Raw genomic sequence first — 115,343 nt, 5'->3', positions numbered from 1 at the left:
TCACGCTCGTGGCGAACGTTCCGCGCTCTGCGACCTGCTCGACCGGCTCGGCCCCGACGCCCCGACGCTCTGCGACGGGTGGACCACCTACGACCTGGCCGCCCACCTGGTGCTCAGGGAGCGCAGGCCCGACGCCGCCGGCGGCATCGCCATCAGGCCGCTGTCCGGCTACACCGCCTCGGTGCAGAACCGGCTCAAGGCCAGGCACCCGTACCCGGAGCTCGTGGGCATCCTGCGCAGGCCGGGCGGCGTGTACGGCCTCCTGCCCGCGCTCGACGAGGCCGTGAACGCGCTGGAGTTCTTCGTGCACCACGAGGACGTGCGCCGTGCCCAGCCGTCGTGGGAGCCCAGGACGATGCCGGCGGACTTCGAGCGCATGATCTGGAAGCGGCTGTCGGCGATGAGCCGGCTCATGCTGCGCAGGTCGCCCGTGGGCGTGGTGCTGCGCCGCGACGGCGGCGGCGTGGCGATCGGCGGCGCCAAGCAGGGCCGCCGGGTGGAGGTTTCGGGCCCGGCGAGCGAGCTGCTGCTGTTCTGCTTCGGCCGGCAGGACCACGCCCGCGTGGAGCTGTCCGGCGAGCCGGACGCGATCGCCCGGCTCAGGGTCGCCAAGCTGGGTGTGTGATCGCCGCGCCCGCCGGGAACCCCGCTCGGCACGGGGTTCCACCCCGTAGCATGGCTACGAACGAAGCCCCCCGGTTAGGATCAAGAACATCTTCATAGAAGATGCCAGTGATCGCCCAGATCCGGGTATATACGGCTGGGAACGGACTGCAGGAGGCCCCCCATGCAGGTCAAGAAGGTGATCACCTACGTGGCTGTCGCGTTCGTGGTCTTCTACCTGTTCACCCGGCCGGCCCAAGCCGCCGCCGCGGTCAACGGTGTGTTCGACGGAATCATTCATGGAGCTAATCAGTTGGCCGTGTTCTTCTCAAGTGTGCTGACCTGACCTTGACGCTGCCGGTGACACCCCCCGACTCCGGTGCTTCCCCGCGGCACTGGAACGTGTTACTCAGGCAGAATGACAGATCGTCCCAGCGGCTCCACGATCCGTCAGCCCGACGCCCAGGTGCGGCGCGTCCTCGAACGCGCCGAGCTTGACGGCGTCGAGCTGATCCGCTTCCTGTACGCCGATCACGGAGGTGTCATCCGCGGCAAGGCGGCTTCCCGGTCACGGCTGGCCGAACGGGTCGGCACGGGCATCGGGCACACGGTGGCCATGATGGCGATGAACATGCTCGACCAGCTCCAGGAGGTCGAGCAGCTGGGCCCGGTGGGCGAGGTGCGGATCGTTCCGGATCCCGCCACGTACGTGCCGCTGCCCTACGCGCCAGGGGCCGCGGCGATGCTGTCCGACCTGCGCCTGCCCGACGGTTCGCCCTGGGCGGCCTGCCCGCGGACGTTCCTCAAGGAGGCGGTGGACGCGCTCGCGGCCGAAGGCTACGCGCTGCAGGCCGCGTTCGAGCCCGAGTTCACGCTCGGCCGCCGCCTCCCCGACCCGTCCGGCGGGCCGGACCGGCTGGCGCCGCTGGACGACACCCTGTGCTACGCCGGCACGGGCTTCGACACGGCCCACGACTACGTCATGGCGCTCGTGCAGGCCATGGAGACGCAGGGCCTGCGCGTGGAGCACTACCATCCCGAGCTGGGCCACGGCCAGCAGGAGCTGACGATCAGGCACGCCCCTGCCCTGCGCGCCGCCGACAACCACGTCCTGTACCGCGAGACCGTGCGCGGCGTGGCCATCCGGATGTCGCTGTGGGCGTCGCTGGCGCCCAAGCCGATCGCCGACCAGGCCGGCAACGGCACCCACCTGCACCTGTCGCTGTGGCGCGGCGGCGAGAACGTCTTCGCCGCCCCCGGCGGGGCACGCGACGCCTTCATCGCCGGGCTGCTCGCCCACCTGCCCGCGCTCACCGCGCTGACCTGCGGCAGCGTCAACAGCTTCCGCCGCCTCGCGCCGCGCATGTGGTCGAGCGCCTACGCCGTGTACGGGCCAGACAACCGCGAGGCCGCCGTACGGGTCTGCTCGCCGCTCGGTGAGAGCGGCGAGCCCAACCTGGAGCTGAAGCCGTCCGACTCCTCCGCCAACCCGTACCTGTCGCTCGGGGCCGTGATCCACGCCGGGCTCGACGGCATCCGCCGCGGGCTCGACCCGGGCGAGGCCGTGGACGTCGACCCCGACACCCGGCCGGGACGCTACCCGCGGCTGCCGTCCTCGCTGGAGGAGGCGCTCGACGCGCTGGAGGCCGACGACGTGCTCATGGAGGCCCTCGGGCCGCTGCGCGGCTCCGCCTACCTCGCGGTCAAGCGCTCGGAGGCGCGCGCCTTCGCCCTGCAGGACACCGCCTACGAGCTGTTCCACCACTTCCGCGTCTTCTGACCCCCGGGTGGGGCGGTCAGCGGACCGGGTGGCCGGCTGCGCGGAGGGTGTCCTTGACCTCGGAGATCTTCAGCGTGCCGAAGTGGAAGACGCTCGCCGCGAGCACCGCGTCGGCGCCCGCCTCCACGGCCGGCGGGAAGTGCTCCAGCCGCCCCGCGCCGCCGCTGGCGATCACCGGCACCCGCACCGCCGCCCGCACCGCCCGGATCATCTCCAGGTCGTAGCCGTCGAGCGTGCCGTCGCCGTCCATCGAGTTGAGCAGGATCTCGCCCACGCCCAGCTCCTCGCCGCGCGCCGCCCACTCCACGGCGTCGATGCCGGTGCCGCGCCGCCCGCCGTGCGTGGTCACCTCGAACCCGCTCGGCGTGCCCGGGGCACGGCGGGCGTCGACCGACAGCACGACGCACTGCGCGCCGAACCGCCGCGACGCCTCCGTCAGCAGCTCGGGACGGGCGATGGCCGCCGTGTTCAGCGACACCTTGTCGGCGCCGGCGCGCAGCAGCCGGTTGACGTCCTCGACGGAGCGGACGCCGCCGCCCACCGTGAGCGGGATGAACACCTGCTCGGCCGTCCTGCGAACCACGTCGAGCATGGTCTCGCGCTCGCCGGACGACGCCGTGATGTCGAGGAAGGTCAGCTCGTCGGCGCCCTCCTCGTCGTACCGCCTGGCCAGTTCCACCGGGTCGCCGGCGTCGCGCAGGTTCTCGAAGTTGACGCCCTTGACGACGCGGCCCGCGTCCACGTCGAGACAGGGGATGACCCTTACCGCTACCGTCATGCTCGCAGTGCCTCGATCTCTATCTCGACCAGCATCCTCGGGTCGACCAGCCCGGCCACCCTCACCCCTGTGCAGGCGGGCCGCACCGCCCCGAACCTCTCGGCGATGGCCCTGCCCGCGTGGTCGAAGTGCCGGTGCTCGACCACGTAGTAGCGGACCATCACGACGTCCTCCAGGCTCAGGCCCCCGGCCCTGACCGCCTCCAGCGCGAGGTCGATCGCGGCCAGGCTCTGCAGGTAGGCGTCGCCGACGTGGCGGATCTCCCCGCCCGCCGTGGCGGCCGTGCACCCGGAGACGATCACCCGGTCGCCCACGACCACGGCGCGGGCGTAGCCGTACTTCTCCTCCCAGGGACCGCCGGAAAACACCCGTGTGCCGGTGTTCTGCATGCTGACGCTCACTCCGTCCCCTCCCGGCGAGGTTACCCGCGTACCGCGGCGAGCGCGTCCTGCAGGGTGAACGCGTGAGCGTACAGGGCCCTGCCCACGATCGCGCCCTCCACGCCCTCGGGCACCAGCGAGGCGATCGCCACCAGGTCGTCGAGCGAGGAGACGCCGCCGCTGGCCACCACGGGCTTGTCGGTGCGGGCGCACACCTGGCGCAGCAGGTCGAGGTTCGGGCCCTTCAGCGTGCCGTCCTTGGTCACGTCGGTGACGACGTAGCGGGAGCAGCCGTCGGACTCCAGCCGGTCGAGCACCTCCCACAGGTCGCCTGCGTCCTCGGTCCAGCCGCGGGCGGCCAGCGTGGTGCCGCGCACGTCCAGGCCGACGGCGATCCTGTCGCCGTGCTCGGCGATGATCCTCCGGCACCAGCCGGGATTCTCCAGCGCCGCCGTGCCGATGTTGACGCGGCGGCAGCCCGTGGACAGCGCGTCGGCCAGCGACTCGTCGTCGCGGATGCCGCCCGACAGCTCGACGTTCACGTCCAGCTTGCCGATCATCTCCCTGATCAGCTCACGGTTGGAGCCCCGGCCGAACGCCGCGTCGAGGTCGACCAGGTGGATCCACTCGGCGCCGGCCTCCTGCCAGGCGAGCGCCGCGGCGAGCGGCTCGCCGTAGCCGGTCTCGGTGCCGGCCTCGCCCTGGACGAGGCGTACGGCCTGGCCGCGCACCACGTCCACCGCGGGGAGCAATACGAGTGACATTCAGGTCCTCCGGTCGAAAGCGAGGGTCACGGCAACGGGTGCCAGCAGCAAGGACAAGACGAAGACGGCGAAACTGAGCGGCGGAGACGTCCAGAGCAGCCAGACGACCACCTGGACGATCAGGAACGCGACCACCGCCGCCGCGTTCCGGCTCCGCCGGCGGCGGGCCAGCAGCCCGCGCTGCCTGGCGAACCTGACCGGGCGCGGGGCCAGCCTGGCGACGCGGGCGCGGCGGCGCGACCTGCGCGCCTGCCGCTCCTCGTTCAGGCGGACGGCCCGCGCCCGTTCGGCCTCGCGCGCCGCGCGGCGGCGCGCCCGCTCCTTGCTCACGGGAGGCCTGCCAGGCGGGTCACAAGGGCCTCGCAGCAGGGCTCATCGCGGGCTCACAGGGTGCCGAGCCAGTTGCGCAGCAGGACGGCGCCCGCGTCGCCGGACTTCTCCGGGTGGAACTGGGTGGCCATGAGCGGGCCGTTCTCCACGGCGGCCACGAACGGCACCCCGTGCTCGGCCCACGTCACCAGCGGCTCGCGGAAGCCGTCGCCGGTACGCAGCTCCCACTCGCGCACCCCGTAGGAGTGGACGAAGTAGAAGCGGGTGCCGGCGTCGAGGCCCGAGAACAGCACGCTGTCCTCGGGCGCCTTGACGGTGTTCCAGCCCATGTGCGGCAGGACGGGCGCGTCGAGCCGCTCGACGGTGCCCGGCCACTCGCCGCACCCCTCGGTCTCGACGCCGTGCTCGACCCCCCTGGCGAAGAGGATCTGCATGCCGACGCAGATGCCGAGCACCGGACGGCCCCCGGCCAGGCGCCGGCCGATGACCCGGTCGCCGTACACGGACCTGAGCCCGGCCATGCACGCCTCGAACGCGCCGACGCCCGGCACGACCAGGCCCTCGGCGTCCATCGCCGCGTCGAGGTCGGACGTCACGGTCACGTCCGCGCCGGCGCGCACCAGGGCGCGCTCCGCCGAACGCAGGTTGCCAGAGCCGTAGTCGAGCACGACCACGCGCTTCCTGTTCACCACCACAGCACCCCCGCCGTGATCGCCATCGCCGCGCCGAGCGCGCAGACGACGGCCCCGACCTTCAGACCCTGCCGGGCCAGCGAGAACACGCCGCCGATGAGGAACAGCCCGATGAAGACCATCACCCCGGCGATGAGGTTCTCGGTCATAGCACGCCCTTCGTGCTCGGCACGCCCGAGGCCCGCGGGTCGGGCTCCGACGCCTCCCGCAGCGCCCGCGCGAGCGCCTTGAACTGCGCCTCCACGATGTGGTGGGCGTTGCGCCCGTACGGGACGTGGACGTGCAGGCAGATCGCGGCCTGCGCGACGAACGACTCCAGGATGTGCCTGGTCATCGTCGTGTCGTACTCGGGGCCGATCATCGGCGCCATGCCCTCGGGCTCGGTGTGCACGAGGTAGGGCCGTCCGGACAGGTCGACCGTGACCTGGGCGAGCGACTCGTCCAGCGGGCACGACGCGCTACCGAACCGCCTGATGCCCGACTTGTCGCCCAGCGCCTCGCGGAAGGCCGCCCCCAGCGCGAGCGCGGTGTCCTCGATCGTGTGGTGCGCGTCGATGTGCAGGTCGCCCTCGGTCTTGACGGTCAGGTCGAACAGCCCGTGCTTGCCGAGCTGCGCCAGCATGTGGTCGTAGAAACCGACCCCGGTCGAGACGTCCACCCGGCCGGTGCCGTCGAGGCCCACCTCGACCAGCACCGAGGTCTCCTTCGTGACGCGCTCGACACGACCCACCCGGCTCACAGAACCTCCTCCATCGCGGCGCGGAAGGCCGCCATCTCCTCGCCCGTGCCGATCGACACACGCAGCCACTCAGGCGGCCCCACCTCGCGGATGAGCACGCCGTGCTCCAGCAGCCCCTCCCACACGCGGCGGCGGTCGGGGAAACGCCCGAACAGCACGAAGTTCGCGTCGGAGTCGGCCACCGTCAACCCCTTGTCCCGCAGCCACGCCACCGTCGCGTCGCGCTCGGCGCGCAGCGCGGCGACCGTGCCGAGCAGATCCTCGCGGTGCCGCAGCGCCACCCGCGCCGCCGTCTGCGTGAGCGTGCTCAGGTGGTACGGCAGCCGCACCAGCAGCAGCGCCTGCACCACGGCCGGGTGCGCGGCCAGGTAGCCCAGCCGCGTGCCCGCCATGGCGAACGCCTTCGACATCGTCCTCGTGACGATCAGCCGCGGGTGCTCGGGCAGCAGGGTCAGCGCCGACGGCGTGCCCTCCCTGGCGAACTCCGCGTACGCCTCGTCCACCACGACCATGCCCCTGGCCGCGGCCAGCACCGCCTTGATCGTCTCCAGCGGCTGGGCCGTGCCCGTGGGGTTGTTCGGCGAGGTGAGGAAGACGACGTCGGGGTCGTGCTCCTCGATCGCGGCGGCGGCCCTGCCCGGGTCGAGCGAGAAGTCCTCCTCGCGCGCCGCCCTGACCCACGCGGTGTTGGTGCCGGTGGTGATGATCGGGTGCATCGAGTACGACGGCTCGAACCCCATCGCGGAACGGCCGTGGCCGCCGAACGCCTGGAGGATCTGCTGCAGCACCTCGTTCGAGCCGTTGGCCGCCCACACCTGGTCGGAGGTCAGCCCGTGGCCGAGGTAGGCGGCCAGGTCGGCGCGCAGCGCCAGCGCGTCCCTGTCGGGGTAGCGGTTGAGCGTCGCGGCGCCCGCCGCCACCTCGGCCGCCAGGTCGGCGACCAGCTCCGGCGAGGGCGGGTACGGGTTCTCGTTGGTGTTGAGCCGGACCGGGACGTCGATCTGGGGCGCGCCGTACGGCGTCTTGCCCCGCAGGTCGTCGCGGATGGGCAGGTCGTCCAGGTTCACGCGGGACGCTCCGGGGTCGAGGGCACCTGCCAGCCGAACCGGGCGCGGACGGCGGCGCCGTGCGCGGGCAGGTCTTCGGCGTCGGCCAGGGCCGTGACGTGGGCCGCCGCGTCGGCGAGGGCCTCACGGGTGTAGTCGACGACGTGGATGCCGCGCAGGAACGACTGCACGGACAGGCCGCTGGAGTGGCAGGCGCAGCCGCCCGTGGGCAGCACGTGGTTGGAGCCCGCCAGGTAGTCGCCGAGCGAGACCGGCGCGTACGTGCCGACGAAGATCGCGCCGGCGTTGCGGACCCGGGCCGCCACCTCGGCGGCGTCCGCCGTGTGGATCTCCAGGTGCTCGGCCGCGTAGGCGTCGACGACCCTCACGCCGTCGTCGAGCGAGCCGACGAGCACGATGCCCGACTGGCGGCCCGACAGCGCCTCGGTGATGCGCTCGCCGTGCTTGGTGGCCGCGATCTGCGCGGGAAGCTCCCGCTCGACCGCGTCGGCCAGCTCGGCGCTGGTGGTGACGAGGACGGCGGCGGCGATCACGTCGTGCTCGGCCTGGCTGATGAGGTCGGCGGCGACGTGGACGGGGTCGGCGGTCTCGTCGGCGAGGATCGCGATCTCGGTGGGCCCGGCCTCGGAGTCGATGCCGATACGGCCCTTGAGCAGGCGCTTTGCCGCGGCGACCCAGATGTTGCCGGGGCCGGTCACCATGGTCGCGGGAGGGCACTCCTCGGTGCCGTACGCGAACATGGCCACGGCCTGCGCCCCGCCGACGGAGTAGACCTCCTCGACGCCGAGCAGCGCGCACGCGGCGAGGATCGTGGGGTGCGGCAGGCCGCCGAACTCCTTCTGCGCCGGGCTGGTGACGGCCAGCGACGGCACGCCCGCCTCCTGCGCGGGCACGACGTTCATGACCACGCTGGAGGGGTAGACGGCCCGGCCGCCGGGCACGTAGAGGCCCACGCGGTCGACGGGCACCCACCGCTCGGTGACGGTGCCGCCGGGCACGACCTGCGTGGTGACGTCGGTGCGCCGCTGGTCGCGGTGGACGAGCCTGGCCCGCCTGATCGACTCCTCCAGCGCCGCCCTGACCTTCGGGTCGAGCTCGGCCAGCGCCCTGGTCAGCTCCTCGGCGGGGACGCGCGTGCTGTCGATCTCGACACCGTCGAACCTGGCGGTCAGCTCCCGTACGGCTGCCGCCCCGCGATGGCGCACGTCGTCGCAGATGGGCCGCACCTTCTCCAGGGCGGCCTCGACGTCGAGTTCGGCGCGGGGCAGCACGTCGCGCAGGTTCGCCGGAAGGGAACCGCGCATGTCGATACGGGAAATCACCCTCACAGTCTACGGAGTCCGGACCCTGCCTCCCGTTCCGTCCACCATCCGGGACGCTCCGCGTCCGGCTCCGCGCCGGGCCGCCCGTGCGGGACGGCACGGCCGTGGGACGGCCGGGCGCCGCCCCACGGCCGCCACCCGCCCCGTACCGGGCCGTGCCGGGACGGGCGGCCGCGGCCGTCACGGGGGCGGCGGCCGCGGCGTGGGAGGAAAGCCAGGAGCACCCCTTCTGCCCGGCGAACGGCTCCCCTAACGCCCCCGGCGAGTTCTTCACCGGACCCGCCGGGCGTGCCCTCGGCGGCGTCCGCGCGAGAGGGCGTCCGCGTGCGGGGGTCAGGGGAGCCGGGCGGTTCCCGAGCCGCCGCGCCCAGGGGCTTGACCATTCCCAGACCCGCCGACACCACTGACGTCCCCCGCACGGGGGTACCTCTGCCGTCATGGCCAGGCTGCCTGCCTACGCGCCCATGCTCGCCCAGCTCGGCACCCTCCCCTCCGTCCAGGGCCCGGAGTGGGCCGTCGAGATGAAGTGGGACGGCGTGCGCGCCCTCGCCTACGTCGAGGACGGCGCCGTCCGCCTCGTGTCGCGCAACGGCAGGGACATCACCCCCGCCTACCCCGAGCTCCAGCTCATGGCCGGGGCGACGGGCCGCCGCGCCGCGGTGCTCGACGGCGAGATCGTCGCGTTCGACGACGCCGGGCGGCCCAGTTTCGGCGCGCTCCAGCCGCGCATGCACCAGCGCCGTCCCATGGCCGTCGCCGAGCTGGCGAGGACCGTGCCCGTGACGTACATGGCCTTCGACGTGCTCCACCTCGACGACGACAGCGTGATCGCGAGGCCGTACACCGAGCGGCGGGAGCTGCTGGAGTCCACGCTCATGCCGGGCTACCGCTGGCAGGTGCCGGTGTGGTTCCCCGACCACGCCGAGCAGGCCTTCGACTCCTCGCGCAGGCTCGGTCTCGAAGGCGTCGTGTGCAAACGGCTGACCTCGCCGTACCGACCGGGGCGGCGCAGCGCCGAGTGGACCAAGGTCAAGAACGTCAGCGCGGTCGAGGTGGTGCTGTGCGGGTGGCGGCCCGGCGGCGGGCGGCGCGCGGGCGGCATCGGCTCGCTGCTGCTCGGCGCGTACGACCCGGCGGGCCGCCTGGTGTACGTGGGGCACGTCGGCACCGGCTTCACCGAGGCCACGCTGCGCGACCTGCTCGCCAGGCTCGCCCCGCTGGAGCGGCCCGGCCCGCCGTTCTCCCTGCCGGTGCCGCGCGAGGACGCGCGCGACGCCCACTGGGTGGAGCCGCGTCTGGTCGGCGAGGTCCAGTACGCGGAGGTCACGGGCGACGGCCGGCTGCGCCACCCCTCCTGGCGGGGGCTGCGCCCCGACCGGTCCCCCGCCGAGGTCACGACGGACGAGATCCTGCGCGAGGGCGGCGCCGCCACCGGCTAGGGCCTTTACAATGTAGATTCGCTACAATCGGATGTCGTGAGCAAAACCAAAGGCAAGGGCGGCACCCCGGCCACCATGGCCCTGACCAAGGCCAAGGCCGAGTTCACCCTGCACCCGTACGACCACGACCCCGGCGCCCAGGCGTACGGCGAGGAGGCCGCCGACGCGCTCGGCGTGCCGTACGAGCGCATCTTCAAGACGCTCGTCGTCGAGGTCGAGGCGGGGCTCGCGGTCGCCGTCGTGCCCGTGTCGGGCAAGCTCGACCTCAAGGCGATGGCGGCGGCGCTCGGCGGCAAGCGGGCCGCCATGGCCGAGGCGGCCAAGGTCGAGCGCGTCACCGGCTACGTCGTCGGCGGCATCAGCCCGCTGGGCCAGCGCAAGCAGCTCCCCACGGTCGTCGACTCCTCCGCGCTCGACTTCGAGACCGTCTACTTCTCCGCCGGAAGGCGCGGCCTGCAGATCGAGACCGCGCCCGCCAACCTCATCGGCCTCACCCGGGCCGTCACCGCGCGCATCGGCAAGGCCGACTGACGCTAGTCGTCCCGGCCGTGGCGCCGGGGCCAGTGCGCGTCCGGATCCATCGGCGCCTGGCTCAGCAGCCACTCGAACAGCCTGCGGTGGCGCTGCGGGAAGGCCACCCCGCCGTCGCGCTTCCTGCCCTCCGCCTCGGCCCGCTTCCTCTCCTCCTCCTCCAGGCCAGGGGTGAAGCCGCCGCCGAAGCGGTCCATGTTCGGCCCGGGGAAGCCGCGCGGCTCGGTGTCGCGCAGCGCCGCCTGCATCGAGTCCACCCAGATCGGCCCCGGCAGCGACGCGCCCTGCACCGCGCCGTAGTACTCCTGCCCGATCTGCACCCCCTGCAGCGGGAAGCGGTAGGAGCCGCGGATGTCGCCGACGCTCACCGCCGCCGCCAGGTCCGGCGTGTACCCGGCGAACCAGGCCGACGTGTAGCCGTTGTTGGTGCCGGTCTTGCCCGCGGCGGGCCTGCCGATGCTCTGGCCCTTCATCGTGCCCTTGTCGAACACGCCGGTCAGGACGTGGTTCACGGCGTCGGCCACCTGCCGGTCGATGACCTGCTCGCAGGCCGGCGGGATGCTCGCGCGGTGGCCCTCCCTGTCGGTGATCTCCACGATCGCGAGCGGGCGGCAGTACCGGCCGCGCGCCGCGAACGCCGCGAACGCCGCCGCCACCGTCACCGGGTCCATCTCGTTCACGCCGAGCGTGAACGTCGGCACCTCGCGCAGCGGCCTGCCGTCGGCCCTGGCGATGCCGAGCGACCTGGCCGTCTTCACGACGTTGCACAGGCCGACCTTGCGCTCCAGCATCATGTAGAAGATGTTCACCGACTGCCAGGTGCCCGTCTCGATGCTGTGTGGGCCGCCCGAGCCCTCGCCGCTGGCGTTGAGTATGCGCGTCTCCGGGTCGTTGACCGGGTTGCCCCTGCAGTCGCGGTAGCCCTGCGAGGGCACCAGCTCGCCGGGCGTCCTGAAGCCGTCGCGGAAGCGCCAGCCCTGCTTCAGCGCCGTCGCGAGGGTGAACACCTTGAACGTCGACCCTGCCTGGAAGCCCTGCCCGCCGCCGTGGGCCACGTCCGCGACCAGGTTGAACGTGGTGCGCGGCCCGTTCTTCCTGTCGCCCTTGTTGCGGCCGAACCTCTTGCTCGCCGCCATCGCCCTGATCCTGCCGGTGCCCGGCTCGACCATGGCCTCGGCCGCCACCTCGGTGTCCTCGGGCGAGACCCGGCGCCGGATCGCCTGCTCGGCCGCCCGCTGCGCGGCGGGGTCGAGGCTCGTCCTGATCACCAGGCCGCCGCGCATCAGCTTGCTGCGCCGCTGCGCGGGCGTGCTGCCGAACGCCGGGTTCGTCAGCAGCTCCCGCTGCACGTACAGGCAGTAGTACGGGTAGTCGCTCTGCTCGCACCCGCCGGGCTCCGGCCTGAGCCGCAGCCCCAGCGGCTCGCGCTTGGCCTCCTCGGCCTGCTCCCGCGTGATGTTCCCCAGCCCCGCCATGCGGTCCAGCACGAGGTTGCGCCGCTGCAGCAGCCGCGCCTGGTGGCTCTTGCCGAGCGACGGGTCGGTCGAGTACGGCATCCGCACCGCCCCCGCCAGCGTCGCCGCCTGGCCCAGCGTCAGCTCGGCGGCCGAGACGGAGAAGAACCTCTTGGCCGCCGCCTCCACCCCGTGCGCGCCCGCGCCGAAGTAGGCGATGTTGAGGTACTTCTCCAGGATCTCGTCCTTGCGGTACTTCTCCTCCAGGGCGAGCGCGTACCGCAGCTCGGTGATCTTGCGGGCCAGGTTCGGCGCCCTGGCCTTGTCCCGCTCCTCGTCGGTACGGGCCGACTCCACCAGGATGTTCTTGACGAGCTGCTGCGTCAGCGACGAGCCGCCCTGCCTGATGCCGCCCGCCTGGGTGTTGGTGAGCAGCGCGCGCAGGGTGCCCCTGACGTCGAGCCCCCCGTGCTCGTAGAAGCGGGCGTCCTCGATGGCCACGATGGCCTTGCGCATCACCGGGGCGACGGCGGTGAGCGGCACGTTCGTCCTGTTCGCCTCGTAGAACTGGGCGAACTGCCTGCCGTTCTTGTCCAGCAGCCTGGTCACCTGGGCCAGCGGCTCCTCGTGCGGCGCGGGCGGCAGGTCCACGAAGGTGTCGGCGACGTTCTTCGCGGCCAGCCCCCCGCCGCTCACCACGGGCGCGGCCAGCGCCGCCGCCAGCACCCCGCTGAGCGCCCCGGCCAGCCCGAGTCCCCCGATGGATCTGAGCACAGTCACGCAGATGATCTGCGACCGCCACAGGCCCGGCAAACGCCCGCTTCCGACGTCTTTACCGTTCTCTACGGATGTTCAGACCAAGCGACGCGAACTGCTCGAACGGGCGGTGATAGCCCCGCTCGATGTGGTGCACTCCACGCAAGGTGGACGTTCCGTCGGCCACGGCGGCGGCCAGCACCGCCGAGAAGCCCGCCCTGATGTCGGGCAGCGTCACGTCCGCGCCGCGCAGCTTCGACACGCCGCGCACCACGGCCGAGTGCCGGGCGTTCGTGTCGTGGTAGCGGCAGGCGGGGCCGCCCAGGCACTGGTCGAACACCTCGATCTCGCAGCCCATCCGCTGCAGCGCGGGCACGTACACCAGGCGGTTCTCGAAGACCGTCTCGTGCAGCACCGACATGCCCTGGCTCTGCGTGAACAGCACCATGAGCGGCGTCTGCCAGTCCGTCATGAACCCCGGGTGCGTGTCGGTCTGCACCGCCGCCGAGCGCAGCCCCTCCGGCGGCGCCGTCGCGCACAGGTACTCGTCGTTGATGTCGAACCTGGCGCCCATCCTGGCCAGCGTCGTGATGGCCGTCACCAGGCGGTCCTGCGGGCAGCCGTGCACCCGCACCTCTCCCCCGGTGATCAGCCCCGCCGCCAGGTACGAGAACGCCTCGATGCGGTCGCCCGCCAGCCAGATCGACGCGCCGCGCAGCCGTTCGACGCCCTCGATGACGATCCTGCGGTCGGGCGACAGCTCGATCCTGGCGCCCATGCGCTGCAGGAACAGCGCCAGCTCCACCACCTCGGGCTCCATGGCGGCGTTCTTCAGCACCGTCTTGCCCTCGGCCAGCACCGCCGACATCAGCACCGTCTCCGTGGCGCCCACGCTCGGGTACGGCAGCTCGATCCTGGTGCCGTGGAGCCGCCTGGCCTTGGCGAAGATGCCGGTGTCGCCCACCTCCACCTCGGCGCCCATCGACCGCAGCGCCTCGACGTGGAAGTTCACCGGCCGCCGCCCGATCGGGTCGCCGCCGACCAGCGGGACGAACGCCTCGCCCGTGAGGTGCAGCAGCGGGCCCAGCATGAGGATGGGGATGCGGTTCAGGCCGGTGAACGCGTCGGGCACCCGGGGCGTGATCTCCCTGCCCGGCGCGATGCGGATCTCCTTCCTGCCGATCTCCACCTCGATGCCGAGGGCCTCCAGCATCGCCGCGGTGATGCCCACCTCGCCGACCTCGGGCGCGTTGTGGATGCTGCTCTCACCGCCGCCCAGCATCGCGGCCACCATGTGCTTGGACACGGCGTTCTTGGAGCCGCGCACCTCGACGTCACCCCGGAGCGGGCCCGAGGGTTCGATCAACCACACCTCTTCAGCAATCACGAAGCGAGCCTAACCGGGGGATACCATCGAGCTGATTCGGGCACACATGTGAGGGGGAATGGCGTGGCGAGGGAAGTACGCGCTTTTGCGGTAACTGTCCTCATTCTCGCTGTTCTCGCCGTGCCCGCCGGGCTGCTCTGGTCGTACCTGTCGCCGCGTGCCCCGTACCAGGTGGGCGGGCGGGGGACGATGCTCGCCGACCCCACCACGCAGGCGCTGATCGCCGCCGACGGCTGGTACGCCGTCATCACCGGCGGGCTGGGCCTGGCCTGCGGCGCGGTCGCGTGGGCCGTGGGCCGCAAGGCGATGCTGCCCGTGCTGGTCGGGCTGTGCGGCGGAGGGGTGCTCGCCGCGTTCCTGACGCTGTGGCTCGGATCGACGGTCACGATCGGCGCGGTGACCGTCGAGGCGGCGGCCTCCCCCGGCACGACCGTCGTGCCGGGAGCGCTGAGGCTGACCGCGTCCGGCGTCCTGGTGTGCTGGCCGCTGCTCGCCGTGGGGCTGTTCGGGCTGCTGGAGGGCATGCACGGCTACCGCGAGTCGCCTCTGCGCCACCCCCTGGGCGCCGCCCCGGACTCCCAGCCCCTCCAGGGTCAGTCCCCCGCCCCCGGCGACCGGGACGAGGGGCCCCCGGCCACCAGGTGACGCTGTTGGCGAATTGATCAAAGACTGGCTACGGGGGAATCCGCTCACCCTCCGGGCCGGCATCGGATCCCACCTCGGCTGCGACGCCACGGCTCCGCAGCCGAGTCTTCAGAAACTCCGTCTCCGCCAGCGTCCCGACCAAGCCGGTGTCAGTCAGCTCGTCGGCCAGTTCACGAGCCTGGGGAAGCGACACCTCCCAGACCTCCCGCAGAACCTTCAAGACCGAGACCAGGCTCGGCACTGGACCGACCACACGCAACCGGCTCGGCCCATGTTTCGCCAGCAGGGCACTGCGGACATCCTCCGGCGCCTTGCCCGGGCCTGAGTGCTCGCACCAGCCAGCACCGCAGGACCCACAGGAGACCTCGGCATCCCACCACAGCTGCCCGCAGTCGATGAACTGATTCACCTGGCGGACCAAGGTGCCCCCGCAACCACCACAACGCGATTCGATCTTCGCCGTCTGCCCCGTCATCCCGACACCAACGCTCCTCACGCCGCCACGAGCTGACGGGCCCGGTTGGCAAATACTCGTTCAGGTCACATCGTATAGATCGCTAACTGAGGTCAGAGATTTCATTCAGCTGCAGCCAAGACCATTCGAGACAAAGGCGAAGCGGGCCCGTGATCACCTATGGGATCACGGGCCCGCTTCTTTTGTTGATCTTCTCGAAGGTTGGTCGTTGGTGTCGCTACGCCGAGTCGAGTCCGCGCTGATCCCCAGTGCCACCGCAGAGGTCGCGCGGGCCGCGTTCCCCAAGGGAAGCATGGCGATCAGGATCCGTGACGAGCTGGGAGTGCCGTTCGAAGATGAGGACTTGGCCGAGGCGTTCTCGACTCGCGGGCAGCCTGCCCTGTCGCCGGCGCGGCTCGCGCTGGTGTCGATCTTGCAGTTCACCGAGAATCTGTCCGACCGGAAGGCGGCCGAGGCGGTGCGGGCCCGGATCGACTGGAAATACGCGCTCTGCCTGGAGCTGACCGATCCCGGGTTTGACCACTCGGTACTGTGCGAGTTCCGCCTCCGGCTGATCGACAATCGCATGGAACAGCGGGTTTTCGATGCCGTGCTGGAACGCGCCCGCGAAGCCGGCCTGGTGCGCAGCGGCGGCCGGCAGCGGACCGATTCCACTCATGTTCTAGCCGCCATCCGGTCGATGAACCGGCTGGAGAAGGTGCACGAAACGTTGCGGGCGGCGCTGAACGCGCTGGCCGTGGCGGCCCCCGACTGGCTGGTCACGGTCGCTCAGTCGGACTGGTGGGATCGCTACGACGCCCGCACCGAAGAGTTCCGGACGCCTAGGCAGACGGCGGCCAAGGTCGAACTCGCCAACCAGATCGGAGCGGACGGAATGCGGTTGCTGCTCGCCGTCTATTCCGAGTCAGCCCCGCCGTGGCTCCGGGAGGTCCCTGCCGTGGAGATGCTGCGGCGGATCTGGATTCAGGAGTTCCGCGACGAGGATGGACAGGTCCGGTGGCGCACCTCTCAGGAGCAGCCGGCCTCGTCCGCGCCTGGTCTCCCCCTACGACGAGGACGCGCGTCGGCGTCAAGCGCGATACCCAGTGGGATGGCTTCAAGGTCCACCTCACCGAGACCTGCGATGACGGCGCACCTCATGTGATCACCCACGCGGGATCGCCAAGACCCATCTCCAGCACCTGCTCACCGCCACGGCGATGAACCTGACGGGGATCGACGCGTGGCTGATGGGCGTGCCCCTCGCTCCGACGAGGACCTCACACTTGGCAGCGCTAGCTGCCTAGGCACGAAACCCCGGATTCGCCAACAGCGTCCCAGGAGCCGGGGTCACGCGGGCGAGCGCCCGCCGGCGATGGCCTGAGGCCAGAGAGGCGGGCGGCGCAGGCGGCGGCCGCCCGGGTGAGAGGGGTGGGCGACGCAGGCCGTACCCCCCGGGTCAGAGAGATGGGCGACGCAGGCCGTACCCCAGGTCAGAGAGATGGGCGACGCAGGCCGTGGCCCGTCGCCTGCTCGAACGCGCGGGCCACCCGCAGCACCCTGGCGTCGGCGAACGGCCGCCCCACGATCTGCACCCCCACCGGCAGCCCCGACGCCGTGAACCCGGCCGGCACCGACGCCGCCGGCGCGTGCAGCACGCTGACCCAGTACGCCGAGCGCATCCACGCCAGGTAGTCGGGCATCGGCACGCCGTCGATCTCGGTGACGTACGGCTGCTCCACCGGGAACGGCGGCACCTGGCTGACCGGCGCGATCAGCACGTCGTAGGCGTCGAAGAAATCGGCCATCCGCTGATACAGGCCGCTGCGCAGCCGCTCGGCCCTGGCGAGGTCCGCGCCCGTCACGGCGCGCCCCTGCTCGACGTTCCACCGCGTGTTGGGGCCCAGGCGGTCGAGGTCGCCGAACGACAGCGCGTAGTACCAGGCCCGGTAGATCCGGAACGCGTCCTCGGCGTCGGACAGGTCGAGGTCCACCTGCTCGACCCGGGCGCCCAGCCGCTCGAGCACCTGCGGCGCGGTGGCCGTGACGGCCGCCGTCTCCCTGGACACCGGCAGCCCGCCCAGGTCGGGGCTCCACGCCACGCGCAGGCCCGCCACGCCCTCCTCGGGCTCCGGCGCGAAGGCCTCGGTGATGGAGAACGGGCAGCGCGGGTCGAACCCGGCGATCGCGCCGAGCATGAGCGTGACGTCCTCGACGGTCCGCGCCATCGGCCCCGGCACGGCCAGCGTGTACCAGGCCGCCGTGTCGGACGGGTCGGGCACGCGGCCCGGAGTGGGACGCAGGCCGACCACGTTGCAGAACGACGCCGGGTTGCGCAGCGAGCCGCCCATGTCGGAGCCGTCGGCCAGCGGCACCATGCCCGTGGCCAGCGCCGCCGCCGCGCCGCCGCTGCTGCCCCCGGCCGACCTCGACAGGTCGTACGGGTTGCGCGTCGCCCCGAACACCTCGTTCACGGTGTGCGAGCCGGTGCCGAACTCGGGCGTGTTGGTCTTGCCCACCGTGATCGCCCCGGCCGCCCGCAGCCGCCGCACGATCACGTCGTCGCGCTCGGGGACGTGGTCGGCGAACACCGGCGACCCGTACGTCGTGCGGATGCCGGCGGTGTCGACGAGGTCCTTGTGCGCCACCGGGACGCCGTGCAGCGGCCCCACGGGCGTGCCGCGCGGGACGGCGTCGGCAGCCTCGGCCGCGCGCATCGCCCGTTCCGCGACGAGCGTGACGACGGCGTTCACCGCCGGGTTGGCCTGCTCGATCCTGTCGAGGTGCGCCTGGAGCAGCTCCACGGCGCTCACCTGCCTCGACGCGACCAGCCTGGCCATCTCGGCGGCGGTCAGGTAGTGCAGTTCGCTCACCCTGCGATCCTCCCCCACCCCCGCTGCCCGGACGACGGCGACACCTGCCAGCGCGCGCGTACAAACCTGCCAAAACCCGCGAGCGCGCCCCCACCGGGCGCGCCGAAGCGCGAGGCACGCCTCTCGGAGCCCCACCCGGTGAGGGGGGACCCGACCCCTCGGACGGAGTCAGTCACCTCTCGGAGCAGGACCCCGTGAGGGGGTCAGGCGCCTCTCGGAGCCGGACCCCGTGAGGGGGCCGGGCGCCTCTTGGAGCCCGGCCCGGTGAGGAGGATCCGGACCCTCCCGGCGGGGTCAGGCGCCCAGGCAGGCGGGGCCGAGGAGCTCCTTCAGGTCGCCCATCAGGGCGGGCGACTGGGTGACGCGGTAGCGGTCCTCCACCCGCAGCACGGTGGTCTTCGGGCCGTTGTGGACCTGCAGGTGCACCTCGGACGTGCCCGGGTGGGTCGTGAGGATCTCCTTGAGCCGGCTCACCACGGGCGGCGTGCAGCGGGTCAGCGGCAGGCTGACCAGCAGCGGCCCCCCGGCCTCCTGGGTCAGGTCGGGCGCGGTCACCTCCATCGCGATGATCTTCGCGACGTCCTCGCGCTTGTCGATGCGGCCCTTGACGAAGACGATCGCGTCCTCGGCCAGGATCGTCGAGCACAGCTGGTACGCCGACGGGAAGATCATGACCTCGATCGAGCCCTCAAGGTCCTCCAGCTGGGTGAGGACCCAGGTGTCGCCCTTCTTGGTGACCTTGCGCTGCACGCCGCTGAGGATGCCGCCCACGGTGACGATCTGCCCGTCGGAGCGTGACTCGTCCTGCAGCGCCGCGATCGAGCAGTCGGCACCGGCGGCCAGGATGTGCTCGACGCCGAACAGCGGGTGGTCGGACACGTACAGGCCGAGCATCTCCCGCTCGAACTGCAGCAGCGTGTTCTTGTCCCAGTCGCCCACCGGGATCTGGATGTCGAAGGTCTGGTCCTCGCCGCCCTCGACGGCGCCGAACAGGGAGTCCTGGCCGATGGCCTCGTTCTTCTTGATGTCGATGATCGCGTCGACGGCCTGCTCGTGCACCATCACCAGGCCCTTGCGGACGTGGCCCAGCGAGTCGAACGCCCCCGCCTTGATCAGCGACTCGATCACCCGCTTGTTGCAGACGATCGCGGGCACCTTGCGCAGGAAGTCCTTGAAGTCGGCGAAACGCCCCTTCTGCTTGCGCGCGTTGATGACCCCGTCGACGACGTTGCCGCCGACGTTGCGGATGGCGGACAGGCCGAAGCGGATGTCGCTGCCGCGCGGCGTGAAGTCGAAGTCGGAGTCGTTGACGTCGGGCGGCAGGACCTTGATGCCCATGCGGCGGCACTCGTTGAGGTAGAGGGCCGACTTGTCCTTGTCGTCCTTGACGCTGGTGAGCAGCGCCGCCATGTACTCGGCCGGGTAGTTGGCCTTGAGGTAGGCCGTCCAGTACGAGACCAGGCCGTAGCCGGCGGTGTGGGCCTTGTTGAAGGCGTAGTCGGAGAACGGCAGCAGGATGTCCCACAGGGCCTTGACGGCCGCGTCGGAGAACCCGTTGTCCTTCATGCCCTTCTCGAAGAACTCGAACTGCTTGTCCAGCTCGGACTTCTTCTTCTTGCCCATGGCGCGGCGCAGCAGGTCGGCGCCGCCGAGGGAGTAGTTGGCCACCTTCTGGGCGATGGCCATGACCTGCTCCTGGTAGACGATCAGGCCGTAGGTGGTGGACAGGATGTCCTGGAGCGGCTCCTCCAGCTCGGGGTGGATCGGCGTGATCTCCTGCTGGGCGTTCTTGCGCAGCGCGTAGTTGGTGTGGGAGTTGGCGCCCATCGGGCCCGGCCGGTAGAGGGCGAGGGCCGCGGAGATGTCCTCGAAGTTGTCGGGCTTCATCAGGCGCAGCAGGGTGCGCATGCCGCCGCCGTCGAGCTGGAAGATGCCGAGCGTGTCGCCCCTCGCCAGCAGCTCGTACGTCTTGGTGTCGTCGAGCGGGAGCTCCAGCAGGTCGATGGCGCGCCCGGTGTTCAGCTCGATCATCTTCAGGCAGTCGTCGATGATCGTGAGGTTGCGCAGGCCCAGGAAGTCCATCTTCAGCAGGCCGAGCGTCTCGCAGGTCGGGTAGTCGAACTGCGTGATGATCGCGCCGTCGGAGTCGCGGCGCATGATCGGGATGTAGTCGGTCAGCGGCTCGGCCGACATGATGACGCCGGCGGCGTGGACGCCGGTCTGCCTGATCAGGCCCTCCAGGCCGCGCCCCAAGTCGATCGTCGCCTTGACGTCGACGTCCTCCTCGTACAGCTTGCGCAGCTCGCCGGCCTCGTTGAAGCGCGGGTGGTCCTTGTCGAAGATGCCCGACAGCGGGATGTCCTTGCCCATGACGGCGGGCGGGAACGCCTTCGAGACGCGATCGCCCAGCGCGTACGGGTAGCCCAGGACGCGCCCGGCGTCCTTGATGGCGGCCTTCGCCTTGATGGTGCCGAACGTGGCGATCATGGCGACCTTGTCGGCGCCCCACTTCTCGGTGACGTACCTGATCACGTCGCCGCGCCTGCGCTCGTCGAAGTCGATGTCGATGTCGGGCATCGAGACGCGCTCGGGGTTGAGGAAGCGCTCGAAGATCAGGCCGTGCGGGATCGGGTCGAGGTCGGTGATGCCCAGCGCGTACGCCACCAGCGAACCGGCCGCCGAGCCACGGCCGGGGCCGACGCGGATGCCGTTGTTCTTGGCCCACATGATGAAGTCGGAGACCACGAGGAAGTAGCTGGGGAAGCCCATCTGGAGGATGACGCCCAGCTCGTTCTCGACCCACGTGCGGTGCTCGTCGTCGACCCCGTCGGGGAAGCGGCGCCGCATGCCCTCCCAGACCTGCTGGCGGAAGTACTCCTCCTCGCTCATGCCCTCGGGGATCGGGTAGGTGGGCATGAGGTTCTTGAACTCGAAGAACCCGGAGGGATCGACCTTCTCGGCCACCAGCAGCGTGTTGCGGCACCCCTCGGCCCACAGGTCGGAGGAGTCGACGGCGCGCATCTCGTCGGCCGTCTTGATGTAGTAGCCGCTGCCGTCGAAGCGGAAGCGGTCGGGGTCGGACAGCTGCTTGCCCGTCTGGATGCACAGGAGGGCGTCGTGGGAGGAGGCGTCGGACTCGTAGGTGTAGTGGGAGTCGTTGGTGACCAGCGGCGGGATGCCGAGCTCCTTGCTGATCCTGGTCAGCCCGTCGCGGACGCGGCGCTCGATGTCGAGGCCGTGGTCCATGATCTCCAGGTAGTAGTTGTCCTTGCCGAAGATCTCCTGGAAGCGCGCGGCCGCCGCGAGCGCCTCGTCGTACTGGCCGAGCCGCAGCCGGGTCTGCACCTCGCCGGAGGGGCAGCCGGTTGTGGCCATGAGGCCCTCGGCGTGCTCGGCCAGGATCTCGGCGTCCATGCGGGCCCACTTGCGCACGAACCCCTCGGTGTAGGCGCGCGAGCTGAGCTTCATCAGGTTGTGCAGGCCCGCCTTGTTCCTGGCCCAGATCGTCATGTGGGTGTAGTAGCCACCCGCCGAGACGTCGTCCTTCTTCTGGTGCGGCTCGCCCCACAGCACCGGCTTCTTGTTGTGACGGAGCTCCGGCGCGACGTACGCCTCGATGCCGATGATCGGCTTGATGCCGGCGCCGGTGGCCTGCTTGTAGAAGTCGTACGCGCCGTGCATGTTGCCGTGGTCGGTGATCGCGATCGCCGGCATGCCCAGGTCTCCGACCTGCTTGAACATCTGCTTGAGCCGGGCCGCCCCGTCGAGCATGGAGTATTCGGTGTGCACATGCAGATGGACGAACGAGTCGCTGGACGACATGGAGCGGCGCCTCCCGGTCTGAATGTGTGATGGTGCGCTCCGACTCTAGTGGCCCCGGCCGACATCCCGCGGCAGGGCCGCACGTCCCCTGGACCGGCGCGGCGGCCGCATCACGGTCAACAGCCTCGATATCGTCTTCTTCACGGAAAGTAACGAAGGGGACACTGTGGGCGCGCAGACTGACGAGGGGTACACACACGCGCTGGGCAACCGGCAGGTCCAGATGATCGCCATCGGCGGGGCGATCGGCGTGGGCCTGTTCCTGGGCGCGGGCGGCCGGCTCGCCGCCACCGGTCCCGCGCTGGTCCTGTCGTACGCGATCGCCGGGCTCGCGGCGTTCTTCGTGATGCGGGCGCTCGGCGAGCTGGTGCTCTACCGCCCCACCTCGGGGTCCTTCGTCGAGTACGCGGGCGAGTTCATCGGCCCGTGGGCGGCGTTCGCCAGCGGCTGGATGTACTGGGTCAACTGGGCGTTCACCGGCATCGCGGAGCTGACGGCGATCGGGGCGTACATCCACTACTGGGCGCCGGCGTTCCCCCAGTGGCTGACGGCGCTGCTCGCGCTGGGGTTCGTGCTCGCGGTGAACCTGCTGTCGGTGCGGCTGTTCGGGGAGCTGGAGTTCTGGTTCTCGCTGCTGAAGGTGCTGGCCATCACGACGTTCCTGGTGGTCGCGCTGGTGCTGGTGGTCTTCGGCACGGGCAGCGCGGGCCCGCACAACCTCGTCGCGCACGGCGGCTTCTTCCCCACCGGGTTCCCGATGGTGCTCATGAGCCTGCAGTCGGTGGTCTTCGCGTACGCCGCCATCGAGCTGGTCGGCATCGCGGCCGGCGAGACGGCGAGGCCCGAGCGGGTCATGCCGCGGGCGATCAACGGCGTGGTGTGGCGCATCGCCGTCTTCTACGTGGGCTCGGTGGCGCTGCTCGGCATGGTCCTGCCGTGGACGATGTACCGGGCCGGAGTCTCGCCCTTCGTGACGTTCTTCTCCGGCCTCGGCGTGCCGTGGGCGGCCGACGCCATGAACCTCATCGTCATCACCGCCGCCCTGTCGTCGTGCAACTCCGGCCTGTACGCGACCGGCCGGATCCTGCGCTCGATGGCCATGAAGGGCGAGGCGCCCGGCTTCACCTCGGTGCTCAGCTCGCGGCACGTGCCGATCGGCGGCATCGTGTTCACGGCGCTCATGTTCCTCGGCGGCGTGGTGCTCTTCTACTACCTGCCGGAACGCGCCTTCAACATCGCCACCGCCGGCGCCTCTCTCGGCGTGGTCACCACCTGGGGCGTGCTCGTCTACTCCCAGCTGCAGTTGCGCAGGCGGGGGCACCGCTCGACGTTCCCCATGCCGGGCTCGCCCTTCACCAACTGGCTGACCCTCGGCTTCCTGCTGCTCGTCGTCCTGCTGATGCCGTTCGCCGACCCCGACCAGCGCGTGGCGTTCTACCTGATCCCGGCGCTGGCGGCGGGCATCGCCCTCGGCTGGTGGCTGAACAGGCGCAGGCGCGGGCAGTCCGCCTCGGGTTAGGCTCGACGCCGGACGGATCGGCCACCAGGGGGAGGCTGCGCTGGACGGCGCGGAACCGCACGAGAAGGAACTGCACGAGAAGGAAGTGCACGGGACAGAGCCGCACGCGACGCGGGTGCGCCGGGCAGGGCCGCGGGAAGCGGGCCCCGGCCGGGCGCGGGCGGGCGGGAGGCGGCGGGCGGCCGTCTCGGCGGCACTGGCGGCCGTCCTCGGCGCCGGAGCCGCCGTCGCGGGCGCGCCGCTCGGCGTCTACACCACGCTGGCCTGCTCGGCGCTCGGCGCCGGCTGCCCCGACACGGCCGAGCCGGCGGGCCGCCTGCCGCGCGCCGTCCGCCTGACACCGCTCCAGGTGGCGGTGGCGGGCGCGTACGTGGGGCTGGGCGACTCCTACTCCTCGGGCGAGGGCGTCTACGACGGCGCGCCCCTCCCAGGGGACGACGGCGGCGACGGGGGCCGCTGCCACCGGGCGACCGGGTCGTACGTGCCGCAGGTGGCGGGGGCGTACCGGTTCGGCGGCGGCAGCTCCTTCCTCGCCTGCAGCGGCGCCACCACCGGGCAGCTCCTGTCCGGGCAACACGGCGGCCCTTCGCAGATCAGCAGGGTGAAGCCGGGCACCAGCCTGGTGACGCTCAGCATCGGCGGCAACGACGCCGGGTTCACCCAGGTCCTCACCGGCTGCATCGTCAAGCTGCCGTGGTCGTCGGCCTGCGTCGACCAGGACGCCGACGTCGCCTCCCGCATCGCCGCGCTGCGCCCGAACCTGCTGACGCTGCTGCGCGAGCTGCGCGTGCGGGCGCCGGAGGCGCGGATCATCGTCCTCGGCTACCCCAGGCCCTTCCCCGTCTCGCCCTCGGGGAGGGTCGACAACCTGAGCCCCGCCGACCAGCGCTGGCTGAACGCGGTGACGCGGCGGCTCGACGACGCCGTGGCGGGCGTGGCGCGGGAGTTCGACCGGGCGCTCGCGGCGTTCGGCGCGCCGGGGAGCGTCGAGTACGTCGACGCCTACGAGGCGTTCTCCGGCCACGAGGTGGGCACGGCGGCGCCGTACCTGCACGGGCTGCTGCTCGACATGGAGGAGCCGGCCGTCGACCCGCGCAGCTTCCACCCGACGGCCGACGGCTACCGCCGGTTCGCGGAGCTGGTGACCCGCCAGATCGCGGCCGGTCCTGGCCGCCCGATGAACAACCTCCGCCTCGCCGCCCCCTGACTCCGTGGCCCCGGGAGGCGGGGCGGCCGGGTCACGGGCGGCGGGCGCGGTCCTCGGCGAGGCTGAGCCCGGCCTCGATGACCGCGTTCATGACGGGCGCCAGCCGCTCCTCGCCGAGCTGCGGCGCCCGCCTCGCCATGGCCGCCACCAGGGCGCGCTCGCGCTCCATGTCGCGCCCGGCGAAGCCGCCGACGGGCTTGAGCCGCTGCACGGTGCCCGCCAGCGTGGCGCGCCGCTCCAGCAGGGTGGCCAGGGCGGCGTCCACCCGGTCGATGGCCTGCCTGCACTCGTCGAGCGTCTCGGGCGACTCGGGCCGCAGCAGCGCGCCGACGAGCGTGGCCGCCTCCTGCGCCGCCCGCAGGTCGGCCGCGTGCTCCTGCTCGGCGCCGGCGTCGCCGGACGGTCCGGACACGATCAGGCCGTCGGCGCCCGCCGCGACAGCCGCGGCGGCCAGGCCGGCGTGCCCGGTGACGTCGGCGAGCACCGGACGCCCCGACGCGGCGCGGGCGGCCCGCATCAGCCCGAGGTCCGGCCGCCCGCCCTCGCACAGGATCACCTGCCCGCCGTTCTCGGCCGCGCAGTAGTCGGCGAGCCCCACCCACTCCTCGACGGAGGCGGAGGGGCGCCGCTCCACGACGACCGGCAGCCCCAGCCCGGCCGCCGCCCGCACCAGCGGGATGTCGCGCGTCCACGACGCGCCCACGACGACCGCGGCGGCGTGCGCCGCGATCGCGGGCAGGTCGGCGGCCGAGTGCGGCTCGGCCAGCAGCACCCCCTCGCGCAGGATCTCCGACGCGTCGGCCTGCCCGTGGTGGTCGCGCAGGCTCACCCGCTCACCGATCACCACCACGGGGCCCGCGCCCACGCGCAGGCCGCCCACCGTCACCACATGTCGTTCCAAGGTCGATGACATCTCGGCTCCCCGTCCGGGCCGGCCCTTCCTGGAGCCGGCGAGAAAACCAAAAAGGCAGAGACGGGTGTCTCTGCCTCGTGCCGACTCCAGGTGGTCGCTACCGTACGACCGGCCCTCCCGGAGCCGGCTCGGTAAACGCGTAGCGACAGGTCATGATGAAACTGTACACCCGCCTCTCCACCTGCTGGACGCCCCTTCTCACATGACGGACTGTCCTTCCGGCGAGTCGCCGTTGATCCTTCGCTATGGGAGTATTTCTTGGCCTAGAGGAGGGGTTTGAGGCCGTTGATGTCGGATCGCAAGCGGGACGGACGCCGCATCGCCGGCCGCTACGAGCTGCTGGAACCGATCGGCAAGGGCGGCATGGGCATCGTCTGGCGGGCCCACGACGAACTGCTCGACCGCACGGTGGCGGTCAAGGAGGTCAGGTACGCCGCCGCGCTGGGTGACGAGGTGCAGCTGCTGAACAGGCGCACGATGCGCGAGGCGCGGGCGGCGGCCAGGTTCGAGCATCCCAACGTGATCGTCGTGCACGACGTGATCGAGGAGGACGGCCGGCCCTGGATCGTCATGCAGCTCGTGCAGTCCCGTTCACTCGGCGCCGTGATCAAGCAGGACGGCCCGCTGCCGCCCAAGCGGGTCGCCGAGATCGGCCTGGCCGTGCTCGACGCGCTGCACCGGGCGCACGAGGCGGGTGTGATGCACCGCGACGTCAAGCCGGAGAACGTCCTGCTCGCCGACGACGGCCGGGTCGTGCTCACCGACTTCGGCATCGCCACGCTGGAGACGGAGACGCAGCTCACCGTCACCGGCCTGGCGGGCACCCCGGCGTTCATCGCGCCCGAGCGGCTCAAGGGGCTGCCCGCGCGGCGCGAGTCCGACCTGTGGTCGCTGGGCGCCACCCTGTACACCGCGGTCGAGGGCCGCTCCCCGCACGAGCGCGGCATGGCGCTGGCGACCATGCACGCGGTGCTGACCGACGAGCCCGACCCGGCGCCGCACGCCGGCCCGCTGGCCGACGTCATCAAGGGCCTGCTGGTGAAGGAGCCGGTGCAGCGCCTGACGTACGAGGAGACCGAGACCCTGCTGCGCAGGGCCATCGCCGAGTCCACGCCGGCGCCGGCCGCCGCGCCCGCCGTGCGGCTGGGCGCGCCGCCCGCCGACGACGACATGCCGACCGACCCCGGCCTCGTCCCGGCGCAGGCCCCCGCGCCCCTGCCCGAGACCGGCGCCAGGCTCACCCCCAACCCCACCCCCGTCCCCACCAGGGAGCAGAAGGCCCAGGTCACCTCCGACACCGCCGGCATGCCCGAGCGGCGCAGGACGGGGCCGATCGTCGCCGCCGCCGTGGCCGTCGTGCTCGTGGCCGGCGTGGGCGGCTACCTCGGCCTGCGCTCGGTGCCCGGCACGCGGGCCGGGAAGACGGCCGGGGGGACGGTCGAGGTCACGGTGACCGCCACCCCGCCGCCCGCGTCCACGCCCGCCGCGTCGCCGTCCGGTTCCGGGTCGCCGTCGGGGTCGCCGTCGTCCTCGCCGTCGCCGGACGACACGGCCGACGCCCTGCCCAAGGGGTGGAAGACGGTCAAGGACAAGAAGCTCGGGTTCTCGATCGGGCTGCCGCCGGAGTGGCGCGAGTACACCCGGCAGGGCAACCAGGTCGTCTTCAAGGGCCCGGGGGCCGCCTCGAACGCGTTCCTCATGATCGAGCGGGCGGAGAACCCGGGCAAGGACCCGTACAAGGACTGGAAGAAGCAGGAGAAGTCGTCGAAGTACCGGTTCGGCGGGTACCGCCTGCTCGGCATTCACAAGGTGGACTTCCAGAAGGCCGCCGCCGACTGGGACTTCATCTGGAACACCAACACCGGCGAGACGCGCGTGCGCAACCGGGGCTTCCTGACCGAGGGCGGCCGGGGCTACGCGATCTACTGGCACAACCTCAACAGCAGGTGGAAGAAGGACTACCACTTCTTCGAGACGTTCTGCGCGACCTTCAAGAGCTCGAAGTAGGCTTCCCCCAGTGGAACGGCAGGTCAGCAACCGGTACCGCCTCCTCGAGCCCATCGGCGAGGGCGGCATGGGCGTGGTCTGGCGTGCCTACGACGAGCTGCTCGACCGCACGGTGGCGATCAAGGAGGTCCGCTACACCGGCGTCGGCGAGGCCAAGCGGGCCGAGCTGAACGGCCGCACGATCAGGGAGGCCAGGGCCGCGGGCCGGCTCGACCACCCGTCGGTGGTCGTCATCCACGACGTGGTCGAGGAGGACGGCCGCCCCTGGATCGTCATGCAGCTCGTCCGCTCCCGCTCGCTGGCGCAGGTGATCCGCGAACGCGGGCCGCTGCCCGTCGCGCAGGCCGCGGCGATCGGCGCCAGGGTGCTCGACGCGCTGCGCGCCGCGCACGCCACCGGGGTGCTGCACCGCGACGTCAAGCCGGAGAACGTCCTGCTGGCCGACGACGGCCGGGTCGTGCTCACCGACTTCGGCATCGCCTCGCTGGAGGCCGAGGCGGGGCTGACCGCCACGGGCGGGCTGGTGGGCACGCCCGCGTACATGCCGCCAGAACGGCTGAACGGCGAGCCGGCCAGGCCGGAGTCCGACCTGTGGGCGCTCGGCGCCACCCTGTACGCGGCCGTGGAGGGCCGCGCGCCGTTCAGCCGCGACTCGTGGGCGGCCACGGTGGCGGCGGTGCTGCGCGACGAGCCGGAGCCGCCGGTGCGCGCGGGCGCCCTGCAGCCGGTGATCATGGGCCTGCTGCGCAGGGACCCGGCCGCCCGGATGCCGGCCGACGAGGCCGCCCACCTGCTCCACCTGGCCGCGAGCGGGCAGCACAGCACGGTTCCCGTGCCCCCGCAGCCCCGTCCGGGCGGGAGGTCACGCGCCCGGTGGGTGGCCGTGCCGCTGGCGCTCGCCGCGGCGGCCGCGCTGGTCACGGGCGGCGTGCTGCTGGCCCCCAGCCTCGGCGACGCGGGCGGTGACGGCCCGGGCGCCACCGGCGCGAACCCTCCGGCCTCGTCCCACGGCGGCGCCCCCACCGCGACCGCGACCGGGGCGGCGTCCCCCACCGCGAGCGCGTCCCCCACCCGCACCTCCCAGACCGGGCAGGCGCTGCCGGCCGGGTGGCGGTCGTTCACCAGCGCGGCGGGCCGCTTCACCGTCGGCCTGCCCGGCGGGTGGGTGGCCGAGAAGACCGCCGACAGGGACAGCATCTCGTTCAAGGGCCCCGGCACGCCCGGCAGGCTGATGGTCGAGTGGACGGTGCCCGACATCCCGTGGGACGACCCCCTGCAGCACTGGCTCGGCCTGGAGAGGGAGATCAAGGCCAAGGGCGAGTTCAGCGGCTACACCCGGCTCGGCATCCGGTCCACCGGGTATCGTGGCATGCGGGCCGCCGACTGGGAGTTCACCAGGAGGACGCCCGCGGGGCGGCTGATCCACGTCGTCAACCGCGGCTTCCACACCGCCGACGGCCGCCCCTACGCGCTGTACTGGGAGACCCTCGACGCGCGCTGGGACCAGGACAAGCACTACTTCGAGTCGTTCGCGAGGACCTTCAGGCCGTTGTGAGAGAGCAGGCGCGTTTCTGGCGGCACCCGGCGGTGCCGGACGTCGACCTGCTCAAGGCCAGGTACGTCACGCACCGTTTCTCCCGGCACGCCCACGAGGGCTACGCGATCGGCGTGATCGTGGGCGGGGTCGAGGAGTTCGACCACCGCGGCACCCTGCTGCGGGCAGGCGCGGGCGAGGTCGTGCTGGTCAACCCCGAGACGATGCACACCGGTCACGCGGGCACGCCCGACGGGTGGGCGTACCGCATGCTGTACCCGTCGGTGGCGACGCTCTCGGAGGTCGCGGCCGAGCTGGGCCTGCCGCGGGCCACCCCGTCCTTCCCCGAGCAGGTGGTGACCGACCGGGCCGTGGCGGCGCTGATCTCCCGGGCGCACCAGGCGGCCGAGCGGGGCGACGCGCTGGCGGCGTCCACGCTGACGAGGGAGCTGTTCGCCGGGCTGCTGACCCGCCACGCCCGGCCGGGCGGCGCGGCGCACCGGCAGGGCGCGGCCGGCGGCCGGGCGGTGCGCCAGGCGGTGGCCCTGCTGCACGAGAACCTGGTCGATCCGCCGCCGCTGGACGAGCTGGCGGCGCGGGTGGGGGTGAGCCCGTTCTCGCTGCTGCGGGCGTTCAAGGCGGCGACGGGGCTGCCCCCGCACGCCTACCTGGTCTCGGTGCGGGTCGGCCGGGCGCGGCGGCTGCTGCGGGCGGGGGTGCGTCCCGCGCTGGTGGCGGCCGAGGTGGGCTTCACCGACCAGGCGCACCTCACCCGGCACTTCAAGCGGGTGGTGGGGGTGCCGCCCGCGGCGTACCAGCGGGCCGCAGGAACGTACAAGACCGGCGACTCCCTCGGCCTCTAGCCTCCGAGCATGGAACAGACGACTCACCGTTCCGCCGCCGTACGGGACGGCCTGGGAGTGGGGGTGGCGGTAGGGCTGTCCGGCGTGGCGTTCGGCGCGGCGGCCGTCACGGCGGGCCTGGACGTGGCGCAGGCGTGCGTGCTGAGCCTGCTGACGTTCACCGGCGCCTCACAGTTCGCCCTGGCGGGAGCGGTCGGCGCGGGCGGCGACCTGGTGGCCGCCGCCGCGGGCGCGCTGCTGCTCGGCGGCCGCAACACGCTGTACGGCCTGCGCCTGGCCGGCCTGCTCCGGCCGCGCGGCCCCCGCCGCCTGCTGTACGCCCAGGGCGTGATCGACGAGACGACCGCCGTCACCCTGGCCCAGCCGACCGAGCAGGCCGCCCGCACCGCCTTCACCGTCACGTTCGCCAGCCTGTACGTCACCTGGAACCTCACCACGCTGGCGGGCGCCGTCGGCACGTCCTTCCTCGGCGACCCCGGCGTGCTCGGCCTCGACGTGGTGGGCCCCGCCACGTTCCTGGCCATCCTGTGGCCGCGTCTGGCGGCCAGCGCCCGGCTGCGGACGCTGGCCGCCGCCGCGGCCGCGGTCGCGCTGGCCGCCACGCCGTTCTTCCCGCCCGGCGTCCCCGTGCTGCTGTCGGCCGTGGCCGTGCTGCTGGTGGTGATCCGATGACGGTGTGGTGGGCGGTCGCCGCCGTCTGCGCCGGCTGTTACGCGCTCAAGCTGGCCGGGCTGTCGGCGCCGCAGCGGGTGCTCGACCACCCGGCGGTGCGCAGGTTCGCCGAGCTGGTGCCGGTGGCGCTGCTGGCGGCGCTGATCGCCGTCCAGATGTTCAGCGAGCGCGGCGCGCTCGCCTTCGACGCGCCCAGGACGGCCGGCCTGGCGGCGGCCGTGGTGGCGCTGCTGCTGCGCGCGCCGTTCCTCGCGGTCCTGGCGTCCGCGGCGGTCGTCACCGCGCTTGTCAGGGTCCTTCTCGGGTAGTCCGCGATGCATGTCCGATTCTGCGGGAGTGATTGGCGGACGTTACCGGCTCATCAGGACCATCGGCCAGGGCGGCATGGGCACCGTGTGGCAGGCGCACGACGAGGTGCTGGGCCGGGACGTGGCCGTGAAGGAGGTGCTGCCGCCGCCCGACCTGAGCGGGCCCGAGCGTGACGGGTTCGCCCTGCGGACCCTGCGCGAGGCCAGGGCCGCGGGACGGGTCGCGCACCCCGGCGTGGCCGCCGTCTACGACGTGCTGGAGGAGCGCGGGCACCCGTGGATCGTCATGCAGCTCGTCCCCTCGCGGACGCTGGGCGAGCTGATCCGCCAGGAGGGGCCGTTGCCGCCGCGGCAGGTCGCCGCGATCGGGCTGCAACTGCTGGAGGCGCTGCGCGCCGCGCACGCGGCGGGCGTCCTGCACCGCGACGTCAAACCCGACAACGTGCTGCTCGCCGACGACGGCAGGGCGGTGCTGACGGACTTCGGCATCGCCACCACCGAGGACGAGGCGCCGGTCACCAGGACCGGCGTCCTCGTCGGCACCCCCGCGTTCATGGCGCCGGAACGGGCGGCGGGGGGCCGCGCCGCCCCCGCCTCCGACCTGTGGTCGCTGGGCGTCACCCTCTACACCGCCGTCGAGGGGCACTCCCCCTTCCACCGCGACAACGCGCTGGCCACGCTGGGTGCCGTCCTGCACGCCGAGCCCGACCCGCTGTGCCGCGCCGGGATGCTCGCGCCGGTGCTGCTGGGCCTGCTGCGCAAGAACCCCGCGGACCGCATGTCGCTGGAGGAGGCCGAGGGGCGCCTGGCCGCGATCCTGGACGGCGACGTGGTCGAGCCGACCGGCCCGGTGCCCGTCGCCGAGTTCGCGTCGCCGCAGGAGCGGGACGGCCCGGCACCGGTGCAGGCGCCCGTGCGGCCGGGGCGGCGCCGGCTGCCGCTCGCCGCGGCCGCCGGGGGGACGCTGCTCGTGGCCGTCGTCACCGGCGGCGCCGCCTGGTGGTCGAGCCGCCCGCCAGACGCCGCCCGCCTCACCCCGTCGTCCGTGCCCACCACGGTGGTCGTGACCAGCACCCCGAGTGCCACCGCCACGCCCTCCGCCACGCGGGGCCGCACCCCGGCCGCCGAGGGGGGCCGCCAGGACACCGCCCCACCGGTACGCGAGCTCGTGCCGGGTCCGGGCCGCCGCGGCGACCCCACGCCCGCCCGCACCCGCGCCTCCCGCGGCCCGTCCAGGTCCGCCGACCCCACCCCCACCCGATCGAGGCAGCGGGACGACGTCCCCTCGCAGGAGCCGGGAGAGGTCGAGCCGTCAGGCGGCGAGCAGGACGGCGAAGGCGAGCGGGGCGACGGGAGGGACGAGGCGCCCAAGAACGCCAAGGACGCCGTCAAGCCCGGCAAGGCCGGCGAGAACGGGCGGAAAGGCTGACCAGGCCGTCGATCAGGACTCGGCGCGCACGATGTCGAGCGCCTTCTGCAGGTCCTGCGGGTAGTCGGTGCTGAACGACATCCACTCCCCGGTCGAGGGGTGCTCGAAGCCGAGCGACACCGCGTGCAGCCACTGCCGCGTGACTCCCAGCCGCGCCGCCAGCGTCGGGTCGGCGCCGTAGAGCATGTCGCCCACGCACGGATGCCGCAGCGCCGACATGTGCACCCGGATCTGGTGCGTACGGCCCGTCTCCAGCTTGATGTCGAGCAGCGACGCCGCCCTGAACGCCTCGATCGTGTCGTAGTGGGTGACCGACGGCTTGCCGCCCGCGACCACGGCGAACCTGCCGTCGCCCGACGGGTGCCTGTCGATGGGGGCGTCGACCGTGCCCCTGAACGGGTCGGGGTGCCCCTGCACCAGCGCGTGGTAGCGCTTGTCGACCGTGCGTTCCTTGAAGGCGCGCTTCAGCCACGAGTACGCGTGCTCGCTCTTGGCCACCACCATCGCGCCCGTGGTGTTGGCGTCGAGCCGGTGCACGATGCCCTGCCGCTCGGCCGCGCCGCTGGTGGCGATCGTGTGGCCGGCGCCGAGCAGGCCGCCGATGACGGTGGGGCCGGTCCAGCCGACGGTCGGGTGCGCGGCGACGCCGATCGGCTTGTTGACGACCACGATGTCGTCGTCCTCGTAGACGATCGTCATGCCCGGCACCGGCTCGGCCACCGGCATGGGCGTGCTGACGGGGGGCGGCAGCGTGACGTCCAGCCACGCGCCCGCGTGCACCCGGTCGGACTTCGCCGGCTGCCTGCCGTCGACCAGCACCTCGCCGGCGCCGATCAGCTCGGCCGCGCGCGTGCGCGAGAACCCGAACAGGCGCGACAGCGCGGCGTCGAGCCGCTCGCCCTCCAGCCCGTCGGGCACCGGGAGACTGCGCTGCTCACTCACCCTTGTCCCCCCCTTCACGAGAGTCCTCGCCGGTGTCGCGCGTGCCGTCGATCTGCACGTTCCGCCAGGCCAGCAGCACCGCCAGGATGCCGCCGCAGACGATCGCCGAGTCGGCGACGTTGAACACCGGGAAGTAGTCGATGACGGGGAAGTGGCCGGGCAGCACCTCGATGAAGTCGACGACGTGCCCCTGCAGCTGGGTGGGGCGCCCGAAGCCCGACGGGTAGCGCAGCAGCCTGTCGGTGAGGTTGCCGAGCGCCCCGCCGAGGAGCAGGCCGAGCGTCAGCGCCCACGGCAGGCTGCGCAGCTTGCGCGCGGTGCGAACGATGGCCACGACGACGCCCGCCGCGATCAGCGTGAAGACGAAGGTCATTCCGGTGCCGATGCTGAACGCGGCACCGGAATTGAAGATCACCCGGAACTGCAGCACGTCCGGGATCACGACCAGCGGCGCCTTCCCCTCGAGCGTGCGCAGCACCACCGTCTTGGAGACGGCGTCGGCGGCGTAGACGACGACCGCCAGCGCCACGAGGATCGCGACGAGACGACCGCGCGCCGCTACCTGCGCTCCTCCTTCTGCTTGCAGGCCACGCACAGCGTCGCCCTCGGGAACGCCTGGAGACGTTCCTTGCCGATCGGCTTGTGGCACGATTCGCACACTCCATAGGTCCCTGCGTCGATCCTGGCGATCGCACGTTCGTTCTGCGCGACCAGATCGCGCGCATTCAGGGTAAGGGCGATCTCGCGTTCGCGCTCGTACGTCTTGGCTCCGGCGTCCGCCTGGTCGTCGCCGGCCCCCTGGGTGACGTCTCCAGAGGCTATCTCCGTCTCGTGGCGGAGGATGTCCGCGTTGAGCTCGTCGATCTCGCTCTGCAGCTTCCCGCGTACCTCGGCCAGCTCCTCTTCCGACCACATCGACGGTGTAGCGGTCTGCGTGACTGCCGCCATGGCTGCCTCCATGCTGATCAAGGCCGGTGAATGGTGCGGGCAGCTTAGGATCCCGATAACGGAACGGCAAACGACCCGCCGGACGGTTTACCTCCCCCGTACTATCCCGCCCCGCGCATTCAACTCCTCGGGATCGCCCACCATTCCCACATCTTTGTGTCCGGGCGGGGGCCATGACCTCCCGCCGGGAGGAAACGTGGAAGCCTTCGGCCGCGCTCTGCGTTATGGTTTGAACCTGCAAGGCGTTGATGGGGCCCCGACTGTGAGGGATATCACCCCGGAGCCGCCGGAAGAACGGCTCATCCGAGCTCACTAGAACCGGCAGCAGACCGAACGAAGAGGGCCTCGCCCGTCGAGGCCAAGAAGGGTGGTACCGCGGAGCCGCACGGCTTCGTCCCTTCGCGTCAGCCCGTCGGTTGAACACGCGTGGAGGTCCCGCCCGACATGTCTTCCCCAACGTTCCGCTCTCTTCCCGCGCAGGTCGACCTGCCCGCGCTCGAGCGCGAGGTCCTCGACCGGTGGCGGGACGGGAAGATCTTCGAGCGCTCCGTCGAGCAGAACGCGGGCAACCCCGCGTGGGTGTTCTACGAGGGCCCGCCCACCGCCAACGGCCTGCCCGGCGTCCACCACGTCGAGGCGCGCGTCTTCAAGGACCTCTTCCCGCGCTACAAGTCCATGCGCGGCTACAGCGTCCCGCGCAAGGCCGGCTGGGACTGCCACGGCCTGCCCGTCGAGGTCGGCATCGAGAAGGAGCTCGGCCTCAGCGGCAAGCGCGACATCGAGGCGTACGGCATCGCCGAGTTCAACGCCAAGTGCCGCGAGTCCGTGCTGCGCCACGTCGACGCCTTCGAGCAGATGACCGAGCGCATGGGCTACTGGATCGACCTGTCCCAGGCGTACCGGACGATGGACCCGTCGTACGTCGAGTCGGTCTGGTGGTCGCTGAAGGTCGTCTTCGACAAGGGCCTGCTGTTCCGCGACTTCCGCATCACGCCGTACTGCCCGCGCTGCGGCACCGGCCTGTCCGACCACGAGCTGGGCCAGCCCGGCGGGTACGAGAACGTCTCCAGCCCGTCCGTGTACGTCCGCATGCCGGTCACGTCCGGGCCGCTGGCCGAGCTGGGCGCGTCCCTGCTCATCTGGACGACCACCCCCTGGACCCTCGTGTCCAACACCGCCGTGGCCGTGCACCCCGACGTCACGTACGTGGCCGCGCGCACCGCCGACGGCGAGGTGCTGGTGGTGGCGGAGCCGCTGCTGTCGGTGCTCGGCGAGGGCGCCGTCGAGGTGGCCCGCCACACCGGCCGCGAGCTGGAGCGCACCACCTACTCCCGCCCGTTCGACCTGGTCGACATCCCCGGCGCCCACTACGTGGTGCTCGGCGACTACGTCACCGTCGAGGACGGCACCGGCCTGGTGCACCAGGCTCCCGCGTTCGGCGCCGACGACCTGGCCGTCATCAAGCGCTACGACATGCCCGTCGTCAACCCGATCGGGCCCGACGGCCGCTTCCTCGACGACGTGCCCATGGTCGGCGGCACCTTCTTCAAGGACGCCGACGAGGCGCTCACCGAAGACCTGCGCGCCCGCGGCCTGCTGTACCGCGGCGGCCACTTCGAGCACGCCTACCCGCACTGCTGGCGCTGCCACACGGCGCTGCTGTACTACGCGCTCCCGTCCTGGTACATCAGGACCACCGCCGTCAAGGACCAGATGCTGGCCGAGAACGCCAAGACCAACTGGTTCCCCGAGACGATCAAGTGGGGCCGTTTCGGCGAGTGGCTGCGCAACAACGTCGACTGGTCGCTGTCGCGCTCCCGCTACTGGGGCACGCCGCTGCCGCTGTGGGTGTGCTCCGAGGACGAGACCCACGTCACCTGCGTCGGCTCCCTCGCCGAGCTGGGCGAGCTGGCCGGGCAGGACGTGTCCGCGCTCGACCCGCACCGCCCGTACGTCGACGACGTCACCTTCGACTGCCCGTCCTGCGGCGCACTCGCCCGCCGCGTCCCCGACGTCATCGACGCCTGGTACGACTCCGGCTCCATGCCGTTCGCCCAGTGGGGCGAGCGGGGCGAGCCCGAGGGCGTCTACCCGGCGCAGTTCATCTGCGAGGCCACCGACCAGACCCGCGGCTGGTTCTACTCGCTCATGGCCGTCGGCACGCTGGTGTTCGGCCGCTCCTCGTACGAGAATGTGCTCTGCCTCGGCCTGATCCTCGCCGAGGACGGCAGGAAGATGAGCAAGCACCTGGGCAACGTCCTGGAGCCCATCCCGCTCATGGACGAGCACGGGGCCGACGCGCTGCGCTGGTTCATGGCCTGCTCCGGCTCGCCCTGGGCGGCCAGGCGGGTGGGGCACACGGCCCTGGAGGAGATCGTCCGCAAGGTCCTGCTGACGCTCTGGAACACCTCGTCGTTCTTCACGCTCTACGCCAACGCCGAGTCGTGGTCGCCCGCCGCGCTCGCGTCCGCGCCGCCCGCGGCCGAGCGCCCGCTGCTCGACCGCTGGGTGCTGGCCGAGCTGCACAGGACCGTCGCCGAGGTCACGGCCTCGCTCGACGAGTACGACACCCAGCGGGCCGGACGCCGGCTGGCCGACTTCCTCGACGACCTGTCCAACTGGTACGTGCGCCGCTCGCGCCGCCGCTTCTGGCAGGGCTCGCCCGAGGCGTTCGCCACCCTGTACGAGTGCCTGGAGACCGTCCTGCGGCTCATGGCGCCCATCACGCCGTTCGTCACCGACTACCTCTGGGACGTCCTGCGCGGCCGCGACGCCGCTCCCTCTGTGCACCTGACCGCCTGGCCGTCGGTGCGCGAGGACCTGCTCGACCCGGCCCTGTCGGAGCAGATGGCCCTGGTACGCCGCCTGGTCGAGCTGGGGCGCTCCGCGCGGGCGTCGTCCGGCGTCAAGACCCGCCAGCCGCTCGGCCGGGCCCTGGTCGGGGCGCACGGCTGGCCGTCGCTGCCGTCCGAGCTGCGTGACCTGGTGGCCGACGAGCTGAACGTCCAGCGCCTGGAGGACATGTCCGGCTTCAGCGCCGACCTGGTGTCGTACACGGTCAAGCCGAACTTCCGCGCGCTGGGCAAGCGGTTCGGCTCGCAGACCAAGCCGGTCGCGGCGGCGCTCACCGCCGCCGACGCCGCCACGGTCGCCCGCGCCCTGCGCGGCGGCCAGACGGTGGCGCTCGACGCGGGCGAGCTGGGCGAGGTCACGCTCGGTCCCGACGAGGTGATCGTCACCGAGCAGCCGCGCTCCGGCTGGGCGGTCGAGACGGGCGCGTTCGACACCGGCACCGGCGAGACCGTGGCGCTCGACCTGGAGCTGACCGACGAGCTGCGCCGCGCCGGCCTGCTGCGCGAGGTCATCCGCCTCGTCCAGGACGCCCGCAAGTCCACCGGCCTGTCCATCACCGACCGCATCGACCTGTGGTGGACCGCCTCGGCACCGGAGCTCGCCGAGGCGCTGCGCACCGGCGCGGCGACGGTGGCCGACGAGGTGCTGGCCACGACCGTCACGGAAGGCGCGGCCGGCGACCTGCCGTCCCACACGGACGACGACCTCGGCCTGACCTTCCAGCTCCGCCGCACCCAGCCCTGACCCGGTGTCGTGGGGAAGCCCCGGCTCAACCGAGCCGGGGCTTCCCCATGCCCGAACCGCCCCGGCCGTGGACGCCTCACCCAGCCATGGTGTGAAAGACGGTCGTTCGAGGTGTCGCCTGAACGGGAGGAGGCCCCAGAGCCGCGCCGCTGCCGTAACGCGCAAGACCGCCGGCTGCCCCTTCCCCTTGACAGCACTCACTCCCGCCGCCGGGACGCGTATGCTGCCCGGCGTTGAGATCACCAGGCCGGTGAGTGCGAGGAGTGCCTGATGTTGCATGGGCGGGAGCGGGAGCAGCAGGCACTCGGCCGGCTCCTGGCGGAGGCCGCCTCTGGCCGGGGCGGCGCCGTCGTGGTCCTGGGCGAGCCGGGCGGCGGCAAGTCGGCGCTGCTGCGGTGGGCGAGCTCGAACCAGCGGTTCCGGGTGTTGGGCTGCACGGGCGTGGAGAGCGAGGCGGAGCTGCCGTTCGCGGCGCTGCAGTCCCTGCTGTCCGGTGCGATGGGGCACCTGCCCGGCGTTCCCGGCCCGCAGGCGGAGGCGTTGCGGGCCGCGCTGGGGCTGGCCGCGCCGGGGTGCGACAACCGCTTCCTGGTCGGCCTTGCCACCGTGTCGCTGCTGGCGGAGCTGGCCGCGGACGGGCCTGTGCTGTGCCTGGTGGACGACGCCCAGTGGCTGGACCGGCCCTCGGCCGAGGCGCTGGCGTTCGCCGCCCGCCGGCTGGCGGCCGAGAAGGTGTTCCTGCTGTTCGCGGCGCGAGAGGGGGCCGCCCTGGCGGGCGTCCCCGAACTGGCGCTCAAGCGGCTGGACCCGATGGCCGCGCGGGCGCTGCTCGCCGAGCACGCTCCCGGCCTGCCCGCCCACGTCCGCGACCGGGTGCTGACCGAGGCCGACGGCAACCCGCTCGCCCTGCTCGAACTGCCCAAGACCGACGACGGCGACCCGAGGCGCCTCCCGCTGTCGCACCGCCTGCAGGACGCCTACCGACGGCGCATCGCCAAACTGCCCGCGCCGACCCGTGACGCCCTCCTCGTGGCGGCAGCGGAAGAGAGTGGCGCGCTGGCGGCCACGCTGCGGGCCATGGCCGGTCTCGGGCTGACAGCCGACGCGCTGGCGGCGGCCGAGGTCGAGGGGCTGATCGCCGTCGAGGAGCAGAAGGTCTCCTTCCTCCACCCGCTCATCCGTACGGCCGCTTACCGGGGTGCGCCGTTCACCGACCGGCTGGCCGCGCACGCCGCGCTGGCGGACGCGCTCGCCGACGACCCCGACCGGGCGGCCTGGCACCGGGCGGCGGCGGCCACGGGACCGGACGAGGAGGTGGCGGCGGACCTGGAGGCGGCCGCCTTGCGGGCCCGACGGCGTTCCGGACATGCCACGGCTGTCGCGGCGCTGGAACGAGCCGCCCGGCTCACCTTCGAGGAGCCGGAGCGGGCGCGGCGGCTGGCGCTGGCCGCGGAGATCGCCGTGGACGCGGGGCTGCCCGACCGCGCCCGTCACCTGGCCGGTCAGGCGCTCCGGCTCACCGAGGACGCCCGGATGCTGGCGCGGGTCTCGACCGTGCGCGCCCGGGTGGAGTCCGAGCACGGCTCGTTGCGCACGGTGCACAAGGTGCTGGTCGCGGCGGCCGGCCAGGTCGCGCCGCTCGACCCGGACGCCGCCGCGTCGATGCTGGCGGACGCGGCGCGGGCGTCCTGGTCGGCCGGCGACCCCGTACGGGTGGCACAGGCCCACCGGATGCTCGAAGCGCTGCCACAGGACCCGACCAGGAGCAAGCTCGCCGACTCCATCGGCGGGGCGCTGAAGCTGCACTCCGGCGACGCGACCGAGGCCGCCGACGGGGTGGCGCTGCTGCGCGAGCACGTCGTACAGGGCAGGAACGGACCGCCGGGGCTGCGGCTCAACGTGGCCCTGCAGGCGCTCCTGACCGGCGACTACGACGACACCCGCGACATCATGGCGGACCTGGCTGAGGAGAGCCGCGCGAGTGGAGCCGTCGGCTGGCTGCCGGCGGTACTGTGCACGCTGGCGACCGCCGAGATCAACCTCGGCCGCCACCGCGACGCGATCCAGTCGGCCGGCGAGGCACTGCGCATCGCCGAGGACACCGGCCAGCCCAGTCGCGTGGCCCACGCCGAGGCGCTGCTGGCGTACGTGGCCGCCGTCCGCGGCGACGAGCCCGGCACGCGTCCCGCCGAGCAGAGCCTGCGGCGTCTGCCCGCGCACGACAACGCGCTCGTGGCCGCGTGGTGCGAGTGGGCGCTGGCGCTGCTCGACCTCGGCCACAGCCGCTACGAGGCGGCGCTGGACCGCCTGGAGACGGCCGCCCGCGGCCCGATCCGGCACGTGGGACCCGGCGTGCACTTCGCCGCCGACCAGGTGGAGGCGGCCGTGCGGCTCGGCCGCCCGGAACGCGCAGCCGAGCCGCTGGCCCGGCTGGAGCGGTGGGCCACCGCCGCCCGCCTGCCCTGGGAGGACGGGCTCGTGCTGCGCTGCCGCGCGCTGGTCACCGCCGACGGCACGTTGTACGCGCGGGCGCTGGAGCTGCAGGGCGAGGCCCGGCCGTTCGAGAGGGCTCGCACCGAGCTGCTGTACGGGGAGTGGCTGCGCCGAGAGCGGCACAAGGTCGAGTCCCGTACGCACCTGCGCGAGGCGCTGGAGCGGTTCGAGCGGCTCGGCGCGGTTCCCTGGGCCGAGCACGCCCGCGCCGAACTGCGCGCGGCCGGCGAGAGCTCCGCCCCCGCCGCGGCGGACGCGGTGGCCCAGCTCACCCCGCAGGAGCTGCAGGTGGTACGGCTCGCGGCGACCGGCGCGACGAACAAGGAGATCGCCGCGCGGCTGTTCCTCAGCCCCAAGACCGTCGGCCACCACCTCTACCGCGCCTTCCCCAAGCTCGGCATCTCCACCCGGACGGAGCTGGCCCGCCTGAGCCTCGAATAGGGGAACATGCCCGATACCTTCGGATGATCGCCGCTTCTACCGTCTGGACCAGCACCAAAGGGAACAAGACGAGGAGTGTGGCGGCCATGGAGCTGGCCATCGAAGTGGAGGGACTGGTCAAGTCCTTCGGCCGGGCCCGGGCCCTGGACGGTCTGGACCTGACCGTACGAGCCGGGGAGGTGCACGGCTTCCTCGGCCCGAACGGGGCCGGGAAGTCGACCACCGTCAGGACCCTGCTGGGCCTGCTGCGGGCCGACGCCGGTCGGGCGAAGCTGCTGGGCGGCGACCCGTGGCGCGAGACGGCCGAGCTGCACCGGCGGCTGGCGTACGTGCCTGGCGACGTGAGCCTGTGGCCGGGCCTGACCGGAGGCGAGGTGATAGACCTGCTCGGCCGGCTACGCGGCGGCCTGGACCGGGCCCGGCGGGCGGAACTGCTGGAGCGGTTCGAGCTGGACCCGCGCAAGAAGACCAAGACCTACTCCAAGGGCAACCGGCAGAAGGTGGCGCTGGTGGCGGCGTTCGCGTCCGACGCCGACCTGCTCATCCTGGACGAGCCCACCTCCGGCCTGGACCCGCTGATGGAGGCGGTCTTCCAGCGTTGCGTGGCCGAGGAGAAGGCCCGCGGCCGGACCGTGCTGCTGTCCAGCCACATCCTGTCGGAGGTCGAGGCGCTGTGCGACCACGTCACGATCATCCGCCGGGGCCGGACGGTGCAGGCCGGCCCCCTGTCCCAGCTGCGTGGCCTGGCCCGCAGTCAGGTCACCGCCGAGCTGGCCTCCCCACCCGAGGGGCTGGCCCGGATTCCGGACCTGCACGCGGTGCGCATCGAGGGGAACCGGATCTCCTTCGAGGTGGACCGCACCCGGCTGGACGCGGCGCTCGCCGAACTGATCAGGGTGGGCGTACGCGACCTGATCTGCACTCCGCCCTCGCTCGAAGACCTGTTCCTGCGCCACTACGAGAGAGTGAAGGCAGAACGATGAACGGCACCTGGGCCCTGACCAAGCTCGCGCTCAGGCGTGAGCGCTTCATCGTCCCGCTCTGGCTGCTGCTGCTCGTCGCACTCGCGGCCGGGCAGGTCCGGCGGTACGCCGCCGGCATTCCCGACATCGCCGCGTTCGCCCGCGAGATGGCCGCGAACCAGGCGCTGACCGCGTTCGCCGGTCAGATCCCCTCCCCCACCCTGGCCGGCATGGCGGTCTGGAAGAACGCCGACGCCATCTACACCATTCTCGGACTGATCATGATCCTCACCCTCGTCCGGCACAGCCGGGCCGAGGAGGAGTCCGGCCGCGCCGAACTGGTCGGCGCGGGCGTGGTCGGCCGCCTGGCGCCGCTGACCGCCGCGATCATCGTCACCTGCGGCTCAGCCGTCCTGGCCGGGCTGCTCACCGCCGCCGCCATGACCGCGACCGGCGCCGACGCGGCCGGGTCGCTGGCCTTCGGCGCCGCGATCGCCTCCGCCGGCCTGGTCTTCGCCGGTGTGGGCGCGGTGGCCGCCCAGCTCACCCAGACCGCGCGCACCGCGATCGGCGTGGCCGCGCTCGGCCTGGGCCTCAGCTACGTCCTGCGCTTCGTCGCCGACGGCAGCGGCTCGGCGGCGCTGAAGTGGCTCTCACCACAGGGCTGGTCCCACCTGGTGCAGCCGTACGGGGACAACAACGTGGCCGTGCTGCTGCTCAGCCTCGCCTTCACCGCCGCAGCCCTCGCACTGGCCTACCGGCTGCTCACCCGGCGCGACCTGGGCCACGGTCTGATCCCCGAACGTCCCGGCCCCGCCACCTCCGACCGGCTGCGCAGCCCGCTGCGCCTGGCCTGGCGGCTGCAGAAGGGCCTGCTCGGCGGCTGGATCGCCGGATACGCGATCGCCGGGCTGGTCCTCGGCGCCCTGGCCACCTCCGTCGAGGAGGTCGCCCGGCAGGGCGCCGCGGTCGAGGAGTTCTTCCGCCGCTACACCGCCTCACCCGAGGCCACCATGACCGACGCCTACCTGTGGCTGATCGCGCTCAGCCTCGGCTACGTCTCAGCCCTCTACCCGCTGCTGGCCCTGCTGCGGCTGCGCAACGAGGAGATCACCGGCCGCGCCGAACTGCTCCTGTCCACCCCGGTCTCCCGCGTGCGCTGGGTCGCCGGCCACCTGCTCTTCGCCCTGGCCGGAAGCGCCCTGATCCTCGCCACCGCGGGGCTGACCATGGGCTTGGTGGCGGGGACGCCCGGCAAGGTGCTCGCCGGCGCCCTGGTGCAGGTGCCCGCCACCTGGATCCTGGCGGGGATCGGCGTCCTGGCCTTCGGCCTGCTCCCTCGCGCCGCAACCGCGATCTCCTGGGCGGCCTTCCTGTTCGTCAACCTCTTCGGCGAGGTTCTCGGCCCGATCCTCGGCATCGACTACTGGATCGCCAAGTACGCCTCGCCCTACCCCAACCTGCCCATGGTCGTCTCCGGCGAGCCCTTCACGGCCACAGCAATCGCGATCATGACGGGCGTCACCGCCGTCCTCGTCGCGGCCGGCCTCGCCGCCGTCAGACGCAGGGCGCTCATCTGAGCCTCAAGGGTCGTCGCGGAGAGATCCGCCCGGCGACTCGGGCCGGTCTCTCCGTCGCCGGGCGGGCTTTCCTCACTCTCCGCCCCTCGCATGGTGCTGCCGCTTCTCCCCGAAACAGCCACCGAACACCCCGCCCGCGGGATGTCCTCCACACCCGCCGACCGCCTCGAAGCAGCCCAGCCGTGAGCGTCCCACGCGGGCGCCGACGCCCTGAGCCGGCCACAGGCCCGCACATGCCCTCCGGGCGCCACGCCTCACGGCAGAGCCGCCCTCTGGAGATCACGGGGATCTCCAGAGGGCGTCAGGGTCAGGAGAAGGCGCGACGGGCGGGCGGCCGTGCGGGCAGCCGTCTAGTCGTCGTCGTGTTGGCAGACCGAGCAGGCCGTCAGGCCGTCGGACTCCGCCTTGGCGAGCGTCGTCGTCTCGACGCCGGAGTCGCCCGCTCCCTGGATGAGCGGGCAGTCGGTGCGGTGGTAGCGGCGGGTGCCGACGATGACCTTCACGGGGATCGTGCCGCCCTTGCCGGCCGGCGTGCCGGCCCCGCCGTCCTCGCCGCCGTCTCCGGCGGACTTGGACGTCCCGCCATCGGCAGCCGGCACGCCGGTTTCCCCAGGCACGGCCCCGGGCCTGTCCGGTGACGTGGCGGCGGACTTGGACCTCCCGCCATCGGCAGCCGGCACGCCGGTTTCCCCAGGCACGGCCCCGGGCCTGTCCGGTGACGTGGCGGCGGACTTGGACCTCCCGCCATCGGCAGCCGGCACGCCGGTTTCGCCAGGCGCGGCCCCAGGCTTGTCCGGTGAGGTGGCGGCGGACTTGGCTGACGCAGCCGCAGAGGTGGCAGCAGTGGCAGAGGTGCCCGGCGGGCCCTGGGTCGAGCCCTTCGCCCCTGGGCCGCTCTTCCCCGCCACGCCGGCCCCCGGCCCACCGGGGCGTGCCGCACCGCCCTGCGCCCCACTGGGGCCTGCGGTGCCACCCCGCGCGCCGCTCGGACCTGCCGGGCCGCCCTGCGGGCCACCCGGGCGTGCTGTGCCGTCCCGGGAGGCGGCTGGGCGCGGCGGGGTGGTGGAGGCGGTGATGCGGGGCTGCGGGGCCGTCGCGGGCCCCGAGTTGTCGTCGTCGTCCTCGGCCGCGCTTCCCTGGGAGGGGCGGCCGAGGGCGCTCGCCGCGGTCTTGGCCGGGCCGCCGGGGCCACCGGGGCCGCCGCCCTTGACGGCGGTGGCGGAGGCCTCACCCTTGGCGGGCGCGGCCGGGCTCTCGCCCTTGGCGCTGCCACCCGGGCTCTCACCCCGGGCGGGGCCGGCGGGACGATCGCCCTTGCCACCCGCGCCCTCGGGCTGCGTGGAGCCGACAGGAGCGCCGCCCTTGGTGCTGCCGCCCGCGCCCTCCGGACGCGTGGAGCCGGCGGGGGCGGCGTTCTCGGCCGGGGCGCCCGGGGCGTCGCGGCCCGGCGTGCCCTTGCCCTGCCCGGTGGCCGTCTCGCCCGCACCGGACGCGCCCGAACCGGACGTGCCTGGCCCGGACGTGCCCGTTCGGGACGTCCCGGGCGTCTTCGGCTGGGAGGGCGGCGCGGTGGGCCTGCCCTGCGGGGGGCGGAAGTAGGAGGTCTCGCGGTCCGCCTGGTCGTCGCCGGGCTCGGTGCCCGGGGCGGCGGAGGACGAGGCCGCCTCATTGCCGCCCGGCGGGGACGGCGCGGGGCTGAACCACCCGGAGGCTGCGCCTTCGGCGGCCGGCTCAGGGACAGTGGCGGCAGCCGCGGGGGTGGAGGCCCCGGGAGAGGAAGCGTTGGTGCCGGGCTTCGGCGGGGCGGAGGGCGCGCGCAGCTCGCGCGTCGCCTCTGCGGGCTCCGCCCGGCTCTCCGTACGGCTGGAGGCGCCCGTACGGGAGGAGGAACCCTGGCTGCCCGAGGGCCCGGAGCCATCGGGACGGCTCGCGGCGCCTGAGGGGGAGCCGGCGGGTTCGGACCGGTTCTCCGTGGCCGGCTCGCCCGCGGCGGCCGGCTCGATGCCCGGCAGCGCGCTGAAGGCGGGGACGGTGTGGGTCGCGGCGGGGCCGGAGGGGACGTCCGGCTCCGGGTCGGCGGCAGGCGGCAGCTGCCGTCCGCCGAGCGCCGCGTCAGGAAGGCACGTCGTGCAGGGCGTGAAGCCCTCCTCGCGCGCCTCCTCGTACGTGAGCTCCTCGTGATCCCGTCCGGCGAGCTGGCGGCAGCCGGGCACGTGGTAACGCCTGCGCCCGGGGATGACCAGCACGATCGCATCCGGGGAGACGCCGCCGGGAGCCGCGGGGCGGCGCGGGACCGGCGCGGGTGCGGGCGCCGTCCGCTGCAGCGTCTGGGGATGCGAGTGGGGATGCGGCTGGGGGACCGCGGGGCCGGTCTGGTCGTACGGCACGCCGGGCGGCACGAGCCCCGCCGGAGGGGTGGCCGGCGCAGCGGCCTGCCCACCACCGGGAAACAGCTCGTGACGCTTCAGCAACGCCCCGATCACGAGGAACAGCGCGGACAGCACGCTGACCACGATGGACCACATGATCAGGAACGGCTTCGCCAGTACGAAGCCCGCGATCAGGAGGATGACCGCCGCGAGCACCAAACCAGCACTGATAAGGATCACAGGGGGCTCTTTCGAGTGACGGGTCCTAGTGACCCGTTACTTTACCGGCGGTCGTTGTGGGGACCGTCACCGCCGGGGAAAGCGCCCTGGGGAGCGTCGCCGCCGAACGGGCTGGGACCGCCGGGGAGAGGCGGCTGGCCCTGCGGCACCGCGTGGGACATGGCGGGAGCCTGGCTGCCGGGTCCACCTGACATGACCGGGAACCCTCCGCTGCCCTCGGCGGACACGTTGAGCTCGGCGAGCTGGTTCTCGAGGTAGAGCTTGAGCCTGCTGCGGTACTCGCGCTCGAAGCTGCGCAGCTCCTCGACCTTGCGCTCGAGCTCGTCACGGGTCTGGACGAGGGAGCCCATGGCCTGGCGGTGACGCTCCTGGGCGTCGCGCTCCAGGGTCTCGGCGCGGGCACGGGCGTCGCCGATGACCTGCTCGGCCTGGCGGCGGGCCTTGGTGAGGATCTCGTCGGCCTCGCGGCGGGCGCGGGTGACGGTCTCGTCGGCCTCGCGACGGGCGTCGGCGATGGCCTGGTCGGCGGTCTGCTGGGCGAGCGCGAGCACGCGCGCCGCGGTGTCCATGTTGTCCTCGGCGGGAGGCATGCTCATGGCCACCGGGACGGGCTGGGGCTGCGGCTGCGGCTCGGGGGCCCGCATGGGCTCGGGCTGCGGCGGCGCCATCATCTCGGGCTTGGGCTGCTCCTGCACCGGCGCGGACGCCATGGGCATGCTCATGCCACCCGGCACCTTGCCGCGCAGGCATTCGGCCAGTTTGGCGCGCAGCTCCTCGTTCTCTTGGATCAGGCGGTCAAGCTCAGCCTCGACCTCGTCGAGGAAGGCGTCGACCTCTTCCTCGTCGTAGCCCGGCCTGAGCCGGGTGGTACTGAACTGCTTGTTCCGCACATCAGCGGGCGTCAGCGGCATCTTTTGGTCTCCTTGGCGCGCTTGGGGGTCTGTCCGGAGGGACGGCGACCCGAATCACTTCAGCGCGGACACGAGTTGGATCGCGACCGGTGTCCCACCGCCCCGCTCATCGCAGCTGTCCTAGCCATCCTGCCATCTGGATCAGGATCAGCACCACGATGAACAGGACCGTGAAGCTTAGGTCAAAGGCCACCGTACCCAACCGGAGCGGAGGAATGAAACGGCGGAGGAACTTGAGAGGTGGGTCGGTCGCGGTGTATGTGGCCTCGGCGAGCACCAGGACGACGCCCGAAGGCCGCCACTGCCGGGCGAAAGCCTGCACCGTCTCGAAGATCATTCTGCCGATCAGCAGCACCAGGTAGAGAGACAGGACAACGACCAAGATCTGACTGACGATCCCCACGGCCCGGCCGCGCCTCCACTTCTGATGCACCCTCCCGGCCTCGGCGAGACCTGGTTGGGTCCGGTAGTCATACAGAGACTCTAACTCTGATTGAAGAACCCGCGTTCCGCGATTCGAGCCTTGTCCTCGGCGGTCACCTCGACATTGGCAGGGGACAACAGGAACACCTTGTTGGTAACACGTTCGATGCTTCCGTGGAGGCCGAAGACCAGACCTGCCGCGAAATCGACCAGCCGCTTCGCGTCGCTGTCAACCATCTCGGTCAGATTCATGATGACCGGGGTGCCGTCGCGGAAGTGCTCCCCGATCGTCCTGGCCTCGTTGTACGTGCGGGGGTGCAGCGTGGTGATGCGGGCCAGATCGGTCGTGCGGCGCTCCAGGACGGTCGTGGCGGGCCTGGGTGCGGGCACGCCCGCCTCGGGCTCCTCGTCGCGGTCCTGGGCGGCCACGGGCCGCTCCTCCGCGCCGCGCTGCACGTCGTCCTCGTAGGCGTAATCGTCCGCGTAGGCGTCGTACCTCTCGTAGCGGTCGTCCTCCACGAGACCGAGGTAGACCGCCATCTTGCGCATCGCGCCGGCCATCGCTACGTCGTCCTCCTGCTCATGGTCGCACTCGCTCGGGCCTGTCGCCGGGTCCGAGGCGGTAGCCGTACCCCCTTGGAGCTCACCGCTATCGACCTCTACTGGATGCGCGGACCTCAAGGCCCACTTGAGGGGACATTACCTGACGAAGGGCTTGCGACGACCGAGCAACGCCGTACCGATCCGGACGTGTGTCGCGCCGTTCGCCACGGCTTCGGTGAGATCGCCGCTCATCCCCGCCGAAATCATGGTCGCACGGGGGTGACGCTCCTGTACGGCCAGCGCGACATCGCGCAGCCGGGCGAACGCCTTGCCGGGGTCCTCGCCCAGCGGGGCGACCGCCATGACGCCGCCGAGCCACAGGCCCTCGGCCGCCGCCACCTCGTCGGCGAGCCCGGGGACGTCGGCGGGCAGCGCCCCTCCCCTGCCGGGGTCGTCGTCGAGCGCCACCTGGATCAGGCAGCCCACGGCGCGGCCCTGCCTGACCGCCTCCTTGCTGACCGCCTCGACCAGCCGTGCGCGGTCCACCGAGTGGATCACGTCGGCGTACCCGACGACGGAACGGACCTTGTTGGTCTGGAGCTGGCCGACGAAGTGCCAGGTCAGGGGCAGTTCGGCGAGTTCGTGGGCCTTCGCTGCGGCCTCCTGGTCGCGGTTCTCGCCGACGTCGCGGACGCCCAGCTCGGCCAGGATGCGCACGTCTTCAGCCGGCCGCGTCTTGGTGACCGCGATGAGCGTGATCTCGCCGGGGTCGCGCCGCGCGGCCTCGCACGCCTGCGCGATGCGCTCCTGGACCTCGGCCAGCCCGGCCGCGATCTCGTCCCTTCTCACGCTGACTCTCCCTCTCCCGGGGCTCCGCCCCGTCACTCCCGCCTTCGCCCGGGACCCCGAGGCCCCGGGGACCGGCCCCGCCCCCTTGGACGTCCGGCGCGGCCCTCTCGGAGCCACCCGCGGGGGCGCGGTCTGGAACGCGCCAGGAGGGACGCCGCACCGGCGACCCCGTGGGCCGGGGAACGGTCCCGCGCGCCCTCACCGGGACCCGGTGGTGGCGGTGGCACGGCCGACCATTCTGCCGCGACCCGCATCGGGCCGCCGCACCGGCTCCCGGCCGGCCGCCGCCCCGCGGCCCCCCGGCACGGCCGCCGCGTACGCGCGATCCCCCTCAGGCGACCGACTGTACGCGACGGGCGAAACCGGTCCGACACGCGACGACGCCGCTCCCCGTTGTCCCAGGCGGAGCGGCGGCGGGCGGCTGGCTACTTGAGGAAGTCGGGGACGTCGAGCTCCTCCTCCTGCTCCTCGAAGATCACCCGAGGACGTTTGACGGGCTCCGCCATGCGGGAGGTGATGGGCGTGGGCGGGTTGGTGGGCTCGGGAGTGGGCCGCGGGATCGAGACGGGGCCGGACGGCTCGTCCGCGATCGTCTCGACGGGCGCGGGCTCGGGCACCTGGACGGCCTCGACGGGCCGCACCGGCTCGGGACGCGGCTCAGGACGGGGCTCGGGCAGCGGCTCGGGACGGAACTCGGCGCGCGGCTCGGGCTCCGGCGGCTCGGCCCTGAACTCGGCACGAGGCTCGGGACGCGGCTCGGGCCTGAACTCGGGCCTGGGCTCGGGCCTGAAGTCGCCACGCTGCTCCTGGCGGAAGTCGGAGCGCGGCTCGGAACGGGTGTCGGGGCGCAGGTCGGCACGCGGCTCAGGACGGATCTCGGCGCGCGGCGCGGGCTCCTGCTTGACGCTGGGCGACGGCGCGCTGGGACGCGCGGGCGAGGACGCGGGCGGCGCGGCCGGCCGGCCCGCTGGCCGCGGCAGCTGCTTCTCGGACGGCCCCGGCACGTCGTCGAAGCCGGCCGCGATCACGGTGACCCGCACCTCGTCGCCGAGGGCGTCGTCGATGACCGTGCCGAAGATGATGTTGGCGTCGGGCGCGGCGGCCATGGAGACGAGCTGCGCCGCCTCGTTGATCTCGAACAGGCCGAGGTCGGAGCCGCCCGCGATCGACAGCAGGACGCCGTGGGCGCCGTCGATGCTGGCCTCCAGCAGCGGGCTGGAGACGGCCATCTCCGCGGCGGCCACCGAGCGGTCGTCGCCGCGCGCGTGCCCGATGCCCATGAGGGCCGAGCCGGCGCCGGACATGACGGACTTGACGTCGGCGAAGTCGAGGTTGATCAGGCCGGGCGTGGTGATGAGGTCGGTGATGCCCTGCACACCGGAGAGCAGCACCTGGTCGGCCGCCTTGAAGGCGTCGAGGACGCTCACCTGGCGGTCGGAGATCGACAGCAGCCGGTCGTTCGGGATGACGATGAGGGTGTCGACCTCGTCGCGCAGTGTCTCTATGCCCGCCTCGGCCTGCATCGCCCTGCGCCGGCCCTCGAAGCTGAACGGCCGGGTCACGACGCCTATCGTGAGCGCGCCGAGCGACCTCGCGATGTTCGCCACGACGGGCGCGCCGCCCGTGCCGGTGCCGCCGCCCTCGCCCGCCGTGACGAAGACCATGTCGGCCCCCTTGAGGACCTCCTCGATCTCCTCACGGTGGTCCTCGGCCGCCTTGCGCCCCACGTCGGGGTTGGCGCCCGCGCCCAGTCCGCGTGTGAGCTCGCGGCCCACGTCGAGTTTCACATCGGCGTCACTCATCAGCAGCGCCTGGGCGTCGGTGTTGATGGCGATGAACTCGACGCCCTTGAGTCCCTCCTCGATCATCCGGTTGACGGCGTTGACTCCGCCGCCGCCGATGCCGACGACCTTGATGACCGCGAGGTAGTTCTGCGGTGCTGCCACGACGAGGGGCCTTTCCGCTCGTTGACTTGCCATTTCGGTGCGGATCGTCTCCGCGTTCTGTCTGTAGGGTTAACTCTCAACCTCAAGTTGAGATTTAGATTTATGTCAACCTGAGGATTGATACGGACAGTAGGAGTTACGCTCCGGGCGGGTCAACTAACCGCGCCGCAAGCACGTCCGGCGTGTCGCGGGCTGTCCGTTTCGCTCCGAAGTCGCACCTGGTCACGCCCTCCTCTTTCCGATCTCCCCGGAATACAGGCTCTCACGGCTCAGGGCCTCCCTCGCACAGGCTCGGCGATGCTCGTGCCGGGGACTCGCCCGGCCCCGGTTCGCCTACCGGTACGACAACCTCCAAACCCGTACAGAGCCGACGGAGATCATTTCAGGGTGACCACGTCCGGCGAGCTGACGTCGTAGAAGGAGGCCTTCTGCCGCAGCATCGACTCGAGGATGCGGGACTTCTCCCCAGGGCGGTCCGTGCCGCCCCACAGCACCGTGCGGCCGTCGGACAGCAGCAGCGACACGCCCTCGGCCGAACCCGCCCGCACCTCGCGCACCCGCCCCTGCAGCGTCGCGGGCAGCGCCTTGATCACTTGGAGCGCCGCCATGGTCGCCGGGTCGCCCGCGGCCGGGCGGTCGACCCTGAGCACCGGCAGCAGCGGCGGCACGGCGTCCTTGACCTCGATCACGACGCCCTGCCCGTCGATCACCGCCACCTTGGCGCCCGCCGGCACGGCGGCCGCCGGCTCGCGCTCGGCCACCTCGATGCGCAGCGTGCCCGGCCAGACGCGGTCGACCCTGGCGCTCGCGAGCCGCCTGATGCCGAGCACCCGCTGCTGGACGCCCGCCAGGTCGACCGTCGCCAGCGGATGCAGATCGGGCACACCGGCCTGCTGCTTGATCTGGTCGCTGGGCACTGTGATATTTCCCACGATCTCGATCGACCGCACGCCCAGCACCGGCGAGAAGAACACCAGCCAGGCGGCCGTGCCCACCACCCCGGCGGTGAGCAGCACCAGCAACGCGTTGCGCGCCTTCATCGCCCTCCCCTGCGAGTACGGCACCGTCTCGGCGGCGGGACCGCCGCCCGCGCCCGGCGCCCGGACGCCCCGCGCGCGGGGCCGGCGGGTCAGCCCAGGCGCGCGACGATCTGCGGGCCCAGCTCGGTCACGTCGCCCGCGCCCATGGTCAGCACCACGTCACCGGGACGGGCCCGCTCGGCCACCAGGCCGGGCACCGCGGACCTGTCGGGCGCGTACGCCACCCGCTCGCCGGGCAGCGGCACCCGTGCGGCCACCATGGCGCCGGACACCCCGGGCTCGGGGTCCTCGCGGGCGCCGTAGACGTCGAGCACGATCACCTCGTCGGCCAGGCCCAGCGCCGCGCCGAACTCGTCGGCGAAGAACCGGGTGCGCGAGTACAGGTGCGGCTGGAAGACCGCGACGACGCGGCCGGTGCCGGAGAAGGAGGCGACCACGTCGCGCGCGGCCCGCAGGTCGGCGGCGAGCTCGGTGGGGTGGTGGGCGTAGCTGTCGAACACCGCCACGCCCCCGGCCTCGCCCTTGGACTCGAAGCGCCGCTTGGCCCCCGTGAAGGCGGCCAGGCCGTCCCTGATCTCCTCGAACGGCAGGCCCAGCTCGTCGGCCACGGCGATCACCGCGGTGGCGTTGAGCGCGTTGTGGGCCCCGGGGACGGCCAGCCGGACGTCGCCCATGCCCTCGACGGAGAAGACCGTGCCGAAGCCCTCGGGCCTGACCGCGGTGACGTGGTAGTCGCCGCCGGTGGTGCCGTACGTGCGCACCCTCTTGCCGCGGGACCGGGCCAGGTCGGCCAGCTCGGCCGCGCCCGGGTCGTCGACGCAGGCGATCAGCAGCGAGCCGACCCGGTCGGAGAAGCGGGCGAAGCTGGCGTGCACCTCGTGCGGGTCGCCGTAGTTGTCGAGGTGGTCGGCCTCGACGTTGGTGACGACGGCGATGTCGGGGGCGAGCATGAGGAAGGAGCCGTCGCTCTCGTCGGCCTCGGCCACGAACACCTCGCCCGACCCCTCGTCGGCGCCGAGACCGGTGGTGACGAGCTGCCCGCCCACGCAGTACGACGGGTCGGCGCCGCACTTCTGCAGCGCCACCGTGAGCATGGACGTGGTGGTGGTCTTGCCGTGCGTGCCCGCGATGGCGACGCCGGTGCGCCCGGCCATGACGGAGGCCAGCGCGGCGGCGCGCGGGATGATGCGCAGCCCCTGCTTGAGCGCCTCGCCCAGCTCGGGGTTGGAGTCGCGGATGGCGGTGGACACCACGACGGTGTCGACGTTCTTGATGTGGGAGGCGGCGTGGCCGATGTGGACCGTGGCGCCCAGCTCGCGCAGCTCGGTGACGAGCTCGGAGCTGCGGGCGTCGCTGCCGGTCACGCGTACGCCGCGCTTGAGCAGGATGCGCGCGATGCCGGACATGCCCGCGCCGCCGATGCCGATGAAGTGAACGCGGCCCAGGTCCGCCGCGGCGACGGGATCGACCAGCTTGACCAGACTCATCGGGCTATCTCCAACACTTTCCTGGCGAGCATGATATCGGCGTCCTTACGGCCCAGCCTGGACGCGGCCTCCGACATGACGGCGACCCTTTCCGGGTCGCGGAGGATGGGCAGCACGTTCTGGATGATCCAATCAGGTGACAGTTCGGAGTCGTCGACCACGAGCCCGCCGCCGCCCGCGACGATGCGCTCGGCGTTGATGCGCTGCTCGCCGTTGCCGTGGGGCAGCGGCACGTACGCGCCGGGCAGGCCGACGGCGGTGAGCTCGGCGCAGGTGAGCGCGCCGCCGCGGCACAGCGCCAGGTCGGCGGCCGCGTACGCGAGGTCCATCCGGTCGATGTAGGGCAGCAGGACGTACTGCGGGTCGCCGGGCGGCGGCTCGTGGTCGGGCTCGTTCGCCGGCCCGAGCACGTGCAGCACCTGCACGCCCGCCATGCGCAGCGTGTGGGCCGCGCCGAGGGCCGCCTGGTTGATCGACCTGGCCCCCTGCGAGCCGCCGAACACCAGCAGCGTGGGCCGGTCGGTCTGCAGCCCGAACCACGACCTCGCCTTGTCGCCCATGGACAGCCGGTCGAGGGAGACGATCTCGCGGCGCAGCGGCGTGCCGATGTACCGCGCCTTCGGCATGGCCGACTCGGGGTAGCCGGTGAAGACGTGCTCGGTGAGCATGGCGCCGAGCCGGTTGGCCAGGCCGGGACGCGGGTTGGCCTCGTGCACGACGATGGGGATGCCGCGCCGCTTGGCCGCGAGGTAGGCGGGCGTGGCGACGTAGCCGCCGAACCCGACGAGGACGTCCGCCCTGACCCGGTCGAGGACGGCGGCCGCGGCGTTGATCGCCCCCGCGAGCCGGCCCGGCACGGTCAGCAGGCTCGGGGTGATCGCCCTCGGCAGGGGCACCGCGGGCACGAGCTCCAGCTCGTAGCCCCTGGCGGGCACGAGCCGCGTCTCCAGACCGCGCTCGGTGCCCACGCAGGTGATGCCGACGGCGCGGTCGAGATGGCGCAGCGCGTCGGCCAGGGCGAGCGCGGGCTCGATGTGCCCGGCCGTCCCGCCACCGGCGAGGACCACCCTCATCTGTCACTCCCTAACGTCTCACTCGGCCTCTTGTCCTACCCCCCAGGCCAAGCCAGCTTAGGGCTCTGGAGACCGGTCCGGGGCCACGTGCGGCGAGAGCCTCGCGCGCGCCGGGCTCGCGTTTGGCGAACGACAGCAGCATGCCGAGCGCCGCGAGCGTGGGCAGCAGCGACGATCCGCCGTACGAGACCATGGGGAGCGGGATGCCGGTGATCGGCAGGACGCCCATGACGGCGCCCATGTTGACGATCGCCTGCCCCACGATCCAGGCCACCACGGCGGTCGACACGAGCCGGACGAACGCGTCGTTGACCCGGACGGCCACCCGCAGCCCCGCGTAGCCGAGCAGCCCGAACAGCACCACGACCACCAGCGTGCCCATGAGCCCGAGCTCCTCGCCGAGGATGGCGAAGATGAAGTCGCTCTCGCCGTGCGGCAGCCAGTTCCACTTCTGCCTGCTGCTGCCGAGGCCCAGCCCGAACCAGCCGCCCGAGCCCATGGCGATCTGCCCCTGCACCGCCTGGTACCCGGCGCCCTGCGCGTCGGACCACGGGTCGAGGAAGGCGCCGATGCGCGCCACCCGGTACGGCTCCACCTTGATCATGATGATCGCGGCCAGGGCCGCCAGCGCCAGGATGCCGCCGAACAGCTTGACCGGCGCCCCCACCACCCACAGCAGCGCGAGGAAGATCATGAAGAGCACCAGCGTGGTGCCGAGGTCGCTGCCGAGCATGACCATGACGGCCAGCACCGCCGTGCCCGGCATCAGCGGGATCAGCATCTGCCGCCACTCGACCTTGCCCTGCCTGGCCCGCCGCGCCAGCAGGTCGGCGCCCCACAGCGCGAGCGCCAGCTTGGCCGGCTCGGACGGCTGGATGGTGAACGGCCCGAAGTAGATCCAGCGCTGCGCGCCCAGCTCCGACTCGCCGATGAACAGCACCATGACGAGCGCGATGATCGACACCGCCATGAGCGGGTAGCCCGCCCAGCGGAAGAACCGGTGCGGCAGCCGCGAGCACACGTACATGACGGCCAGGCCGACGGCCGCCGACAGCGACTGCTTGATGAACCAGTAGAACGGGCTGCCGGTCTTCTGCAGCGCCTCGACGCTGGAGGCCGACAGCACCATCATCAGCCCGAGCGCCAGCAGCAGCCCGCTGCACCCGATGATCAGGTAGTAGGTGGTCAGCGGCTTGCCGAGCAGCTCGCGCAGGGCGTTCAGCTGCTCGCGCAGCCAGCCGGGCGGCCCGTCCGCCGCCGCGGCGCCCGGCCGCGGCCGCTCCTCAGCGCTCGCGCTCACGTCGCAGCCTCAGCTCCCGCACGGCGCGGGCGAAGGCCTCCCCTCGCGCCGGGTAGCCGGGGAACATGTCGAGGGACGCGCCCGACGGGGAGAGCAGCACGGTGTCCCCTGGGGAGGCCAGCCGGGCGGCTTCGGTGACGACTCGATCCATCACACCAGTGTCTTGGCCGGGGACGTCCACCACAGGGACATTCGGCGCGTGTCGCGCGAGAGCTTCGGCGATCCGCGCGCGATCGGCCCCGAGGAGCACCGCGCCGCGCAGCCGCGGCGCGGCCTGGCGCACCAGGTCGTCGACGTCGGCGCCCTTGAGCTGCCCGCCCGCGATCCACACGATCGACGGGTACGACGACAGCGCCGCCGCGGCGGCGTGCGGGTTCGTGGCCTTGGAGTCGTCGATGTAGTCGACCTCGCCGACGCGGTCGACGTGGGCCAGCCGGTGCGGGTCGGGGACGAAGTCGCGCAGGCCCTGCCGCACCGCCTCCGACGGCACGCCGAGCGAGCGGGCCAGTGCGGCCGCGGCGAGCGCGTTGGCCACGTTGTGCGGGGCGAAGGGCCGCACGTCGGCCAGCGTGGCGAGCTCCTCGGCCGCCTCGACGGGGTCGGCGACGAACGCGCGGTCGACGAGGAGGTCCTCCACCACGCCCACCTCGCCGCGCTTGGGCACGCGCAGGGTGAAGCCCACCGCGCCGGGGTAGGGCGCGGCCAGCCGGGTCGCCTCGGGGTCGTCGGCGTTGTAGATGACGGTGCCCGCGCGCTCGTAGATGCGGCCCTTGGCGGCCGCGTACGCCTCCATGGAGCCGTGCCAGTCGAGGTGGTCGGGGGCGATGTTGAGTATCGCGGCGGCGTGCGGGGCCAGGGTGCTCGACCAGTGGAGCTGGAAGCTCGACAGCTCGACCGCCAGCGCGTCGTACGGCTCGGCCACGGCCCGTACGACGGGGACGCCGACGTTGCCGACGGCGAGGGCCTTGCGCCCGGCGGCCAGCAGGATGGAGGTGAGCATGCGCACGACGGTGGTCTTGCCGTTGGTGCCGGTGAGCGCCAGCCAGGGGGCGGCGTGCTCGGGCCGCAGCCGCCAGGCCAGCTCCACCTCGCCGACGACCTCGACGCCGCTGCCGAGGGCGGCGGCGACGAGCGGGTGGTGCGGCGCCCAGCCGGTGGTGACCAGCCGGGTGACGCCCTCGGGCAGCACCGGCGGGCCGAAGAGGGTGCGCACGCCCACGGCGGCCAGCTCGGCCGCGGCGGCGAGCTGGCGCTCCCCCTCGGTCTCCTCCACCACCACGACGGGCTCGCCGCGCTCGGCCAGCGCCCTGGCGACGGCGCTTCCGGACACCCCGAGCCCGGCCACACAGGTCAGCGTCATGGCTTGGGCATCCACTCCACGTAGAACAGTCCGAGGCCGAGCGCCGCGCAGAGCATCGCGATCAGCCAGAAGCGGACCACGATCGTGGTCTCCGCCCACCCCTTCAGCTCGAAGTGGTGCTGCAGCGGAGCCATCCTGAACACCCGTTTGCCGGTCATCTTGAAGAAGCCGACCTGGATGATCACCGACAGCGTGATGATCACGCACAGGCCGGCGAGGATGATGAGCAGCAGCTGGGTGCGGGTGGCGATGGCCAGGCCGGCCAGCACGCCGCCCAGGGCCAGCGAGCCGGTGTCGCCCATGAAGATCCGGGCCGGCGGGGCGTTCCACCACAGGAAGCCGATGAGCGCCCCCAGCACCGCCGCGGCGACCACGGCCAGGTCGAGCGGGTCGCGCACCCAGTAGCAGTTGGGGCCGAGCTGGTCGATGCAGTTGTTGCGCAGCTGCCAGTTGCCGATCAGCACGTACGCGGCGAGCACCACGCCGGTGGCGCCGCTGGCCAGGCCGTCGAGGCCGTCGGTGAGGTTCACCGCGTTCGAGAAGCCGACGATCATGATGAGCACCCAGATGGTGAAGCCCACGATGCCGATCGACGGCCCGATGTCGCGAAGGAACGACACGCGGGTCTCGGCGGGGGTGATGCCGTAGACGTTCGGCTGCTGCGTGACCAGCACGGCGAAGACCGCGCCGACGATGAGCTGCCCGAGCGCCTTGGCGCCGCTGCGCAGGCCGAGGCTGCGCTGCTTGTAGATCTTGATGAAGTCGTCGAGGAAGCCGACCGCGCCCAGGCCCGTCATGAGGAACAGCACGAGCATGCCCGACACGGTGGGGGCCGCGAAGGTGGCCAGGTGCGAGGCGCCGTAGGCGAAGAGCGCGGCCAGCACGATGACCGTGCCGCCCATCGTGGGCGTGCCGCGCTTGCCCTGGTGCCCCGACGGGCCCTCCTCGCGGATCTCCTGGCCGTAGCCGCGCCGCGAGAACAGCCGGATCGCCAGCGGGGTGCCCAGCATGGAGAGGACCAGGCCCACTGCGCCGGCGATGATGATGTTGGTCACTGGGGGGCACCCCCGAGCAGCAGCTCGGCCGTACGCTCCAGGCCCATGGCCCGGGGCCCCTTCACCAGCACCGCGTCGCCCGGCCGCAGCCAGCCGGCGAGCAGGGCCGCCGCCGCCTCGGCGTCGGGGACGTGCACGACGGGCATGACCTGCGGGGGGTGCCCGGGAGGCGCGCCCCGCTGCGCGGCGGCCGCGGCGGCGGCCTGGGCGCCCTCCAGCACGGGCTCCGCGCCCGGGCCGGCCACGACCAGGCCCGCGAGGCCCGAGCCGCCCGCCAGGCGGCCCAGCTCCCTGTTGAGGGTGTCGCTCTCGTCGCCCAGCTCGCGCAGCGCGGCGATGACGGCGAAGCACCGCCGCCCCCTGCCGAGCGCGCCGAACATCTCGAACGCGGCCCGCATGGAGTCGGGGTTGGCGTTGTAGGCGTCGTTGACGACGGTGACGCCGTCGGGCCTGTCGCTGACCTCCATCCGCCAGCGGCTGCGCGGCGTGGCCTGCGACAGCTCCTCGGCGATGGTGGCCACGGGCAGGCCCAGCTCGTACGCGGCGGCGGCCGCGGCCAGCGCGTTCTCGACGGCGTGGCCGCCGTACAGCTGGAGCTGGACGGGCGCCGAGCCGGACGGGACGACCAGCGTGAAGGAGGCGCGCCCGCGCCCGTCGACGGTGACGTCCTCGGCGCGGATCGCGGCGTCCTCGCCCCTGCCGAAGAAGGTGACGCGGGCGTCGGTGCGCGCCGCCATCTCGCGTACGTACGGGTCGTCGGCGTTGAGCACGGCCACACCGGTGCGCGGCAGCGCCTCGACCAGTTCGCCCTTGGCCTTGGCGATGGCCTCCTTGCCGCCGAACACGCCGAGGTGGGCGGTGCCGACGTTGAGCACCACGCCGATGCGCGGCGGGGCGATGCGGGTGAGCTCGGCGATGTGGCCGGCGTTGCGCGCGGCCAGCTCCAGCACCATGTAGCGGGTGCCGGCGTCGGCGCGCAGCACGGTGAGCGGGTGGCCCAGTTCGTTGTTGAAGCTGCCGACGGGCGCGATGGTGGGACCGATGCGGCCGGTCAGCCTGGCCAGGAGGTCCTTGGTGGTGGTCTTGCCGGCCGAGCCGGTGACGCCGATGACGGTGGTGTCGGGCAGCGCGGCCGCCTGCGCGGTGGCCAGCGCGGCCAGCGCCGCCGCGGCGTCGGGCACGATCACGGCAGGCGCCTCGACGGGCCTGGTGGCCAGCACCGCGACCGCGCCCGCGCGGACCGCCTGGGCCGCGTAGTCGTGACCGTCGACCCGCGCGCCACTGAAGGCGACGAACAGGGATCCCGGTTCCACGGCCCGCGAATCGATCACGACTGGCCCGCGCACGACCGCGCGGGGGTCGGCCATGCCCGACAGGGCGCCCGAGGTTATCTCGGCGATCCTGGCCAAGGGCAACGGGATCATGCGTGCTTCCTGCTTTCCTTGCGTGCGTTGATCGCTTCGGCGACCACCTCGCGGTCGTCGAAGGGTATGACCTCGCCTGCGACGTACTGGCCCTGCTCGTGGCCCTTTCCGGCCACGACGATCACGTCGCCGCGCTCGGCCCTGTCGACCGCCAGGCCGATCGCGGCCGCGCGGTCGGGCTCAATGATCACATGAGCGCGGTCGTGCTGCGGAACGCGGAGCGCTCCTTCCATCATCGCGGCCAGGATGGCGAGGGGATCCTCCGTACGGGGGTTGTCGCTCGTGAAAATGGCCACATCGGCCAGCCGGGCCGCCGCCTCGCCCATGAGCGGGCGCTTGCCCTTGTCGCGGTCGCCGCCGCAGCCGAGCACGACGGTCAGGCGGCGTTCCGTGACGGCGCGCAGCGAGTTCAGCACCGACTCGACGGCGCCCGGTTTGTGCGAGTAGTCGACGACGGCCTGGAACTCCTCCTCGGCGGCGGTGACGCGCTGCATGCGGCCGGGGACCCCGGTCAGCGAGCCGACGCCGTGGACGGCCGTCTGCAGCGGCACCCCGGCCTCGACCAGGGCGACGACGGCGCCGAGCGCGTTGGCGACGTTGAACGGGCCGGGCAGCGCGACGCGCGCGTCGGCCTCGACGCCACCAGGGCCCACGACGCGGAAGGCGCTGCCGTCGGCGCCCAGCCGCACGTCCAGCGCCCGCCACTCCGCCTCGGGGTCGCCGAGGGCGGAGAACGTCGTCATCGGCACCTTGGCCACGCCGAGCAGCTCGCGCCCGTGGCGGTCGTCGAGGTTGGTGACGCCGGCGCGGCTCAGCTCGGGCTGGAACAGCTTCGCCTTCGTCAGGAAGTACTCCTCGAAGTCCTTGTGGAAGTCGAGGTGGTCCTGCGACAGGTTGGTGAACAGCGCGACGTCGTAGTAGACGCCCTCGACGCGGCCGAGTGCCAGCGCGTGGCTGGAGACCTCCATGACGGCCGCCGTGACCCCCTGCTCGCGCATGAGGGCGAACAGGCCGTGCAGCTCCGACGCCTCGGGCGTGGTGAGCGTGGGCTGGAAGCGCAGCTCGCCCGCGCGGATCTCCACGCCGCCGACGAGCCCCGCGGTGTGGCCGGCCGCCCGCAGGCCCGCCTCCACCATGAACGTGCTCGTGGACTTGCCGCTGGTGCCCGTGATGCCGATCACCTGGATGTCGTGGGCGGGCTGCCCGTACACCCAGGAGGAGATCTGGCCCAGCAGGGCCCGCGGGTCGGGCACGATCAGCACCGGCAGCCCGGTGGCCACGGCGGCGTCGCGGCCCGCGCGGTCGGTGAGCACGGCGACGGCGCCGCCGGCCATCGCCTGCGCGGCGTACTCGGCGCCGTGGGCGTGGTTGCCGGGCAGGGCCACGTACAGGTCTCCGCGCCTGACGGCGCGCGAGTCGATGGTGACGCCGGTCAGGGCGGCGTGGGGCGACCGCGACGTGCCGGAATCGGCGTCGAGCATGGTCGCCAGCCCGGTGAGCGGGCGGGGCTGACTGGTCGTGGGACGCATAGACGACGGGGGACGCACGGGCGAGAGCGTACCTTCCCTGGTCACTGTCCCGCGCGCGTCCGCACCGGCGGCGCGGCGGAGCCTGTGGGAGGAATCTTCTTGCTCTTGATGGCGAACGTCATCACATCCTTGAAGACCGGGGCCGCGATCTGGCCGCCGTAATGGCCGTTCTTGGGGTTCTGCAGCACCGACAGCACCACCAGGCGCGGAGCGTCGGCAGGGGCGAACCCGACGAAGGACGCAGTGTAGCCCTCATAACGGCCGAGTTGGGCATCGTAGCGGTTGGCGGTGCCCGTCTTGCCCGCGACGCGGTAGCCCGGGATGGCGGCCAGCTCGCCGGTGCCCTCGGCGCTCACCGCGCTCTCCAGCATCGTCGCGATCTCCTTGGCGGTCGTCTCGCTCACCACCCTGGTCTGCTTGCCCGGGGGCGACGGGACGAACCTGCCGCCGTCGTCGGTGGTGCCCGCGACGATCTGCGGGTCGATCTTGACGCCGCCGTTGGCGATGGTCTGGTACACGCTGGCCATCTGCAGCGCGGTGACCGAGACGCCCTGCCCGTAGGCGACGGTGCAGTTCTGGCTGCCCGACCAGGTCTTGTAGTCGGGCAGCAGCCCGGCCTCCGCGCCGGGGACGCCGCCGCCCGGCGAGGTGCCGAACCCGAAGGACCTGAGCATCTGGTACAGCCGCTCCCTGCCGATCTTCCTGGCGGCCATGATGGTGGCGACGTTGCTCGACTGCGCCATGGCCTGGCGGAAGGTCATCGACTCGGTCTTGTGGGGGTGCGCGTCGCGCAGCACCCGGTCGGCGCACCTGATGTTGTCGGGCACGCGGAAGACGGTGTCGGGCGTGACGGTCCTGGCCTCCAGCGCCGCGGCCGCGGTGATGACCTTGTTGGTGCTGCCCGGCTCGAACACCTCGGAGGCGGCCTTGTTGACGTACAGCGAGTCCGGCGCCGTACGCCAGGTGGTCAGGTCCAGCTCGGGCGCGTTGGCCATGGCGATGATCTGCGCGGTCTGAACGTCCATGACGATGACGGTGCCGCTGGCCGCGCCCGACTTGCGCACCTCGTCGGCGATCGCCTTCTGGGCGGCCCACTGGATGTCGCGGTCGATCGTCAGCCGCACGTCGCGCCCGTTGACCGGGGGCGTGCGCTGGCTGCTCGTCATCGGGATGCGCTGGCCGTCGCGGCCCGTCTCCACCCGTTGCTTGCCGTCGCGGCCGGCCAGCAGGGTGTTCTTGGTCTGCTCCATGCCGCCGAGGCCGTCGCCGTCGTCGCCGACGAAGCCGATCAGGCTGCCCGCGAGGTCGCCCGCCGGGTAGAGCCTGCGGTAGGTCTTCTTCGCGTAGAGCGCGGGCACGCGGGCCTGCAGCAGGCGCGCGGCCACGACGGGGTCGACGTCCCTGGCGAGGAGCTGGTAGCGGGTGTCGACCCTGGCCAGCTTGGCGGCGATCTCCTGCTGGGGCTTGCCGAGCTGCTGGGCGAGGATGGCCGCGATCTTGTCGCGGACCTTCAGCGGCACCTTGCTGGGGTCGATCGAGATCTCGCGCGCCTCGACGGTGACGGCCAGCGCGTGGCCGTTGACGTCGGTGATCGAGCCGCGCTTGGCGGGGATCTCCTCGGTGTGGGTGCGCTGGTCGACCGCCGCCGCCTCGTACACCTTGGACTCGATGCCCTGCATCTGGATGAGGCGTCCCGCGAAGATCGACAGGATGAAGGTCATGCCGATGAGGCCGATGTTGATGCGCCTGCGGGGGTTGCCCAGGCGCAGCACGAGCGGCGGCCTGGGCGGGCGCGGCGGGGTGGGCGGGCGGCGCGGCCCCCTCGGCGGCGGCCCGTCGCCCTGGGAGCGGCCGGCGGGCCGCTCACGCTCGCCGGCACGCCGGTGCTCACGCTCGCCGCCGTCGCGGCGGTGCTCACGATCGCCGGCGCGGGGGTGCTCACGATCGCCGTCGCGGGGGTGGCCGGGCGCGGGGGCGCGGCGGCCCTCAGGGGCCTGCCTGCCCTCGCGGGCGGGCGCCTGGCCGGCGCGCGACCCCTCGGCCCGCGCGCCGGAACGGTCTCTACCGCCCCTGGACGCCCCGTCGGCCCCGCCCGGCCTGGAGCCGCCCTCGGCCCTGCCGCGGGCGGCGTCGCGGCGCGGGCGCGGGGCGTCGAGGTCGGGCATGCTGAAGTCGGCCCTGCCGGAGCCCTCGCGAGGGCGGGCGCGGTCGCCCGGCTCCTGGCGGGGGCGGGCCCGGCCGGAACCGGCACCCGGACGCGCGCCGTCGGCGGAGCCGGACCGGGCACGCTCGCCCGAGCCGGGTCGCGCGCGGTCACGCTCGCCGGAACCCGGGCGTGCTCGGTCGCGCTCGCCGGAGCCGGGGCGCGGGCGGTCGCGGTCGGAGTCGTCGCCCCGGCCACGCGGGCGGCCGGAGCCGTCGCCGCCCCTCGACGCGGCGGGGCGGTCGGCCCCCCTCGACGCGGCGGGGCGGTCGGCCCCCCTGGGCCGGTCGGAGCGGCCGGCGCCCCTCGGAGCATCAGCACGGCCGGCGCCCCCCGGTCCGTCGGCGCGGTCGCCGCCCCGGGAACGGGACGACGGGTCCTGGGGCGGGCGGGGGCGCTCGGAGTCGTCGTGGCCGAACGGCAGGTCGAGGGGATCGGGCCGCTTGCGCGGCGGGCGCGGCGCGTCGTCGGGTGACGCCGGGCGGCCCGCCCCCTCGGAGCGGGCCGAACCGCGCCCCGCCCGTCCCGGGCCGCCCGGCGTACGACGAGCGGCGCCTGGCCCTCCCTGAGAGCCGGCGCCGCCAGCGCCGCGGCCGGGTCGCTGCCCCCTGCCGCTGGAGTCTCTCACCGGCCCTGGTCCACCTGGCCGGTGCCGTCCCAGACGTTCACGGAGTCCCAGTCGGGGTGCTGGCCCTGGGCCTCCGCCCGCTCGGCGAGCTTGTCGGGCTGGGTGTCCATCTCGTACTTCCGCGACAGGTCCTCGTTGCCCTGGCGGGCGACCGCGATCTCCTCGTGCAGCTTGGCCTCGGTGATGGCGTCCTGGGCGAGCATGGTGTTGAGCAGCAGCAGGCTCACCAGGCCGCCGCAGAGCAGCCCCACGACGAGCAGCACGAACGGCGCCCGCTGCCGCCGCGCGGGGCGGCGGGCGGGACGCGCGGCGCGCGTGCGGGCGGCGGGCGCCGGGCGCGCGCTCTCCGCGAGCGGCCGCCTGCCGGCGGGCTCGGTACGCGGACGCGGCTTGGACTGGTGCGACACCCCGGGCCGGCGCTGGCCCGTCTTGGGCACGGCGCGGCGGGCGGGCGCCTCACGCACGATGTCCTGCTCAGTCGTGGTCAACACGGATCCTCTCTGCCGCCCGTAGCCGGGCCGAAGCCGCCCGCGGGTTGCGGGCGAGCTCTTCTTCGCTCGGGAGCTCGGCTCCCCTCGTCAGGAGGCGGAACCTGGGCTGGTGAGCCTCCAGGGGCACGGGCAGCCCGGGGGGGCTGGTGTCCTTGGTTCGCGCCGCGAGGACCTGCTTGGTGAGCCGGTCCTCGAGTGAGTGGTAGGAGAGCACGACGACTCGCCCACCGAGCGCCAGCGCGTCGAGCGCCGCGGGCAGCGCCGCCTCCAGGGCGGACAGCTCCGCGTTCACCTCGATGCGCAGCGCCTGGAAAGTCCTCTTGGCCGGGTTGCCCCCGGTGCGCCGGGTCGCGGCGGGGATGGCCTCGCGGACGAGCTCGGCCAGCCGCTTGGTCGACGTGATGGGCTCCTTGGCCCGTTCCTTCACGATGAGCGCCGCGACGCGCGAGGCGAACCGCTCCTCGCCGTAGTCGCGCAGGATGCGCGCCAGCTCGGCCGCGGAGTACGTGTTGACCACGGTCTCGGCCGTCAGCTCCTGGCTGGTGTCCATGCGCATGTCGAGCGGCGCGTCGTAGGAGTAGGCGAAGCCGCGCTCGGCCTCGTCGAGCTGCGGGGAGGAGACCCCGAGGTCGAACAGCGCCCCGTGGACGGTGGTGCGCCCGGTGCGGGCGAGCACGTCGGCGAGGTCGCCGGACGAGGCGTGGACCAGCGTGACGCGGTCGGCGTACGGGGCGAGCCTGCGCGTGGAGAAGTCGATGGCGAAGGGGTCGCGGTCGATGCCGATCAGGTGGAGCGCCGGATGGGCCGCGAGCAGCGCCTCGGAATGGCCGCCGAGGCCGAGGTTGGCGTCGACGACCACCGCCTCCGGGCCGGCCAGCGCCGGCCCCAGCAGCTCCAGTACGCGGTCGAGCATCACCGGAACGTGACCGCCCGTGCCGACGTTGTCGTCCATCTCCAAGCCCCCTCTTCGCGTCCTTGCTCGCGGATGACGCGGTGTGATCGATCGCCGGTCTTCCTGGATGTCCCGCCCCCGGCGCCGTCCGGCCAGGTCCCCATCCGCACCCTCTTCGTGGACGCCCGCCATCTGACACCGGGGAAGGTGCATCAGATACCGGGCAGTGGTTGCGGGTGGAGACCTCGCCGAACGACATCACCGGCGCATCGACCGTGATTACTACAGGATCCCTGGCAGCACCTCCTCCGAGAGCTCGGCGAACGCCTGCTCCTGCGCGTTGAGGTAGGTGTCCCAGGCCTGCGCGTCCCAGATCTCCAGCCGGGTGTTGGCCCCGATGACCACGCAGTCACGTTCCAGCCCCGCGTACTGACGAAGGCTCTGCGGGATCGTGATGCGCCCCTGCTTGTCGGGTTTCTCGTCGGACGCGCTCGCGAAGAAGACGCGGCTGTAGTCGCGCACCGCCTTGGCGGTGACCGGGGCGGTGCTGAGAGCCTCGGTAATGCGCTGGAACTCCTCCACGGGAAAGACGTAGAGGCATCGCTCCTGGCCTTTGGTGATCACAAGACCCTCCGCCAGCTCCTCACGGTACTTAGCCGGCAGGAACAGCCGTCCCTTGTCGTCCAGACGCGGTTGATGGGTGCCGAGGAACATCGGCTCCACCTCCCGTGCCTCGTGAAGCGCTCGGCGCTGGTGCACCGGGCTCTCCACTGCGCACCACCATACTCCACTTCTCCCCACCGTCAACTGATTCGAACCCTCTTCATCGGCAGTTTCCGTTGCGTTCCCGCAGGTCAGAGCGGTGGAGCGGGGTGGGGGGCGCCAGGGGGGCCGGCAACCCTCATGGGCGTGTCGAGGGTTTGAAAGGCCGCCGAAATAGGGGCCGCGGAGCCTTGCGAAGGCCCGGGTGGAGGAAAGTGGTGCGGCTCTCGGCACGGAGTGTCACGGGATTCGTACGCGACAAGTACCGGAACATCACCCAGGTTGCCTGGAATATCCACAAAAGTCGCCCGAGAACCCACAGCATCGTAGGGTCGTACAGACAATGGAAAAGGAAAGCATGGCTCCCGCAATGGCACCGTACGGGGCAGCGGTCGCACTTCTCCTGGAGGCCCGGTGGCAGTAACCCATGATGTCCCTCCCCAGCTCGACGAGCTGGTCGCCGCAGCCCACCGGATCCGGGAGGCCATCGAGTCGGTGATCGAGGGCAAGAGCGACGTCATCCGCCTCACGCTGACCGTCCTGCTCGCCGAGGGACACCTGCTCATCGAGGACGTCCCGGGCGTCGGCAAGACCATGCTGGCCAAGGCCCTGGCGCGCTCCATCGACTGCCCGGTGCGCCGCGTGCAGTTCACGCCCGACCTGCTCCCCAGCGACATCACCGGCGTGAGCGCCTACAACCAGCAGACCCGGGAGTTCGAGTTCAAACCCGGCCCCGTGTTCGCCAACATCGTCGTCGGCGACGAGATCAACCGCGCCTCCCCCAAGACCCAGTCGGCCCTGCTGGAGTGCATGGAGGAGCGGCAGGTCACCGTCGACGGCGTGACGTACGAGCTCGACGCGCCCTTCATGGTCATCGCCACGCAGAACCCCATCGAGATGGAGGGCACCTACCCCCTTCCCGAGGCGCAGCGCGACCGCTTCACCGCCCGGGTCGCCATGGGCTACCCCGAGCCCACCGCCGAGCTGGAGATGCTCGACGTGCACGGCGGCGCCTCGCCGCTGGACAAGCTCAAGCCCGTCGCCACCACCTCCGAGGTGCGCGCGCTCATCGAGGCGGTGCGCGGCGTGTACGTCTCCCAGGCGGTCAAGAAGTACGCCATCGACCTCGCCGTGGCCACCCGCCACTCCCCCGACCTGCGCCTGGGCGCCTCCCCCAGGTCCACGCTGCAGCTCGTGCGCGCGGCCAGGGCGCACGCCGCGCTCGCGGGACGCGACTACGTCATCCCCGACGACCTGCAGGACCTCGCCGTCCCCGTGCTCGCGCACCGCCTGCTGCCCAGCGTCGAGGCGCAGGGGCAGCGCCGCCTGCCCGAGCAGGTCGTGACCGACCTCGTCAGGCGCGTGCCGGTGCCGGAGACGCGAGCGTCGTGAGAGCCGGGCTGCGGGCGCTGACCTCCCGAGGGCGGTCGTTCCTGGCCTCGGGGCTCGCCGCGCTGCTGATGGCGCTGCTGCTCGGGGAGAACGACCTGTTCAGGATCGGCGTGCTGGTGACCGCGCTGCCGCTGCTCGCCGCGCTCGTGGTGGCGCGCACGAGGTACCGGCTCAGCTGCGCCAGGCGGCTGGACCCGCCGAGGAGCGAGGTCGGCGGCGAGGCGACGGTGACGCTGCGGCTGGAGAACGTCACCCGGCTGCCCACCGGGCTGCTGCTCATCGAGGACACCGTGCCGTACGCGCTGGGCGCGCGGCCCAGGTTCGTCATGGACCGGGTGGAGCCGCGGGGCGTACGCGAGATCGACTACCGGGTCCGCTCGGACATGCGTGGCCGCTACACCATCGGCCCCCTGTCGGTGCGCATCGCCGACCCGTTCGGGCTGGTGGAGCTGACCAGGTCGTTCACGATCAGCGACACGCTCGTGGTGACGCCGCAGGTGGTGGCGTTACCGCACGTACGGCTGTCGGGCGAGTGGAGCGGCGGCGGCGAGAGCCGCAGCAGGAGCGTGGCCGCGGCCGGCGACGACGACGTCGCCCCCCGCGAGTACCGGCAGGGCGACGACCTGCGCCGCGTCCACTGGCGCTCCACCGCGCGCCACGGCGAGCTGATGGTGCGCCGCGAGGAGCAGCAGTGGCAGAGCCGCGGCGCGCTGCTGCTCGACACGCGCAGGCACGCCCACCGCGGCGAGGGCCCTCGCTCGTCCTTCGAGGTGGCGGTCTCCGCCGCGGCCTCGATCGGCGTGCACCTCGCGCACGAGGGGCTCGGCCTGCGGCTGGTCACCGACCAGGGGCCCGAGCACCTGACGGACTCCGGGCTGAGCTGGTCGCTGCTCGACACGCTGGCCACCGTGCGCCACAGCTCCGCCCGTTCGCTGGAGCTCGGCGTCGCGGCGCTGCGCCAGGGCGGCGGAGACGGGCTCATCGTCGCCGTGCTCGGCGAGCTCGACCCCGAGGAGGCCAGGGACCTGGCCAGGCTGCGGCACAGCGGCATCACCGCGGTCGCCGTCCTGCTCGACGTGAGCACGTGGAACGGCGACGAGCGGGCCGCCGAGACGCACCGGGCCGTGCAGACCGTGCTCAGCGGGTACGGCTGGCGGGTCCTGCCGCTGCCCGCGGGCGTCCCCATCGCCTCGGTGTGGCCCGACGCCGCGGGCCGCACCAGGTACGCGATCAATCCCGCGGGAGGCGCGGCATGAGGTTGTCCGTCTCGTCGGCGGTCGCCGTGTTCGCCGCCGCGATACTGCTCTATCCGCTCTTCAGCGGCGGAGCCTGGTTCTGGACGTCGCTCGGCGCGGTGCTCGCCGTGCTCCTGGCCGGGCTGCTCGGCTCGCGGCTGTCGGTGCCCGCCTGGGCCGTGCCGCTCGCCGGGCTGGCCGCGCTGTGGATCTTCCTGACCGCGGTGTTCGCCTCCGGCGAGGCGTGGGCCGCGGTCGTCCCGACCAAGGGGTCGGTCCTGGAACTGGCCAGGCTGCTCGCCACCGGCTGGACCGACATCCAGCGCTTCGCCGCGCCCGTCCCGGCCAACGACGGCATCACCCTGCTGACCGCGGGCGGCGTGGGGCTCATCGCGATCGCCGTGGACCTGCTCGCCGCCCGGCTGCGCCGGGCCGCGCTCGCCGGGCTGCCGCTGCTCGCCCTCGCCACCGTCCCCGCCACGATCCTGCCCGACCCGATCAGCTGGCCGGCGTTCATCATCGCCGCGCTCGGCTTCACCAACCTGCTGATCGCCGACGGCCGCGAGCGCGTCGGCCACTGGGGCAGGGCCGTGCTGGTACGCCGCACCAGGGCCGCCGCGGGACCCTCCGCGGGAGCCGCCGCCCCGTCCTCCGGCGACGGACCCCGCGAGCGGGCCGACACCGGCGGGCTGCGGCTCTCCGGCAAGCGCATCGGCTTCGCCGCGATCGCCCTGGCCGTGCTGCTGCCCGCCGCGCTGCCCGCGATGGAGCCGGTGTCGTTCTTCACGTTCGGCGTGGGGGGCAGGGGCAACGGCAAGGGCAACACGATCAGCATCGCCGACCCGATCGCCAACCTGCGGGGCCAGCTCGACCTGCCCGAGCGGCGCACCGTCCTGACGTACACCAGCAGCGACGACAGACCGCGGTACCTGCGGATGTACGCGCTCGACAAGTTCGACGGGCAGCAGTTCGGCATGACCCAGCCGAAGGGCGCGCCGGAGAACAGGACGGACAACGGCCCGCTGCCCCCGCCGCCCGGGCTCGGCTCCGCCGCCAAGGTCTCCAACGTCGTCACGAACATCCACATCAGCGATGAGATCGCCGAGCTGTCGTTCCTGCCGCTGCCGTACCCGCCCAGGCAGATCAGGGTGGACGGCGACTGGCGGGCCGACGTCGACACGCTGATGGTCTTCTCCACCCAGGACGAGGCCGCCGGGCTGGAGTACGAGGTCGCCACCAGCGAGCCGCAGCCCATCTCCGAGCAGCTCGAGAACCTGCCCGAGGCCAGGGAGGCGGTGGACCCGCGGTACCTGAGGCTGCCGGACAACCTGCCGCCCGAGATCGCGCGGCTGGCCGGCTCCATCACGGCCGACGCCAGGTCCCCGTACGAGGCGGCGGTGAAGATCCAGCAGTTCTTCACCAAGGACGGGCACTTCACCTACGACCTGCGGACGCAGGGCCACGGCAACTCCGCGCTGAAGGACTTCCTGCTGCACAGCCGGGTGGGCTTCTGCGAGCAGTTCGCCACGTCGATGGCGGTGCTGGCGCGGCTGGCCGGCATCCCGTCGCGGGTGGCCATCGGCTACACGGGCGGCACCAAGCTGGGCGAGAGCTGGACCGTCAGCACCGGCGACTCCCACTCCTGGCCCGAGCTGTACTTCGACGGCGTGGGCTGGCTGCCGTTCGAGCCCACCCCGGCCGGGTCGCTCGGCCAGGGCAGCGCCCGCGTGCCGGAGTACACCCAGCCGCGGCCCCGCAGCACCTCCAGCGAGGCGTCCACGCCGACGCCCGGCGCGACCGGCTCCGAGGACGACGGCGCGCTCGGCCCGCAGAACCGCCGCAACCCCCGCGAACTCGACCGCGAGGGCCTGGTCGCCACCGGCGGACTGCCGCCGGACGACTCCATGCCGCTCGCCGCCAAGATCGGCATCGGGGTGGCGGCGCTGCTGCTCTTCCTGCTCATCCCCGCGGGGATCCGGCTGGTCACGAGGAGCCGGCGGGTGCGCACGCTCGGCTGGAAGGTGGCGGAGCCGTCCGACGAGCTGACCGCCAGGGTGGCGGTGACCGCCGGGCACCCGTCGGTCGCGGCGGCCTGGGCCGAGCTGGACGACGTGCTGCTCGACCACGGCATGGCCCGCGGGCCCAGTGAGACGCCCAGGGCGCTGGCCCGGCGGCTGGCCCGGGAGTACGCGTTCGACGCCGACGCGTCGGCCGCGATCACGTCCATCGCCTCGGCGGTGGAGCGGGTGCTGTTCGCGCGGGACCCCGGACGGATCGGGCCGATGAAGCAGGATCTGCGGACCGTGCGCAGGGCGCTGGCGGCGACGGTGCCGCGCGGGCGGCGGGTGCGCGCGGTGCTGCTGCCGCCGTCCACGCTGCGGCGGCTGCGGCTCATGGGCGAGCGCCTGCTCGACGGCTTCGACCTGCTGGAGACCATCCGGCTGCGCCGGGCCGCCCAGAAGGGAGCCTGAGCGCGCAGGCACCGCCGGCCTGGCTGAGCGGCGGCCTCCGCCGGCGGCCGGGAACGGCAGGGAACGGCAGGGAACGACAGGGAACGACACGGCCCGGCGTACGCACCTCGTGCGAACGCCGGGCCGCTCCATGCCGCGCCCCGCTCCCGCAGGAGGCGGGATCCCCCGGCCGGGCCGGTCCATGCCGGGCCGCGTTCCCGGGGGACGGCGGGATCCCTGCCGGGCTGGTCCATGGCCCCGTTCCCGCGGAACGGCGCGACTCCCGGGCGGGCCGGTCCGGGGGCAGGGCGGGCGGGTGACTTCGGAAAACGCCGGAGCGTGCGATCGCCCCTGCTCGGGGTGGCCGCACGCTCCTCGTGTCGCCGGCCTGGCGGTCAGGCCGGGGCGCCGGGTCTCGGGCGCCCGATGGCCGGCCGCCGGGCCGCCGGGTCAGGCCGTTGTCGTCGGACAGGGATCAGCGTTCGTCGTGGCGACGGCGCCAGCGCTCCTCCATGCGCTCCATGAAGGTGCCCTTGGTACGGCGGGCCGCTCGGCCACGGGCCGGCGAGCCGGAGGCCGGGGCGTCACCGAACCCGTTCATGCGTTTCCAACTGGACAGGCCCCACAGACACGCGGCGAGCATGACCACGAAACCGCCGACGCCGAGCGGGATCATGCTGATGACCACGCCCACCATCATCAGGACGACGCCGAGGGCAAAGCCGATGGAGGCCTTGACGAGGCGACGCTTGTAATGGCTGCGTGGATCACTGATCCTGACGGTGTTGGCCCACTTCGGGTCCTCGGCGTAGAGGGCCTGCTCGATCTGGTCGAGCAAGCGCTGCTCGTGCTCAGAGAGCGGCACGGCGCCTCCCAAGGACAGCCCCAGGACGGGGAAGACGGCAACGGACGACACGGGGTGTCCGAACCTCGCGGTCGGTTATCCCCAGAATACGAGGCTGTAGACGTAGGCGAAAGCAAACGTCCAACGCAGACCAAACCGGAGGTGACGCCATGCCTCCATTTTGGCTCATCTCACGCCCCTCCCGATAAATCGTGACATTGACGTCCCCCTCAGATCCGGACATCGCCGTCATGTCTCTATTTCATCAAACTTGCCGCGTACCAGCGACGCCGGGAGCACCGCATCGGGTCCGAACCTCCGGATCGCCCTGTCCATCGCCTGCTCCGCCTCGCGCCACCCGGTCTCCCTCTCGCCCAGTGTGAGTTGCCGCACCGCCTCCCCCGCGGGCCTCAGATTCTCCATGCGCACCCCCACCAGCCGCAGCCGCACGCGGTCGAGGCCCGCGGACGCGAACAGGTCGCAGGCGGTGGCGTAGATGACCTGCGCGACGTCGGTGGGCTCCCGCAGGGTGCGCGAGCGGGTGATCGTGGAGAAGTCGGCCCGGCGCAGCTTCACACTCACCGTCCTGCCCACGTGACCGCCCTTGCGCATCCTGGCCGCCACCCGCTCCGACAGGCGCAGCAGCTCCCGTCTGATCACCTCGGGGTCGTCGACGTCGGCCGCGAAGGTCTCCTCGTTCCCGATGCTCTTGTCGGGGACGTGCGGGCTCACGGACCGCTCGTCGCGGCCCCAGGCCAGCGCGGCCAGGTGGCCGCCCGCCGCGGGCCCCAGCTCGCGCTGGAGCGTGGCGACCGGCACCCTGGCCAGATCGCCCACGGTGCGGATGCCGAGCCGCACCAGTGCCTGCTCGGTGCGCTCCCCGACCCCCCACAGCGCCGAGACGGGCAGCGGGTGGAGGAAGGACACCACTTCATCAGCGGGCACCACCAGCAACCCGTCGGGCTTGCACTGCTTGGACGCCAGCTTTGCCACGAATTTGCTGCTCGCCACCCCCACCGAGCAGGTGATGCCGTAACGGTCGAGGACCTGCTCCCTGATCAGCGTGGCGACGGCCGTGGGCGGCCCCAGCCTGCGCCGCGCGCCGCCCACGTCGAGGAACGCCTCGTCGGACGCGATCGGCTCCACCAGCGGGGTGATCGCGTGGAAGATCTCCATCACGCCACGCGAGACCTCGGAGTACTTGCCGTGGCTGGGCGGGATCACGGTGGCCTGCGGGCAGAGCCTGCGCGCCCGGCTCATCGGCATCGCCGAGTGCACGCCGTGCGCCCGCGCCTCGTACGTGGCGCTCAGCACGACGCCGCGCCCCGCGGGCGAGCCCACGATCACCGGACGGCCGCGCAGCTCAGGCCGGTCGAGCAGCTCGACGCTGGCGAAGAAGGCGTCCATGTCGACGTGGAGGATCGGGCAGCCGCTGTCATCGACCCCGGTCCGCGGAGCGGGGCCGATGCCGGTGATCTGCTTGCGGGACACGCGGCCGATTCTATCCGAACAGTCGTTCTATATCGAGGTGCGGTGGCCGAGAACGTGCAGCTGGGTGGCGATGTCGCGCAGCACCGGGTGAGTGGCGGCGGCCTGTTCGAGCGCCACCAGCGCGTCGGCCGCGCCGGGCTCGCCGTCGACCAGGCGGCTCGGCACGAGGTCGGAGAACACGCGCACGCCGTGGATCGCGCCCACGGTCAGGCCGGTCACGGTGAGCAGCTCGGCCAGCGTCTCGGCGGTGTAGCGGCGCGGGGTGGGGTCGCGGTCGCCCCAGGTGCCCACCGGGTCGGTCAGCACGGCCCGCGCGTCGTCGAACTGCCCGGCCAGCGCCCGGTGGATCGCGGCGGCCACCGGGTTGGCGGCCAGGACGCTCACCGCGCCGCCCTCGCGCAGCAGGCCCGCGACCGCCGTCAGGGCGCTGATGGGGTCCTCGACGTACTCCAGGACGCTGTGGCACAGCACCAGGTCGGCGCTGCCCCGGTGGAGCAGGTCGGCCAGGTCGGCGGCGTCGCCCTGCAGGCCCCGCACGCCGACGCCGCGCTCCTTCGCCCGCCGCTCCAGGGCCGCCAGCGAGTCGGGGCTCGGGTCGACCACGGTGACCGCGTGGCCCAGCTCGGCCAGCGGCACGGCGAAACCGCCCGTGCCGCCGCCCGCGTCGACGATGTCGAGCCTGTCGCGCCCCGTGGCCGCGGCCCGCTCGGCCAGGACCCCTCGCAACGCGTCCCAGACGACGGCGGTCCGCACCGCCGGGGTCCTCGTGACGCCTTCAGCACGCAACGTCGGCTCGCCTCCCTCTCCTACGCGGACCCGCCCAGCCTACGCCGTACGGGAGATCCTCCGCGCCCCCGATCCGGCCTCCGTGAGGGCAGGAGGAGCAGCCCCGGACGGACGTACGGCCCGCGGGACGGGGGCGCGTCGCGGCTGGTGACGCGCCGCCGTCCCGGCGGGCCGTGACGAAGAGGACGTGACTGGACGGTACCGCGAACCGGGCGTCCAGGCCGTACCTAAAGGGTGAGGCTTGGCTTGAGTTGCTTGAAACGGGCCAGCAGCCCGTTGACGAACTGGGGGGACTCGTCGGTGGACAGCTCCCCCGCCAGGTGCACCCACTCGCTGATGACCACGCCCTCGGGCACGTCGGGCATCCACAGCAGCTCGTACGTGCCGCCGCGCAGCAGGTTGCGGTCGACCGCGGGCATGCGGTCGAGCGTCCAGCCCTCGGCGTAGGTGGTGATCAGCTCGTCGATGCGAGCCCGGTGACGGGCGACTCCTTCCACGATGGCCGAGGTGTACTCGTTCACCGGGGGCTCCTGCCGTTCCACGCGCTCCCCGAGGATCTTCAGGGGGTCCTCGTCGCGCAGTTCGGCTTCGAAGAGGATGTCGAGCGCCCGCCTGCGTGCTTTGCCGCGTGCCGACACCTCAGGCCCGGCCGAGGTACTCGCCGGTGCGGGTGTCGACCTTGACCTTCTCGCCGGTGGTGATGAAGAGCGGCACCTTGATCTCGGCGCCGGTCTCGAGGGTGGCCGGCTTGGTGCCGCCGGTGGAGCGGTCGCCCTGCAGGCCGGGCTCGGTGTTGGCGATGGTCAGCTCGGCGGCGGCGGGCAGGTCGACGTACAGGGCGGCGCCCTCGTTGAACGCGACGGTCGCGAGCGTGTTCTCGAGCATGTAGTTGGCGGCGTCGCCGACCGTGGACGCGGGCACGTTGACCATGTCGTAGGTCTCGGTGTCCATGAACACGAAGTCGTCGCCGTCGCGGTAGGAGTACTGCATCTCGCGCTTGTCGACGTTGGCCACGTCGACCTTGACCCCGGCGTTGAAGGTCTTGTCGACGACCTTGCCGGAGAGGACGTTCTTGAGCTTGGTGCGCACGAACGCGCCGCCCTTGCCCGGCTTGACGTGCTGGAACTCGACCACGCTCCAGAGGTCACCGCCCTCGAGCTTCAGCACCATGCCGTTCTTGAGGTCGTTGGTCGTCGCCACTCGTTCTTCTCCCGGGTGCGGCCGCTCTAAAGGACGAGCAGCTCCTTGGTCGTCTTCGTGAAAAGTTCCGGCCCGCCCTCGCGTGTCACGAGGGTGTCCTCGATGCGGACACCACCCTGGCCGGGGAGGTAGACCCCAGGCTCGACGGTGATCGGAACTCGATCCTCTAGTCTACCGGTACGAGAGGGGCCGAGGAACGGCTCCTCGTGGATCTCCAGGCCGACGCCGTGTCCGAGGCCGTGCCTGAAGTGCGGGCCGTGCCCGGCCGCCTCGATGACGGAGCGGGCCGCCGCGTCGACCTCCTTGGCCCCGGCGCCCGGGGCCAGGGCGTGCCTGCCCGCCCGCTGGGCCTCGGCGACGAGGTCGTAGATCTCGCGCTGCCACCCGGCGGGAGCGCCCAGGCAGACGGTCCGCGTCATGTCGGCATGGTAGCCGCGGTAGCGGGCGCCGAAGTCCATCGTGACCAGGTCGCCCGCCCGCAGTTCCCTCTCGGTGGGGGCGTGGTGGGGCACCGCGCCGTTCTCCCCGGCGGCGACGATCGAGTCGAAGGCGGGCCTGTCGGCGCCCAGCTCGGCCATCCTGCGCTCCAGCAGGCGGGCGAGGTCGCGTTCCGTGAGGCCGGGCGCGACGCTCCCCAGCACGTCGGCGAACGCCTGGTCGGTGATCTCGCAGGCGGTGCGCAGCAGGGCGAGCTCGTCGTCGTCCTTGACCGCGCGCAGCAGTTCCACGACCGGCGCCAGCGGCACCAGCGGGCCGGCCAGGCCCTCGCCGAGGCGGTTGAACGTGGCCACGGTCATGTGCGCGGCCTCGATACCCGCGCCGGGCTCCGCCAGGCGGCCCGCGACGTCCACCGCCTCGACCGCCTCGACGTCCAGCCCGGCGGTCTTGCCGATGTAGCGGTTGTCGGTGGCGAGCAGCGCCGACCCGTCGGCCCGGACGAGCACGGCGGCGTTCGAGCTGTCCAGGCCGGTCAGGTAGCGGACGTTGACGAGGGAGGTGACGAGGAGGGCGGGAACCTCGCGGGCGGGGAGCAGCTCCGCGAGGCGCGCCCGCCGGGCGGCGTGGTCGACGGTCATCACGCCAATGTACGTGCCCCGCCCGGTCCCGTCCCCGCCCCGGGCGTCAGCCTTCGGGGAGCTGCCAGTCGTCGAGGAAGGCGGCGAGAGGGCCGTGCGTCGGGACGTCGCCGCCGCGCTGACCTTCCCGCAGTTCGGCGTAGACGTCGGCGATCCGGCTCAGGCCCTCGTCGGGGTTGCCCCGCTCGAACTTCCCGGCCGCCTTCCTGACCTTGTCCCGGGCTCTCTCGAGGACCTGCGGGTTCGCGTCGCCCACGTCGAGCTGGAACCGCAGGGCGTTGTCGAACTCCGCCAGCCACTTGCTCCAGCCGCCGGGCGGGATGCTGTCGCCCAGGGTGGCCTTGGGCGGCGGAGGCGTCTCGAACAGGGTCGTCGCGGCGGTGGGCGTGGGCTCCGTCGTCGGGAGGACCTGGATCTCCGTGGAAGGCACGGTGTACTCCTGCGGCGGTGTGGGCTCCTGGGTGGTCGGGACGGCGACCGGGGTGGACGGGTCGTCGTCGCCGCCGCGGGACAGGAGCACCGCGCCGATCGCCACCGCCAGGATGACCGCGACCGCCGCCGCGACCTGGACGACCAGGGCGCGGTTGCCGCGCGGGGCGGCGGGCGCCGGGGGTTCCCGCTCCAGGTCGTCCGCGCCGTAGACGGCGGTGTCGCCGGAGCGCGGCCCCTGGCCTCCCGGGTACGCGGCCGTGTGGCCTGGGCCGCCCCCCGGTCCGTACACGGCGGTGTCGGCGGAGGGGGCGAGCGACATGCCGGTGGAGGGCGCGCCGGGAGGCGTGGCGGAGGGGGGCGGCGCGGGCGCCTGGTGGGCGGCGGTCGGCGGGCCCTGGGGCGGGGCGGCGCCGGGACGCGCGATGGCGGCCAGCGCGCGGCGCACCGCCTCGCCACTGGCGGGGCGGCCGGCGGGGTCCTCGGAGAGCAGGGCGAGCACGAGCCGGTCCAGGTCGGCCGGGACGTCGGGACGGAACCGGCTCGGCGGCGGCGCGGTCCGGCCGCCACCGGCCCGGGGACCGTCGCCCCTGTCCGCGCCGCCCGTCCCGCCGCCGCCGTCGCCGTCGCCGCCGTCGCCGGAGGCACCGCCCGTCCCGGCGTCGCTCTCGGCGGAGGCACCGCCCGTCCCGGCGTCACCGTCGGCGGCGGCCCCCGAAGGCTCTCCGGCGGAAGGGGCCTCCCCTGCGACGCCCGCCTGGGCGGCTCCGCCCGGTTCCTCCCGCGATGGGGCCCCGGGCGCGGGGAAGGGGTGGTGGCCGGTCAGGAGTTCGTAGCAGACGCAGCCGAGGGCGTACAGGTCGGCGGCGGGAGAGGCCGGGCCGCCCGCGGCGCGCTCGGGCGCCAGGTAGGCGGCCTCGCGCGGCGACGGCGCCTGGTCGGCGAGGCCGAAGCCCACCGCCTTGAGCACGCCGCTCCCCGCCGCGCGGAAGCTGTCGGGTCCCACCTGGCCGTGGGTCACCCCGGCGCGGTGCGCGGCGTCGAGCCCCCCGGCCGCCTGCCCGACGAGGTCGCACACCTCGACGACGGGCAGGGGCCCGCGGGCGGCCAGCTCCTCGCCGAGGCTCTGCCCGGTCAGGAACTCCATCACCAGGTACGGCGACCCGTCCTGCTCCCCCACGTCCAGCACCATGGCGACGTTGGGGTGGATCACCCGGGCCACCGCCTGCGCGTGCCGCTGGAGCACCTCACGGGTGGCGGCTCCGGCGTCCAGGATCTTCACGGCCACGACCCAGTCGGCCTGCGTGTCGTAGCCTCGCCACACCTGTCCCATCGGCCCGCTGCCGATGAGCTCGTCCAGCCGATACCGCTCGGCGACCATGGGCGTCGCGTCGGACATATCCCCGCCAATTACAGATCAATGGGTATTTCCGACCACCCTAGGCCCCCACGGCCCCTGCCGCTCCGCGAACAGCCGCCTCGCCCGGCCAAGAGGCCGGACGGGGCGGCTGGACGACGTGGATGGACGACGTGGAAGGACGGCCTGGAAGGACGAGGCGGGCGGGCCCGTCAGGCCGTCGCGGGCTTCGCGACGGCCGCCGGGCGCACGGCGGGGGCGTCGTCGAGCGGCTGCGGCGGAGCGTTGAAGACGGCCTCGTCGAGACGGCCCTCCGAGCGGGCCACCAGCACCGGGACGACGAGCTGCCCGGCGACGTTCGTGGCGGTGCGGATCATGTCGAGGATCGGGTCGATGGCGAGCAGCAGGCCGACGCCCTCCAGCGGCAGCCCCAGCGTGCTCAGCGTGAGCGTCAGCATGACGATCGCGCCGGTCAGGCCCGCGGTCGCGGCCGAGCCGACGACCGAGACGAACGCGATGAGCAGGTAGTCGCCGATCCCGAGGTGCAGCCCGAAGACCTGCGCGACGAAGATCGCGGCCAGCGCCGGGTAGACGGAGGCGCAGCCGTCCATCTTGGTGGTGGCGCCGAACGGGACGGCGAAGGCGGCGTAGTCGCGGTCGACGCCGTTGCGCTCGACGGTGACGCGCTGGGTCAGGGGCAGCGTGCCGACCGAGGAGCGGGAGACGAAGGCCAGCTCGATGGCGGGCCAGGCGTTGCGGAAGAACGTGATCGGGCTGACCCTGCCGAAGACCGCGAGCAGCGTCGGGTAGACGGCCAGCAGGACGATGAGGCAGCCGACGTACACGCCAACACTAAACTTGGCGAGGGGCGCGAGCAGGTCCCAGCCGTAGGTGGCGACGGCCTTGCCGATGAGGCCGGCGGTGCCGATCGGGGCCAGGCGGATGACCCACCACAGGGCCTTCTGCACGAGTTCGAGCACGGCCTTGCTGAAGGCAAGCACCGGCTCGGCCTTCTCGCCGACGGCGAGGGTGGCCGCGCCGAGCACGACGCCGAGGAAGACGATCTGGAGGACGTTCACCTCGGTGAACGCGGTGACGATGTTGGTGGGCAGGATGCCGGTGACGAAGTCGAGCCAGGTGCCGGCGCCCTCGGTGTCGACGGGCTTGGCGGCGGAGGTGTCGAGGGTGACGCCCTGGCCGGGGTTGATGATCAGGCCGAGGACGATCGCGAGCGTCACGGCGATGGCGGCGGTGGCGAGGAACCACAGCAGGGTCTTGGTGGCCAGCCGGGCGGCGCCGTTGACGTTGCGCAGGTTGGCGACGCTCACCAGCACCGCGGTGAAGACGAGCGGGGGCACGGCCAGCTTCAGCAGCTGGACGAAGATCTTGCCGACCTGGGTCAGCGTCTCGGCCAGCCAGGTGACGTCCCAGACCTTGGCGGCGAAACCGAGTGCGACGCCGACGACGAGGCCGAGCAGCAGTTGCAGGGAAAAGCTGAATCTCTTCACGAGAGCTCCGGGGGTGACGGCATGCCGAGATGGGGGGAGGGCATGCGGATGAGGTGTGACGGGTGGCGGGGTTGGTTGACGTCCGGAGTCAGCGACAGAGGGTGCCGTGCAGACGGCACAGATCGACGTGCAGCCGCTCGACGAGCCGCACGATCACCACGGTAAACCTCACGAGATCCGTCAACACCTCATCAAACCGGGAGTATTCCCGACCCTCGATGTGAGGTAGGTCACACCGGAGCGGTCAGGGCCGCCCTCAGGAGGCGAGCTCCTTGACCTTCTCCAGGAGCCGCACCCGCTCCTCGTGGGTGCGGCCGAGCGGCGTCACGTTCAGCGTGGTCACGCCCGACTCCTTCAGCGCCTCGATCCTGTCGCGCACGAACCCCTCGGAGCCGATCAGCGACATGCGCTCCAGCAGCTCGTACGGCACCAGGGCGGCCGCCTCGTCCTTCTTGCCGTCGAGGTAGAGCTCCTGGATCCGCTCGGCCTCCTTCTCGTAGCCGTAGCGGCGGGCGAGGTCGTTGTAGAAGTTCCTGCCCTTGGCGCCCATGCCGCCGATGTAGAGCGCCGCCATCGGCCGGCCGAACTCCAGCAGCCCCGACACGTCGTCGCCGATGGCGAGGGAGGCCTGCGCGATGACGTCCAGCTCGCCCAGCTCGGGGTCGCGCCTGGCCCTGCCCGCGGCCAGCGACGGGCCCCAGACGTCCGCGGCCTTCTCCGGCACGTAGAAGATGGGCTCCCAGCCCTCGGCCAGCTCGGCGGTCAGCTCGACGTTCTTGGGGCCGATCGCGGCGACCACGATGGGGATGCGGGGACGCACCGGGTGGTTGATGAGCTTCAGCGGCTTGCCCAGGCCGGTGCCCTCGCCGGGCGGCAGCGGCACGGTGTAGTGGCGGCCCGCGTGCTCCAGGCGCTCGCGCCGCCACACCTTGCGGCAGATCTCGATCACCTCGCGCGTGCGGCCGAGCGGCGCGGTGTACGGCACCCCGTGGAAGCCCTCGATGACCTGCGGGCCCGAGGCGCCGATGCCGAGGGTGAACCGGCCGTCGGAGACGTAGTCGAGGCCCGCGGCGGTCATGGCGAGCAGCGCGGGGGTGCGCGAGTAGATCGGCAGGATGCCCGAGGCGATCTGCAGCCGCTCGGTCTTCGCCGCGATGTAGCCCATCTGGCTCACGGCGTCGAAGGAGTAGGCCTCGGCCACGAAGACGATGTCGAGTCCGGCCTTCTCGTAGTCGGCCAGCTCGGCAACCGTCTCCTTGAAGCCGCCCGAGTAGTTGAGTGCCATACCGATGCGCATGCCGGGCTCCCGAAAACCGAATGTTGTTCCGTTGGCGAACCGCTCCAGGTTAGCGTGTCGGCGCGTCCGGCCGGGAGCCGCTAGCCTGGTTCGGATGCTGAGCCGGGTCGTCGTCGTGATGTCCGTCGTGGTCGCCGCCGTGCTGGCGGGGCACCAGCTCGTCCCGGCACTCGGCGGGGTCACCCCGGTGCTGGAGAGCCTGCTGCCCTGGCTGGGCGTCGCGGTGCCGCTGCTGCTCGCCGCCGCCGCGGTGGCACGCTCCAGGGCGGCCGCCGCCGCCGCGCTGGTGCCGGGCGTCGTCTGGGCGGTCATGTTCGGGCCCACCCTGCTGCGCACCCCGCCGGGCGGCCCCCACGACCTGACCGTCGGCACGGTCAACGTGGGCGTGCGCAACAACGCCTCGGGCGACGCCGTGCGCGCCATCGCCCAGGACCTCGACCTGCTGGCCGCCCAGGAGCTCACCACCGGCGGCCCGGCCGCCAAGCAGCTCGACACGATGTTCAGGTACCACTACACGGTGAGCACGGTCGGCCTGTGGAGCCGCTACCCCATCAGCGACACCAGGCCGCTCGACGTCGGCATGGGCTGGCCGCGCGCCCTGCGCGCCGTCGTCTCCACGCCGAAGGGCAAGGTCACCGTGTACGTCATGCACCTGGCCTCGGCCCGCCCCGGTCACACCGCCTCACGCGACGCGTCGCTCGCGCACGCGCGCAGGCTCGTCGACGCCGACCCGAGCAGGCGCCTGCTGCTGCTCGGCGACCTCAACACCGCCACCACCGACCGCGGCATGCACGGCCTGACGCCCCCGCTGACCGACGCCCAGGCCGTCGCGGGCGACGGGTTCGGCTTCACCTGGCCCGCCCGGTTCCCGGTCACCAGGCCCGACCACATCCTGTACCGCGGCATGACCGCGACCGAGGCGGGCGTGGCCCCCGCCACCGGCAGCGACCACCGCGCCGCCGTCGCCTCGCTGCGCCTCTAGCCACAGGCCCGGTCAGCGGGCCTGATCACCGGGCCTGATCAGCGGGCCCGGTGAGAAGGCGGGCGAGGTCCTCGGGCGTGTCGATGTCCGACGGGTCGCCGTACTCGTCGCACGGCACCTCCGTCACCAGCTCAGGGTGCGCCCTGAGGAACGGCCGCGCGCCCACGTCGCCGACGGCCAGCGCGGCCACCTCGGCGAAGTGCTCACGGGCGATCAGCACCGGGTTCCTCCGCCTGCCGCCGTACGTGGCGACGGCGACGGGCGCGCCCGAGCCGACGAGCGCGCGCACCGCGCCCGGCCCGATGAACGGCTGGTCCACCAGCGCGACGACCACGGCCCGCGCGGCGTCGGGCAGCGCGGCGAGCCCCACCCGCAGCGACGAGCCCATGCCGGACTCCCAGTCCGGGTTGCGCACCGTCACGGCCCCGCGCACCTGGACGGTCGCCGCGCCGAGCACGACCACGACCGGGTGGCAGCCGCCCTCCTCCAGCAGCCGTACGCCGCGGTCCACCAGCCGCTCCCCCTCGTGCTCGACGAGCGCCTTCGGCGTGCCGAGCCGCGCGCCCCGCCCGGCCGCGAGCAGCAGCCCTGCCACCCCGGAGCCCTTCACGCGCCGCGCCCCTCGGTCCGGGCCTCGTGGTGGATGCGGCCCGAGGTGTCCGACAGCGGCCGGCCCGAGCCGCCCCAGCGGAGCTGGATCAGCTCGGCCGCGATCGACACGGCCGTCTCCTCCGGCGTGCGCGCGCCCAGGTCGAGGCCGATCGGCGAGCGGAGCCTGCCCAGCTCGGCCGCTGTCAGCCCGGCCTCGCGCAGCCTGGCCAGCCGGTCCTCGTGGGTGCGGCGCGAGCCCATGGCGCCGACGTACCCGGCGCCGGTGCGCAGCGCCACCTCCAGCAGCGGGACGTCGAACTTCGGGTCGTGGGTGAGGACGCAGACGACCGTCCTCGCGTCCACCGGCACCGAGGCCAGGTAGTCGTGCGGCCACTTGACCACGACCTCGTCGGCGTCGGGGAAACGCTTCGCCGTGGCGAACACCGGCCTGGCGTCGCAGACGGTGACGTGGTAGCCGAGGAACTTGCCGATCCTGGCCACGGCGGCGGCGAAGTCGATCGCGCCGAAGACCAGCATGCGCGGCGGCGGCGCGAACGACTGCACGAACACGCCCAGGTCGTCCAGGCGCCGCTCGCCCCTCGCCCCGTAGTGCCGGGTGCCGGTCAGCCCCTGCGCGAGCATGCCGCGGGCGTCGTCGTCCACGGCCTCGTCCAGGCGGGCGGGGCCGAGCGACCCGGACGAGCGCTCCGGCCAGATCACCCGGCGGGCGCCGATCCTGCCCGGCCCCGCGACGACGGTGGCGACGGCGACCGGCTCGTGCGCCTCGACCGCCCGCGCGATCTCCCCCAGCTCGGGGAACGTCTCCGGCGAGACCGGCTCGACGAAGACGTCGATGATGCCGCCGCAGGTGAGCCCCACGGCGAAGGCGTCGTCGTCGCTCACGCCGTACCGCTGGAGCACCGGCTCGGACGCCTCGGCCGCCAGCTCGAACACCGCGCCCTCGACGCACCCGCCGGAGACGCTGCCGACCACCTCGCCGCCGCGCACCGCCATCGCCGCGCCCGGCGGCCTCGGCGCGCTGCGGAACGTGCTGACGACCGTGGCCAGCCCGAACGTCTCCCCCGACCTCCACCAGCGCACGATCTCCGGCAGCACGTCACGCATCTGCGAGCCTTTCACTGAGTTCTTCGAAGGCGGCCAGGCTGTGCCCCGCCACGAGGTCGTCGAGGTACGGCAGCACGGCCCGCATGCCTCCCGTCAGCGGCCGGTAGTCCTCGTACCCCTTGTGCGGGTTGACCCAGATCACCCGGTACGCCTGCCGGGACAGCCTGGCGACCTGCGCCCCGAGCAGCGCGGGGTCGCCGCGCTCCCACCCGTCGGAGGCGATCACCGCGATCGCGCCGCGCGCGCTGCGCCGCGACAGGTACTCGCGCAGCTCCTCGCCCAGCCGGGTGCCGCCGCTCCAGTCGGGGACCGCCCTCGACACCTCGGCCAGCGCCGTGCCCGGGTCGCGGTGGCGCAGCTCGGCGGTGATCGGCGTGAGCCTGGTGCCGACGGAGTACACCTCGGTGGCCCTCGGCTCGCTCCTGACCAGCGCGTGCGCGAACCGCAGCAGCGTCTCCGCGTACGGCGCCATCGAGCCGCTCACGTCCACGAACAGCACGACGGGACGCGGCCTGGTGGTGTGCCTGCGGTGGCGCAGCCGGGCGATCTCGCCCTTCCTGAGCGCGTCGCGGATCGTCCTGCGCCGGTCGAGGACGCCGCGGTGGGAGCCCTCGAAGCGGCGCGAGCGGCGCCTGGCCCGCCCGGCGCGCAGCATGGACAGCATCGCGTGCACCTCGGCCCGCTCCGCGTCGGTGAGCCTGGCCACGTCGCGGTGGCGCAGGACCTCGGCCCGGCTCGCGGCGCCCGGCACCGCCTCGCCCTCGCCCCGCGCGCCGTCGTCCACGCCCGCGCCGTCGGCGGCGAGGCGCCTGGTCACCGTGGCGACGGCGGGCCGCTCCGCCCGCGCCCTCAGCCCGCCGAAGTACGCGGCGAAGCAGCGGTCGTAGCGCGGCAGGTCGTCGGGGCCCGAGCAGAGCGTGAGCCGTCCCGCCCAGTAGACCTGGCGCGGCTCGGCGACGTCGAGGTGGCGCAGGGCGCGCAGCAGGTTCTGGGTGCGCTCGTGGTCGGCGGCCACCCCCGCGGCCCGCAGCGTCCTCGCGAACCCGGTCATGGTGGCCGCGAGCTCGCCGGCGGCGCCCGTCCACGCCGGAACCCCTCGTGCTCCCCTCGGCGGCCCCGGCGCGGTCATCGCGGTCACTCCCTGGCGAGCAGGCCGTCGCTCAGGACGGCGGCGACGTCCTCGCGGTACTTCAGCGCCGCCCCCAGCGTGGCGGCCGCCCTGTCGGGGTCGAGCTCCTTCGCGCCGAGCGTCAGCAGCGCCTCGGCCCAGTCGAGCGTCTCGGCCACGCCAGGCGGTTTGACCAGGCCGGCGCCGCGCAGCCGCTCCGCCGCCCGCGCCACCTGCTCGGCCAGCGTCCGGCCGCAGCCGGGCAGGCGGCGCAGCAGGATGGCGACCTCCCGCTCGAAGGTCGGGTGCTCCAGCCAGTGGTACAGGCAGCGGCGCTTGAGCGCGTCGTGCACCTCGCGGGTGCGGTTGGACGTCACCACGACCACCGGCGGCGTGCGCGCCCTGATCGTCCCCAGCTCGGGGATGGAGATCGTGAAGTCGGAGAGCACCTCCAGCAGGAACGCCTCGAACTCGTCGTCGGCCCGGTCGATCTCGTCGACCAGCAGCACGCTCGGCTGCGTCTCGACGGCCTTCAGCAGAGGCCTGGCGATGAGGAAGCGCCGGTCGTAGATCTCGCCCTCCAGACGGCCCACGTCCGTGACGCCGGCCGCCTCGGCCGCCTTGAGGTGGAGGAGCTGGCGGGCGAAGTCCCAGTCGTACAGCGCTTGGGCGGCGTCGAGACCCTCGTAGCACTGCAGCCGGATGAGCGGCGCGCCGAGGAGCTCTGCCAGGGTCTTGGCCAGCTCGGTCTTGCCGACGCCCGCCTCGCCCTCCAGGAACAGCGGGCGGCCCATCCTCAGCGCGAGGAACACGGCGGTGGCCAGCCCCTCGTCGGCCAGGTAGGCGTGCCGGTCGAGCAGCTCGGCGAGCTGCTCGGGCGAGTCGACGTCCGTGGCCCTGACGGTAGGCGGCAGCACGCCTTCAGGCTACGCTCCGCGCGCCCGCCGCGACATAAGGGACACGAAGCGGGTCAGGGAGCGACGCGGGTCAGGCGGGGCGACGCGAGTCAGGCGGACGCGGCGCGGGTCAGCCCTCGTCGGCCTCGCCGCGCTCCTTGATGAGCGCCGCCAGCTCGGCGGTGGCGCGACGGGCACGGGGCTTCTCCGAGCCCTGGATGCCCATCGCGCCGATCGTCCTGCCGTCGGAGAAGTCGATCTTCGGCCACGGGTCGCCGACGAGCAGCGTCACCTCGATGACCTCCGGCCAGGTGTAGTGGTGGGTGCGCACCGCGTTGACGATCGTCAGGCCCTCCTCGTCGGCCTCCACCCGCACCCGCCCGAGCAGGTGGAGGACGAACGCCACGGCGCAGGCGAACGCCACGATCGCCAGGCGGTCGGGCAGCTTGAACGGCTCGGCGATGAAGATCGCCATGGCGACCGCCCCCGCCACGACCACCGCGGCCGAGACGTACGCGACGAGGCGGCCACGGCTGGGACGCCAGGTGACGGGCAGGGACGGGGCGGGCACGGGCTCGCGGGCGGGTGCTGCGTCGGACACGGTCGAAACCTATCGCAGGTCAGCCGAGCTTCCTGATCAGGAGGGCGGTCTCCAGCGCCGCCACCGCCGACTCGTACCCCTTGTCCTCCTTGCTGCCCGGCAGGCCGGAGCGGTCGATCGCCTGGTCCAGCGTCTCGCAGGTCAGCACGCCGTTGCCGACGGGCGTGCCCTCGTCCAGCGAGACGCGGGTCAGCCCCGACGTCACCGAGTCGCAGACGTAGTCGAAGTGGGCCGTCTCGCCCCTGATGACCGCGCCCAGCGCCACCACCGCGTCGCAGCGGCGGGCCAGCGCCTGCGCGACCACCGGGATCTCCAGCGAGCCCGGCACCCGCACCACCGTGGCGCTCGCGCCGCTGTCGTCGCACGCCTGCAGGGCGCGCGCGACGAGCTGGTCGGTGATGCGCGCGTGCCAGCTCGCCGCGACCACGCCGACGGTCAGGCCCGCCGCGTCGGGCGCCGCCGCCCCCGGCCGTCCTTCCCCGCTCATGAAGCCTCCGAGATGTCGTGGCCGAGCCGCTCCCGCTTGGCCGTGAGATAGCGCTCGTTGTACGGGTTCATGGCGACCGGCATGGGCTCGCGCCCGAGGACCTTGATGCCGTAGCCGTCCATGCCCCTGAGCTTGGCCGGGTTGTTGGTGAGCAGCCGCACCGACTTCACGCCGAGGTCGGCGAGGATCTGCCCCGCGTTGGAGAACTCCCGCGCGTCCACGGGCAGGCCCAGCTCGAGGTTCGCGTCGACGGTGTCGCTGCCGTTGTCCTGCAGCCCGTACGCCTTGAGCTTGGCCAGCAGGCCGATGCCCCTGCCCTCGTGGCCGCGCAGGTAGACGACGACGCCGCGGCCCTCCTTGGCGATGGCCGCCATCGCGTGGTCGAGCTGCACGCCGCAGTCGCAGCGCAGCGAGCCGAACACGTCGCCGGTCAGGCACTCGGAGTGGGCCCTGACGAGGACGCCCTCGCCGTCGCCGAGGTCGCCGAGCACGAGCGCGACGTGCTCGCCGCCGTCGAGGTCGCTGGCGTAGCCGTAGGCGCGCCACATGCCGTACGCGTTGGGCAGCCGGGTCTCGGCCACCCTGGTGACCATGCTCTCGGCGCGGCGGCGGTGGTCGACGAGCTGCTCGATCGAGATCAGCGCGAGGCCGTGCTCGTCGGCGAACTCCCGCAGCCGCGGCAGCCTCGCCATGGTGCCGTCGTCGTTGACCACCTCGGCCAGCGCCCCGGCGGGCGACAGCCCGGCGAGCCTGGCGAGGTCGACGGCGGCCTCGGTGTGGCCGCGCCTGGCCAGCACTCCGCCCGCGCGGTAGCGGAGGGGGAAGATGTGACCGGGCCGCACCAGTTCCTCGGGCTCGGTCGCCGAGTCGGCGAGCGCGCGGATCGTCCTCGCGCGGTCGGCGGCGGAGATGCCGGTGGTGACGCCGTCGCGCGCGTCCACGGTGACCGTGTACGCCGTCCGCATGGCCTCCCTGTTCTGCGCCACCATGAGCGGCAGGCCCAGCCGGTCGAGCTCCTCGCCCTCCATCGCCACGCAGATCACGCCGCTGGTGTGCCTGATGGTGAAGCCGCACAGGTCGGGCGTGGCCTTGGCGGCCGCGAAGATAAGGTCGCCTTCGTTCTCCCTGTTCTCGTCGTCGACGACCACGACCGGGCGGCCGTTGCGGATGTCGTCGATCGCCCGCTCCACCGGGTCGAACACGGGCCTGTCCGAGGTGCCGTTCACTGGGCCACCGCCACGGTCGCGAGGGGCGACGTGCGGTACTCCCGCAGCCACTTGACGAACCCGGCGACGACGAGGACGAAGAACACCCCGTACACGGCGCCGGAGACGACCAGCCCGGAGCTGAACGCGAGCGGCACGCCGACGAGGTCCACGGCCACCCACACGACCCAGAAGTCGACGAGGGCCCTGCCCTGCGCCCAGGTGGCGACCGCGCTGCCGACGAAGATGTAGGCGTCGGCCGCGACCAGGAAGGCGCCCTTGGGCAGCGGCTCGTGGGCGCCCCACGACAGGCCCGTCACCCAGAACAGCAGACCGACGACGACGGTGCCCGCGAGGACGGCTCCGGCCAGCAGCAGGCGCTCCCACCACCAGGCGGGCCTGACGGCGAGCCGCGCGCCGTCCTGGGTGCCGCGCCGCCACGCCCACCAGCCGTAGACGGCCAGGCCGGCGAACATGGCCTGCTTGAGCGCGTTGCCGGTGATGTGCGCGTTGATCGAGGCGATGAACAGCAGCACCGAGCCGGCGAACTGCACCGGCCAGGTCCACATGGACTTGCGCATGGCGAGCAGGACGGTGGCCAGGGCGGCGACGTTGCCGACGAGGTCCGTCCACAGCACGGTGTGGCCGAACAGGGTGAATCCGGCGTTTGCCCAGTTCACGGCCTGACCACCAGCCTTTCCACGTACTTCGCGATCACGTCCACCTCGATGTTGACGACGTCGCCCACCCGGCGCTCGCCCATCGTGGTCAGCTTCAGCGTGGTGGGGATGAGGCTCACGCCGAAGCCGTCGTCGTCAACCGTCGTGACCGTCAGGCTGATTCCGTCGATCGCGATGGAGCCCTTCTCCGCGACGTACCGGCTGAGCGGCTCGGGGAGGGAGAAGCGCAGGTTGTCCCACCGCTCGCCGGGCTCGCGCGACCGCAGCACGGCGGTGCCGTCGACGTGGCCCTGCACGATGTGCCCGCCGAGGCGCTGGTCGGCCCGCACGGCACGTTCCAGGTTGACCGCCGACCCCTCGGCGAGCGCGCCGAGCGAGCTGCGGTCGAGCGTCTCCTTCATCACGTCCGCGGTGAAGACGTCGCCCGCGACGTCCACGACGGTCAGGCACACGCCGTTGACCGCGATGGAGTCGCCGTGGCGGGCGTCGGACGTCACGACGGGCCCGCGCACCGACAGCCGCGCGGAGTCGCCCGCCGGCTCGACGGCGACGACCTCGCCTTTCTCCTCGATGATTCCGGTGAACATCACTGCTCCCTGACTCGGTGGGGAGGCCGGGCGGTCAGCCGCAGGTCCGGCCCGATGGGGGTTACGTCGTCGAAGACCAGGCGGTGGATCCCGGAGACGCTGCGCACTCCGGCCGGGCCGAGCGCCGCGCGGCCAGAGCCGAGGAAGGCGGGCGCGAGGTAGGCGACCACGCGGTCCACCAGGCCGTGCCGCATGAACGACCCGGCCAGGGTGGGCCCGCCCTCCAGGAACACGCTGACGACGTCCCTGGCGGCCAGTTCGCGCAGCAGGGCCTCCAGGTCGAGGCCGCCGTCGCGGCGCGGCAGGCGCAGCAGGTCGGCGTCGAGCGCGGCGGGCGCGTCCTCGGCGACGGCCACGAGCGTGGGCGCCTGGCCGTCGAGCACCCTGGCGGTGGGCGGGGTCCGCGCGTCGGAGTCGACCACGACGCGCAGCGGCACGCGCCGCGCGGAGGGCGGGCGCGGGCCGTCGGGCAGTCCGTGGGGCAGGCCCTGGCGCCCGGTCAGGCGCGGGTCGTCCGGGCATGGGTCGTCCGGGCGCGGGTCGTCCGGACGCGGGTCCTGGGGCGGCGCGGGGCGCGCGGTCAGGCGCGGGTCGTCGGCCAGGACGGTGCCGATGCCCGCCATGACGGCGTCGCTGGCGGCCCGCAGGCGGTGGACGTCGGCCCTGGCCTCGGGCGAGGTGATCCACTGGCTGGTGCCGTCCTCGGCGGCGGAGCGGCCGTCGAGGGTGGCGGCGAGCTTCCAGGTGACGTGGGGACGGCCCAGCCTGGCGTAGGTGAGCCACTCCTCGTTGACCCGTTCCGCCTCGGCCTCGAGCACCCCGACGCGCACCTCGACCCCCGCGGCGCGCAGCCGTTCCGCGCCGCCCGCCGCCTTCGGCGTGGGGTCGGGCACGGCGACCACGACGCGGGACACGCCCGCCCGCAGCAGCGCCCCGCTGCAGGGGCCGGTCCTGCCGGTGTGGTCGCAGGGTTCGAGCGTGACGTACGCGGTGCCGCCGCGGGCGCGCTCGCCCGCCTGCTCCAGCGCCACGACCTCGGCGTGGGGTCCGCCCGCGAAGGCGTGGAACCCCTCACCGGCGACCTGTCCCGCGGCGTCGAGCACGACGCAGCCGACGACCGGGTTGGGGCTGGTGGCGCCGTGTCCGCGCGCGGCGAGTTCGACGGCGCGCGCCATGTGCGCGGCGTCGGGTTCGGGTGTCTCCGCCACCCCGGGCCTCCTCCTCACCAGTGGCTGGTCGCCACGGGGGCCCCGGGGGGTTCTCGGGTGCGGGCACGCACCACGACAGGCGTCCGGCGGGACGCCGGACACCTCGCGCGCTTCCTCCCATCCGGACTTTAACCGTCGGTCCCGGAATTCCACCGGGTCAACCGGCCGATGGCATCGGCCGGGTCGCGGACTGTCACCGCCGGTTCGGACTTTCACCGACCCCGGAGCACGCTAGCTCTTCTCCTCCCCAGTGTGCCATGTCCGATTCGCCGGACGCGACAGCCCCCGGCCGATCGATCTCCGGGGGCGGCGCGCCCGCGCGGGGAAGGGCGGCCCGGGGCGCGGGCGCGGCGCCTGCTGCGGGCGTGGGGCGGCCTGGCGCGCGCTTGGGCGATCGAGGCCGGTTAGGGCGATCGGGGCCGGTTAGGGCGATCGGGGCCCGCTTGGGCGGTGGGGGCCCGCTTGGGCGGCGGGTCAGGCGGCGGTGATGCGGTGGGCGCGGCGGGCGGACGGGCTGTAGCGGACCTGCGCCGGCACCAGGCCCAGCCCGGTGTGCAGGGTGCGCAGCGTCGCCGTCGCCCACAGGTCGCCGACCGGCGTCGCCGGCAGCCCGTACAGGCGCCTGGCCCAGCGGGGCAGGGTGGCGAACGCGAGCAGCGTCAGCGCGGGCAGCGCGGGACGCAGCGGCGTCAGCAGCAGCGGGAGCGGCGCGTTGAGCGACAGCCGCAGCGGGTGGGAGGCTTCGGGGACGAACCGCAGCCCGGGGCGTTCCTCCCGGATGTACGCCTCCAGCTCCGCCACCGACCCCGGCACCTCGTCACGGCTCAGCCCCACCACCTCGGCGGCCTCGCGCCACTCGGCGACGAACCTGTCGGCGTCGGCGTCGGACAGCCCGACGCCGGCCCGGCGGGCGACGGTGAGGTACGAGTCCACCTCGCCGACGTGGACCCAGCGCAGGGCGGGCGGGTCGTCGAGGCGGTAGTGCTCGCCGGAGTCGGGGTCGTACGCGGTCAGCGAGGCGTGGATCCTGCGGACTCTCCGTCCGGCGCGGGCGACCTCCGCGGTGGTGCCGTACGTGCGGACGCGGACGAACTCGGTCGTGCGAACGAACCGGGCCCATGCTTCGTTGGGGTCCATGAGGGTGGAGTTCTGCAGCACCCCGCGCATGGCCCGGGGGTGCAGGCCCTGCATCAGCAGGGCGCGGATGCCGCCGACCAGGAGGATCGGCTCGCCCATGACGCGCCAGGTCACCGATCCCGGGCCGAAGATCCCGTGGTCGTCCATAAGTAAGTGATTACCCAGGTGGCCGACCGCCATGTCACGAACGTGTCTTGGTTGTGCATAAATTCCGTGATTAACCGGCTTACACCGTGCTTCATACTCCCAGGCCAGGCACCACGGTGACAAGAGATTTATCAGCACAAGCTGATGGACTTTGCGCACCAAAATCGAGAAATAACCGCAAACTGTTGCTTGCACGCAAGATGGCCTGCAAACCTGCCATCAGGTCGGAAACATCCTGATTTGCTTGTTTGCTTGGAGCCCCATCTACATGACGACACCGACGTCCACAGCACCCGCGGTCGACGCGACGTCCGTGACCGAGACCCAGGAGGCCGTCGGCCGCTCACCGGGCCAGCTCATGTGGCTCCGCTTCCGGCGCGACCGCACCGGGGTGATCTCCGCCATCATCGTGATCTTCTTCTTCCTGGTCGCGATCCTCGCGCCGGTCATCGCGGCCGTCTACGGTAAGAACCCGTACACGCTGTACGGCCAGGACATCCCGGGCCTGCTCAACGACTACGGCTACCCGGTCGCGCCGAACGGCGGCATCAGCTCCGAGTACTGGTTCGGACTGGAGCCGAGCCTCGGCCGTGACGTGTTCACCCAGCTCGTCTACGGCATCAGGACGTCGCTGGGCATCGCGGTCGTCGCGACGATCATCATGACCGTGCTCGGCATCGTCATCGGCATCGTCGCCGGCTACGCCGGAGGCAAGACCGACTACTTCGTCGGCCGCGTCATCGACCTGACGCTGTCGTTCCCCCAGACGCTGTTCATCATCGCGTTCATGCCCGTCGTGGACAGCATCCTGGTGGCCTCCAACGAGGAGCCCCCCGTGTGGCTCCGGGCGGTGTCGCTGACCATCATGCTCACCGCGTTCGGCTGGGCCGGCCTGGCACGTCTCCTGCGCGGCCAGGTGCTGTCGTTGCGTACCCGCGAGTTCGTGGAGGCGGCGAAGGTGACCGGGGCCTCCCCCGCCCGGATCGTCTTCAAGGAGCTGCTGCCCAACCTGTGGACGCCGATCCTCATCCAGTCCACTCTCCTCCTCCCGGCCATGGTGACCGCCGAGGCGGGCCTGTCCTTCCTCGGGGTCGGCATGGGCGAGCTCGTGCCCGACTGGGGCCGGATGTTCCTGCGGGCCACGCAGGTCTACCGCAACGACATCACCTACCTCATCTTCCCCGGCGTCGCCCTGCTGGTCTTCGTCGTCGCCTTCAACCTGCTCGGCGACTCCATCCGCGACGCCTTCGACCCCAAGATCAAGCGCTAGAGGAGAGAAATGAACATCCGGAGACGGTCGGCTTTCGCGCTGCTCGCCGCGGCGTCGATGGCCCTGGTGGGCGCGTGCGCCCCCGGCAACGCCGGCGCGCCCGCGGGCGCTCCGAGCGCCGGCGCCTCGTCCGCGGCCCCCGCCGCGGCCCCGTACAAGCCCGCCGTGATCACCCTCGGCACCGCCGAGGACTCCAAGGGCCCGGCCATCGCCCCGGAGGGCGTCGTCAAGGGCGGCACGGTCACCATGATCGACCGTGACGACTACGCGCACCTCGACCCGGCGCAGGTGTACGTCAACACCGACGCCAACATGGGCCTGCTCCTCAACCGCGGCCTGACCGGCTACAAGCGCATCGCCAAGGGCGAGTACAAGCTGGTCGGCGACCTCGCCACCGACGCGGGCACCCCCTCCGACGGCGGCAAGACCTGGACCTTCACCCTCAAGGACGGCGTGAAGTGGCAGGACGGGGCCCCGATCACCTCCGCCGACGTCAAGTGGACGATCGAGCGGATGTTCGCCCCCTTCGTCACCTTCGGCCCGAGCTACATCCAGCAGTGGCTGACGGAGGAGGACTACAAGAAGGCCTACAAGGGCCCGTACGACGGCAAGGAGCTCGACAACATCGAGACTCCTGACGACAAGACGATCGTCTTCAAGTTCAAGACGCCGCACGCCGACGCCAACTACGCCTTCGCGATGGCCGGCTACAGCATCGTGCCCAAGGCCAAGGACACGAAGGAGAAGTACGACCAGGGGCCCGTCTCCTCCGGTCCGTACATCATCAAGTCGCACGTCGTGGACAAGTCGTACGAGCTGGTGCGCAACCCGAACTGGGACCCCAACACCGACCCGATCCGCGGCGCGTACCCCGACGTGTGGAAGCTGGAGTTCGGCCAGGAGGCCCTCCAGATCACCGACCGTCTCGTGGCCGACTCCGGCCCCGACCAGACCGCGTTCACCTTCTACGCGGCGGTGCCGCCGGAGCGCCTGCAGCAGGTGCTCGACGACCCGAACCTGGCCGACCGGCGCATGATCAGCCCGTCGCCGTACGGCAACTACTACTACTTCAACCTCGACCGGGTGAAGGACCAGAAGGTCCGCCAGGCCGTCAACTTCGCCTGGCCGTCGAAGCAGATCCAGCAGACGCTGGGCGGCCCCAACGCCGCGGCCCTGCCCACGACGATCCTCAACGAGAACACGACCGTCGGCTACGAGCCGTACGACCTGTTCGAGAAGACGACCAAGCCCGAGGGCGACATCGAGAAGGCCAAGCAGCTCCTGGCCGAGTCGGGCAACCCGAACCCGACCATCGTGTACGCCTACAACCAGACGCCCGTCCAGGAGCAGGTCACCGTGGTGATCAAGAACGCCCTGGAGAAGGCCGGCATCAAGGTCGTCGCCAAGCCGCTCGACCGCAAGACGTACTACGACTCGATCAGCCAGACCAAGAACGAGTTCGACCTGTACTGGGGCGGCTGGGGCGCCGACTGGCCGTCCGGCTCGACCGTGATGCCGATCATCTTCGGCCCGGTGTCCGACGGTGGCCAGAACATGTCCCACCTCAACACCCCTGAGCTGAGCGCGAAGATGAAGGAGATCTCCGAGAACCCCGACATCGACGCCGCGAACAAGGCGTGGATGGCCCTGGACAAGGAGGTCCAGGAGAAGTACACGCCGCTGGTGGTCGCCGAGAACCGGATCGCGACCACCCTCCACGGCTCCAAGGTGGGTGGCGCCGAGATCGACCCGCAGCAGTGGGTCGTCTCGCCGAACACCATCTTCGTGAAGAAGTAGTGCCGCTGCTCCGGGCGCCCCGCATGGCGCCCGGAGCACCCTCTTGGAGATCCCGTGCTTCGATTCCTCATCCGCCGCACCCTGGCCGCCGCGGTCATCCTGATGATCATCTCGGCGGTGACCTTCCTGCTCTTCTACGCGATCCCAGCCGACCCGGCCAGGCTCGCCTGCGGCAAGGTCTGCCCGCCGGAGACCCTCGCGCAGGCCCGCCACAACCTGGGCATCGACAAGCCGCTGATGGTGCAGTTCGTCTCGTGGGTGGTGGCCATCTTCGTCGGCCGCGACTACGAGGGGCTCGGCCACTGCCCGGCGCCCTGCCTCGGCTACTCGTTCGTGAACCGGCAGCCGGTGTTCGACACCATCATCGACCGCCTGCCCGCCACGCTCGCGCTGACCGTCGGCGCCGCCGTGATCTTCCTGCTGTTCGGCGTGGCCACCGGCGTCATCGCCGCGCTGCGCCAGGGCAAGGCGCTCGACAAGATCGCGAGCGTGTCGTCGCTGATCGGCGCCTCGGTGCAGATCTACTTCGTCGGCACCCTGCTGATGTACTTCTTCGTGTACCAGCTGCACGTCTTCGCCCAGCCGAAGTACATACCGATCACCGAGGACCCGGTCGGCTGGTTCTCGGGGCTGCTGCTGCCCTGGATCGTGCTCGCGATCATCTTCACCGCGAACTACACGAGGATGACCCGCTCCACCATGGTGGAGACCCTGAGCGAGGACTACGTCAGGACCGCGAGGGCCAAGGGCATGTCCGGCGCCAGCGTCGTCCTGCGTTTCGCGCTGCGCGGCACGCTCACGCCGATCGTCACCATCTTCGGCGTCGACCTGGGCACCCTGATCGGCGGCGCCATCATCACCGAGACCACCTTCGGCCTCCAGGGGCTCGGCCGCCTGTCGCTCAACGCCGTCAACAACTCCGACCTGCCCCTGCTGATGGCGGTCGTCCTCGTCGCCGCCGCCGCGATCGTGGTGATGAACGTCGTCGTGGACGCCCTGTACGCCGTCATCGACCCACGCGTGAGGCTGAGCTGATGTATCTCGAGGTCAACGAGCTGACCGTCGACTTCCACACCGAGGACGGCGTCGTGCACGCCGTGGACGGGCTGTCGTTCGGCATCGAGCGCGGCACCACGCTCGGCATCGTGGGCGAGTCCGGCTCCGGCAAGTCGGTGACGAACCTGGCCGTGCTCGGCCTGCACAACCCCGAGACCGCCAAGATCTCCGGCAGCATCATGTTCGACGGGCAGCAACTGCTCGGCGCGCCCCGCTCCACCATGGAGAAGCTGCGCGGCAACAAGATCGCGATGATCTTCCAGGACCCGCTGACGTCGCTGTCGCCGTACCACACGGTGGGCGCGCAGATCGCCGAGGTCTACCGCAAGCACCGCGGCGTGTCCAAGTCCGTCGCGAGGGACCGGGCCATCGAGATGCTCGACCGCGTCGGCATCCCCCAGCCCAAGATCCGCGTGGACGACTACCCGCACCAGTTCTCCGGCGGCATGCGCCAGCGCGCGATGATCGCCATGGCGCTGGTGTGCGACCCCGGCCTGCTCATCGCCGACGAGCCCACCACCGCCCTCGACGTGACCGTCCAGGCGCAGATCCTCGACCTGCTGCGCGAGCTGCAGGAGCAGACCGGCACCGCGATCATCCTGATCACCCACGACCTCGGCGTGGTCGCCCAGACCGCCCACGACGTGCTCGTCATGTACGCCGGCCGGGCCGTGGAACGCGGCACCATGCCCGAGGTGCTGCGCGAGCCGCGCCACCCGTACACGTGGGGCCTGCTCGGCTCCATGCCGACCCTGAACAGGCCCGTCGACCTGCCGCTCCACCCCGTGCGCGGCACGCCGCCGAGCCTGATCAACGTGCCGTCCGGCTGCCCGTTCCACCCTCGCTGCGACTACATGAAGCTGCTCGGCCCCGAGGTGTGCAAGGGAGAGCGTCCCGAACTGGCCCCCCACCGCGGGCACGGCGACGCCTGCTACCTGTCGCCCAGCCAGAAGGCCGAACTGCGCGCACGACCCGCGGAGGAGACCAAGTGAGCGAGAAGCTGCTGGAGCTGTCCGGCCTGGAGAAGCACTTCCCGGTCAGGGGCGGCACGCTGATCAAGCGGCAGATCGGCGCCGTCCACGCCGTGGACGGCGTCGACCTGGTCGTCCACGCCGGCGAGTCGCTCGGCCTGGTCGGCGAGTCGGGCTGCGGCAAGTCCACCACCGGCCGGCTGGCCGCCCGCCTGCTGGAGCCGACCAGCGGCAAGATCGTCTACAACGGTCAGGACATCACGCACGCCGGCCGCAAGGAGCTCAAGCCGATCCGGCCCGAGATCCAGATGGTCTTCCAGGACCCGTACTCGTCGCTCAACCCCCGCCACACCGTGGGCTCGATCATCCGCGGCCCGATGGACATCCACGGCATCAACCCGCCCGGCGGCAGGGAGGCCAGGGCCAGGGAGCTGCTGGAGATCGTCGGACTCAACCCGGAGCACTACAACCGCTTCCCGCACGAGTTCTCCGGCGGCCAGCGCCAGCGCATCGGCGTCGCCCGCGCGCTCGCCCTCCAGCCCAAGCTGATCATCGCGGACGAGCCCGTCTCCGCCCTGGACGTGTCGATCCAGGCCCAGGTGATCAACCTGCTGCAGCGGCTGCAGGAGGAGATGGGCATCGCGTTCCTGTTCATCGCCCACGACCTGGCCGTCGTCAGGCACTTCTCCCAGCGCGTCGCGGTCATGTACCTCGGCAAGATCGTGGAGATCGCCGACCGCGACTCCCTGTACCAGCGGCCCCGGCACCCGTACACGCACGCCCTGCTCTCGGCCGTGCCCGAGGCCGACCTCGACGCACCGCCGCGCGAGCGCATCCGGCTCGCCGGGGACGTCCCCTCGCCGATCGACCCGCCGTCCGGGTGCCGGTTCCGTACGCGCTGCTGGAAGGCGCAGGACAAATGCGCCACCGAGGAGCCGCCGCTGGTCCGCCTCGACGGGAACCGGGAGGGCCACCTGACGGCCTGCCACTTCCCCGAGGAGCCGACGGTGCAGGGCGACGACATCGTGCTGGACCCGGCCCTCGCCTGACGGCCGCTGCCCGGCCTCACGGCCCGCACCCCCCTGCTCGCGCGCCTCGCGACCGGCGCGGCACAGGCCCGCCCCCCTGCTCGCGCGCCTCGCGATCGCGCCCTCGCCCGCCGTACTCTCCCGACGCCCGACCGCCCCACGGCGGCCGGGCGTCCGCGTTTCCCGGCGGACCGTCTTCATCGGGGGACGCCGCCTGGTTCAGGACGGCCCGGTTCAGGACGGCCCGGTTCAGAGCAGCCTCTCAGGACGGGCCTTGAGGGGGCGGGCATCCGGGGACCACCATCAGGACCGGGCCTTCAGGGAACGGCTTTCGGAGAACCCCGGGGGACGACCTTCGCAGGAGGGCCTTCAGGGGACGGTGGTCCGGGTCAGGACGTCAGAGGGTGGCGGCGGCGCGCAGGGCTTCGACGGCCCCGACGCGGTCCGCCGCGCCGTACACCGCGCTGCCCGCCACGAACACGTCCGCGCCGGCCTCCGCGCAGCGGACGATCGTGTCCTCCGCCACTCCCCCGTCGACCTGCAGCCACACCTCGCCGCCGTGCCGCTCGATGATCGCCCGCGTCCTGCGGATCTTCGGCAGGACGACGTCGAGGAACTTCTGCCCGCCGAACCCCGGCTCGACCGTCATCAGCAGCAGCATGTCGACCTCGCCGATGAGGTCCTCGTACGGCTCGACCGGCGTCGCCGGGTTCAGCGCCAGCCCCGCCCTGGCCCCCGCCGCGCGGATCTGCCGCAGCGTGCGCACCGGCGCCTTGGCCGCCTCGGCGTGGATCGTCACGTTGCCCGCCCCCGCCTCGGCGTACTGCGGCGCCCACCGGTCGGGGTCCTCGATCATGAGGTGGCAGTCGAGGGGCGTCGAGGTCGCCTTCAGCAGCGCCTCGACCACCGGCAGCCCGAGGGTCAGGTTGGGGACGAAGTGGTTGTCCATGACGTCCACGTGCAGCCAGTCGGCGTTCGGCACCGCTGCGGCCTCGTCGGCGAGGCGGGCGAAGTCGGCGGAGAGGATGCTGGGCGAGATCTGTACGGCCATGATGCCCGAGTCTATTGAACGCCCCGCCCGAGCCCCGCACCGGTCACGTCCTGCCGCCCGGCGCGGGCCTCCCACCGGCGCGCGCCTCCGCTGGGACGGCCCTGCCGGGGCCGCCGGCCGCCTTCAGGCCCGCTTGCGCAGAAGGGCCAGGAACATGGCGTCGGTGCCGTGCCGGTGCGGCCAGAACTGGGCGTGCGGCCCGTCGCCGAGCCCGCCGACCTCCGGCAGGTGGGCGCGCGCGTCGAGCTGCTCCACGTCGTGCCTGCGGCCGAGGACGTCGCCCACGACGACCCGGGTCTCGGCCAGGTGCGGCGAGCAGGTGACGTACGCCACGACACCGCCGGGGCGCACCGCGTCGAGCGCGGTGCCGAGCAGGCGGCGCTGCAGCTTGCCCAGCTCGGCGATGCTCGACGGGTCGCGCCGCCAGCGCGCCTCGGGCCGCCGCCGCAGCGCCCCCAGCCCGGTGCAGGGGGCGTCGAGCATGACCCGGTCGAACACGCCGGGACGCCACGCGGGAGCCGTGCCGTCGGCCGTGACCACGAAGGCGTCGGCGGTGGTCTGCCGCACCAGCCGCGCCCGGTGATGCTGCACGTCGGCCGCCAGCAGCCGCGCCCCGCCTGGGAACCCCTCGGGGCCGGACTGGTCGCCGTGCGCGGCGATCGCGTCGAGCAGGCCCGCCTTGCCGCCGGGCCCCGCGCACATGTCGAGCCACAGCTCGCCGCCGCCGCTCCCGGTGAGCGGCACGCGGGTCAGCGCGAGCGCCACGAGCTGGCTCGCTTCGTCCTGGACGGCGGCGCGGGTCTCCGACACCGCCGGGATCTGGCCGGGGTCGCCCTCCTGCAGGTACGCCGCGTACGGCGAGAAGCGGCCGGGCGTCGCCCCCGCCGCCTCCAGCTCCTTGACGGTGCTGCGGCCGGGACGGGCCACCAGCGTGACGAGCGGCCTGGCGTTGTCGGCGTCGAGCAGGTCGGGCATCTCGTCGCCGCCGCCGAGGGCGTCACGGAAGGCGGACACGATCCAGCGCGGATGGCTGTGGGCGACGGCCAGGTGGCCGACGGGGTCGGCCGACGGGTCGGGGGCGACGATCTCCACCCACTCCTCCAGCGTCCTGGAGGCGATCTTGCGCAGCACGGCGTTGACGAACTTGGCCGCGCCCGCGCCGACGCGCAACCGCACCAGATCGACCGTGGTGCCGACGGCGGCGTGCGGCGGGACGCGCATCTTGAGCAGCTGGTGCGCGCCGAGCCGCAGCGCGTCGCCCACGTCGGGGTCGGGCGCGCGGTCGCTGCAGGCGTCGATGATCGCGTCGTACGTGCCCAGCCCGCGCAGCGTGCCGTAGGCCAGCTCGGTCGCGAGCGCCGCGTCGCGGCCCCTGATGCCGCGCTCGCGCAGCAGCCGCGGCAGCAGCAGGTTCGCGTACGCGTCGCGCTCGTCGACGGCGCGCATGAGGTCGAAGGCCGCGTTGCGTGCCTGGTCGCGGGCCGGCCTGCGCGGCCTGCCCGAGCCGCCGCCCCTGCCTCCGGGCCCCCGGTCCCCCCTCGTCTTCATCGCCTCCGGCTTTCCCTCACGATCGCGGCGCGGCGGGCGCGCCGACGGGCGACGGTCCCGCTACGTCCTGTAGCCATGCTGTCGATGCTAGCGGCAGGCACGCCGCCCGCCGCCTCGGTCACTGGAAGAAGGTCACTGGAAGAACTCGTCGCCTTCCGGCCGGACCCCGCGCGCCCACTCGACCGCGCCCATGAGGCGCTTGCCCTGCGGCTGCACCTCGCCCAGCTCGACCGGGTCGGTGGCGGTGCCGACGAGCACCGCCTTCTTGGTGGCCGCGACCTGGCCGGGGGCCAGGCGGGCGGCCCCGGCGGCGACGCGCGCCGGGCCGAGCTTCACCCGCTGGCCGCGGAACTCGCTCCACGCCCCCGGGTTGGGGGTGCAGGCGCGGATCAGCCGGTCGACGTGCATCGCCGGTTTGGACCAGTGGACCCGGGCGTCGGTCACGTTGATCTTGGGGGCGATGGTCACGCCGTCGGACGGCTGCGGCCGGGCCTCCAGCGTGCCGTCCTCGACGCCGTCGAGCGTGGCGGCGAGCAGGCCCGCGCCTGACACCGCCAGGCGCTCCAGCAGGGTGCCGCTCGTGTCGGAGTCGCGGACCTGCTCGGTGACGACGCCGAAGACCGGGCCCGCGTCGAGCTCCTTGACGATGCGGAACGTGGTGGCCCCGGTGATCTCGTCGCCGTGCAGGATGGCGTGCTGCACCGGCGCGGCGCCCCGCCAGGCCGGCAGGACCGAGAAGTGCAGGTTGATCCAGCCGTGCTTGGGGACGTCGAGGGCGGCCTGCGGCAGCAGCGCGCCGTAGGCGACGACGGGGCAGCAGTCGGGCGCGATCTCGCGCAGCCGGTCGAGGAAGGCGGTGTCGCCGGCCTTGGCGGGACGCAGCACCTCGATGCCCGCCTCCTCGGCGAGCGCGGCCACCGGCGAAGGGTGGACCTTGCGCCCACGGCCCGACTCGGCGTCGGGCCTGGTGACGACGGCCACGACCTCGTGACGCGGGGAGTCGATCAGGGTGCGCAGCGACGGCAGGGCCGTCTCGGGTGTGCCCGCGAAGACCAGCCGCATCGTCAGAGCGCCCTTCCGCCGGTGGGGTGCGGCGAGGCCTTGACCACGGGGGCGGACAGGCCGCTCCACTCGGCCTCGCGGATGGCGCGCATCGCGAGCTTGCGCTGCTTGGCGTCCATCCTGTCGATGAACAGGACGCCGTCGAGGTGGTCGGTCTCGTGCTGGAAGCAGCGCGCCATCAGGTCGGTGCCCTCCAGCGTCACCGGCTCGCCGTGCATGTTGAAGCCCTTGGCCACGGCGCGGACGGCGCGCGGCGTCGGGAACGACAGCCCGGGGAAGGACAGGCAGCCCTCCTCGCCCTCCTCGTCGAGCTCGGACGACAGGTCGAGGTCGGGGTTGATGAGGTGGCCGAGCTGGTCGTCGACGTAGTAGGTGAACACCCGCAGGCCGACGCCGATCTGCGGCGCGGCCAGGCCCGCCCCCGGCGCGTCGATCATCGTGTCGGTGAGGTCCTTGACCAGCTTGCGGAGCTCCTTGTCGAAGTCGACGACCGGGGCCGCCGGGGTGCGCAGCACCGGGTCTCCGAACAGCCGGATCGACTGGATCGCCAAGGGGTCACTCCGTTTCTCAAAGGTGGATCACCCCAGTTTAGTGTGCTCCAGCGACCGGGCCTTCATCGCCGCCTTGCGGGCCGCCTTGACGACGGCCTGGTCGTCGTGGGCGGCGGCCAGCATGTCGAGCACCGCGACGGTGTCGGGGTGGCCCACGGCGGGCATCTCGGCCATGAGCCTGACGAGCTCCTCGCCCGGCTCCGGGGTGTCGAGGCGGCCCGCGGCCGGGCCCGACATGTGCATGAGGGCCGCCAGGCTGTCGACGGCGATCCAGGTGTGGTCGTCGGCGCTGAGCGCCGGGGCCTCGAGGTCGCGGATGTGCAGCCAGGACGCGGCGTACCTGCGCGTGAGCGGGTGCTCCAGCGCCTCGCGCATCGGCGCCTCGGCCTCCGGCCCCAGCTCCTCCAGCACCGCGCCGACCGCGCCGCGCTGCCCCGCCGTGCCGGCGGCGGCGATCGCGACGAGCTCGCGGGCGGCGTCCTCGGGGGCGCGGCGCTCCAGCCAGCCGGCGACGGCGCTCTGCGTGGCCGTGCCCTTCACCAGGGCGTCGACCAGCTCCGCCGCCGACAGGTCGGCGAAGACCCGCACCTCGTCAGTGGTGGGCGCGTCGTGGCCCTCGCGCAGCAGGTCGCGGCGGATCGCCCAGACCCCGAGCGGGGTGAGCGCCGTGCGGCCCGCAGGCGTCTGCTCGACCAGCCCGCAGTACGCCAGCAGCGCCAGCGCCTCGAGGAGCTGCGCGGGCAGCGCGGCGGCCAGCCTGCGCAGCTCGGCCTTGGCGGGGGCGCAGGCCACCTCGTGCGACTGCAGGATGCCGCGCGCCAGGTTGGCGGTGGCGACGCCGGACCGCACCGAGTAGATGGTGGCCAGCATCTCGGCCAGGTGGCCGTCGATCACGGCCGAACCGGTCAGGCCCTCGTCGGCCCGGTCGAGGACGTCCATGACGACGCCGTCCCAGAACTCCAGCGTGGCCTCGGGGGTCAGCTGCAGCGACAGCGGCCCGCGCTGCGCCCGGCCGCGCGCGATGCGCAGCAGGCCGGTGTTGACGGCGACCACCCACAGCAGCCGCATCCTGGACGGTTCGAGGCCCAGCTCGCCCGCCGCGGCGGCGGCGTCGGCCTCGGTCAGCGTGCCGTCGGGGGCCACGCGGCGCTCGCCCGTCCAGGCCGTGAGCCTGATGGCGTCGGCGACGAGCGGCACCGAGGACACGGCCCGCGCCAGCTCCGCGTCGGGGGCCAGCTCGACCGGCGGGAAGGTGAGGGCCTCGCGATCGGCGGCGGCCTCCTCCGGCGGCCGCGGCGGCACGACGGCCTGCTCATCGATCAGCTTGCGCAGCTCGGCGAGGTCGAAGACGTTGTTGGCCACCAAGGAAACTTACTGCACAGCAGTCACAGCGGCGTACTCATCGGCGAGTCATCTGATGGCTCGCGAGCGCGCCTTGAACGCGGCCTTGCGGGCGGCCTTGGCCACCGTACCGTCGGGGATGGAGCGTCCGAGCAGCTCCAGCACCTCGACCACGTCCGGGTGGTCCACCCGCCACATCTCCTCGATCATGTGGGCGGGCGGCCCCGACGCCGCCATGTTCTCCGCGAACACCTCGGGGTCCTCCTCGGCCGCCGGCATGGCGAGCGCGAGCATGTCGACGCTCACCCACAGCAGCTCCTCCTGCGTGAGCGGCGGCGCGGGCAGCCTGCGGGCGGCCAGCCAGTGGATGACGTGCGGTCGCAGCTCGGCGTCGTCGAGGTACGCGCGTACCTCGGCCTCGGCCTCCGGGCCGAGCCTGTCGACGATCGTGATCGCGATGCCCCGGGCCACGGCGGGCGCGCCCGACGCGGCGGCCAGCAGCTCCCCGGCGGCGGCCCACGGCTCCCTGCGGCTCAGCCAGCGCTCGATGTCCTGCTCCGCCGCCTCGGTCGGCACGCCGTCGAGCAGGCCCTCGATGAGCCCGAGCGCGTCGGCCTCGGCCAGGTCGGGGGCCTGCGGGGCGTCGAGGCCCAGCGACAGGTAGTGCTCGCGCAGCCCCCACACCGCGAGCGGCGTGAGCTCGGCCGCGTCCTCGGCGGCGTCGCCGGTCACGCGCACCAGGCCGCACCAGGCCAGCCGGTCGAGCACCGCTCCCGCGTCGATCTCGCCCTCGTCGGCCAGCTCCTCGATGTAGTCGGCGACCATGCCGACCGGCACCCTGGCGCGCATCCTGTAGAGCATGTCGAGCAGGTCGTACAGGCCCTCGTCGAGCTCGGGGTGGCCGGTGACCTCGCCGCCCGTGTCGCGCTCCACGAGGTGCGCGAGCGTCGCCGCCCAGCGGGCCAGCGGGTCGTCAGGGGGGTCGTCGAGGCGGGGCCCCGCGCCCTCCCCCAGCATCGGGACGTCCTCCAGCGCCGCGGCCAGCTCCTCCGGCGACGCCAGCCGCACCGCCGGGAGCGGCGTGCAGGCCGGGCAGTCGCACGGCGCCTCCCCCAGCTCCGCCATCTCGGCCGGGGGCGTCTCGCCCGAGGGGATGACGATCGACTGCTCCAGCGCGTCGGGGCCGATGGAGCTGAACAGGCTCTTGGCCATGCCGAAGTTGGCGGTGTCGGCCAGTGCCTCCGGCATGCGCGGCGCGATGTCGTCGAGGCGTTCGCGCATGGCGGACGCGGCCCGCGCCCCGACCGCGCCCGACTCGCTCAGGTAGTCGACGAGCGTGCGGGCGGCCGCGATGGTCTCGGCCGCGCTCTCCGGCGGCGCGATGACCTTGCGGGGATAGATGGACAGCAGCAGCTCGTCGAAGGTCTCGGGAGTGAAGTCGCCCAGTTGGTGGACGTTCAGATAGTCGCTGGCGTAGTCGCAGAGCAGGCGGACCTCGTCCGCGTCCACCTCGACTCCCCGCGCGCGGCCCCAGGCACGCAGGTCGTCGATGGCCCGGTTCACCCATTCGATCGACACAATGGGCACGCTAACGGCTCACTTACGGATGAGCGAATCGGGGAAACGGTCTAAATCAGGTCGAGAGGGTCTACACACACCCTCACGACATCTGGCGTCTTACGCGCCGCACGCACCCCAGTGGCCCCCTTGAGCGCGGCCGACAGCGCCGCCCCCGCGCTCCGCGGAACGCGGATCATGGCGCGTTCCTGCCCCGCCTCGTCCACCGGCACCGGGCCGAGCACCTGCGCCTCCGGCGGCAGGCGCACCTCGTCGAGCATCTGCCTGACCGCGCTCGCCACGCCCGTCAGCGTCGCCATCCGCACGGCCGGAGGGAAGCCCAGCTCGGCGCGGTCGGCGAGCTCCCGTTCCGCGTGCGTGACCGGGTCCCAGCGCACCAGCGCCTGCACGGCCGGCAGCGCCGCGTCGCCCAGCACCACCAGCTCGCCGGACGGGCGCAGCAGCGCCGCCGCGTTCATCCAGCGGCGCACCGCCTCCTCGCCGGCCCGAAGGTCGGCCCTGCCCAGCAGCGCCCAGCCGTCCAGCAGCACCGCCGCCGCGTACCCGCCCTCGGCCACCGGCTCCGCGCCCGGCGTCGCCACAACCAGCGCCCGCGTGGACGGCACCGTCGCCAGCACGCCGTCGCGCCCCGACGTGCGCACCTGCACCGAGGGGAAGGCCCTGCCCAGCTCCTCCGCGGTGCGCCTGGCCCCGACGACGACCGCCCGCAGCCGGGGGCTGCCGCAGGACGGGCAGCGCCAGGCGGCGTCCACGCGGCCGCACCAGCGGCAGTAGGGGGCGGCGTGCCCGCCGCGCAACGCCAGCGGCCCATGGCACAACGGCCCGCCGCCGGGTCCCGACGGGTCTCCGGTTCCCCGCGGCCCGTCCGTCCCCGGCCAGGCGGGGTCCAGCGGCAGCCGGCTCCCCGCGGGCCCGGCGAGCGCCGCCTCCGGCCGCACGCCCGCGTGCGCCCGGCTCTCCAGGGCCGCCCGGGTCGGCGGGAGGACGCACCGGGCGGGCGTACGGCAGTGATGGCAGGCCAGCGCGGGCAGGTACCCCCGGCGCGGCACCTGCACCAGCACGGGGCCCCGCTCCAGCCCGTGCCGCAGCGCCCGCCAGGCGACGCTGGGCAGCCTGGCCTGACGGGCCGCCTGGTCCCTGGCCAGCTCGGCGTCCTCCCCCGCGGGCCGCACCCTGGGGGCGTACCCCCTGACGGTGGTCCTCGCCGCCGTGATCGGCCTGGCCCAGCCGCTCGCGACGAGCTGCGTCGCCTCCGCCGTGCGGGCGTACCCGCCGACGAGCATGCCCGCGCGCGCCCGGTGGGCGCGCAGCCCCAGCACCTCCCTGGCGTGCGGGTACGGCGCCAGGCGCTCGGCGTGCAGGTCGTCGCCGTCGTCCCAGATCACCGCGAGGCCCAGGTCGGCGACGGGGGCGAACATGGCCGCCCGGGTGCCCACCACGGCGCGCACGGCGCCCCTGAGCACCTTGAGCCACCGCCGGTACCGCTCGGCGGGGCCGAGGTCGGCGGTGAGCGCCACGTGCCTGCCGGGGCCGAGGAGCTCGCCCAGCGCGGCGTCGGCCAGCGCGACGTCCTTGCCGTCGGGGACGACCACCAGCGCGCCCCTGCCGCCGTCCAGGGCCGCCAGCACCGCCTCCGCGACCGGCCGCGCCCACCCCTGGGCGCCCGGCAACGCCGACCACACGGCCCTGGGCGCCCGCCCGGCACGCAGCGCCTCCAGGAACGACGGCCCGGCGGGATACACCGCCCACGCACTCCCTGGAGCGGCGCCGTGCAGCCGGGCCCCACCGTCCGAGACGCCCACCTCGGCGGGCGAGGACGTCTCACGCGGCGAGGACGTCTCATCTCCCGGGGACGGCTCGTGTGACGGCGCATGTCCCGGAGACGGCTCGTGTGACGGCGCATGTCCCGGGGACGGTTGCTCGTCCGGTGGGGCGACCTCCGTGCGGGGCGTGGCGCCGCTGGGGGCCTCCTCCGCCCGCTCCCCGGTCTGGACGGGGTGGCCCGGCGGCGAGGGCGGCTCGGCCTCCGCTCCGGAGTGGCGCGGCGGGGCGGACGGTTCGGCCTCTGCTCCGGGGTGGAGGGGCGTGGACGGCGGCTCGGCCTCCGCTCGGGCGTGGCGGGGCGGGACGGCGAGGCGCAGGACGTCGGTGAGCGTGCCCGCGTACCGGTCGGCCACCACGCGGGCCAGCGCCGCGATCTCGGGCGTCAGGACGCGTTCGGGCGACACCACCCGCTCCAGCGCCGCCAGCCTGCCTTCGTGCTCGCTCCGCTCGACCCGTTCCAGCAGGAACCCGTCGGTCAGCTTCCCGGCGAAGCGCACCCGTACCCGTACCCCCGGCTGGGCGCTCTCGTGGAGCGCGGCGGGCACCAGGTAGTCGAACGGCCGGTCGAGGTGCGGCAGCGGGCTGTCGACGGCCACCCTGGCCACCGGCAGTTCGGGCGCGGCGACGATCGCCCCGGTGGTGTCCTTGGCTGTGTCCTTGGGCGTGTCCTTCGGCGACGCGGGCCGCCGCACGGCGTCGAGCGGCAGGAGGGCGTCGTCGGGTTCGGTCACGCATAACGTCTACCAGACCCCGCACCCCGCGGAGCCCGCCGCGCGACCGAGCGAGGACAGCCAGGACACACCGCCCTGGCAGGCCCGTCACCTGCGAGAACGCCCGTCAGGGCGCGGAAGGGCCAGTGCCTTGGGCCCCGGCTCTCAAGGCGCAGCACGACGCGCCGTGCCGGCGAGGGCACGGTGCGGGACGCCTCTGCCGCGAGGCCACCGGGCGCCTCTGCCGCCAGGCCGCCGGGCGCCTCTGCCGCCAGGCCGCCGGGCGCCTCTGCCGCCAGGCCGCGGGGCGCCGCGCCGGCGGCGGCAGGCGCGGCAGGACGCTCGGGCACGGCAGCATGACGCCGCGCCCCAGGACATGGGGCGCGGCATCAGCCAGGCCGGGCCTCGGCCGGAGACTCAGAGACCGGCGGCGGTCTTCAGCGCCTCGGCGCGGTCGGTCGACTCCCAGGAGAAGCCCTCGCGGCCGAAGTGGCCGTACGCGGCGGTCTCGGAGTAGATCGGGCGCAGCAGGTCGAGGTCGCGGATGATCGCGGCCGGACGCAGGTCGAACACCCGCAGCACGGCGTCCTGGATCTGCTCGACCGGCAGCTTCTCGGTGCCGAAGCACTCCACGAACAGGCCCACCGGCTGCGCCTTGCCGATCGCGTACGCGACCTGCACCTCGCACCGGTCGGCGAGACCGGCGGCCACGACGTTCTTGGCGACCCAGCGCATCGCGTACGCGGCCGAGCGGTCGACCTTGGACGGGTCCTTGCCGGAGAAGGCGCCGCCGCCGTGGCGGGCCATGCCGCCGTAGGTGTCGATGATGATCTTGCGGCCGGTGAGGCCGGCGTCGCCCATCGGGCCGCCGATCTCGAAGCGGCCGGTCGGGTTGACCAGGAGGCGGTAGCCGTCGGTCTGGATCGCCAGGTCGGCGAGGACCGGGTCGACGACGTGCTCCTTGATGTCGGGCGTCAGCATCTCGGCCAGGTCGATCTCGGCCGCGTGCTGGGTGGAGACGACCACGGTGTCGAGGCGGACGGGCGTGTCGCCGTCGTACTCGATCGTCACCTGCGTCTTGCCGTCGGGACGGAGGTAGGGGACGGTGCCGGTCTTGCGCACCTCGGCCAGGCGCTGGGCCAGCCGGTGGGCGAGCGTGATCGGCAGCGGCATCAGCTCGGGGGTCTCGCGGCAGGCGTAGCCGAACATCAGGCCCTGGTCGCCGGCGCCCTGGCGGTCGAGCTCGTCGGCCTCGGAGCCGACGCGGTGCTCGTAGGCGTCGTCGACGCCCTGGGCGATGTCGGGCGACTGCGCGCCGATGGACACCGAAACGCCGCACGAGGCGCCGTCGAAGCCCTTGTGGGAGGCGTCGTAACCGATCTCAAGGATCTTCTCCCTGATGACGCCGGGGATGTCGACGTAGGTCTCGGTCGTCACCTCGCCTGCGACGTGGACCTGGCCGGTGGTGATCAACGTCTCGACGGCGACCCGGCTCTTGGGGTCGTCCTTGAGCATGGCGTCGAGAATCGCGTCACTGATCTGGTCGGCGATCTTGTCCGGGTGGCCTTCGGTGACCGACTCGGAGGTGAACAGGCGACGGGACAACTCAGTGGCTCCTCATGCAGCGGCTGCTGACGGATGGTCGGCCGGGATCCGGAAGGTCGTTTCCCAGGGCCTCGCCGAAGTCTAGCCCCAGGCGGCCTCAGGGTGCGAAACCGTCCGCATCCCGAGTCGGTCAAAGATCGGGAAGAGGATCGGGTGGCAGGGTTTCGGGGGCGAAGACCTCGGCGTCGGCCGCGGAGACGACCGCGGCGTACTCCTCGTCGAACTCGAACACCGTCGAGCCCAGCTCGATCATCGGACCCGGCAGGATGGGACCCAGGCGGGTACGGCGCGGGAACGACGCGTACACCGAGACGGGGCGGTCGCTCCTCAGCGTCCTGGTCGCCAGCACCGCGATCGACGTGCCGGTGACCACCACGAGGAAGTTCCCGGTTCCTGATGGTCCGGCGGCCAGCGCGGGGAAGACGTAGCGGATCTCCCCGCGGTCGCCGAGCAATGTTCTACAACGGTCCCAGACAGCAGAACTCACCGGCATTCCGCCCCCCTTCGCCCCAAGTATCCGCAGGCGTGGCGGGGTGCCGCAACAGCCCATCGGGTAATCCGTCGTGCCATCCAAGACGCCAGAGCAGGCGAGCCTGGAACGAGCCAGGACGTCCCCCTGGAACGGGCCACCTGACCGGGCAGAACCGACCCGACGACCCGCCGGAACGCCCTCCACCCTCCCCGACCGCCGCCGGCTTCGCCGACGCCCCCAAGCACTAAGACGCCGACCGGGGAAAGGCACACTGCTGATCTCTGAAGGCCGGGTTCGATCAGAAGCCGCGGGCGGCTGCGCGGACGCGGGCCCCACCGAAGCCGCACGTCGGCCTAGCGGAAGGGCCGGGCCGCGCCATCAGGGCGGGCCTAGGGGGGCGAGGCGGGAGTGCCTCCTGCCTGGAGAGGCGGGCGGCGTCACCGGGCCAGGCCCTCGGAGGCGGGGCGGGAGTGCTGCCGGGCGGGAGAGGCGGGCGGTTTTACCCGGGGCAGGTCCCCTCGAAGGGGGCGAGGCGGGGTGGTGGTCAGGTGAGGCGGGGGGCGACGAGGTCCCAGACGGCGTCGGCGACGTCCTCCTTGGGCCCCCGCGGCACCTCCACCGGCTCGCCGCCCGCGACCAGCACGGTGGCGGCGTTGTCGGGGGTGCCGAAGGCGAGGTTCTCCCCCACCTGGTTGACGACCAGCAGGTCGCAGCCCTTGCGGGCGAGCTTGGCCTGGCCGTTGGCGAGCACGTCGTGCGTCTCGGCCGCGAACCCGACGATCACGCGCGGACCGCTGCCCTGCGCGAGGACATCCTCCGGCGTGTCGGACGAGGTCAGGGCTCCCGGCGCCGAGCCCGCGACCGCCACAGGCGAAGCAGACCGCGCCATGGGGGCGGCGGCGCGGCGGCGCTCGCCGAGCTCCGCCAGGATGTCAGGGTTCTTGGTGAGACGGATGGGCTCGGGCTCGCCGTCCGTCTTCTTGATCTTGAGGTCCTGCCGCACGGCGGGACGGAAGTCGGCCACGGCGGCGGCCATCACCACCACGTCGGCGTCGGCGCCCGCGGAGAGCACCGCCGCGCGCAACTCCTCGGCGGACTCCACGCGCACCACGGTCGCCCCGGCCGGATCGGGCAGGGCGACGTTCGCGGCCACCAGGGTCACCTGCGCGCCGCGCGCGACCGCGGTGCGGGCCAGGGCGTACCCCTGCAGCCCTGACGACCGGTTGCCGATGTAGCGCACCGGGTCGATGGCCTCGCGGGTGCCGCCCGCCGAGATCACGACGCGGCGCCCGGCCAGGTCGAGGGGGCGCCCGCGCAGCACGCGCAGGCACACCTGGAAGATCTCCGCCGGGTCGGGGAGGCGGCCGGGGCCGGTGTCGGCTCCGGTGAGCCGGCCCACCGCCGGGTCGATCACGACGCTGCCGCGCTCGCGCAGGGTCGCGACGTTCGCGCGGGTGGCGGGGTGCTGCCACATCTCGGTGTGCATCGCGGGGGCGAACACGACCGGGCAGCGGGCCGTCAGCAGCGTGTTGGTGAGAAGGTCGCCGGCCAGGCCGTGCGCGGCCTTGGCCAGCACGTCGGCCGTCGCGGGCGCCACCACGACCAGGTCGGCCCGCTGGCCGATGCGGACGTGGGGCACCTCGTGAACGTCGTCCCACACGTCGGTGGTCACCGGGTTGCCCGACAGGGCGGCCCAGGTGGGCTCGCCCACGAACCGCAGGGCCTCACGGGTGGGGACCACCCGGACCTCGTGACCCGACTCGGTGAACAGCCGCAGCAGCTCGCAGGCCTTGTACGCGGCGATGCCGCCGCTGACGCCCAGGACGACCTTCATCGAAGGGGTCAGACCGCGCCTTCGATGGGCTCGGAGGTGAGCAGACCCTCGGAGACCTCGCGCAGGGCGATGGACAGCGGCTTCTCCTGGGCGTGCGTCTCGACCAGCGGGCCGACGTACTCGAGCAGGCCCTCGCCGAGCTGCGAGTAGTAGGCGTTGATCTGGCGAGCGCGCTTGGCACCCATGATCACCAAAGAGTACTTGCTGTCGACGATGTCGAGCAGCGTGTCGATCGGCGGGTTGGTGATGCCCTCCGCGGCCGGGGTGGTTCCTGCCACGATGTCAGACCTCTCGGTTGATGGATGTCATGACCCCCTGAGGGTCAGTCATCAAGGCTATCAGCCGGAGACACACGTCTTCGACGTCCGTGTTCACCAGGGTGAGGTCGAACTCACGCTCGGCCGCCATCTCGACGCGGCCGGCCGCCAACCGGCGGGCGATGACCTCCTCGGGCTCGGTGCCGCGGCCGCGCAGCCGCTTCTCCAGCTCCTCCCAGCTCGGGGGGGCCAGGAACACCAGCAGCGCCTCCGGCATGCTCCGGCGGACCTGCCTGGCGCCTTCGAGGTCGATCTCCAGCAGGGTGGGCACGCCGGCCGCGAGTTTCCGCAGCACGGGCTCGCGCGGCGTGCCGTACCTGTTTCCTGCGAACTCCGCCCACTCGAGCAGTTCGCCCGACTCCACGAGCCGGTCGAACTCCTCGTTGTCGACGAAGAAGTAGTGGACCCCGTTCACCTCACCGGGCCGGGGCCTCCTGGTGGTCACCGAGACCGACAGCCACACCTCGGGGTGTGCCCGCCGGAGCTCGGCAACGACCGTGGACTTGCCGACGCCCGACGGCCCGGACAGGACCGTCAGCCGCCGTACCTCGGAGGGCAGGAAGCCGACCTGCGCTCCCGATCCGACCGCCTCATCGGCTCTGACATCGCCGGACCAGGACCTGTCGGTCACTTTCCTACCCCCCGTTGAACCTGCGCTTTCGTGTGGAACAGAGACTAGCTCTCGTTACCACCGAACTCGCGCTCGAGGGCTGCCCTCTGGTTCGCGCCGAGACCCCGCACGCGGCGGGACTCGGCGATCGCGAGCCGCTCCATGAGCTGCTTGGCGCGGACCTTGCCCACGCCGGGGAGCGACTCCAACAGTGCCGACACCTTCATCTTGCCGATGACGTCGTCGGTCTGCCCATCCTTGAGCACCTCAGCCAGAGAAACCGCGCCATGCTTGAGCCGGTTCTTGACCTCGGCACGCTCTTTACGGGCCTTTGCAGCCTTCTCCAGGGCTGCGGCGCGCTGCTCGGGGGTCAGAGGAGGAAGAGCCACGCCGGGTCACCTCGAATTTCTGTCGATGTACTCGGACGGCAAGGGAAACTAGCTGGTCATCGCCCCCTAAGCAACGTCAAGAGCGGTTTCTCTCCCCACAAAATCCACTTCATCACTCTCCGTGTTTGTAAAACTACCCACTGCTGATCAAATCGCCCCCACGACCGCCTTCCTCGGACCTCGTGAGACGATGCGGCCGGACGCAACCGCGATCATGGTCGATTCGTTGACTAGTGTCCGAAACCCCTGCCACACCTGGGCCGAAACACGTCCACGCGACGCCCGGGGATGCATTACGATCTTGCCCGAGGGGCATCCCCGCCGGATCCGGCATGCCCGCGCGAAGGGCTGCGCCGACACCGGGACGGCGGCGCGTCCACAGCGCGAGCGCCAGGCGGTCATGTCCCTTGTCAGGGCGTGCCGCCGGGGTGCGCCCGCCTCCCGACCTCCGGGCTTCCGCCCGGGGCCGTCGCGTACGCCTCCACAGGCCGCGCGCTCGCCCCGGACCGGGCCGCCCACCTGCGAGACCACCGCGCCCGGCTCCTGGACCTGGACGTCTCCACGCCGGAGGCGGAGCAGGACCACCACGGCTGCGCCGACACCGGCTCGAAGCGCCGGCGGGACGACGCCCCCAGGGGCATCGGTCGCCGGGGTGACGACGTCGGCACGGCGACAGCGTTCGGCGCGACAGGCGTTCGGCAACTGCCGCGCCCTGATGGGCGTGCGCTCATGGGCACGCGGTGATCCGCATGCGGTGATCGGGTCTCACGATCGGCGCGTGCGGAGGAACGTCGCGATCGAAACCAGCGGTCGGCAGGCGGCCCTCGGCACTTGGCGGCAGAGACCCGGCGGTCGGCACTTGGCGGCAGGAACCCGACGGTCGGCGCTTAGCAGCAGGAACCCGGCGGTCGGCGCGGCGACGGCGGCCCGGCTGAGGGGCCTGCGGGTGCTTCATCCCGCGACGCCCGCCAACCGCGCGGGCTGCCCCACGATGGCGACGGACCGGGCCGGGGGCCCGCGGAGTCGGCCACCTCTGGCCACAGGACCACCTGGGAGCTGGAAGCGCTGGGCGGGCGGACGGGGGGCCTATCTCGGGTAGGACGTTCCTGAGGGCCTACAGGGGCACGGGCCTGCGCAGGACGCACGGGCCTGCCCAGGACGCATGGGCCTGTGCAGGAGGCGGGCCTGCCCAGGACACGCGGGCCTGCCCAGGACACGCGGGCCTGCCCATTACGCGCGGGTCTGCCCAAGTCTCACTGGCCTGCCCGGACGTACGCGCCCCCGAGGTCCACCGGGCGTCCTGAAGGGCGCCCAGAGGTGCCCGCATCCCGAGCCGCCCCCAGATCCCGAGCGGCCTCCTCAGGACCCCCGTGGCCGGTCCGGAGGCGTACCGCCCCTTCTAGGCGTCCGGCCTGTGCTTCTGACGGGCGCCGGGCGGCCCTGGGGTCCCGCGCGGCCCCGCAAGGGCGAGGCCAGGGAGGCGCGTCGCGCCTCCCTGGTCCAGCGGCCCTGTGAGCGCGCCCGGCGGCCCAGCAGGTGCGGGGCCCTCCCGAGGGGCGCCCCCTGGGCAGGGGACGCGGGGCACCTCCCCTGGGGCCGGTTACGGGGTGGTGCGGCGGAGGGTGGCGGCTATGGCGGCGGCGGCCGCGCCCGGGTCCGGGGAGCCGGTGATGGGGCGGCCGATCACGAGGAGGTCGGCGCCGTCCGCCAGCGCCTGCTCCGGTGTGGCGACCCTGGCCTGGTCCTGCGTGTCGGAGCCGGCAGGGCGTACGCCGGGCGTGATGAGCGTGATGTCCGGCCCCACCTCGGCCCGCAGCGCGGCGACCTCGTGCGGCGAGCACACCAGGGCGGTGGCGCCCGCCTCCACGGACAGGGCGGCCAGGCGGCGTACGGCGTCGCCCGCGGGACCGGCCATGCCGATGGCGGCGAGGTCGGACTCGGACAGCGACGTCAGGACGGTCACCGCCGCGATCTTGGTGTGCGGCGCGGCCTCGACGGCGGCGCGGATCATGGCGGGCCCGCCGGCGGCGTGGACGGTGAGGAAGGCCGGGCGCAGCCGGCCGACGGCGCGGGCGGCGCCGGCCACCGTGTTGGGGATGTCGTGCAGCTTGAGGTCCAGGAACACCTGGACGCCGCTGGCGCCCCGCACGGAGGCGATCACGTCGGGCCCGTAGCGGAGGTACAGTTCCAGGCCCACCTTGACGGTGCTGACGTGGGGCGTGACGAGGTCCGCCCACCGCGCGGCCGTCTCCAGGTCGGGCGCGTCGAGTGCGACGGCGATGGGTGCGTGCGTCAAGGGGAGCTCTCCTCGGTGTCGACCAGCAGGTGCCGGGGTGCGCTCCCCGGCGGGCGGTGGGCCAGGCCGACGGCGTCGGCGAGGCGTTGGAAGCCGCGCGCGCGCAGCAGGTCCTCGAGCTCGCGCTCGATGCGCAGGCACGCGTACGGGTCGTGGAACAGGGCGGTGCCCACGCCGACCGCGCAGGCGCCCGCCAGGATGAGCTGGAAGGCGTCCTTGCCGGTCATGACGCCGCCGATGCCGATGAGCGGCACACCGGGCAGGGCGGCGTGGACCTGCCACACGCACCGTACGGCGAGCGGCAGGATGGCGGGGCCTGACAGCCCTCCGGTGACGGCGGCCAGGGACGGGCGCAGGGTCCGGGTGTCGATGGCCATGCCGAGCGGATTGTTGATCATGGACAGCGCGTCGGCCCCCGCGTCGACGCAGGCCCGCGCGACGGCGACGATGTCGGCCAC

General features: G+C 72.9%; 99 protein-coding genes and 1 riboswitch (2 of these 100 only partly in view). Of the genes, 28 read left to right on the top strand and 71 right to left on the bottom strand.

Going from position 1 to position 115,343, the window contains the following annotated elements; all coding sequences use genetic code 11:
• The 3 genes from BMX74_RS10805 to BMX74_RS10800 form a co-directional block, all read left to right on the top strand.
• A protein-coding gene (locus BMX74_RS10805) for a TIGR03085 family metal-binding protein (RefSeq protein WP_055503045.1) crosses the window boundary here: on the top strand, positions 1-625 show its 3' portion. 5 nt of this gene lie to the left of the window's left edge; the window shows 625 of its 630 coding nt (coding positions 6-630); its start codon lies beyond the left edge, outside the window; the stop codon is at positions 623-625.
• A 162-nt stretch (positions 626-787) separates the two neighbouring features.
• Positions 788-949: a hypothetical protein gene (locus BMX74_RS43970; protein ID WP_176573336.1), complete on the top strand. Its 162-nt coding sequence runs from the start codon at positions 788-790 to the stop codon at positions 947-949.
• Positions 950-1,021: 72 nt separating this feature from the next.
• Entirely contained in the window at positions 1,022-2,383 is a 1,362-nt protein-coding gene (locus BMX74_RS10800; protein WP_055503046.1) for a glutamine synthetase family protein, read from the top strand.
• A gap of 16 nt (positions 2,384-2,399) precedes the next feature.
• Here BMX74_RS10800 and hisF read toward each other — a convergent pair whose 3' ends face one another.
• From hisF to hisD, 9 genes are read right to left on the bottom strand one after another with little or no spacing between them, the layout of a single operon-like run.
• Positions 2,400-3,161 carry an imidazole glycerol phosphate synthase subunit HisF gene (hisF, locus tag BMX74_RS10795; protein ID WP_055503047.1) on the bottom strand — a complete coding sequence of 254 codons (762 nt, stop codon included), beginning with the start codon at positions 3,159-3,161 and terminating at the stop codon, positions 2,400-2,402.
• Entirely contained in the window at positions 3,158-3,562 is a 405-nt protein-coding gene (locus tag BMX74_RS10790) for a Rid family hydrolase (protein WP_201784515.1), read from the bottom strand. Before BMX74_RS10790 ends, hisF begins: the two co-directional genes overlap by 4 nt.
• Before the next feature lie 20 nt (positions 3,563-3,582).
• The gene (gene priA, locus BMX74_RS10785) at positions 3,583-4,305 is read right to left on the bottom strand and encodes a bifunctional 1-(5-phosphoribosyl)-5-((5-phosphoribosylamino)methylideneamino)imidazole-4-carboxamide isomerase/phosphoribosylanthranilate isomerase PriA (RefSeq protein WP_091099947.1); all 723 of its coding nucleotides are present in this window, start codon (positions 4,303-4,305) and stop codon (positions 3,583-3,585) included.
• On the bottom strand, positions 4,306-4,635 hold the full coding sequence (locus BMX74_RS10780) for a hypothetical protein (RefSeq protein ID WP_055503050.1): 330 nt from the start codon (positions 4,633-4,635) through the stop codon (positions 4,306-4,308).
• A gap of 53 nt (positions 4,636-4,688) precedes the next feature.
• Complete coding sequence (gene hisH / locus BMX74_RS10775; protein ID WP_091100174.1) at positions 4,689-5,327, bottom strand: imidazole glycerol phosphate synthase subunit HisH; 639 nt, start codon at positions 5,325-5,327, stop codon at positions 4,689-4,691.
• A complete protein-coding gene (locus BMX74_RS43965; protein ID WP_176573337.1) occupies positions 5,321-5,476 on the bottom strand; it encodes a hypothetical protein in 156 nt (51 codons plus the stop codon). Before BMX74_RS43965 ends, hisH begins: the two co-directional genes overlap by 7 nt.
• Complete coding sequence (gene hisB, locus BMX74_RS10770) at positions 5,473-6,066, bottom strand: imidazoleglycerol-phosphate dehydratase HisB (RefSeq protein WP_055503051.1); 594 nt, start codon at positions 6,064-6,066, stop codon at positions 5,473-5,475. The genes BMX74_RS43965 and hisB overlap by 4 nt, the downstream gene beginning before the upstream one ends.
• On the bottom strand, positions 6,063-7,133 hold the full coding sequence (locus BMX74_RS10765) for a histidinol-phosphate transaminase (protein WP_091099945.1): 1,071 nt from the start codon (positions 7,131-7,133) through the stop codon (positions 6,063-6,065). Before BMX74_RS10765 ends, hisB begins: the two co-directional genes overlap by 4 nt.
• Entirely contained in the window at positions 7,130-8,455 is a 1,326-nt protein-coding gene (gene hisD, locus BMX74_RS10760; protein ID WP_055504030.1) for a histidinol dehydrogenase, read from the bottom strand. Before hisD ends, BMX74_RS10765 begins: the two co-directional genes overlap by 4 nt.
• 437 nt (positions 8,456-8,892) lie before the next feature.
• Here hisD and ligD point away from each other — a divergent pair, with 437 nt between their 5' ends.
• On the top strand, positions 8,893-9,894 hold the full coding sequence (gene ligD / locus BMX74_RS10755; RefSeq protein ID WP_091099943.1) for a non-homologous end-joining DNA ligase: 1,002 nt from the start codon (positions 8,893-8,895) through the stop codon (positions 9,892-9,894).
• A 75-nt stretch (positions 9,895-9,969) separates the two neighbouring features.
• Complete coding sequence (gene ybaK, locus BMX74_RS10750) at positions 9,970-10,425, top strand: Cys-tRNA(Pro) deacylase (protein ID WP_055504031.1); 456 nt, start codon at positions 9,970-9,972, stop codon at positions 10,423-10,425.
• Positions 10,426-10,427: 2 nt separating this feature from the next.
• Here ybaK and BMX74_RS10745 read toward each other — a convergent pair whose 3' ends face one another.
• Positions 10,428-12,659 carry a transglycosylase domain-containing protein gene (locus tag BMX74_RS10745; protein WP_091100172.1) on the bottom strand — a complete coding sequence of 744 codons (2,232 nt, stop codon included), beginning with the start codon at positions 12,657-12,659 and terminating at the stop codon, positions 10,428-10,430.
• Between the two features lie 52 nt (positions 12,660-12,711).
• A complete protein-coding gene (gene murA, locus BMX74_RS10740) occupies positions 12,712-14,022 on the bottom strand; it encodes a UDP-N-acetylglucosamine 1-carboxyvinyltransferase (protein ID WP_236714688.1) in 1,311 nt (436 codons plus the stop codon).
• A gap of 120 nt (positions 14,023-14,142) precedes the next feature.
• Between murA and BMX74_RS10735 the strand changes: the two genes are divergently transcribed.
• Positions 14,143-14,667 (top strand): hypothetical protein, encoded by a 525-nt coding sequence (locus BMX74_RS10735; RefSeq protein ID WP_177227304.1) that lies wholly within the window; start codon positions 14,143-14,145, stop codon positions 14,665-14,667.
• Between the two features lie 28 nt (positions 14,668-14,695).
• On the opposite strand, the gene BMX74_RS10730 is transcribed toward BMX74_RS10735, so the two are convergent.
• The gene (locus BMX74_RS10730; RefSeq protein ID WP_063792002.1) at positions 14,696-15,142 is read right to left on the bottom strand and encodes a hypothetical protein; all 447 of its coding nucleotides are present in this window, start codon (positions 15,140-15,142) and stop codon (positions 14,696-14,698) included.
• Between BMX74_RS10730 and BMX74_RS10725 the strand changes: the two genes are divergently transcribed.
• Positions 15,090-16,286, top strand: a complete 1,197-nt coding sequence (locus BMX74_RS10725) for a transposase (protein WP_475717159.1) — start codon at positions 15,090-15,092, stop codon at positions 16,284-16,286. The two genes, BMX74_RS10730 and BMX74_RS10725, sit on opposite strands and share 53 nt — an antisense overlap.
• A 328-nt stretch (positions 16,287-16,614) precedes the next feature.
• On the opposite strand, the gene BMX74_RS10720 is transcribed toward BMX74_RS10725, so the two are convergent.
• Positions 16,615-17,994 (bottom strand): amidase, encoded by a 1,380-nt coding sequence (locus tag BMX74_RS10720; RefSeq protein ID WP_091099939.1) that lies wholly within the window; start codon positions 17,992-17,994, stop codon positions 16,615-16,617.
• A gap of 294 nt (positions 17,995-18,288) precedes the next feature.
• Positions 18,289-21,816 carry a DNA polymerase III subunit alpha gene (gene dnaE / locus BMX74_RS10715; RefSeq protein WP_055503056.1) on the bottom strand — a complete coding sequence of 1,176 codons (3,528 nt, stop codon included), beginning with the start codon at positions 21,814-21,816 and terminating at the stop codon, positions 18,289-18,291.
• A gap of 166 nt (positions 21,817-21,982) precedes the next feature.
• Here dnaE and BMX74_RS10710 point away from each other — a divergent pair, with 166 nt between their 5' ends.
• Positions 21,983-23,335: an amino acid permease gene (locus BMX74_RS10710; RefSeq protein WP_218153932.1), complete on the top strand. Its 1,353-nt coding sequence runs from the start codon at positions 21,983-21,985 to the stop codon at positions 23,333-23,335.
• An 85-nt stretch (positions 23,336-23,420) separates the two neighbouring features.
• Entirely contained in the window at positions 23,421-24,542 is a 1,122-nt protein-coding gene (locus BMX74_RS10705; protein ID WP_177227303.1) for an SGNH/GDSL hydrolase family protein, read from the top strand.
• Between the two features lie 31 nt (positions 24,543-24,573).
• Here BMX74_RS10705 and BMX74_RS45490 read toward each other — a convergent pair whose 3' ends face one another.
• Entirely contained in the window at positions 24,574-24,864 is a 291-nt protein-coding gene (locus tag BMX74_RS45490; RefSeq protein WP_055504034.1) for a chorismate mutase, read from the bottom strand.
• 879 nt (positions 24,865-25,743) lie between these two features.
• On the opposite strand from BMX74_RS45490, the gene BMX74_RS10695 reads away from it, so the two are divergent.
• The 6 genes from BMX74_RS10695 to BMX74_RS44915 are packed head-to-tail and all read left to right on the top strand — an operon-like array spanning position 25,744 to position 32,268.
• Positions 25,744-27,462 carry a serine/threonine-protein kinase gene (locus BMX74_RS10695; protein ID WP_091099934.1) on the top strand — a complete coding sequence of 573 codons (1,719 nt, stop codon included), beginning with the start codon at positions 25,744-25,746 and terminating at the stop codon, positions 27,460-27,462.
• A 10-nt stretch (positions 27,463-27,472) separates the two neighbouring features.
• Positions 27,473-29,017 (top strand): serine/threonine-protein kinase, encoded by a 1,545-nt coding sequence (locus BMX74_RS10690; protein ID WP_091099932.1) that lies wholly within the window; start codon positions 27,473-27,475, stop codon positions 29,015-29,017.
• Positions 29,014-29,859 carry an AraC family transcriptional regulator gene (locus tag BMX74_RS10685; RefSeq protein ID WP_256256866.1) on the top strand — a complete coding sequence of 282 codons (846 nt, stop codon included), beginning with the start codon at positions 29,014-29,016 and terminating at the stop codon, positions 29,857-29,859. The genes BMX74_RS10690 and BMX74_RS10685 overlap by 4 nt, the downstream gene beginning before the upstream one ends.
• 9 nt (positions 29,860-29,868) lie before the next feature.
• A complete protein-coding gene (locus BMX74_RS10680; protein WP_055503062.1) occupies positions 29,869-30,531 on the top strand; it encodes an AzlC family ABC transporter permease in 663 nt (220 codons plus the stop codon).
• On the top strand, positions 30,528-30,839 hold the full coding sequence (locus BMX74_RS10675) for an AzlD domain-containing protein (RefSeq protein WP_055503063.1): 312 nt from the start codon (positions 30,528-30,530) through the stop codon (positions 30,837-30,839). Before BMX74_RS10680 ends, BMX74_RS10675 begins: the two co-directional genes overlap by 4 nt.
• Positions 30,840-30,867: 28 nt before the next feature.
• Positions 30,868-32,268 carry a serine/threonine-protein kinase gene (locus BMX74_RS44915; RefSeq protein WP_256256865.1) on the top strand — a complete coding sequence of 467 codons (1,401 nt, stop codon included), beginning with the start codon at positions 30,868-30,870 and terminating at the stop codon, positions 32,266-32,268.
• Positions 32,269-32,280: 12 nt separating this feature from the next.
• Here BMX74_RS44915 and BMX74_RS10665 read toward each other — a convergent pair whose 3' ends face one another.
• From BMX74_RS10665 to BMX74_RS10655, 3 genes are read right to left on the bottom strand one after another with little or no spacing between them, the layout of a single operon-like run.
• Complete coding sequence (locus BMX74_RS10665; RefSeq protein ID WP_055503065.1) at positions 32,281-33,210, bottom strand: RluA family pseudouridine synthase; 930 nt, start codon at positions 33,208-33,210, stop codon at positions 32,281-32,283.
• Complete coding sequence (gene lspA, locus BMX74_RS10660) at positions 33,203-33,805, bottom strand: signal peptidase II (RefSeq protein ID WP_420538122.1); 603 nt, start codon at positions 33,803-33,805, stop codon at positions 33,203-33,205. The genes BMX74_RS10665 and lspA overlap by 8 nt, the downstream gene beginning before the upstream one ends.
• On the bottom strand, positions 33,769-34,158 hold the full coding sequence (locus BMX74_RS10655; protein ID WP_176573338.1) for a TraR/DksA family transcriptional regulator: 390 nt from the start codon (positions 34,156-34,158) through the stop codon (positions 33,769-33,771). The genes lspA and BMX74_RS10655 overlap by 37 nt, the downstream gene beginning before the upstream one ends.
• A gap of 444 nt (positions 34,159-34,602) precedes the next feature.
• Between BMX74_RS10655 and ileS the strand changes: the two genes are divergently transcribed.
• The 4 genes from ileS (at position 34,603) to BMX74_RS10635 (ending at position 43,231) form a co-directional block, all read left to right on the top strand.
• Complete coding sequence (ileS, locus tag BMX74_RS10650; RefSeq protein WP_055504036.1) at positions 34,603-37,755, top strand: isoleucine--tRNA ligase; 3,153 nt, start codon at positions 34,603-34,605, stop codon at positions 37,753-37,755.
• Between the two features lie 270 nt (positions 37,756-38,025).
• Positions 38,026-40,689 carry a helix-turn-helix transcriptional regulator gene (locus tag BMX74_RS10645; protein WP_091099930.1) on the top strand — a complete coding sequence of 888 codons (2,664 nt, stop codon included), beginning with the start codon at positions 38,026-38,028 and terminating at the stop codon, positions 40,687-40,689.
• Between the two features lie 86 nt (positions 40,690-40,775).
• Positions 40,776-41,672: an ABC transporter ATP-binding protein gene (locus BMX74_RS10640; protein WP_091099928.1), complete on the top strand. Its 897-nt coding sequence runs from the start codon at positions 40,776-40,778 to the stop codon at positions 41,670-41,672.
• Complete coding sequence (locus tag BMX74_RS10635) at positions 41,669-43,231, top strand: ABC transporter permease (protein ID WP_055503069.1); 1,563 nt, start codon at positions 41,669-41,671, stop codon at positions 43,229-43,231. Before BMX74_RS10640 ends, BMX74_RS10635 begins: the two co-directional genes overlap by 4 nt.
• A gap of 350 nt (positions 43,232-43,581) precedes the next feature.
• Here BMX74_RS10635 and BMX74_RS10630 read toward each other — a convergent pair whose 3' ends face one another.
• The 18 genes from BMX74_RS10630 to mraZ all read right to left on the bottom strand — a co-directional run bounded on the left by BMX74_RS10630 (position 43,582) and on the right by mraZ (position 65,708).
• Entirely contained in the window at positions 43,582-45,840 is a 2,259-nt protein-coding gene (locus tag BMX74_RS10630; protein ID WP_143078612.1) for a hypothetical protein, read from the bottom strand.
• 41 nt (positions 45,841-45,881) lie between these two features.
• Complete coding sequence (locus BMX74_RS10625; protein ID WP_055503071.1) at positions 45,882-46,751, bottom strand: DivIVA domain-containing protein; 870 nt, start codon at positions 46,749-46,751, stop codon at positions 45,882-45,884.
• Between the two features lie 106 nt (positions 46,752-46,857).
• Positions 46,858-47,154 carry a YggT family protein gene (locus tag BMX74_RS10620; protein WP_055503072.1) on the bottom strand — a complete coding sequence of 99 codons (297 nt, stop codon included), beginning with the start codon at positions 47,152-47,154 and terminating at the stop codon, positions 46,858-46,860.
• 80 nt (positions 47,155-47,234) lie between these two features.
• Entirely contained in the window at positions 47,235-47,735 is a 501-nt protein-coding gene (locus BMX74_RS10615) for a cell division protein SepF (protein WP_055503073.1), read from the bottom strand.
• Positions 47,736-47,873: 138 nt separating this feature from the next.
• Positions 47,874-48,566, bottom strand: coding sequence for a YggS family pyridoxal phosphate-dependent enzyme (locus tag BMX74_RS10610; protein ID WP_082534861.1), 693 nt, complete (start codon positions 48,564-48,566; stop codon positions 47,874-47,876).
• Positions 48,567-48,991: 425 nt separating this feature from the next.
• Entirely contained in the window at positions 48,992-50,512 is a 1,521-nt protein-coding gene (ftsZ, locus tag BMX74_RS10605; RefSeq protein WP_091099924.1) for a cell division protein FtsZ, read from the bottom strand.
• A 377-nt stretch (positions 50,513-50,889) separates the two neighbouring features.
• Positions 50,890-51,552 (bottom strand): cell division protein FtsQ/DivIB, encoded by a 663-nt coding sequence (locus BMX74_RS10600; RefSeq protein WP_055503076.1) that lies wholly within the window; start codon positions 51,550-51,552, stop codon positions 50,890-50,892.
• Positions 51,553-51,641: 89 nt separating this feature from the next.
• Positions 51,642-53,039 (bottom strand): UDP-N-acetylmuramate--L-alanine ligase, encoded by a 1,398-nt coding sequence (gene murC, locus BMX74_RS10595; protein ID WP_055503077.1) that lies wholly within the window; start codon positions 53,037-53,039, stop codon positions 51,642-51,644.
• Positions 53,036-54,112, bottom strand: a complete 1,077-nt coding sequence (murG, locus tag BMX74_RS10590) for an undecaprenyldiphospho-muramoylpentapeptide beta-N-acetylglucosaminyltransferase (protein WP_055503078.1) — start codon at positions 54,110-54,112, stop codon at positions 53,036-53,038. Before murG ends, murC begins: the two co-directional genes overlap by 4 nt.
• 10 nt (positions 54,113-54,122) lie before the next feature.
• Positions 54,123-55,412, bottom strand: coding sequence for a putative lipid II flippase FtsW (gene ftsW, locus BMX74_RS10585; protein ID WP_091099921.1), 1,290 nt, complete (start codon positions 55,410-55,412; stop codon positions 54,123-54,125).
• Positions 55,396-56,772, bottom strand: a complete 1,377-nt coding sequence (gene murD / locus BMX74_RS10580; protein ID WP_055503080.1) for a UDP-N-acetylmuramoyl-L-alanine--D-glutamate ligase — start codon at positions 56,770-56,772, stop codon at positions 55,396-55,398. The genes ftsW and murD overlap by 17 nt, the downstream gene beginning before the upstream one ends.
• On the bottom strand, positions 56,769-57,827 hold the full coding sequence (gene mraY / locus BMX74_RS10575) for a phospho-N-acetylmuramoyl-pentapeptide-transferase (RefSeq protein WP_055503081.1): 1,059 nt from the start codon (positions 57,825-57,827) through the stop codon (positions 56,769-56,771). Before mraY ends, murD begins: the two co-directional genes overlap by 4 nt.
• Positions 57,824-59,251: a UDP-N-acetylmuramoyl-tripeptide--D-alanyl-D-alanine ligase gene (locus tag BMX74_RS10570; protein ID WP_055503082.1), complete on the bottom strand. Its 1,428-nt coding sequence runs from the start codon at positions 59,249-59,251 to the stop codon at positions 57,824-57,826. The genes mraY and BMX74_RS10570 overlap by 4 nt, the downstream gene beginning before the upstream one ends.
• Positions 59,248-60,780, bottom strand: a complete 1,533-nt coding sequence (locus BMX74_RS10565; RefSeq protein ID WP_091099919.1) for a UDP-N-acetylmuramoyl-L-alanyl-D-glutamate--2,6-diaminopimelate ligase — start codon at positions 60,778-60,780, stop codon at positions 59,248-59,250. Before BMX74_RS10565 ends, BMX74_RS10570 begins: the two co-directional genes overlap by 4 nt.
• Before the next feature lie 41 nt (positions 60,781-60,821).
• Complete coding sequence (locus BMX74_RS46835) at positions 60,822-62,552, bottom strand: peptidoglycan D,D-transpeptidase FtsI family protein (RefSeq protein ID WP_055504037.1); 1,731 nt, start codon at positions 62,550-62,552, stop codon at positions 60,822-60,824.
• Positions 62,553-63,607: 1,055 nt separating this feature from the next.
• Positions 63,608-64,099: a cell division protein FtsL gene (ftsL, locus tag BMX74_RS10555; protein ID WP_055503084.1), complete on the bottom strand. Its 492-nt coding sequence runs from the start codon at positions 64,097-64,099 to the stop codon at positions 63,608-63,610.
• On the bottom strand, positions 64,086-65,054 hold the full coding sequence (rsmH, locus tag BMX74_RS10550; protein ID WP_055503085.1) for a 16S rRNA (cytosine(1402)-N(4))-methyltransferase RsmH: 969 nt from the start codon (positions 65,052-65,054) through the stop codon (positions 64,086-64,088). Before rsmH ends, ftsL begins: the two co-directional genes overlap by 14 nt.
• Positions 65,055-65,276: 222 nt before the next feature.
• The gene (mraZ, locus tag BMX74_RS10545; protein WP_055504038.1) at positions 65,277-65,708 is read right to left on the bottom strand and encodes a division/cell wall cluster transcriptional repressor MraZ; all 432 of its coding nucleotides are present in this window, start codon (positions 65,706-65,708) and stop codon (positions 65,277-65,279) included.
• Between the two features lie 462 nt (positions 65,709-66,170).
• Between mraZ and BMX74_RS10540 the strand changes: the two genes are divergently transcribed.
• Genes BMX74_RS10540 through BMX74_RS10530 form a run of 3 tightly spaced genes read left to right on the top strand, consistent with a single transcriptional unit; the run spans position 66,171 to position 70,854 of the window.
• The gene (locus BMX74_RS10540) at positions 66,171-67,148 is read left to right on the top strand and encodes an AAA family ATPase (protein WP_055503086.1); all 978 of its coding nucleotides are present in this window, start codon (positions 66,171-66,173) and stop codon (positions 67,146-67,148) included.
• Entirely contained in the window at positions 67,145-68,404 is a 1,260-nt protein-coding gene (locus BMX74_RS10535) for a DUF58 domain-containing protein (RefSeq protein ID WP_055503087.1), read from the top strand. Before BMX74_RS10540 ends, BMX74_RS10535 begins: the two co-directional genes overlap by 4 nt.
• Positions 68,401-70,854: a transglutaminase TgpA family protein gene (locus tag BMX74_RS10530; protein WP_091099917.1), complete on the top strand. Its 2,454-nt coding sequence runs from the start codon at positions 68,401-68,403 to the stop codon at positions 70,852-70,854. The genes BMX74_RS10535 and BMX74_RS10530 overlap by 4 nt, the downstream gene beginning before the upstream one ends.
• A 454-nt stretch (positions 70,855-71,308) precedes the next feature.
• Here the strand turns inward: BMX74_RS10530 and BMX74_RS10525 are convergent, their stop codons facing one another.
• The 9 genes from BMX74_RS10525 to BMX74_RS10485 form a co-directional block, all read right to left on the bottom strand.
• The gene (locus BMX74_RS10525; protein WP_055504039.1) at positions 71,309-71,698 is read right to left on the bottom strand and encodes a DUF3040 domain-containing protein; all 390 of its coding nucleotides are present in this window, start codon (positions 71,696-71,698) and stop codon (positions 71,309-71,311) included.
• Positions 71,699-71,926: 228 nt separating this feature from the next.
• Complete coding sequence (locus BMX74_RS10520; RefSeq protein WP_055503089.1) at positions 71,927-73,168, bottom strand: DNA polymerase IV; 1,242 nt, start codon at positions 73,166-73,168, stop codon at positions 71,927-71,929.
• 27 nt (positions 73,169-73,195) lie between these two features.
• On the bottom strand, positions 73,196-73,954 hold the full coding sequence (locus BMX74_RS10515) for a methyltransferase domain-containing protein (protein WP_055503090.1): 759 nt from the start codon (positions 73,952-73,954) through the stop codon (positions 73,196-73,198).
• A 227-nt stretch (positions 73,955-74,181) separates the two neighbouring features.
• Positions 74,182-74,592: a transcription antitermination factor NusB gene (gene nusB, locus BMX74_RS10510; protein WP_055503091.1), complete on the bottom strand. Its 411-nt coding sequence runs from the start codon at positions 74,590-74,592 to the stop codon at positions 74,182-74,184.
• 1 nt (position 74,593) lies between these two features.
• A complete protein-coding gene (gene efp, locus BMX74_RS10505; RefSeq protein WP_055503092.1) occupies positions 74,594-75,154 on the bottom strand; it encodes an elongation factor P in 561 nt (186 codons plus the stop codon).
• 26 nt (positions 75,155-75,180) lie between these two features.
• Complete coding sequence (locus tag BMX74_RS10500; RefSeq protein WP_091099915.1) at positions 75,181-76,230, bottom strand: M24 family metallopeptidase; 1,050 nt, start codon at positions 76,228-76,230, stop codon at positions 75,181-75,183.
• A 46-nt stretch (positions 76,231-76,276) separates the two neighbouring features.
• Positions 76,277-78,058, bottom strand: coding sequence for a serine/threonine-protein kinase (locus BMX74_RS10495; protein WP_091099913.1), 1,782 nt, complete (start codon positions 78,056-78,058; stop codon positions 76,277-76,279).
• Positions 78,059-78,228: 170 nt separating this feature from the next.
• On the bottom strand, positions 78,229-79,524 hold the full coding sequence (locus tag BMX74_RS10490; protein WP_091099910.1) for a dicarboxylate/amino acid:cation symporter: 1,296 nt from the start codon (positions 79,522-79,524) through the stop codon (positions 78,229-78,231).
• Between the two features lie 256 nt (positions 79,525-79,780).
• The gene (locus BMX74_RS10485; protein ID WP_055503096.1) at positions 79,781-80,821 is read right to left on the bottom strand and encodes an LLM class F420-dependent oxidoreductase; all 1,041 of its coding nucleotides are present in this window, start codon (positions 80,819-80,821) and stop codon (positions 79,781-79,783) included.
• Positions 80,822-80,915: 94 nt separating this feature from the next.
• Between BMX74_RS10485 and BMX74_RS10480 the strand changes: the two genes are divergently transcribed.
• On the top strand, positions 80,916-81,803 hold the full coding sequence (locus tag BMX74_RS10480) for an endonuclease/exonuclease/phosphatase family protein (protein WP_091099908.1): 888 nt from the start codon (positions 80,916-80,918) through the stop codon (positions 81,801-81,803).
• A 25-nt stretch (positions 81,804-81,828) separates the two neighbouring features.
• Here the strand turns inward: BMX74_RS10480 and BMX74_RS10475 are convergent, their stop codons facing one another.
• The 11 genes from BMX74_RS10475 to BMX74_RS10425 form a co-directional block, all read right to left on the bottom strand.
• Positions 81,829-82,413 (bottom strand): nucleotidyltransferase family protein, encoded by a 585-nt coding sequence (locus BMX74_RS10475; RefSeq protein ID WP_236714691.1) that lies wholly within the window; start codon positions 82,411-82,413, stop codon positions 81,829-81,831.
• Positions 82,410-83,519, bottom strand: coding sequence for an XdhC family protein (locus BMX74_RS10470; protein WP_055503098.1), 1,110 nt, complete (start codon positions 83,517-83,519; stop codon positions 82,410-82,412). Before BMX74_RS10470 ends, BMX74_RS10475 begins: the two co-directional genes overlap by 4 nt.
• On the bottom strand, positions 83,512-84,648 hold the full coding sequence (locus BMX74_RS10465; RefSeq protein ID WP_091099905.1) for a vWA domain-containing protein: 1,137 nt from the start codon (positions 84,646-84,648) through the stop codon (positions 83,512-83,514). Before BMX74_RS10465 ends, BMX74_RS10470 begins: the two co-directional genes overlap by 8 nt.
• A gap of 5 nt (positions 84,649-84,653) precedes the next feature.
• Positions 84,654-85,544, bottom strand: coding sequence for an AAA family ATPase (locus tag BMX74_RS10460; protein WP_218153930.1), 891 nt, complete (start codon positions 85,542-85,544; stop codon positions 84,654-84,656).
• Between the two features lie 109 nt (positions 85,545-85,653).
• Positions 85,654-86,124 carry a PH domain-containing protein gene (locus tag BMX74_RS10455; protein WP_177227302.1) on the bottom strand — a complete coding sequence of 157 codons (471 nt, stop codon included), beginning with the start codon at positions 86,122-86,124 and terminating at the stop codon, positions 85,654-85,656.
• A 19-nt stretch (positions 86,125-86,143) separates the two neighbouring features.
• On the bottom strand, positions 86,144-86,611 hold the full coding sequence (gene ribH, locus BMX74_RS10450; RefSeq protein WP_055503101.1) for a 6,7-dimethyl-8-ribityllumazine synthase: 468 nt from the start codon (positions 86,609-86,611) through the stop codon (positions 86,144-86,146).
• Entirely contained in the window at positions 86,608-87,837 is a 1,230-nt protein-coding gene (locus BMX74_RS10445) for a bifunctional 3,4-dihydroxy-2-butanone-4-phosphate synthase/GTP cyclohydrolase II (RefSeq protein WP_055503102.1), read from the bottom strand. Before BMX74_RS10445 ends, ribH begins: the two co-directional genes overlap by 4 nt.
• Positions 87,834-88,496 (bottom strand): nicotinamide mononucleotide transporter family protein, encoded by a 663-nt coding sequence (locus BMX74_RS10440; RefSeq protein WP_055503103.1) that lies wholly within the window; start codon positions 88,494-88,496, stop codon positions 87,834-87,836. Before BMX74_RS10440 ends, BMX74_RS10445 begins: the two co-directional genes overlap by 4 nt.
• Positions 88,493-89,083 carry a riboflavin synthase gene (locus tag BMX74_RS10435; protein ID WP_055503104.1) on the bottom strand — a complete coding sequence of 197 codons (591 nt, stop codon included), beginning with the start codon at positions 89,081-89,083 and terminating at the stop codon, positions 88,493-88,495. Before BMX74_RS10435 ends, BMX74_RS10440 begins: the two co-directional genes overlap by 4 nt.
• On the bottom strand, positions 89,083-90,291 hold the full coding sequence (gene ribD, locus BMX74_RS10430) for a bifunctional diaminohydroxyphosphoribosylaminopyrimidine deaminase/5-amino-6-(5-phosphoribosylamino)uracil reductase RibD (protein WP_256256863.1): 1,209 nt from the start codon (positions 90,289-90,291) through the stop codon (positions 89,083-89,085). The genes BMX74_RS10435 and ribD overlap by 1 nt, the downstream gene beginning before the upstream one ends.
• A 103-nt stretch (positions 90,292-90,394) precedes the next feature.
• Positions 90,395-90,525: riboswitch (FMN riboswitch) on the bottom strand.
• 240 nt (positions 90,526-90,765) lie between these two features.
• Positions 90,766-91,575, bottom strand: coding sequence for an oxygenase MpaB family protein (locus BMX74_RS10425; protein ID WP_055503105.1), 810 nt, complete (start codon positions 91,573-91,575; stop codon positions 90,766-90,768).
• Between the two features lie 268 nt (positions 91,576-91,843).
• Between BMX74_RS10425 and BMX74_RS10420 the strand changes: the two genes are divergently transcribed.
• The 5 genes from BMX74_RS10420 to BMX74_RS10400 are packed head-to-tail and all read left to right on the top strand — an operon-like array spanning position 91,844 to position 97,718.
• Positions 91,844-92,845, top strand: a complete 1,002-nt coding sequence (locus BMX74_RS10420) for an ABC transporter permease (protein WP_055503106.1) — start codon at positions 91,844-91,846, stop codon at positions 92,843-92,845.
• 9 nt (positions 92,846-92,854) lie between these two features.
• Positions 92,855-94,642, top strand: coding sequence for an ABC transporter substrate-binding protein (locus BMX74_RS10415; protein ID WP_091099903.1), 1,788 nt, complete (start codon positions 92,855-92,857; stop codon positions 94,640-94,642).
• A gap of 54 nt (positions 94,643-94,696) precedes the next feature.
• Entirely contained in the window at positions 94,697-95,677 is a 981-nt protein-coding gene (locus BMX74_RS10410) for an ABC transporter permease (RefSeq protein WP_055503108.1), read from the top strand.
• Positions 95,677-96,690: an ABC transporter ATP-binding protein gene (locus tag BMX74_RS10405; RefSeq protein ID WP_055503109.1), complete on the top strand. Its 1,014-nt coding sequence runs from the start codon at positions 95,677-95,679 to the stop codon at positions 96,688-96,690. The genes BMX74_RS10410 and BMX74_RS10405 overlap by 1 nt, the downstream gene beginning before the upstream one ends.
• Positions 96,687-97,718 (top strand): ABC transporter ATP-binding protein, encoded by a 1,032-nt coding sequence (locus tag BMX74_RS10400; protein ID WP_218153929.1) that lies wholly within the window; start codon positions 96,687-96,689, stop codon positions 97,716-97,718. The genes BMX74_RS10405 and BMX74_RS10400 overlap by 4 nt, the downstream gene beginning before the upstream one ends.
• 376 nt (positions 97,719-98,094) lie before the next feature.
• Here the strand turns inward: BMX74_RS10400 and rpe are convergent, their stop codons facing one another.
• The 15 genes from rpe to BMX74_RS10320 form a co-directional block, all read right to left on the bottom strand.
• Positions 98,095-98,748 (bottom strand): ribulose-phosphate 3-epimerase, encoded by a 654-nt coding sequence (gene rpe / locus BMX74_RS10395; RefSeq protein ID WP_055503110.1) that lies wholly within the window; start codon positions 98,746-98,748, stop codon positions 98,095-98,097.
• 123 nt (positions 98,749-98,871) lie between these two features.
• Complete coding sequence (locus BMX74_RS10390; RefSeq protein WP_091099901.1) at positions 98,872-100,296, bottom strand: RsmB/NOP family class I SAM-dependent RNA methyltransferase; 1,425 nt, start codon at positions 100,294-100,296, stop codon at positions 98,872-98,874.
• 132 nt (positions 100,297-100,428) lie between these two features.
• Positions 100,429-101,358, bottom strand: coding sequence for a methionyl-tRNA formyltransferase (gene fmt / locus BMX74_RS10385; RefSeq protein WP_055503112.1), 930 nt, complete (start codon positions 101,356-101,358; stop codon positions 100,429-100,431).
• Positions 101,359-101,360: 2 nt separating this feature from the next.
• Positions 101,361-101,909, bottom strand: a complete 549-nt coding sequence (gene def / locus BMX74_RS10380; protein ID WP_055503113.1) for a peptide deformylase — start codon at positions 101,907-101,909, stop codon at positions 101,361-101,363.
• A gap of 27 nt (positions 101,910-101,936) precedes the next feature.
• The gene (locus BMX74_RS10375; RefSeq protein WP_091100157.1) at positions 101,937-103,271 is read right to left on the bottom strand and encodes a hypothetical protein; all 1,335 of its coding nucleotides are present in this window, start codon (positions 103,269-103,271) and stop codon (positions 101,937-101,939) included.
• Positions 103,272-103,319: 48 nt separating this feature from the next.
• Complete coding sequence (locus BMX74_RS10370) at positions 103,320-104,828, bottom strand: hypothetical protein (RefSeq protein WP_091099898.1); 1,509 nt, start codon at positions 104,826-104,828, stop codon at positions 103,320-103,322.
• Between the two features lie 50 nt (positions 104,829-104,878).
• A complete protein-coding gene (locus BMX74_RS10365; RefSeq protein ID WP_091099895.1) occupies positions 104,879-107,383 on the bottom strand; it encodes a primosomal protein N' in 2,505 nt (834 codons plus the stop codon).
• Between the two features lie 396 nt (positions 107,384-107,779).
• Positions 107,780-108,967, bottom strand: coding sequence for a methionine adenosyltransferase (gene metK / locus BMX74_RS10360; protein ID WP_055503116.1), 1,188 nt, complete (start codon positions 108,965-108,967; stop codon positions 107,780-107,782).
• 130 nt (positions 108,968-109,097) lie between these two features.
• Positions 109,098-109,421: a hypothetical protein gene (locus BMX74_RS10355; RefSeq protein WP_082534864.1), complete on the bottom strand. Its 324-nt coding sequence runs from the start codon at positions 109,419-109,421 to the stop codon at positions 109,098-109,100.
• A 562-nt stretch (positions 109,422-109,983) separates the two neighbouring features.
• Positions 109,984-111,273, bottom strand: coding sequence for a bifunctional phosphopantothenoylcysteine decarboxylase/phosphopantothenate--cysteine ligase CoaBC (gene coaBC, locus BMX74_RS10350; RefSeq protein WP_091099893.1), 1,290 nt, complete (start codon positions 111,271-111,273; stop codon positions 109,984-109,986).
• 8 nt (positions 111,274-111,281) lie between these two features.
• Complete coding sequence (rpoZ, locus tag BMX74_RS10345) at positions 111,282-111,551, bottom strand: DNA-directed RNA polymerase subunit omega (protein WP_055503119.1); 270 nt, start codon at positions 111,549-111,551, stop codon at positions 111,282-111,284.
• Between the two features lie 4 nt (positions 111,552-111,555).
• Entirely contained in the window at positions 111,556-112,149 is a 594-nt protein-coding gene (gene gmk / locus BMX74_RS10340; protein ID WP_055504045.1) for a guanylate kinase, read from the bottom strand.
• Between the two features lie 116 nt (positions 112,150-112,265).
• The gene (mihF, locus tag BMX74_RS10335) at positions 112,266-112,589 is read right to left on the bottom strand and encodes an integration host factor, actinobacterial type (RefSeq protein WP_055503120.1); all 324 of its coding nucleotides are present in this window, start codon (positions 112,587-112,589) and stop codon (positions 112,266-112,268) included.
• A 1,600-nt stretch (positions 112,590-114,189) separates the two neighbouring features.
• On the bottom strand, positions 114,190-114,885 hold the full coding sequence (gene pyrF, locus BMX74_RS10325) for an orotidine-5'-phosphate decarboxylase (protein ID WP_055503122.1): 696 nt from the start codon (positions 114,883-114,885) through the stop codon (positions 114,190-114,192).
• Positions 114,882-115,343 carry the end of a dihydroorotate dehydrogenase gene (locus BMX74_RS10320; protein WP_055504046.1) on the bottom strand. 516 nt of this gene lie beyond the right edge of the window, so only the last 462 of its 978 coding nucleotides appear in the window; the start codon falls outside the window, past its right edge; its stop codon occupies positions 114,882-114,884. Before BMX74_RS10320 ends, pyrF begins: the two co-directional genes overlap by 4 nt.

The sequence above is a fragment of the Nonomuraea pusilla genome, from assembly GCF_900109355.1.
In the GTDB taxonomy this organism is placed as follows: domain Bacteria; phylum Actinomycetota; class Actinomycetes; order Streptosporangiales; family Streptosporangiaceae; genus Nonomuraea; species Nonomuraea pusilla.
Note: the sequence above shows the minus strand (reverse complement) of the source record. Positions and strands in the feature narration are given on the sequence as shown.

What these genes read in the sequence shown, in the direction of transcription:
- BMX74_RS43970 (WP_176573336.1), top strand. Translation starts at nt 788, where the DNA reads ATGCAGGTCAAGAAGGTGATCACCTACGTGGCTGTCGCGTTCGTGGTC.
- BMX74_RS10800 (WP_055503046.1), top strand. Translation starts at nt 1,022, where the DNA reads ATGACAGATCGTCCCAGCGGCTCCACGATCCGTCAGCCCGACGCCCAG.
- hisF (WP_055503047.1), bottom strand. Translation starts at nt 3,161, where the DNA reads ATGACGGTAGCGGTAAGGGTCATCCCCTGTCTCGACGTGGACGCGGGC.
- priA (WP_091099947.1), bottom strand. Translation starts at nt 4,305, where the DNA reads ATGTCACTCGTATTGCTCCCCGCGGTGGACGTGGTGCGCGGCCAGGCC.
- BMX74_RS43965 (WP_176573337.1), bottom strand. Translation starts at nt 5,476, where the DNA reads ATGACCGAGAACCTCATCGCCGGGGTGATGGTCTTCATCGGGCTGTTC.
- ligD (WP_091099943.1), top strand. Translation starts at nt 8,893, where the DNA reads ATGGCCAGGCTGCCTGCCTACGCGCCCATGCTCGCCCAGCTCGGCACC.
- ybaK (WP_055504031.1), top strand. Translation starts at nt 9,970, where the DNA reads ATGGCCCTGACCAAGGCCAAGGCCGAGTTCACCCTGCACCCGTACGAC.
- BMX74_RS10730 (WP_063792002.1), bottom strand. Translation starts at nt 15,142, where the DNA reads ATGACGGGGCAGACGGCGAAGATCGAATCGCGTTGTGGTGGTTGCGGG.
- dnaE (WP_055503056.1), bottom strand. Translation starts at nt 21,816, where the DNA reads ATGTCGTCCAGCGACTCGTTCGTCCATCTGCATGTGCACACCGAATAC.
- BMX74_RS10695 (WP_091099934.1), top strand. Translation starts at nt 25,744, where the DNA reads ATGTCGGATCGCAAGCGGGACGGACGCCGCATCGCCGGCCGCTACGAG.
- BMX74_RS10680 (WP_055503062.1), top strand. Translation starts at nt 29,869, where the DNA reads ATGGAACAGACGACTCACCGTTCCGCCGCCGTACGGGACGGCCTGGGA.
- BMX74_RS10675 (WP_055503063.1), top strand. Translation starts at nt 30,528, where the DNA reads ATGACGGTGTGGTGGGCGGTCGCCGCCGTCTGCGCCGGCTGTTACGCG.
- BMX74_RS10655 (WP_176573338.1), bottom strand. Translation starts at nt 34,158, where the DNA reads ATGGCGGCAGTCACGCAGACCGCTACACCGTCGATGTGGTCGGAAGAG.
- ileS (WP_055504036.1), top strand. Translation starts at nt 34,603, where the DNA reads ATGTCTTCCCCAACGTTCCGCTCTCTTCCCGCGCAGGTCGACCTGCCC.
- BMX74_RS10645 (WP_091099930.1), top strand. Translation starts at nt 38,026, where the DNA reads ATGTTGCATGGGCGGGAGCGGGAGCAGCAGGCACTCGGCCGGCTCCTG.
- BMX74_RS10640 (WP_091099928.1), top strand. Translation starts at nt 40,776, where the DNA reads ATGGAGCTGGCCATCGAAGTGGAGGGACTGGTCAAGTCCTTCGGCCGG.
- BMX74_RS10635 (WP_055503069.1), top strand. Translation starts at nt 41,669, where the DNA reads ATGAACGGCACCTGGGCCCTGACCAAGCTCGCGCTCAGGCGTGAGCGC.
- BMX74_RS10625 (WP_055503071.1), bottom strand. Translation starts at nt 46,751, where the DNA reads ATGCCGCTGACGCCCGCTGATGTGCGGAACAAGCAGTTCAGTACCACC.
- BMX74_RS10615 (WP_055503073.1), bottom strand. Translation starts at nt 47,735, where the DNA reads ATGGCCGGCGCGATGCGCAAGATGGCGGTCTACCTCGGTCTCGTGGAG.
- BMX74_RS10600 (WP_055503076.1), bottom strand. Translation starts at nt 51,552, where the DNA reads ATGAAGGCGCGCAACGCGTTGCTGGTGCTGCTCACCGCCGGGGTGGTG.
- murC (WP_055503077.1), bottom strand. Translation starts at nt 53,039, where the DNA reads ATGAGTCTGGTCAAGCTGGTCGATCCCGTCGCCGCGGCGGACCTGGGC.
- murG (WP_055503078.1), bottom strand. Translation starts at nt 54,112, where the DNA reads ATGAGGGTGGTCCTCGCCGGTGGCGGGACGGCCGGGCACATCGAGCCC.
- murD (WP_055503080.1), bottom strand. Translation starts at nt 56,772, where the DNA reads ATGACGCTGACCTGTGTGGCCGGGCTCGGGGTGTCCGGAAGCGCCGTC.
- BMX74_RS10570 (WP_055503082.1), bottom strand. Translation starts at nt 59,251, where the DNA reads ATGATCCCGTTGCCCTTGGCCAGGATCGCCGAGATAACCTCGGGCGCC.
- BMX74_RS10565 (WP_091099919.1), bottom strand. Translation starts at nt 60,780, where the DNA reads ATGCGTCCCACGACCAGTCAGCCCCGCCCGCTCACCGGGCTGGCGACC.
- rsmH (WP_055503085.1), bottom strand. Translation starts at nt 65,054, where the DNA reads ATGGACGACAACGTCGGCACGGGCGGTCACGTTCCGGTGATGCTCGAC.
- mraZ (WP_055504038.1), bottom strand. Translation starts at nt 65,708, where the DNA reads ATGTTCCTCGGCACCCATCAACCGCGTCTGGACGACAAGGGACGGCTG.
- BMX74_RS10530 (WP_091099917.1), top strand. Translation starts at nt 68,401, where the DNA reads ATGAGGTTGTCCGTCTCGTCGGCGGTCGCCGTGTTCGCCGCCGCGATA.
- BMX74_RS10500 (WP_091099915.1), bottom strand. Translation starts at nt 76,230, where the DNA reads ATGACCGTCGACCACGCCGCCCGGCGGGCGCGCCTCGCGGAGCTGCTC.
- BMX74_RS10495 (WP_091099913.1), bottom strand. Translation starts at nt 78,058, where the DNA reads ATGTCCGACGCGACGCCCATGGTCGCCGAGCGGTATCGGCTGGACGAG.
- BMX74_RS10485 (WP_055503096.1), bottom strand. Translation starts at nt 80,821, where the DNA reads ATGCGCATCGGTATGGCACTCAACTACTCGGGCGGCTTCAAGGAGACG.
- BMX74_RS10480 (WP_091099908.1), top strand. Translation starts at nt 80,916, where the DNA reads ATGCTGAGCCGGGTCGTCGTCGTGATGTCCGTCGTGGTCGCCGCCGTG.
- BMX74_RS10470 (WP_055503098.1), bottom strand. Translation starts at nt 83,519, where the DNA reads ATGCGTGACGTGCTGCCGGAGATCGTGCGCTGGTGGAGGTCGGGGGAG.
- BMX74_RS10465 (WP_091099905.1), bottom strand. Translation starts at nt 84,648, where the DNA reads ATGACCGCGCCGGGGCCGCCGAGGGGAGCACGAGGGGTTCCGGCGTGG.
- ribH (WP_055503101.1), bottom strand. Translation starts at nt 86,611, where the DNA reads ATGAGCGGGGAAGGACGGCCGGGGGCGGCGGCGCCCGACGCGGCGGGC.
- BMX74_RS10435 (WP_055503104.1), bottom strand. Translation starts at nt 89,083, where the DNA reads ATGTTCACCGGAATCATCGAGGAGAAAGGCGAGGTCGTCGCCGTCGAG.
- BMX74_RS10425 (WP_055503105.1), bottom strand. Translation starts at nt 91,575, where the DNA reads ATGGACGACCACGGGATCTTCGGCCCGGGATCGGTGACCTGGCGCGTC.
- BMX74_RS10420 (WP_055503106.1), top strand. Translation starts at nt 91,844, where the DNA reads ATGACGACACCGACGTCCACAGCACCCGCGGTCGACGCGACGTCCGTG.
- BMX74_RS10415 (WP_091099903.1), top strand. Translation starts at nt 92,855, where the DNA reads ATGAACATCCGGAGACGGTCGGCTTTCGCGCTGCTCGCCGCGGCGTCG.
- BMX74_RS10405 (WP_055503109.1), top strand. Translation starts at nt 95,677, where the DNA reads ATGTATCTCGAGGTCAACGAGCTGACCGTCGACTTCCACACCGAGGAC.
- rpe (WP_055503110.1), bottom strand. Translation starts at nt 98,748, where the DNA reads ATGGCCGTACAGATCTCGCCCAGCATCCTCTCCGCCGACTTCGCCCGC.
- BMX74_RS10390 (WP_091099901.1), bottom strand. Translation starts at nt 100,296, where the DNA reads ATGAAGACGAGGGGGGACCGGGGGCCCGGAGGCAGGGGCGGCGGCTCG.
- fmt (WP_055503112.1), bottom strand. Translation starts at nt 101,358, where the DNA reads ATGCGGCTGGTCTTCGCGGGCACACCCGAGACGGCCCTGCCGTCGCTG.
- coaBC (WP_091099893.1), bottom strand. Translation starts at nt 111,273, where the DNA reads ATGAAGGTCGTCCTGGGCGTCAGCGGCGGCATCGCCGCGTACAAGGCC.